This window comes from Deltaproteobacteria bacterium HGW-Deltaproteobacteria-4 (genome assembly GCA_002841765.1).
Classification (GTDB): domain Bacteria; phylum Desulfobacterota; class Desulfuromonadia; order Desulfuromonadales; family UBA2197; genus UBA2197.
Genome location: PHAV01000007.1, coordinates 56,145 through 143,032, shown reverse-complemented (window position 1 = coordinate 143,032; position 86,888 = coordinate 56,145). Strand labels below are relative to the sequence as shown.

Below are 86,888 nucleotides of genomic sequence, written 5' to 3'. Positions count from 1 at the left end.
CTGGAAATCGGCACTCAATCAGTTTACGATCATCTTCGGCGACAGGATGCCGACTTATTAACCGACAAACCCATTTACACAAAATCCTTTACAGGCCCTTACAATCTGCAAAAATGCATTTTCTTCAGCGTGTAATGCCCTGGTATGAACTTGGTTTTTATCTTTTTTGATTTCATTGTGAAAACCTTTGAAGCAAAAAGCTAGCCCCCTACCTTTAAGCTTTTCCCTTCCTCCAATTAAAGAAATTTTTATCCGAACCTTATCTTTAAACTGACTATCCATTTTTTCATAGTCACTGTAAGAATTTGGATCAGTCCCAGACTGTAAATGATCCAAATTTCTAAGCAAGCATTGTGTTTGTCCTTCTGGTACATCATTCCATCCAATTGAAACAATTGCTCCATGCTTATTTGTAACAACTGCACCGACTTGCCTAGAGATGCATCCCGAATTAAGCTTTGCTGTATAAGCAATTTGCATCAGTTTTTCATCACGCTCTGGAGTAATTAGTCCAGGATGCTGTATTAATGATACATAGGTAACAAGTCTGCCTTTTAGTTCATTGAAGCTGTCAGATCCATGTTTACCAATATTATTAATGTGTATATCTGCTTTCTCTATGCATGCGCTGATATTTTGTGAAACAAAAATATCTCGACTTTCTAGTGGAGATCCGTCAGGATTTTCTTTTTTGTCTTGCTCTTCTATCTGTGTCTTGTTTAGATTTAACTCTTTAAACAATCTATCGTGCCTGTCGTCTTCAGGCGATTTTATTGCCATTAAATAAAATGCTGAATATCTCTCTTTAAAAAACATTGATTCAAAAGGGTTCCTAAAGGCATCAATGACAAAATAATGTCTATTTGTATTTTCATTGTTATAAATCTTTAATATTTTTATGATTAGATTTATTCGTTCTGCCAAACAATATATATTTTTTGAGTCAAAAGTTTCAGTAATTGCACATCCAGATTTTCTTATATTGTCGCCAAAAAGTTGAAACGCCTTTGAAAATTCTCTATAGCTTTCTGCAGAAAGTCCCTTCTTTATTGCTGTCGTAAACGATGGCAGTTTGTTTATTAGATAATCATAAACATATTCTGCATCTTCTTTTACAATTTCCTTTTTTTCAGAACGTTTTGTTAGAATTGTCATAAAATGTTTGTTTTGTTTAATTTTTTGTTCGTACTCAGACTTTAAAAAATCTATTTGTAGTTCATCAGATACTGCGCTATTAACATACGCTACCAATTTATCAAACCCATTATCTAACACGAAAGTCGTAATAACATCTCGTACGCATATTTTTATAAATTGCGACCAGTTGCTTTTGTAATATCTTGAAATAATATATTTTTTTCTCTGATTATCATTTGATTCTTCTCCAATATTTATCTCAGGCAAAACAATCTCATCAACTTTTTTTGTTAAGAAATCAGCTGCTGTCGTACACCCACTCGCAATTTTTCCAGTTAACCCGATAATTATAAAATCATTTCTATGCTGATAGACCTTCTCAACTACGCCATTCATATTTCCTCCCAAGGGCAGCTTGTGTCCTGATTTTTCAGATTCTCAAATTTTTTGTGGTCGAATCGTTATTTACGCAGCCAGCGACCCGATATATGCTTTTCATAATGACACCGCTTTTATTCGAAGGTATCTATAGATGCTTTTTCGGCACAAGCGGGACGTCCAATTGTGCAAAAAAACCGCCGCTTCGGCAAGAATCCGAAGCGGCGGTTTGAAGGAATCCGATGCTGCCCGCCGCCCCCATCGGGCCTTATATTGACGGGTCAACATTAAATCCGATTACCCAAAGCAAGTCAAGGCGTTAACCATCCCCCTGCCTCGGCTTCTCCACTCTTTTAAACCGACCACCCCCATCCCCCCTTCCTTAAGCAAGGAGGGGAGCTTACGATCAAAGCGGGCGGCCACAAGGGCCGCCCCTACCATGATCTTTGTGATTTCGAGCTTGGTGTTCCCCCCTTTCGCCGTAGCCGGAGCACGGTGGACGTTTGGCGATAAAGGAGGACAAATGTCTGAGCGCAGCGAGTTTTTGTCCGCCCGCCAAACGTCTGCCGGGCGCAGGGAACCCGCGCAGCGGGCCAGGTGATGGGGTGCCTTTTCTTGCCTACTTCTTTCCGGCAAGGAAAAGAAGTAGGGCGTCGTCGGGGGCGCAACCCCCGGAACTTGCTTGGTCCCGCCTAAAAACTTCACCCGGCTCAATCCGCGTCAACGCGTTGCTCCACCCAATCCTTGAGCACCTCATCCTCCCCGAGCAGCCCGAGTCGATAGAAAGCGGCCAGCTGCGGCCTCGCCGCCGGGCTGGCAAAAAAACTGGAAAGCGCGGCGCCGGACCGGTCACCGATGACGCTGGCGAGTTCCGGGGCGGTGGCGGTCGTCATCACACCGAGGGTGGCATAATGTTTTTGCAGCCGTGCCAGCGTTTTCGGCCCGACACTCTCAACCCCGAGCGCCGCCAGCAGTCGCCACGGTTGCGGATGCCGGGCGTTTTGCAGTGCCGTGGCGATCCTGTCCGCTGTTTTTGCACCAAGGCCATCGACGGCGGCAATCTCCTCCCCCTTGAGAGTAAGAAGAGAGGGGAGATCCGGCACCAGTCCGGCTGAGATCAGCGCTTGCAGGCGACCACGCCCGAGTCCGGCGATATTCAACCCGGCGGGAGAGGTGAAATGGAGCGCCCGACTAAGAAATTGCGCCGAACAGTCGGCACTGGCGCTGTAGCAAGCATGCGGCAGGACGACAACCGACGACGCCTTCGCAAGGAGGGCACGCCGGGGAATCCGTTTGGTCACGGCCACAATCTGCGGGATCACATCACCACTGAGGGCGACGAGGACTTCATCGCCGGCGATGAGGTCGAGCCGCTCCAGCTCGTCGGCATTATGGAGTGTAACGTGCTCGATCTGAATGCCCGCAAGCGCGCGCGGCGCCAGAGTTGCCACCGGCGTGCGACGGCCGGTGCGACCGGTCTGCCAAACGATTTCGGTGACAGTCGTCTGGACGGTGGCGGAGGGAAATTTCCAGGCTGCCGCCCAGTTCGGCGCCCGGCTGCCGTCACCGAGGGTGCGGCGCAGAGTCAAATCATCGACCTTGACGACGATCCCATCGGCGGCAAAGGGCCACTGACTCCGCTGCGCCAGAGCGGTGGCAAAGAGTTCGCGGATCTCCGCAAGGGAGGCCGCACTCCAGGTTTGCAGCAGAGGATCGGCGAAGCCCCACTCCTGGAGAGCGCGGAGACTGTCGCGATCGGAGAGGACGGAATCCGCTATGGTGAGCTGCGCGAAGGGGAAGAAAGCGAGTGCGGCCAAAGCTTCCGGGGCGGCGTCCTGACTGCGTAAAGTGGCGACCGCCTGGTGACGCAACGTCGCATACGCTGCCAGCGCCGCTGTCTGCGGCGCGGTCTCTTGGCGTTCTTTGCGGGCGTAAATTTCACCGCGCAGCAGCAATCGGGGTGGATAGTTGCCGCGCAGCTTTTGCGGAAGAGCACCGAGCTTCTGCGCCTGGGCGGTGACATCTTCGCCACGCAGGCCATCGCCGCGCGTCGCCGCCGCCACCAGCTTTCCCTGCAGATAAAGGAGCTCCACCGGCAGGCCGTCAAACTTCGGCTGAACCAGATAAAGAACCTTCCCCGCCTTGACCTTTTTCACCCGCTGCAACAGCGCCGCGACCGCCGATTCATCGGCGCTGGAAGTCAGACTGAGCATCGGCTGCGCATGGGCGATCGTCAATTTCGGATCGACCCCCTCCGCCCCCACCCGTCGCGTCGGGGAATCGGCAGCGACCAGCAAGGGAAAGCAGGCCTCCAGCCGCACCAACCGGGCATAAAGGCGGTCATACTCGGCGTCACTGAGGACGGGACGGAGTTCCTGATAATAAAGGCGATTGTGATAAAGGACTTCGGCGCTGAGGATTTCGAGCTGGGCCGTGGCGGCGGCGCTATCGAGAAGGGGACAATCGGACGCCGCGAAACTTCCGGCGGGTGAGGTGATGATGACGAGTAGAATAAACCCGATGAATAGACGTGACAGCATGCCCCCTCCTTGTTTTCCTGCATTAAAAGATCGGGAAGAAATTTCCCGACACCCGGCGATTATGCACGAAAAATAATTTTTGTCACGCTTGGAATACAATCAAAAGCACCACCCCCGACCCCTCCTTGAATAAGGAGGGGAGCAAGCACAAGTCCCCCTCCTTATTCAAGAAGGGGTTAGGGGTGGTGGAATTTTGTCGTTCTAAATAATCAGGTCGGCGGTCTGGGTGCGCGTTGCCGGCGCCACAGAACGAAGCTGCTCCTCGTCGCCGCGCCTTACCCGAACTTCGACTATTGCCTCATCCTGTAATTTTCCATAAGAGGCGACAATGGCACAGGCGAGATCCTGGTCGGCGGCATCAGGACTGCCGACCAGAAGGCCGCAGGGGCCGGCAACATCCGGCACTTTCAGCAGATAATCGTCCACGCCGGCCAGGGCAAAAAGCTGCTCGTTATCCGCCTCATTGCGGCCGACGAGGAGCTTGGCGCGCGGGGAGAGACGAAATTGCCGGCCGATCTTCAGTAGCTCAACACTGCGGACATCGGCATCAGGATGGTGGGCAAAGAGATCGCGGAGCTTGTCGCTGAAACGCTCCTCAGTGAGGAGGCAGCCGCCGCCGGACGCCGGATAATCCTTGATCCCCCAGGCGGCCGCGTACTCTTTCTGGCGGCGGCGGGTACGCCCCTGAATATCAAGGAGACGGGCGCGATCGACCAGTCCGGATTCTTCCATGGCTGTGATCGGCAGGACCTGGGCCGAGAGGGGACGGAGAATTTTCTGCGCATAGCCAGAATGTTTGGAAACCGCTAGCAGGGCGCTGCGGTTCTGACTCATCGGCCGTTGCCCAAGGACTTCCCCGGAGAAGATAAAGTCAAAACCTTGCTGCTCCATGATCTCGCCGGCGAGACGGAACATCATGGCGTGGCAATCGATACAAGGGTTCATGTTACTGCCGTAGCCGTAACGGGGATTTTTGACCATCTGCAGGTGTTCTTCGCTGATCTCCTTGACAATCAACGGGATTCCGAGGGCGGCAGCGGCTTTTTGCGCCTTGGCGGCGCCGAAAAAAGGGGTGACAAAAGAAATACCGGTCACTTCAATCCCCTGACGCAGGAGTAATGCGGCAGCGAGACTACTATCCAACCCTCCGGAAAGGAGGCCTAATCCTTGACTCATGGTCATCTTCCTATCGTGATTAATTTTTCCGGAAGCTAACACAGGAAGGCATTTTGCGACAAGCCACAGCAACGAATTGCGCGATGTGACGTTGACTTGCAATCCCTTTCTGGGGATAATCCGCACATTCAAATCTTCGGAGGTGACAAACGTGGAATTAATTTCAAATGCCGGCCTAGTGGTTCAACTGGTCCTGCTGGTTTTGCTCTATTTTTCGGTGGTGTCGTGGGCCATCATCTTTTACAAAGGGGTGATGATTCGCCAGGCGATGAAGCAATCTGCCGCTTTTCTCGATGATTTCTGGAAGCTGAAGAGCTTCGACGCCATCGCCAAAAACCTCGACGCTTTTCCCCGCTCCCCCCTGGCAACCTTGTATCGCGAGGGTTATCAGGAGATGATGAAGGTGCGCAAACACCAGAACGAAGGGGCGGAAGCTGCCGCCTGGCTCGGTGACAATGTCGGGCGCGCCCTGCGCCGGGCCACCACCCAGGAGACGCATCGCCTTGAAAAGTATCTGAACTTCCTGGCCACCACCGGCTCCTCTGCCCCCTTCATCGGCCTGTTCGGCACTGTCTGGGGAATTATGGGGGCCTTCCACGTAATCGGCCTCACCGGCAATGCCTCCCTGGCGAGCGTGGCCCCGGGGATCTCGGAAGCGCTCGTCGCGACCGCCATCGGCCTGGTCGCGGCCATTCCGGCGGTCATCGGCTACAATCATTTTATCAACAAGGTCAACCTCCTCTGCGGCGAGATGGATAATTTCAGCCAGGAATTCCTCAATATCGTACAGCGCGCCAAGCGCGGAGATGAATAATGGAGAGTTCACAATCGGGAGGACGCCAGCGGCGCACCGCCCTTTCGCAGATCAACGTCACCCCTTTTGTTGACGTCATGCTCGTGCTGCTGGTCATCTTTATGGTGACAGCGCCGATGATGGACAAGGGTCTCGATGTCAATCTGCCGCAGGTCAAGGACGCGCCGGCCATGAGTGTCAAGGATGAACCTCTGACCGTCACGATCGGTGCCGCCGGTGAGATCAGCATCGGCAAGACGCGGGTCGCCTCGGTCGACAAACTCGGCGCGGTCCTGATCCAGGCGACGGCGGGGAACAAAGAGCGGCAGGTTCTCCTCGCCGCCGACGGTAAGGTTCCCTACGAACACGTCGCCAAAACCATGGCGGCGATTCGCGCGGCCGGCATTGAGAAGGTCGGGATGGTATTACAGCAGGAGGAGACTGCGAAGTGACAACCGGCCGCTATAGCCGCCGCAACGCCTCCTTCCGCCCGACCGGCGTCCGCCGGAGTGATCGTGAAAACAACTTCTTCCTCGCGATAGTCGGCTTCTCTCTGCTCAGCCACATCATCGTTGCGGCTCTCTTCCTGTACACCCCCACCACCAGCAAGCGCCGCCCGCCGACGCTCTACGTCGATCTGGTCATGGCGCCGCCGGTGGCCAACCCGCAACGCGGCAGTGCCGGCGCGGTCAGGAAGATTGCCGAACCGGTCGCTGTGACGCCACCGGCGGCAACACCGCCGCAACCGGTTGTCCCTCAGACCAAAGTAGCGAAGGAGCCAGTTGTCGTCAAAGAGAAAGAGGTCAAAAAACCAGCGGTGAGCAAGGATGACGATATTGCCGCGGACATTGCTAAAATGAAACAACGCAAGGCGGAGCAAGACGAGCTGAAGGATGCGCAGGCCGCCATTGCCGCCATGAAGCAGAAGACCACATCGGCCCAGCCAGCAGCGGCCGCCGTCGGGAGTGCCAGCGGAACCGGCGACGAAGCCGGGAGCGCCATCGGCGAATGGCTGCAAAGTGCCGTCCGGAAGAAATGGAGCTGGCCGGACCGCAAAAGGAAAGACCTGAGCGCTGAAGTGGAGGTCGAGTTTGACAGGACGGGAAAACTGAGCAAACCCCTACGCTTTATCCGTCATTCATCAGATTCCCGTTTTAACGATTCGTTGGAAAGAGCGCTCCTCTCTCTGGAACCGCTCCCCATGGCACTGCGCAAACCGTACAAAGAAACGATTATCTTTAACCTCGAAGAACTACAAGGGCAATAACATATGAAACAAAAATGTGGACTTCTCTTCCTCGCCCTGCTCCTCTGGGGCACCACCCTGACCCCCGCAACCGCGGCCATCGTCATCAGCGGGCCGGGTCAGCAGACGATCCCTCTCGCCATCGCTCCCTCCCTCCCCCAGACAGGAGGAGTAACAACACCCATCGGCAGCGCCTTTGGCGAAACCCTGCACAACGATTTACTCATGAGCGGCATCTTCACCCTCGCCGACCCCCGCTCTTTTTTGAGTGACGCCGCCAGACCGGGGCTGTCGAGTAGCGACGTCGATTTCGCGCAGTGGCGCATCCTCGCGGTCGATGCTTTGGTCAAAAGTTCCTACAGCGTCAGCGGCAATGAACTGGTCTTTGATGCCCGCCTTTATGATGTCCCCTCCGGGAGCCTTTTGGATGGCCGCCGTTATCGCGGCCGCCCCGGCGATGAACGGCAGATGGCACACGCCTTTGCCGACCAGATCCTCAAAGTCCTGGGCGGGGAAGAAGGCGCCTTTGCCGGACGCATCCTCTTTGTCGGCAAGAAGGGAAAAGTGAAAGAGCTGTACATGATGGAGACCGATGGGCGCAATCTCCTCCCTCTCACCGCCCATCACTCGCTGGTCCTCAACCCCGACATCGCTGCCACCAGTCGCGAGGTTGTTTTCACCACCTATCGCAACGGTCGCCCGGAACTTTACCGCAAGGAGATCTATAGCGGCAGCGAAGTGAAGATCTCCGGCCGCAAAGGGGTCAATATCGGCGCTCGTTTCAGCCCCGACGGCAAATCCTTCGTCGCCTCCCTCTCCTTTGAAGGGAATGCGGAACTTTATCTTTTAGGCAGCGACGGCAGTGTGATCAAACGCTTGACTAACAACTGGGCCATCGACATCGATCCCTCCTGGTCCCCGGACGGCAAGCAGATCGTCTTCACCTCCGATCGCCTCGGCACGCCGCAGCTCTTCATCCTCGACTTGAGCAGCGGCGCGACCCGGCGCCTGGCCTATAATGGCAAATACGATACTTCCCCCACCTGGAGCCCGGATGGCGAACAGATCGCCTTTGCCCGTCTGGAAGAAGGGCGCTTCGAACTTTACAGCATCCGCCCCGACGGAAGTAACGAGCGCCGCCTGACAACGGCGGGCGGCAACAAGGAACACCCGCGCTGGAGCCCGGACGGGCGCTTTCTCGTCTATACCTCCGACAGCGGCGGCAAAGGGATCTGGGCAATGCGCGCCGACGGTGCGGACCCGCGCCGCATCTCCTCCCCCGGCCTGGAGGCAACCCACCCGGTCTGGAGCCCGCGCTGGTAAGGTGTTTTTTTTCTGTTATATTTGCTATAGTCCGACGGCTTCACTCCTCATTCACCTCAACAGAAGAAGAAAGGAACCTGCCATGTCCCGTTTCCTCCTGGCGTTATTGATGATTCTTACCCTGACCATGACCTTCGGCTGCGCGATGAAATCCGCAAAAAGCCCGACGACCGACCCCGCCCTGCAACAACAAACCTCGACCACGACAATGGACGATTCGCTCCGCGGCGATCAAGGCCAGATCCGTGAAGAAACGATCTTCGCGGCGCCGCAAACAACGATGAGGACTGAACCGTTGTCGTCGCTGGAGACACCGGTCCTTGCCGGTTTACAGGTGGTCCCATTTTCCTATGATCAGCATCTGCTCAGTGATGAAGCAAGAAACATCATCGCTGCCAATGCCGCCATCCTCAAAAAGGCAGGCAATCTGAGGTTCCGGCTGGCCGGCCATTGCGATGAGCGCGGTTCGGATCAATACAATATCGCTCTCGGCGAACGGCGGGCGGAATCCGTCCGGGCTTATCTCCTCGAACTCGGAATTGATGCGGGACGGATGGAGACGGTCTCTTATGGCGAAGAGCAGCCCCTGGATACCGGATCCGGTGAAAGTGCCTGGATGAAAAACCGCCGCGTCGAATTTATCCTCCTCCCCTAACTGCAGGATCACAGAATGACGATAAAGAACCAGACCATCATAACGACTCTCGGCGCTCTGGCGCTGCTGACTGGCGGCTGCATGCCGATGGAGCGCGAACTGCGTGTCGATCAGGATCTTCTCTCCCTGCGGGGTCGCATCTACACTCTGGAGCAGGGCATCTCAAACCAGGGGCAGAGTCGCGAAACCGTTGAACGCCAAATTGAAGGAATGGCCAGACGACAGGCCGATTTACAGGCCAGCCAGGACGCCCTGCGGGTCGAACTCCAAACCGTGCGCGGCCTGATCGATGACACCTCGGCCCGACGGCGCGAAGAGCAGGACGCTCTGCTCTTCGCGCAAAAAGATGCCGCGTTGCGCCTGGGTAATCTCGACGGTCGTCTTCTAAAAGTAGAAAGCGATCTCCTTGAGCTTCGGGCCGCCAAGGCCGCGGAGCCGACGGTAACACCGGAAATCCTTTACGAGCAGGGGCGGGATCTCATCCTCAACAAAGGGGATGTGAACAGAGGACGCGAGATCCTTGGAGAATTCATCAAGGCCCGGCCGCAAAGCGAACTCCTCCCCAACGCCTACTACTGGATCGGCGAGGGGTACTATTCGGAAAAGAACTTTGAAAATGCCATTGTGCAGTTTCAGGATGTCATCGAAAAATTTCCGACCCACCCCAAATCCAGCGCCGCCCTGTACAAACAGTCCCTCGCCTTTGAATCCATGGGAGAAGGGAAAAAAGCCGCCGCCCTGCGAAAAAAACTGATCGAGGTCTATCCCGCCTCCGACGAAGCAAAGAAAGCCAAAGAGCGTAGCAGTGAAAAGCCGAAGACCTGATTTTCGGCTTTAACCCCGGATGTGACCTCTCAAGAAAATGCTCTTGCCATGGCGTCTCTCTCTTCGCATGAAGTCACAGTCCTCTTCCTTGCCCTGGGTCTCCTGCTTGCCACGGCCCGCCTCTTTGCTGAAATAGCCAAACGCTTCAATCAACCGATGGTCCTCGGCGAGATCCTCGCCGGGGTCTTTTGGGGTCCGACGATCGTCGGCACCCTGGCGCCGCACTTCTCCAGCTATCTTTTCCCCACCCAGGGAGGCGGCGCTCTCGTCCTCGACGGGATGATGACCCTCGCCATCACCCTCTTTCTCCTCGTCGCCGGCATGGAGGTCGACCTTTCAACCCTCTGGCGACAGGGAAAGACCGCTATTGCCGTCAGCCTCGCCGGCATCATCGGCCCCTTCGGCGTTGGCTTTGCAGCGGCCTGGTTCTTTCCGCAATTCATCGGCGGACAGACGGGGGGAGAAAACACCCTGGTCTTTGCCCTCTTCATCGGCACCGCCCTGTCAATTTCAGCGCTGCCGGTGATCATCAAGACGCTGATGGATCTCAACCTTTACCGCAGCGATCTTGGCATGCTCGTTGTTGCCGCGGCGGTCTTCAACGATCTCGTCGGCTGGATCATCTTCGCTGTCATCCTCGGCATGATCGGCAAGACCAACCAGTTCAGCATCGGCACGACGATCTTTCTCACCTTGGCCTTTGCCGGCGGCATGCTGACGGTCGGTCGCTGGCTGATCAACCGCTCCCTGCCGTGGATCCAGGCGCATTCGAGCTGGCCCGGCGGCATCCTCGGTTTCTCCCTCTCCCTCGCCCTCTTCTGCGCCGCTTTTACTGAATGGATCGGCATTCATGCCATCTTCGGCGCCTTTATTGCCGGCATCGCCCTCGGCGACTCCCGTCATCTGCGCGAACGCACCCGCGCCACCATCGAACAGTTTGTCTCCTTTATCTTTGCTCCGCTCTTCTTTGCCGGCATCGGCCTCAGGGTCAACTTCGTCAAAGAGTTCGATCTGCTCCTCGTCATCACCGTCCTGATCATCGCCACCCTCGGCAAGGTCATCGGCTGCGGTCTTGCCGGGCGGATGAGCGGCATGGCGCGGCGCGAAGCCTGGGCCATGGGTTTCGGGATGAATGCCCGTGGCGCCATGGAGATCATCCTCGGCCTCCTTGCCCTGCAATACGGCCTGATCAACGAACGCCTCTTTGTCGCCCTGGTTGTCATGGCCCTGGTGACCTCGTTGATGAGCGGACCGATCCTGCAACGTGTACTCCGCCTGAAGAGGCAAAATCGCTTCACGAAATTCACCAATGGCCGGACCTTTATCAACCGTCTCCAAGCCCGCTCCCGGGCGGAAGCCGTCGCGGAACTCGCGGCCGTCGCAGCCACCGCTTGCGGCCTGGAGGCGGGCGAAATCAGCGACGGCGCCATGCTCCGCGAACAACTTATGCCGACCGGCATCGGTAACGGTATTGCCGTCCCGCACGCCCGCATGCGCGGCGTCACCGAAACCATCATCGCCGTCGGCCTCTCCGCGGCCGGGATCGATTTCGACTCCCCCGACGGGCGCCCGGCGCACGTCATTCTCCTCATCATCACTCCCACGCACGATGACGGCATGCAACTGGAAATTCTCGCCGACATCGCCAAGGTCTTTCGTAACACCGAGATCTGCCATAAAATCGTCGCGGTCGAGAGTTATACCGAATTTCTCGCCCTCACCCGCAGCTACTCCCGCTAGAAATCTTCCTTAGCCCCCCCGGAACAGCCCACGTCCGCGCAATTTCAACACTTACCAGGAAAATTTTATTTTCACGAATATATATTGACGTCAATATATACAAAACCTAAAATCAAAAAATACAGAAAGCGCACTGCTCCCGCCGGTCGCCAGAAAAATCAAGGACATCTGAAAACTTCAGGGGTGTTGCACCAATAATTCTAAAAATAAATTTATATATTGACTCCTGAATATTTCAGAAGTATTGTGTATATGCACAATACTTCTGAAAGGAGAATACACCATGAAAATCTGTTTTCCCGTCCCCGTTTCCGGTAGCAACAATCTCGAGAGTCAAGTTTACGGTCATTTCGGCTCTGCCCCCGGCTTTGTGATTGTTGACACCACCACTCGTACAATCTGCGACGTCATCAATCGTGATCAAGAACATGCGCATGGCGCCTGTAACCCGCTGCGAGCGCTAGGTGGCCAGGATGTCGATGCGATTGTGGTCGGCGGCATCGGTAACGGGGCCCTCATGGGACTGCTCAGCGCCGGATTGAAGGTCTACCAGAGCCAGGGGGGGAGCATCGGTAAGAATTTAGACCTGCTGGAGAGTAACCACCTGCTGCTGATGCAACCGGAACAGGTCTGCGGCGGTCACGGCAACGGCCATAGCTGCGGCTGCGCCCATTAACAAGGAGAGCAAACCATGCAGGCGGAGATCTTTCGGGCAGAAAGTAGTAAATCCCTTGATGATTTTATTGCAAGCCTGGCTACGACGGCCAGTCGACGCGGCTTCTTTATCCATAATGAATCGAAGATGGATATGGCTCGCACCTTTGGGCAACACGGGTTCACGATGGCGGCGGATTTCGATCTGCACATGATCCAGATCTGTAAACCGGAGAAAGCGGCCAACAGCCTCAGTCGCAACCCCGAGCGGGCCGTGCTCATGCCGAAATTTGTCGTGGTCTTCAGTCGTGACGGCCGGACCTTTATCCGTTTCCTGCGTTATTCACAGCTGATGGTCGCGGAGTTGATTGATGATGATGAATTCCCCGAATCCCTTATTAAAAGCTTCGATGAAATTGTTGCCATGATTCAGGAAGCCGTTTAGGTCGATCGTATGTGGAGATTACTTGGCCAACTAAACAAGAATCTGCTCCTGGCAATTCCGGCGATGATGGTGGCCGGTTTCGTCTTCGGTCTCGCCACTGAGCCCGCATTTCTCAAGAGCCTGATCCTCCCTTTCACATTCCTGATGGTCTACCCGATGATGGTGACCCTGAAGATTCGGGAGATCTTCACCGCCGGAGATATGCGTGCTCAGGGACTGGCCCTGCTGATCAACTTCGCTATCATTCCCTTTATCGCCCTTGGCCTGGGAATGGTTCTGCTCGGAGATCATCCTTATCTGCTCCTCGGTCTGATGCTGGCGGCGCTGGTGCCGACCAGCGGCATGACCATCTCCTGGACCGGATTCGCCAAAGGGAATCTGGCGGCAGCGGTGAAGATGACGGTCTTCGGCTTGATTCTCGGCTCGCTCGCCACCCCTCTCTACCTGAATCTTCTCCTCGGTGCCAGGGTGCCCCTCGATTTGGGGTTAGTCTTTCGTCAGATCGCCCTCGTCGTCTTTCTGCCGATGGCCGCTGGCTATGTCACGCAACAATTGTTGCTGCGCCGCTACGGTCGGGACGGTTTTGCTCAAATTACCCCGCGCTTCCCCCCCCTCTCGACCCTCGGGGTCCTCGGCATTGTCTTTATTGCCATGGCCCTCAAGGCCCGAGGATTGGCGGCGGACCCGCAACAGCTCCTCCGTCTCATCTTCCCGTTAATCCTCCTTTACGCCAGTAATTATTTCATCAGTACCGTCGTCGGCCGCCTGCTCCTCCCACGTGGCGACGCTATTGCTTTGGTCTACGGGACGGTGATGCGCAATCTTTCCATTGCCCTCGCCATTGCCATGACCGCCTTCGGGCCGGCCGGTTCCGATGCCGCGCTGATTATTGCCCTGGCCTTCATTATTCAGGTCCAATCAGCGGCCTGGTACGTCCGTTTTACCGATCGAATTTTCGGTTCGGCAGCAATCCCTCCGCTCAAGGTGATTCATGACTCCACGCCCACGTAAACCCCGCATCTGCGAATGCCCGCACCGTCCGCCGGGAAGCCAGGTCTTTAAACCCGCGGGCATTCCACTGAACAATCTTGAACACATTGAACTCCAGCAGGACGAACTGGAAGCGCTGCGACTTTGCGACAAGGAAGGCCTGACCCAAGCCGAGGCGGGAACCCGAATGGAGATTTCCCGTGGTACGGTTCAACGTCTGGTAACAAGCGGGCGACATAAACTTGTCACTGCTCTGGTCGACTGCCACGCCTTGCTGATCAAATACCCGGTAACACCAGAATAGCGCCGTTGGAGACAGGGAATGGAATACACGGATAAAGTCTGGGATCATTTCAATAATCCCCGCAATATCGGGGTGATCGAAGATGCCAACATCGTCGTTCGCGCCGGCGATCCCAGTTGCGGCGATGGTCTGCTCATCTATCTCAAGATCGCGGATGACCGGGTGATCGATTACAAGTACAAGGTCTTCGGTTGCGGCGCGGCGATTGCCACCTCCTCGATCGCCAGTGAACTGACCATGGGTAAAACCTTGGACGAAGTCCTGGCAATTTCTCCCGCAACGATTGCCGATGCCCTGGGTGGTCTGCCGAACAACAAGATGCACTGCTCCAATCTCGCCTCCAGCGCCCTGCGCACCGCGGTCATGCATTATAGGGCCAAACTGGAAGAAGAAGCGGCAATTCCTCCCGCAACAAAAGCGTAGCGAATTGCGCTAAACTTTATAACGAGGCTGGCTGGCAACTAAGCAAAGGCGCTTCGCGCTATTTTCTCAACCATAATGGAAAAATCAACATGAACTGGGATGAACGTTACGCCTGTGACGATTATATCTATGGGAAAGAACCGAATGACTTTCTCCGCTCCTGCGCAGGAAAGATCCCCGCCGGTAAAGTGCTGACGCTGGCGGAAGGGGAAGGCCGCAATGCTGTCTATCTGGCAGCACAGGGATATGAAGTCACGGCAGTCGACAACTCCAGTGTCGCCCTTGAAAAGGCGCGACAACTGGCAGCAGAGCGCAACGTCAGTATCACCACGATCCATGCAGATCTGGGCGACTTTACGATCGAAGCGGACGAATGGGAAGGTATAATCTCCTGCTTCTGCCATCTCCCCGTGACGTTGCGCGCCTCCCTGCACCAGGCGGTTGTACGAGGACTCAAGCCTGGCGGGATGCTCGTTTTTGAAGGGTTCAGTAAAGAGCAGCTTTCCTACGGAACCGGTGGCCCCCAATCTCTTGACCTGTTAATGAAATTGGAGGAACTCCAGCAAGAACTTGTCGGGCTGAAATTTGTCCATGCGGTTCAAGTCGAACGGGAAGTGCGCGAAGGCCTTGGCCATACTGGTCTGGCTGCTGTCGTGCAGTTACTGGGGATCAAACCATGACCTATACCGACCTGCAAGAAGCACTTCGGGTGCTTGAACTGGAGGAGCGGGTGACTCTCAAGGAGATCAAGACTCGACACAAAGAGCTGGTGAAACGCTACCATCCCGATACCGGTAACACCGACGAGCCAGAGAAGATCCGCCAGGTGAATGCCGCCTATCAAATTGTTCTGGAGTACGTTGCCTTGTATCATTTCTCCTTTTCCAGAGAAGAGTTCTACGAGCAGAACCCGGAAGAACGGCTACGGCAGCAATTTGCCGATGACCCGGTGTGGGGAAGGAAATAGCGCGGCTCATCAAATCTTGCCAGACAGTCTGAGCGGTCGCGGTAATCAGCTTTACATTTGCTGACAAATTGCTATTATTTTAATAAAAATTTTCAATGAAAAGGAGAAGTCGATGAGACGTTCTGCTGAAGATGAAAACGATGGCGGCTGGAACCCTTACCTGGCAGGTGCTCTCTCCGGCCTGGTTTCTGTAATTTCGGTGGGGGTTGCCGGCAAATTCCTCGGTGCGTCGACTAGCTTTGTCCGTGCGGCGGGGATGGTGGAAAAGGTGATTGCGCCGGAGCATATGAGCCGGCTTGACTACTTCATCAAGACCGCACCGAAGATTGACTGGCAGTGGATGTTTGTAGTCGGCATCTTTATCGGCGCCCTGATTGCATCTCTCACCTCAGGGAGCTTTCGCTGGCAGGCCCTGCCCGATATGTGGCAGGAACGCTTTGGCAGTAACAGCCGCGGCAAGAGAGCCCTATTTGCCTTTTCCGGCGGAACGATTGCCATGTTTGGGGCGCGGCTTGCCGATGGCTGACCAAGCGGCCATGGGCTGAGCGGTTCGCTCCAGCTAGCGGTTAGTGGTCTTATCTCTCTTATCTGTTTCTTCATCGGGGGAATGATAGTCGCCCACCTTATTTACGGGAGGAGATCATCATGAAGATGCTCATCTACGGTCTCCTGACCGGAATTGTCTTTGGCTTTCTGCTGCAAAAAGGACGGGTCCTTCGTTACGACAAACAACTCGGGGCGCTGCGATTACAGGACATGACCATTATTAAATTCATGCTCAGCAGCGTTCTGGTCGGCATGGTCGGCGTCTATCTGCTCGTCGACCTGGAGATGGCCAAGCTCAGCATCAAAACGACCATTCTCGGCGGCAACATCATCGGCGGCCTGATCTTCGGTCTTGGCTGGGGCCTCCTGGGCTATTGTCCCGGCACCTCAGCCGGCGCTCTCGGTGAGGGCCGCTGGGATGCGGTCTGGGGGATTCTCGGTATGGTATGTGGCGCGGCTCTTTTTGCAGAGGCTTTTCCCTTGATGAAAGAGACTGTCCTGACCTGGGGTAACCTTGGCAAAGTGACGATACCGCAACTGCTCGGAATCAACCACTGGCCGATCATCATCATCTGCGTCGTTGGCGGCATTTTCCTTTTCCGTTTTCTCGAAAAAAAACATCTTTAATTTGAATTGTTGTTGTCTCGATTTCAAAAGAGGACTCAGCGTTTTTTGCTGAGTCCTCTTTTGATTTGCCGCAGGTTTGCGTTTGACTCAACTAATATCGGTGCTAGGTTTTAACCAGCAACCCGACGCCGTTTTCAGTTTGGCTTGTGCGCAGCAGCCCGTGCCGCTCTGGCGGAACAGGGACAGGGGAAGTGAATGTCGCAAACTATGACGGGCAGAGAAACAATCATGTTGAGCTGGATACTTTGTGGTGGTTTTTTGATGAGCGCAATCGCCATGGTCGGCGGCTTGACGACCCTGATCAAGCCCGCCACCCTGGAACGCTTACTTTTGCCCTTGGTCGCGCTCGCCGCCGGGACGCTTATCGGTGGTGCCTTCTTTCACATGATTCCTCAAGGGATGGAAGTACTTTCTCCCCTGACCGGAGCCGCCTGGCTGGTCTGCGGTTTCTCCGTCTTTCTCGCTCTCGAGCAGTTTATTGATTGGCACCATAGTCACAATGCGACCCCATCCGGGCGGAAGCCGGTCACCTACCTGATTCTTATTGGCGATGCCGTTCATAACTTCCTCGGCGGACTTGCCATCGCCAGCACATTTTTGATCGATCCCCGGGCGGGGATTATCGCCTGGTTTGCAGCAGCGGCTCACGAAGTGCCGCAGGAACTCGGCGACTTCGGCGTCCTTGTCCATGGCGGTTGGCCCCATCGCCGTGCCCTCCTCTGGAATTTCATCTCGGCATTGACGTTTCCCCTTGGTGCCGTCCTCGCTTATCTCGCCGCGCAGCGCTATGAGGTGGCGGGGTTGGTACTCTTTGGCGCAGGAAACTTCATTTACATCGCCGCCTCGGATCTGATCCCCGAAATAAAGTCACAAGGAAGACTGCGAAACGCGCTGACGCATTTCTCCTGCTTTCTCACGGGCCTGTTGCTGATGTTTAACCTGGCGTATTGGTTCCACGAATAAGGGGCGATCAGACCCTCTTGATCACCTTGTTCACTACAATAAGGAGCGGGTCCCAACCTAAAGAAAAAGACGGGTTATAACTCACCCGTTTTCCTCATCTCGTGACAAGCGGCTCGATGATCACATTGAAAAAGGGAATACCATCGAGGTCAAAGACTCGCGGGTGACAGTGGCCGGGAAGCCGGCGATCATCGCGGCGGAGGTAAAAAAGGGAGATGCCTTGCTCCATCTCCGCGACGCCGACGGAATTCCCGTGTGGAGCGGATGGAGAAGGTAGGGGGAGAAGCAATGGAAACAGTAACTGGGGGCGTATGTCTTTTCTGATGCTGAGTTCCGCGGGCCCGGATTATTTCCCCTTTGCCTTTCTGTCCAGAAAATTGTCTCGTCAGCGCAGCAGCAACAGCGGAACAGTAGAATTGCGAATCATCGCCGTGGTGGTGCTGCCGATCAATAGTTGGCGGATCCGTGAGTGGCCGTAGGCGCCCATGATCATCAGGTCAATCTCCTCCTTTTGCTGGTAAGCGGTCAAGACCTGTTCCGCCTCGCCGGGAAGGATCACAGCCAGCGCTTCAAACCCGGCCTCTTCCAGGGTTTGACGGGCATGGGCCAAATGGCCGCGGGCATCGACCGTGTCGGCGCCGACCATGACCAGATGACAGGGCAACCCCTTAAACATCGGGCTGGCCGCGACCATCTCGACCCCCTTGCGGGTGGTGGCACTGCCATCAAAGGCGAGCATGATCCGTTGCGGGGTGCGGAAGGTGGCGGTCGTCACCAGAATCGGGCGATGCATGGCGCGAATCACCCGTTCGAGATGACTCCCGAGGTGCTCGGTAGCAATCTCCGCCGATGAGCCGCGTTTGCCGAGGACCAGGAGGCGAATCCCCTCTTCGAGTTCGATCAGGGTGTCGACCAACTCGCCATGGCGCTGGCGTCCTTCGGGCTCGGCAAAACCAGCGGCGCGGGCGCGCTCTTTGGCGGCGGCGAGCATCTGGCGCCCCTGTTCCTGAGCGAGTTTGCCGCGCTGCTCGTCGAGGGAGGCTATCTCTTCAAGGAGGGCTTCCTGAGCACCAAAGCCGATGCTGCCGCTGAGATCGGCCAGACGATCATCACGCACTTTGTTCATCACCCGCAAAAAGATCAGGGGGGCGTCGAGACGCAGGGCCGCCCAGGCCGCATAGTCACAGACAGCCGAAGAATAGGTGGAACCGTCGATACAAGCCAGTACAGTTGTCTTCATACGCTCTCTCCCGGTTAGTGGCCCATCAGACGCTCGATCGCATCGGGTTTATCGTGAATGGCAAAACGGTCAACCATGGTGGCGCTCGCTTCGTTGAGCCCGAGAATCTCGACCTCGGCCCCTTCGCGCCGGAACTTCAGGATCACCTTGTCGAGGGAGCTGATCGCGGTAATATCCCAAAAATGCGCTCGGCGCAGATCGATCTGCACCTTTTCCAACGCTTCCTTGAAGTCGAAGGCGGCGATGAACTGTTCGGACGAGGTGAAGAAGACCTGGCCGATCACGTCATAATGCCGGGTCGAGCCCTCGTCCCACAAAGTGGAACTGACATAGAAGATACGACTGATCTTGTGGGCAAAGAAGAGGGCGCTGAGGAGGACGCCGACCAGTACCCCCTTGGCGAGGTCGTGGGTCGAGACGACGACCAGGACGGTGGAGATCATGACCAGACTCGAACTCTTGGGATGGGTGCGCAGATTGCGAATCGATCCCCAACTGAAGGTGCCGATCGAAACCATAATCATCACCGCCACCAGCGCGGCCATGGGAATGCGCGCCACCCAATTGCCGAGAAAGACGACCATGAGCAGGAGGAAGAGGCCGGCCAGCAGGGTCGACAGTCGCCCGCGCCCCCCGGATTTGATGTTGATCACCGATTGTCCGATCATCGCACACCCGGCCATGCCGCCGAGAAAGCCGGCCGCGATATTGGCGACGCCCTGACCGACGCATTCGCGATTTTTATTGCTCGGTGTATCGGTAAGATCATCGATAATCGTCGCGGTCATCATCGATTCGAGGAGACCGACCACCGCCAGGGTCGCGGAAAAGGGGAAGATGATCGCCAGGGTGGTCAAGTTCAGCGGCAAATCCGGGAGGAGGAAGATCGGCAAACTGTCGGGGAGCGCCCCCATGTCTCCGACCGTACGCACATCAATCCCCATAGAGATGGTGATCGCGGTCAAAACGACGATGCAGACCAGCGGCGAAGGGATCGCTTTGGAGATATAAGGGAAGAGGTAGATCAAGGCGAGTCCGGCCGCGACCATGGCATAGACCTGCCAGCCGACATCGGTGAGTTCGGGAAGTTGGGCGATAAAAATAAGGATCGCTAGGGCATTGACGAAGCCGGTCACCACCGAGCGCGACACAAAGCGCATCAGCGCCCCGAGGCGGAGCGTCCCCGCCAGAATTTGCAACAGACCGGTGAGGACCGTCGCCGCCAGCAGATATTGCAGTCCATAGTTCTTGACCAGAAGCACCATGACCAGGGCCATGGCGCCGGTCGCGGCGGAGATCATCCCCGGTCGTCCACCGGCAAAAGCAGTGATCACGGCAATACAGAAGGACGCATAAAGACCGACCTTGGGATCCACCCCGGCGATGATCGAAAAGGCAATGGCTTCGGGGATGAGGGCCAGGGCAACGACCATCCCAGCCAGGGTGTCGCCGCGCAGATTGGAAAACCAATCGGCACGAATTGTTTGCAATGTCATGAGTATCCTTCAAAAAATGAGGGGGGACAGGCACGCCAAATTAAGGACATGCCGACGAAGAGGGCGGTATCTGGTTACACCGGAAGAATAGTTTAGCTGGCGAAGTTCAGGGCGAAATCAGACGAAAGGGGGGGCTCGACAGTGGAAAAATCTGGCAGTACGAAACGCGGACAAGAAGAAAAAATGTACTGAGGGCAGAAATTCATCGGAGCAAAGTACAGAAGGAGAGGGGCGAAGTCAAGGTTCAGCAGATCAGGTTCAGCAGATCTGCTGTCAGCTGTTCGCTGGGAAGTGCAGATATAAACTGCGGTTGACAATATCCGCACAGGCAGATATGGTTTGGCCCATGAAAAATCACGTCCAGCACTTCAAGGCTCTCGCCGACGAAACCCGGCTGCGTATCCTCATGCTCCTTTATGTGGAAGGCGAACTCTGTGTCTGCGACCTTATCGCCGCCCTCCTTCTGCCGCAATCGACCGTCTCCCGTCATCTCGCCTATCTGAAAAGATCGGCCATGGTCTGCGACCGCCGCGAAGGTCTCTGGATCTACTACTCTATTGATCGCAGCAATCAACTCATGGAAGAGCTGGAGCCTTTTCTGCGTAAGAGTCTGCCGGAATCTTCTGTCTTTGCCAGTGATCAGAAACGTTTGATCACTTACCGTAAAAAGAATAACTGTGCCTAAGCAATCCCCACGTTATTGATCCAGGCCGATATTGTCATGAAAGGTTATCACCATGAAAAAGCGCGTTCTCTTCCTTTGTACGCATAACTCCTGCCGTTCACAGATGGCGGAGGGGCTTATCAACCATTTTCTTGGCGACCGCTACAAGGCCTTCTCCGCCGGGACCGAAGCAACCAGGGTCAATCCCCGCGCCATCACGGTGCTGCAGGAACTCGGCATCGACATCTCCGGCCAGCGTTCCAAGACTCTCGACGAGTTCGCCGCCGAGCGCTTCGATTATGTCATCACCCTCTGCGGCGATGCCCACGAGCGCTGTCCCCTCTTCTTCGGCGGCGTTGAACGCCTCCACATCGGCTTTCACGACCCCACCGGGGCGGGCGGCAATGAGGAGGAGATCCTGGCGCAATTCCGCCGGGTGCGGGACGACATCAAGGCAACGCTGGTTGAATATTTAGGGGGGAAGTAGACGTTGAACGGAAGCGAAAATATCGCCCATAAACTCTCTTTTCTCGACCGTTGGCTGACCTTCTGGATCTTCGCCGCCATGGCCCTCGGCGTCGGATTCGGCTACTTCCTCCCCGGCACCGAAGCCTTTATCAACCGTTTCCAGGTCGGCACCACCAATATCCCCATCGCCATCGGCCTGATCCTGATGATGTATCCCCCCTTTGCCAAGGTGAAGTATGAGGATATGCCGCAGGTCTTCAAAAACAAGAAGATCCTCGCCATCTCACTGGTGCAGAACTGGGTGATCGGCCCGGTTCTGATGTTTGCGCTGGCGGCGCTGCTGCTGCCGGACAAGCCGGATTACCTGATCGGACTGATCATGATCGGTCTGGCGCGCTGCATCGCCATGGTCATTGTCTGGAATGATCTGGCCAAGGGGAATACCGAATACGCCGCTGGACTGGTCGCCTTTAACAGCCTCTTTCAGGTCTTTTTTTACAGCATTTATGCCTGGTTCTTCATCACCGTCCTGCCCCCAATGGTGGGACTGCAAGGGATGGAAGTCAATATCAGTATCGGCCAGATTGCCGAGAGCACCTTTATTTACCTCGGCATCCCCTGTCTGGCCGGCGCCCTGACCCGCTTTATCGGCGTGAAGGTCATGGGCAAAGAGCGTTATCACCGCGAGTTCGTCCCGAGAATCAGCCCGCTGACTTTGCTCGCCCTCCTCTTCACCATCGTCGTCATGTTCAGCCTCAAGGGCAATCTGATCGTCCAGTTACCCTTTGACGTCGTGCGCATCGCCATCCCGCTCGCCATCTACTTTGTCGTCATGTTTCTGGTCTCCTTCTGGATGGGGAAAAAGCTGGGGGCCGACTACAGCAAGACCACCACCCTGGCGTTCACCGCCGCCAGTAACAACTTTGAACTGGCGATTGCCGTGGCAATTGCCGTATTCGGCCTCAATTCCGGCGCTGCTTTTGCGGCGGTGATCGGGCCGCTGGTGGAAGTGCCGGTGATGATCGGTCTGGTCCATGTCGCCTTCTGGTTCCAGCGCCGCTGGTTTGCGACCAGAGAATAAAGGGAGAGCATGAAAAGTCTGCTTGAGTATCAAATCCTCATTCCGTTAGTATTGCTCCTTGGCTTTGCACCTTTTGTTCCTCAGCCGCATATCGTTGAGAAGATCGCGATGCTACTGGCAGGGACACTAAAAAAACCGATCGATATCTTTGACCTGTTCTGGCACGCCTGGCCGTTTGTGCTGCTGGCTTACCGGGTTATCCAGGACCTGCGCGCGAAATAGCTCTCCCCGGGAGGGAAAAAGACCAGATGCAGCAGCAAATCGAACCGACCAGGCAACTTGCCGCCCTGTATGCCCGCGCTAGCTGGCTGGCCGTCTTCACCATCATTTACAATATCGGCGAGGGACTGCTCTCGATCTGGCTCGGTGCCGCCGATGAAACCCTGGCCCTCTTTGGTTTCGGCGTCGACTCCTTTATCGAGGTCATCTCCGCGGTCGGCGTCTGGCACATGCTGCGCCGCATCCGCGCCAACGACGGCAAGACCCTGGATGCCTTCGAACAGCGGGCGCTGCGCATCACCGGCGGAGCCTTCTATCTCCTCACTGTCGGCCTGATCGCCTCGGCCGGAATTAATCTTTATACCCAGCACCAGCCGGAGACGACCATCTGGGGGATCGTCATCTCCCTCGGCTCGATCTCGTTCATGTGGTACCTGATTGCGCAGAAGACCAAGGTCGGCCGGGCATTGTCTTCGCCGGCAATCCTGGCTGATGCGGCTTGCTCAAAGGCCTGTTTGTCTCTCTCGCTCGCTCTCCTCCTTTCCAGCCTCGGCTACGAACTGACCGGTATCGGCAGTCTCGATGCTATCGGTGCACTGCTGATTGCCTGGCTGTCCTGGCGCGAAGGGCGGGAAGCTTTTGACAAAGCACGCGGACTGGCGTGCAGCTGCAGTGGCGGCTGCAAGGGGTGATCTGCGTATCACCCCTTGACAGCCAGGGCGCACGATTGCTATAAAGCTCCACATAATCAAACGAATGGACGCGTGGAAGAGGAGTGCAAGACTCCCGCTGCCCCGCAGCCGTAATGGGAACGAAAGCCCGCCCGGACGATCAAGTTCGGGAATCACCACTGGGACAACTCCTGGGAAGGTGGGCAAGTAGGTCGCCCAGAGCCGGAATACCGCCCCATTCGCATACTTCGCGGGAGGTCTCCATCCATGCCACAGTTGTCACTTTTCTTTGTTCTATCCCCCTCGACATCGTCCTTGACCGCCACCAGCCCCCTGTACGCTCCTTTCTCCGGGAGGGGCTAAAGATGCATATCATGGAAGGGTTCCTGCCGGCGACGCACGCTGTCACCTGGGGCGCTGTTGCCGTTGTCTGTGTCGGCGTTGGCCTGCGTTCGATTAACAAAGCCGTCAAAGAGCAGCCTGAAGTCAAGATGCTCCTCGGCGTTGCGACCGCCTTCACCTTTATCCTCTCGGCCCTGAAGCTCCCCTCCCTCACCGGCAGCTGTTCACATCCGACCGGCACCGGCCTCGGCGCCATCCTTTTCGGACCGTTGGCGATGGCACCGGTCGCGGCGATCGTCCTCCTTTTTCAGGCGCTCCTCCTCGCGCACGGCGGCTTGACGACCCTCGGCGCCAATATCTTCTCCATGGGAGTGGTCGGGCCGCTGGTCGGTTACGGCATTTATCGCCTCGGAAAAAAGCTGGACCTGTCCCTCAGCTTGACGGTCTTTGCTGCAGCCAGCCTGGCCGATCTGGCGACCTACGGCACCACCGCCCTGCAGCTGGCTTTGGCCTTTCCGGATCCCTTGGGTGGCATCAGTGCCTCTCTGCTCAAATTTCTCGGCGTCTTTGCTGTCACCCAGATCCCCCTGGCACTCAGCGAAGGATTTCTCACCGTCCTCATCTTCAACTTCATGCAAAAGTACAGCGGCAACGAACTTGCGCAACTCGGTTTTCATCTCACCCGCAGCGAGGGACGGTTATGAGCGGAACATTGAAGAACTCATTACTCCTGGCCGCGTTCGTCCTCCTCACCCTCGTCCCGCTGCTGACCGTCAAAACCCCCGGGGTCGGCTCCGACAGAGGGCAGATTGAGATCTTTACCGGGACGGATAACCAGGCACAAGGAGTCATCGAGAAGATTGCTCCCGACTATCAGCCGTGGTTCGAGTCGCTCTTTACCCCCCCCAGCGGCGAGATCGAAAGCCTTCTCTTTGCGTTGCAGGCGGCCCTTGGCGCTGGCGTCATCGGTTATTATGCCGGATATGTGCGGGGAAAAAGAACCACACCCTCTCCGGCCAACGTGAACGACCGTGCGCATTGACTCCTACGCGCACGGCAATCGCTGGCGACAGATTCACCCCGGGGTCAAAGGACTGCTGGTTCTTTTGACCCTGATTGCGGCACTGCTCAGTCGTCATCCCACCATTCCGCTACTGATCGCCCTGAGCATAAGCAGCCTGACCCTCTTTGGCGCCGGCATCCCCTGGCGCGGCTACCTGCGTTTGCTGGCCGTGCCGCTCGTTTTTCTGGGCTGGAGCTCTCTCCTGCTCCTCGTCACCTTCTCGCCAACCTCCCTCCCCTTGCTGCAGCTACCGGCCAGCGAACTGACGATCGGCCTGAACCTCTCCGAACTCCCTCTGGTGCAACTGGTCTTTTCCCGCTCCCTCGGAGCCCTCTGCACCCTCCTCTTTTTCGCCCTGACAACACCGTTGAGTGAAATCGCCGGACTGCTGCGAACGCTCGGACTCCCCCGCCTCTTTGTCGAACTGATGGTCATCGCTTATCGCCAGATCTTTATCCTCCTTGATGCCTTCAGCCAGATCCACACGGCCCAGGAAGCCCGCCTCGGTTATCGCTCATTTAAGGTTTCATGGCGCTCAACCGCCGAACTCGCCGGCAATATCCTCATCAAGACCATCGTGCGCGCCCGCCACAATCATCAGGCCTTGCTGGCGCGGGGCTACGATCAGGAACTGCGCTTTTTGAGTCCGCACCGGCACTTGTCGCGGTGGCAGCTTCTCGGCGCCGGAACCCTGGGATGGACCTTTATTCTTTTGGCCTGGCAGGTACAGCCATGAGCACGGCCATCCTTTCCCTGCAAAACGTCACCTTCACCTATCCCGGTGCCGTGACCGCCCTGAAAGATCTCTCCGTCACTTTTGCCCGCGGCCAGCGCACCGCCGTCATGGGGCGCAACGGCTCGGGAAAGACCTCGCTCTTTGCCCTGCTCAATGGCTTGCAGCGACCGCAAAGCGGCGAAATCCTCTTTGCCGGCAACCGCCTGCGCTACGACAGGGCTAGCCTTTTGCAACTGCGACAGGCCGTCGGCATGATCTTTCAGGATCCCGACCACCAACTCTTCTCCGCCAGCCTTTACGAAGATGTCTCCTTCGGCCCGATGAATCTCGGCCTGCCGGAAGTGGAAGTCCGCAGCCGCGTCGAACGCGCCCTGGAACTCCTTGACCTCACGGCTCTATTGGAGCGCCCGGTTCACGACCTCTCCTACGGCCAGAAAAAACGCGCCTGCATTGCCGGCATCCTCGCCATGCAGCCCGAAGTCATCGTTCTCGATGAACCCTTCGCCGGCCTCGATGCAATCATGACTCACGACCTCATTGCCACCCTCAACGACCTTGGAGAGCACGGCGTCACCCTGATCATCGCCACGCACGATGTCGACTTTGTTCGCAACTGGGCAGAGGAGATTATCGTCCTACGGGAAGGAGAGCTTCTAAGGCAAGGGGTAGCAATTGAGGTACTGCAGTGTAATGTTGTGCAAAGGGAACTGGGGGTCACGCGAAAATAAAGCGGTAGGAGAGAGTGTTTCCAGACAAGCGCCCCGAACACACAACGTGTTCGGGGCGCTTGTCTCGTAACCTATTTAAACCTATTTAGAGGCGCTGCAATAATAACAATGCGGCGATTCTGCTGTCGGCCTTCCTGTGTACTATTATCGGCGATGGGAGAGTTCTCCCCGAAACCACGGGCATCGAGCAGGAAAGCTGGAATCCCCATTCTTTCTACCAGATAGGCTTTGACATTTTCTGCGCGCTGGGCAGAAAGCCTCATATTACTCGCATCACTGCCAACGCTGTCGGTGTGTCCTTCGATGATAAAGCGCTGGCCGGGGCGAGCCTTGATAAAATCAGCTATCCTCTGCAGCTCTGCAGTAAATTCAGAGCGGACTTCATACTCGTTCGACGGGAAATCCAGATAAAAAGTCATCACCGGTTCAGGTAATGCAGTGACGAGAGAGACTTGCGCCGGACAGCCGCGGGCATCAACTACAGTCTTGGCCGGGGTGTCAGGACAAACGTCCAGAGCATCAACCACGCCGTCACGATCCGTATCGATCACGACCGGACAGCCTTTTGCATCGACGGCGATGCCAGCGGCAGTGCCAGGACAGAGGTCAAGATTGTCAGCGACACCATCTCCGTCGCTGTCCGCAATTTTCTCCGGAGCTTCCGGCAAAGGACAGCCCGTTTCATCCACAGTTACGCCGGTCCGTGTGTCAGGGCAGCGATCGATGGCGTCGGCGACACCGTCAGCGTCGCGGTCTGTGATTACCGCTGCCTTCGGCGCTCCGCCGAATTGAAAAGAGACGCCGGCGGTAGCAGCCAGCAGGTTGTAATAATCACGCTTCTTGTCGACATCACGAACATTGATGTCAAGCAAATGTTTCAGGTCAAGACGCAGCGCCACATCTTCGGACAGGAAGTATTTAACACCAACGCCATAGCCGGCGAGCAGGTCTTCGTCATCCTCCAGTTGAATCCCGCCGAGCGCGACAGAGAGATAAGGGACCAGACGTTCCTGCGGACGAAAGTGATAAAGCAGGTCAAGGTGCGCCGCGGTAATCATGGCGTCATCTCCGCCCGCCTTTTGGTCCGTGCGGGTAAAAGTCAATACGCCTTCTGCGCCCCAGTGGCTGTCAAAATTGTAGCCGAGGGCAAGACCACCAGTAGGACCGGACTCAAGATTCTGATTTCCTTCAAAGACCATCACCCCCGCTTGCGGCGTCAAGGTAAATGTGCCGGGACGGTTAGTCGCTGTGGCGTTTCCGGCAACCAGAAGAGCCAGTCCCCCGGCAAGTAAAGAAATTTGGCAGTATCTCTTGAACATATCTGACTTCCCCTTTTTTTCACTGAATTAAAAATGATCACCAGCGCCACCCGCCGGCCAGGAGACGGGGTACCCGTACCTACGTTAAAACTAAAAAACACAATAGAGAAACAATTTTTATTCTCTACCAGCATTCCATCTAAATTTCAAGAAAATAGGAGACTTCACTTTATTCCCCGACTGGCGGAATATATGCAGGCGGCACATTAATCTTCACAAGTCCTCCCCTGACAAAACACTACCAACTGATACGGATTTCACCACCATTCGACCCAACGAAAAGACTTTTGTTCGTTGCTCATCGGCTACCACTGCGCTACACTGTCGAGTAATTATAAGGAGCCTTTCACATGCCCCGTCTCACCCGCCAGATACACATCGGGAATGTTGCCATTGGCGGCAACGCCCCGGTTGCGGTGCAGTCGATGACCAATACCGATACCCGCGATGTGGTTGCCACCCTTGCCCAGATTGTCCGCCTTGCGGCAGTCGGTTGCGAGATCATCCGCTGTGCTGTTCCTGATCAACAGGCGGCTGAGGCGCTGACGGCTATCTGCCGGGATTCGCCCCTGCCGGTCATCGCCGATATCCACTTCGACTACAAACTCGCACTTTCCTCCCTTGCCAGCGGCGTTGCCGGCCTGCGTCTCAATCCCGGAAATATTGGTGAACGCTGGAAGGTCGAGGAAGTCGTGGCTGCCTGCCGCGAAAAACAGATTCCGATCCGTATCGGCGTCAATGGCGGCTCGCTGGAGAAGGAACTTCTCGTCAAATACGGTCATCCGACCGCCGAAGCAATGGTAGCCAGTGCTCTCGGCCATATCCACACCCTCGAAGAGCTCAACTATCGAGAGATCAAGGTCAGCCTCAAAGCCTCGAATATTCAACGCACCGTTGAAGCTTACCGCCTCCTTGGGTCGCAGGTCGACTACCCGTTGCACATCGGCATTACCGAAGCCGGGACGACCTGGGCGGGGACGATCAAGAGCAGTGTCGGCCTCGGCATCCTCCTTTACGACGGACTCGGTGAGACCTTGCGTGTCTCCCTCACCGGCGATCCGGTGGAAGAGGTCAAGGTCGGCTGGGAGATCCTCAAGAGCCTCGGGCTCCGCCAGCGCGGCCCGACCTTTGTCAGCTGCCCGACCTGCGGCCGCTGCCAGATTGATCTCATTCCTGTCGCCGAAGAGGTGGAGCGGCGCCTCGCTGATCTACCGGCCGCGATCACCGTGGCGGTGATGGGCTGCGCGGTCAACGGCCCCGGGGAAGCGCGGGAAGCGGATATCGGCATCGCCGGCGGCCGGGGAGAAGGTCTGCTTTTTTGTAAAGGAGAGATCATCGCCAAGGTGCCGGCTGCGCAGCTCGCCGATGTTCTCGTTGCAGAAGCACGTAAGCTGGCCAGGGAACGAGTGTAGATTGCCGATGAGAAACTTTTCACCCCGAATTAGAGCAGACTTCTTGCCGACGTTGCTGCTCCGACGGTGGCGCTGTCGGGCGCTGACTCTTTTGTTCCTCTTCCTGCTGAGCGCTACCGTCCACGCTGCCGACCCTCTGGAGATTAACGTTAGCGGCGTCAGCGGAGAAGAAGCCCTGGCCAACGTCCACGCCGCCCTGGTCCTTCCTCCGGGACTGGTGGAGCAGGGGCAGGTCGAGCCGTTGTGGCTGGAGCGTTTCGAAGAGCAGATTCCGAAACGGGTCCGCCAGGCCCTTGAGCCTTTCGGCTATTATGATGCGGAAGTCAGTGTGCAGCGGCAGATGACCGCGCCGGGTCGCTACCTCCTTGAGGTCACAGTGCTGCCGGGGGAACCGGTGCGGACAACGTCGGTTGCGGTGCACCTGAGCGGTCCAGGGGAAAGCGAGCCGCGTTTGCAGCGACTGGTCGCCGACTTCCCCCTGCGTGTTGGCGAGGTGCTGCGGCAGGATCTCTACGATCAAGCCAAGGGAACCCTCAAAGCGCGCGTCCTTGACCGCGGTTATCTTGACGCCGACTTCAAGGTCCATCAGATCCGTTTGCACCAACAGGAACGCCGCGCTGAAATCGACCTCGAACTCGCGACCGGCGAACGCTATTACTTCGGCAAAGCCTTTATCCAGGGGGGGGACGTTTACCCGGCTCCCTTTCTCCGGCGCTATCTCTCCTTTAGTGAAGGGGAGGTCTTCAGCTATCCCCGCCTCGGCCAGACGCAACTCAACTTTCTCGACTCCGACCGCTTCCGCGAAGTGATCATCACCCCGCAAAAAACCCTGAGCGAGGAGTTCCGGGTGCCGATCGAGATCAAACTCGTCCCGGCCGCGCGCCGGCGTCTACGGCCGGGGATCGGTTACGGTACGGACACCGGCGCCCGCACCTCCCTCAACTATCGCGACCTGAACGTCCTTCACCGCGGCCACGAGTTCGTTGCCGACTTGAGTCTCGCCGAACGCCACCAATCCCTCACCGCCAATTATATCGTCCCCGGACTGACGAATATTGAATCCCAAACCGCCCTGCGCAGTGGATTCGTGCGCGAAAATCTGAAAAGCTATGAAACCCGTTCTCTCTTCGCCGAGATCGAAGAACAACGCGGCTTCAGTGGCGGGCGGATCGGCTCTGTCTACCTGCGGCTGTTGCAAGAGGATTACATTGTCGCTGCACAGGACGACCGTTCCCGCATGATCATCCCCGGCATCCGTTTCCGGCACAATCTCTATGCCGATCCAATCCGACCGAAAAAGGGTTTCCGCTACAGCCTGGAAGTCCGCGGCGGCCATCAATCGCTCGGTTCGGATACGGGATTACTGCAATTTCTCGCTTCAGGAAATACTATCATCCCGCTGCCGTGGCAGTTAAAACTGCTGCTGCGCGCCCAAGGGGGAACAACTCTCAAGAACGAACCTTTGGCTGAGATTCCGGCATCGTTGCGTTTTTTTGCCGGCGGCGATCAAAGTGTGCGCGGCTATGCCTATCAAAGCCTCGGCCCCACTGATGCCGACGGACAGGTGGTCGGCGGCGAACATCTCGCGGTCGGCAGCATCGAACTTGAGGTCCCCTTCGGCGAAGACTGGGGAGTGGCGACCTTCTTCGATCTCGGCAACGCCTTTAATGTCCTCACCGATATCGAATGGGCCAGTGGTGTCGGGATCGGGGTGCGGCGTTACACTGTCATTGGCCCGGTCAAAATCGATATCGCCCGCCAGGTCGGAGTGACTGACCCGTCCTATCGCCTCCATCTCAGCGTGGGGTTCGGATGGTGACGACTGTGCTCAAATATGCGGCGCTGACCCTCCTGCTGCTGGCTCTTGTCCTTTTCGGCGCCGGGGCATGGCTGGTCGGCAGCGATTCCGGCAGCCGCGCCCTGCTGGCCGGTGTCAACCGCTGGTCGCCGCTGACGATCGAAGTCGAGATGCTCTCCGGACGACTGATTGACGAACTGCGCCTCGACGGGGTCAAGGTGCGCTGGCCCGGCGGCGAAGCCGAAACCCCGACACTGCGCCTGCGCTGGCAGCCACGGCAACTTCTCCACGCCGAATTGACGATCGAAGAACTCACCCTGGGGGAGATGGTCATCCATCTTGCGCCCGACCCAGCCGGAATTGTTAAAAAAGATAAAAAGCCGCTGCAATGGCCCCGCGTCTCCAGTCTGCCGCGCCGCCTGCATGTAAGTATCGCTTCACTGCAACTGGCCGGCGTGGTCATTCATCGCCCCGAAGCTGAAGCGCTGCAACTTGGACCGCTAAGCGGACGCCTCGACTGGCGTGACGGTATCCTGCGCCTCTCCGCCCTGCAGGCCCGCACCTCCTACGGCTCTCTTTCCGGCGAAGTGACGGCGGGGATGGTTACTCCCGCTCTTGCCCTTCGCCTGCACGGGGAAGACTTCGACGCGAGCACCGGGTTGGAGAAGATTGATCTGACCCTTAACCTCTCGGCCGGAAAGGGTGAGGAGGTCCTGGCCGGCCCTCTGGTTCTCGATCTCCACACGACGCAGCAGGGGAGAGTCCACCTCAACTCCGACCTCGGCCTCGCCACCGCCGGGGTCGAACTCCGAAACCTCCTCCTTTCCCGCAGCGTCGCCGCCGGCGAGGTGCGCGGCCGGATACGCTACAACTTCGACGACTCCGTCACTCCCCTACTCCTCCAGCTTCAGCTCCTGGGCGTTGACCTGACACCGGAGACGGCTATTGCCACGGACCTCTCCGGTTCTCTCGACCTCACCGGCAGTCCGGACGCTTACCGCGGTCAGTTCGATCTGAGCAACCGCGGTACCGCCTGGCGTGACCTTCATCTCGCCGGACGCCTGGCCGGCAACCGACAGCAACTCGCCCTGAGCAAGCTTGATGGTCGACTCCTCGCCGGTCAACTTGCCGGCGCCCTGAATCTCGACTGGAGCGGCCCCCTTAGCCTGACGGCAGCCCTGCAGGGGACAGGTCTCAACCCTGGTGTCCTCTCCCCCCCCCTGGTCGGACAGCTCAACTTTAACCTTAACAGCACCCTCCTCCTCCCACCGGATGCCCCCCTGCAACTGGAGCTTACTACCCAACTGCACGACAGCATCCTCAATGGCCATCCCCTGACCGGAGCTGTTTCGGCCCGGCTGGATGATGACGATTTACTCCTGCGCCACCTCGAACTCCATGGTAACGGCATCGATCTGACGGCAGCGGGCCGATTACAGGAACGAGTGAACTTCTTTGTCGCGTTCCAGCACCTCGAAGAGCTGTTACCCGACGCCACTGGAGCCGGGAAAGCAACCGGCTGGGTGCGCTGGCAGGGAGGAGAACTGACCGGCGCCGTCAACAGCGAGGGAACAACTCTCACTTATGCCGGGCTGAGCATCAATCACGGGGCGCTTCGTCTGCAACGTCCGACGCCGAAAAGTCCGATCTCCCTTCGCGCCGATCTCAGCGTTATCCATTACCAGAACTGGAGTTTCGATCGGCTCGAATTCGAAGGGGACGGACTTCCTGCTGAGCACCAACTAGGTCTCGCTCTGACGTGGCCGCAGGGGAAGGTCCAGGTCGAAGCGACGGGGAGCTATGAGGCCGGAAGCTGGTCCGCAAAGATTCTCCAGTTGACCGGGAAAGAACAGGTGCAGGGAGCCTGGCGCCTGGCCGCACCAGTGACACTGCTGGTCGATGGCAAAACCCTGCGCTTCTCCCCGCTGGAACTGACCAGCGAACGCAGCGAATGGATTGAAATCGCCGGGATTTACGACCGCGGCAACGGAGCGGGAGAGATGACCGCCCAGTGGGATGATCTGGAACTGGCCCGCGCCAACCCCTGGCTAGCGGAGCTGCAACTGACCGGAGCCAGCACCGGCGGCGTAACAGCGAGATGGAAAGAAGATGGTGCCCTGCGTCTGCAGGGGAAAGTTGTTGCCGCCGGCCGACTTGAACAGGGCGACCTCAACCTGTCTGTCCAGCGCTTGGCAAGCGACTTTTCCTGGGATGAAAAAGGTCTTACTGCGTTGTGCGATCTCAATCTCGCAGCGCAGAGCCATGTCTCCGCCCGCCTCACTTCTCCGGAGCCGGGGAAACTGGCGCTGCCGCAGCGCCTGACCCTGCAACTCGACTGGGACGGACTCGGTCCCGAGCTCATCGCCCCCTGGCTCCCCCCGACTCTGGCGATGCGCGGGAGCCTCTCCGGGGCCCTGACGGCCGAGCTTTTTCCCGGCCGAATCTTCGAAGTCGTCGGCGAAAGCACGGGCAATAACGTCGTCCTTTCCTGGAAACAAAAACGCGGGGAGGTGAGCATGGCGTTGCGGAATGCCGATGTCACCTGGCGCTGGCAGAAAAAAACTCTCGACGTCGATCTTGCCTTGACGCTCGTTGACCATGGTGAAATCGCCGGGAAGCTCTCCCTGCCACTGCCCACCACCCTGCCCGTCGCCATCATTCCTGCCGGCCCCCTGCGCGGTGAAATAAAAGGACGTTTCCGTGAGCGGGGATTACTGACCACCCTGCTGCCAGGGCTGTTGCGGGAAAGCCACGGCGATCTCGATCTCGACCTGCGCGTCGCCGGCAGCTGGCAGCGGCCCGCACTCGCCGGCAATCTGCAGCTGAGCGGCGCAGGGGCGTATCTCCCCCAGGCAGGCATTACCCTCCGCGACCTGAGCATAAAGGCCGACTTTGTTGACGACAAGGTGCGCGTTTCTGCCGTCAAAGTTGCTTCAGGGGACGGACATCTGACCGGGGAAGGCGAGCTGCGACTGCAAAACTGGCAGCTTGCCGAATTCAGCGGCAAGCTCGACGGGGAACGCTTTCTCACCCTCAATCTCCCGGAGTTGCGAATTGTCACCAGCCCCGCCCTCACCTTCAGCGGCACTACACAAACAGCCAAAGTACGCGGTGAGATCAAGCTCCCCGAACTGCTGGTGCGCGGCCGCCAAACTAAGGCCCCCCTGCGGCAGCATGCCGACGTCGTGATCGTCGATGCGCCGCTGACCGACGATCGCGAACGGCCGCTGGATCTCGATCTAGAAGTCCGCCTCCTCCTCGGCGAGCGGGTGCTGGTCGATTTCGGGGGGATCGACGCCCGCCTCAACGGCGAGGTGATCGTCACCGCCCGCGGTAACGAAGAGATCAACGGTCGCGGCAAGATCAGTGTTGTCCAAGGGGATTATGCCGCCTACGGCATGAAACTCGACATCAGTCGCGGCTCCCTCCTCTTTGCCGGCGGCCCTATCGACCAGCCGACTCTCGACATCCTCGCCCTGCGCAAAGCCGGCGAGGTCCAGGCCGGAGTCCGGGTCGGCGGCACGCCGCGTGCGCCGACAGTAACCCTTTATTCCGAACCGTCGATGCCCGATACCGACATCCTTTCCTATATCGTCCTCGGCCGGCCGATGGGGAGCGATGCCGGACAAGCCGACCTGCTGATGGTAGCGGCCGGCGCCCTCCTCGCCAAGGGGGAGTCGACGGTGCTGCAGGATCGACTGCGGCGCCGCGTCGGGCTGGATGTAATCGACATTCAATCCGGCGACGGTGACCTCACCACTTCGGTGATCACCGTCGGCAAGTACCTCAACCCCAAACTCTATATCAGCCTCGGTCACTCCCTCTTTACCGGCAGCAATGTCGTCGGCCTGCGCTACGACATCAGTGAACGCTGGCAGGCAGAATCGACGGTCGGCGAGGAGAGCGGGGTCGACCTCTTTTACAAAATCGAGTTCGACTGAGCACGGAGAGTACGCAGAGTTTATCTGCGCACCGTTCCTGCTGCGGCGACAAGAGTCCTCCCTGCGAAGTCAATTGCGAAGGAATAACCATCAAGAAAAGGAGAAGCGCCATGAACATGGCAGTATCAGGAACAGGTTGTGCCCACAGTAAATCCTTGCATGAGAACACCAGAAAAACTGCTGCTGGCAGGAGGATATTTCTTGCCGCCGCCCTGCTGACGCTAACGACCGTTACCGCCCACGCCGACCTCCCTTCGGCCACTGCGGCAGCAGTCAATCAGGCACTCTCTTCGGGAAAACCGACAATCATCGATCTCGGGTCACGCACCTGTGCTCCCTGCAAACAGATGGCCCCGATCCTTGAGTCACTGGCAAAAGAGTACCGCAGTCAAGCAAACGTCCTCTTCATTGATATCGATGAAAGCGAAACCGCCGCACAAAAATTCCGCGTTCAGGGGATCCCGACGCAGGTATTGTTCGATACTCAGGGGAAAGAGATCGACCGGCATATGGGATTTTTGGACAAGGCGGATCTTATCGAAGGACTGAAGCGAGCCGGACTTAAGTGAACATTGTCGAACGGATGAGAATAGGCTAGAAAGCAGAGACGTCAAGTCCCTAAATCTCAAATTTCAGATTTAGGGACTTGACGTCCTGACGTTTTACACGCTCAGTGAAAGTTACTCTCGGCCCCCCTCCCCTTTCAGCTCACAATCCGCCGGCACTCCAGATAGAAACGCTTTTCGTCCGCATCCCCCATAGAGAAGGTCTTGCGCGGCAGGGCGCCATCGAGAATGATCGTTTTGAAGAAGTCGTACTTGGAGATCGCCGGGAGATAGAAACCGATATTTCCGGTTTTACCGCCGAGAGCGCTGACCGGCGCCTCGCCGTGGATATAGTCGATGCGGGCGGCACGGTTTTTGGTCAAGAATTGGTCAAGGAAAATCTGCAACGTCGCAACTTCGAGATGCAGGGGAGGCTGGTCGATGACAAAGAGCCCGCACTCCGCGCCGGCGACAAAGGGGATGAGGTGCCGCCCTGCCTGCTTCAGAGTCTGTAACTTTTGGACGCTGGCCGCCTGATCAACGCAGCGCTCGCAGCGGAAGCTCGCCCCCTGGGCGGTGTAGAACGCTTCAGCCTGCGCCGTCATCGTTGCCAGATCAGCATTGAAGATCACCCGGTGGATCGCTTCGAACTCCAGCCCCGGATCGTGGACATTGACGAGTTCAACCAGGGCGTAGCGAGCGGGGTGATCCATGATCGCAGCCGGATCCGTCGCTTCGGCCTTGAGCTTCTCCCAGATCGCCTTGGCCGTGGCAAAGGAGTGGTTGCCGTCCCCCATCGCGTACAGAACCGGTGCCTGCCCCGCCACCTGATATTTTTCGGCAAAGCGCGCCGGATCGGCAAGTTGCGCCAGTGCCGCCCCGACCTGGCCAATACTGGCCACGTCATTGACCCGCCAGCCCTTGATATGCCCCCCGTTCTCCATCAGCTCAAAATCGTAAGCGAGTTCGAGATTCCGGGCAAAGAGGGGTTCGATGACGCTCCGCTCCGGGTCGTCGATGAGGACCATAATGTGCGGGAGCTCGATGCTCGCCCCCTGGCGCACCTTGATACGCGGCGGCAACCGGTCGAGGATCGTCCCCTCGGTGGCACGAATCAGGGTCGTTGCCCCCTCGCGGTAGTCGTAGGCTTCGAGATCGAGGGCCACGACCAGTCCCTTGCGCGACGGGACAGCGCAGGTCTGGCGGTCGACGAGGATAAAGCCGGGCTGCGCCTCCTCCTGCAGGATGCCGGCATCAAGGTAGTGCTGCATCGTCGTGTTGATCCCGGCAATGCGACGCTCGGCATCGGCTTCCGCTTCTTCAAGGTAAACCTCGGGGAAGATCAGATTGAGGGTCGAGGGGTTCGTTCCGACAGTGGCGCTGACCTTCTCCCAGTATTCGGGCTCCGAGGTGTACTGGTCGCAAGCGATCACTGCCCACTTGCTCATGTCGGTGCCCGGCTTGGGGAGGAGGATGGAGGGGATGTTGAGGCCGATCGCTGCGAAGTCCATGCTATTGAGTCCTTATCTACTGGAGAGATTTTCTGTGTCGGTTGATTTTCAAACGGGCTCCATTGTTAACATGTTTTTGACTGATTGAAAATAGTGCAATAGAGGGTAAGTGGGTTCCCCGTACGGGCGCATCGTATGCGCCCGCCCTGCTCCGACCGGTCGTAACCGGGCAAGTTCCGGGGGTTGCGCCCCCGACGACGCCCTACTTACTTTTGCTTGCTCAAAAGAAGTAGGCAAGAAAAGAGCACCCCATCGCCTGGCACGCTACGCGGGTTCCCTGCGCACGGCAGACGTTTGGCGGGCGGACAAAAACTCGCTGCGCTCAAACATTTGTCCACCTTTATCGCCAAACGTCCACCGCGCTCCGGCTGCGGCGAAAAAGGGGAACCCCAACCCCCTAAATGCGAAAATCGTTGGTGTAGACAAGGGCGCACCTGTGTGTTTGCCCGATTTGGCTCCCCTCCTTGCTTAAGGAGGGGCTGGGGGTGGTCGGTCCTGCGTTCCGGTGGCGGCACAGGGTGAGATTTCGACCAGATTTTCTTTGACAGCGGGATGAGAAATCGACAAGAATCGGAGCCTCTTGATTCGACTGGAGGGATTCGATGCAAAATTTCAGGAAGATGAAATCATAACCGCCCGACGACAGCACGCTGTCCGGGCGGTTTTGTCTTTGAGGGGGGGACGATCTCGTGCCAATTACTATGAGGTTCGATGAAACGACCCTGCGGGAAAAGCTGCGCTAACTCAAGGCAAAGTGGGACCCGGAGACGAGTGTATGTTTTTGGTCAAGTAGGAAACGATAATTCCGCCAGAGTTTCTTGATGCCTTAAAATCCAAGGAGAACAAAATGATTAGCGAAATTGCCCATAAAATAAACGAATTGTCTCATGGCTATAACATCGGCGGGCTACAAGAAATAAGGAAAAAGCTGAAAGGGCTTAGCAGGAGACCCGGATCGGAGATATTTGCAGATGCGTCAATCAGCAACGATTGGGCGTTTCATTATGGAGGCCGGAAAGAGCTACAGTTTAACATCGGTGATGAAAATGAAGGACTTAGATATGGAATAGCCTTTTCTCTCGAAGCCAGTCAGACCCTTCCAGATATTTCCTTACTCTTTCCAAAGATTCTAAAACTCAACCAATTTATCAGAGAAAATCCCCATTTTTTTTCAAATTACAACATGTGGCATTATCACAGAAATTCAAGAAGCCCGATAGGCCCTGTTGTTGAGATTTCTGCTAATTTACTGGTTCCACGGACTTTCATTTTCATAGGGAAAATTCAGGAAAGTGATGAGGGGTATACTGAGATATTAACAACATTTGACGAATTATTAGCACCATACATTTATGTCGAGAAAGAAGAAGTCTCTGGAATAATCGAATTTGAGCAAAGTAATGCACGACCTACATTCGTTTTCGACCCCAAGGCGAGTCAGTTGCCTCAATCCAAGGAGTACACACTTGAAGAAAGGTCCGTGAACCTCGAAATAAGGCACTCTATCCTCCAGGGGAAGTTAATCCAATTGCTAATTGATAAATGGGGCAAGGAAAATGTTTCAGCCGAGCAATCAATTTTTGGCAAGAAAATTGACGTGGCACTAAGGCGAAACAATGAATTTGATTTCTATGAAATTAAGATCTGTGGTTCAGCAAAAGCTTGTATCCGGGAGGCAATAGGACAAGTGTTGGAATACGCATATTGGCCTTCTGGCGAAAATGCTAAGAATCTGATCATTGTTGGAGAAGAGCCGATAGACAACCAAACCGAGAAATACTTGAAGTATTTAGGTGACAGATTCAAATTACCTATTCGATATGAGCACTTGTCTATATGAAAGGCTTGACAGACCCGCGATAAAACCTGCTCACCGCCCACACGGAGCAAAAATTGTTTGAGTACACAATTCGTGGTATTGTGTAGACACAAATACACTGACAAGAAAGGAACACGGCATGCATACCGTCGGAATCCGTGAGCTTAAGGCCCATCTGAGCACCTACATCGGTCTTGCCAGCCAAGGGGAAGAGGTCGTTGTCACCGACCGGGGGAGGGAGGTGGCACTGCTCCTCCCCATCACCCCCGAACGCCGGGCCGTCCTGGGCCTGGTGGCGGAAGGGGGGGCGACGTGGAGCGGCGGAAAGCCGGCCGGTCTCGTCGGAGTGAAGATTGAGGGAGATCCCCTTTCGGCAACCGTCATCGCGGAGCGGCGATGATCCTCTATTGCGACACCAGCAGTCTGGTCAAGCTCTATGTTGAGGAAGAGGGCTCGGCAGCGGTCGGCGTCTGGGTGGGCAAGGCGGACATGGTCGCCACCTGTCGAGTAGCGCTCCCCGAAATGATCTCCGCCCTGACCCGGCGTTTTAACAGCCGCGATCTTGATCAAGACAGCTATCGCCGGCTGCAAGAGGCGATCCGGGCAGACTGGAAACATCTCGTGGCCCTCGATTTCGACGAACAACTCGCCGCCGACCTGGCCGAACGCCACTCCCTGCGCGGTTTTGACGCCGTGCATCTCAGTGCCGCGCTACGCCTCGCGACCAGGGATCAGCTCACGCTGTCTTTCTCCTCGTTTGATGATCGGCTCAATCAAGCAGCCAGGGCAGAAGGTCTCGCGGTGATGGAGCCGTAATCCTTATCGACGCCCAAGCCCTCCCTTCCATCCCCCCAAAGCAGAATCAATCAACCTTCCGCGGCTGCTGCGCTTCATGCAGCCACGCCGGCAGTTCATGCCAGGCACGGCGCATAATCTTGCGCAGTGCCTCCGAGTCGGGTTGGTGCTGCTGCAGCAACCGCCAGAAACGGGGAGAATGGTTGAGCTCGACCGTATGACAGAGTTCGTGCAGCAGCACGTAACGCACCTGTTCCGGCGCCAGGAAGAGCAGATGCCAGTTGAGGGAAATTGTCCCGCGACCTGAACAACTCCCCCAACGGGTGCGCTGCCCGCGGATCTGACCGCGCACGTAGCGAAACCCGGCGGCAATGGCCAGCTCCTGCAATTGCGGCAGCAACGTCATCTCGGCGCGTTGCGCCAGCCACAAGCGCAGCACCCGCCGGCAGAGTTCTTCATCTGCCACCGCGCCGCGTAGCTGCAACTCTCCCGGCGCGAGAGTGGCTGCGCGCACGCCAGACATCCCGCTCTGCGCGTACGCCACTGTCCAGGTCTCGCCGAGGGCCGGCAGCGCGATGCCCAGGGGGAGCGGCGCCGGAGCGGTCGGAACGGGCAGCGCGGGCGGCATGGCGGCGAAACTGGTCAGATGCTTGATGATCCACACGCTCTTGGCAAGGACCACCGCATCGACCCGCGCCAGGGTGACGCCGAGCGGCACCGTCACCTGCAGCCCGGCCTGGCGGCTGAGGCGCAACCCCACGTGCTTGGCCCGCTGCGAGCGGCGAATGTGATAAGTAATGCTGCGGCCGTCGCTGAGGGTGAGGGTGCGAGTCGTCATGGGAAATCGTTACCTGTGAATTAAGAAGAGACGCGCCGGTTCAACCTGGTCGATTCAATCGGGTCAGAGTCCGGTCCAGCGTCGCCGCAAAGCGTTTCCGGTCATTCACACCAAAGGGAGGCGGGCCGCCGGAAACGAGGCCGTCGTTGCGGAGGTCGGCGAGGAGATCACGCATCGACAGGCGTTCGTTGACGTTGGAATCGTCGTAGAGGTCGCCACGCGGGTCGATGGCGAGAGCGCCGGCGCTGACGATGCGGGCAGCGAGGGGAATGTCGGCGGTGATGACGAGATCGCCGGGGGCGACCTGCTGGGCAATATAGTCATCGGCGGCATCAAAACCACCATGGACATGCACCGAAGTAATCAGCGACGAATGATGCCGGCCCATCGGCTGGTTGGCGACGAGACAGACCGGCAACTTCAGCCTCTCGGCCGCCTTGAAAACGATCTCCCGCGCGAGACGCGGACAGGCGTCGGCGTCGATCCAGATGATCACCGCTCCCCCTGGAGAAAGAGGATCTGCGATTCGAGCGTGTCGTTGCCGATGGTGAGATAGATGTTTCCCTCGGTGATCGTCAGCGACCAGGTAATTGCCCGCTGCAACTTGGCGACAATCTGGCCGACAAAGGCCGGCTCCAGCGCGAGGATCGTCAGGTTGTCGATGACCGCGAGCCTGGGGAACATCGCTTCCTGCCAGCGCCAGAACGCGCTGGCACTGCCGCTGGCGATCAGCATTACCTTTTCGGCATGACGGCTGACCTTGCGCAGCCGTTCGAAGTCGGGGAGGCCGACCTCGATCCATTCCCGCACCCGCCCATCCGGCTCCTTGGTCCAGAGATCCGGCTCATCCGCCGCGGCAATCCCCTTGGTAAAGCTCAGATCCTCGCTGTAGCAGAGGGCGTATGCAAAGAGACGGGCAATGAGCCGTTCATTGGTCTCGGAGGGATGACGGGCAATGGTCGTTTCGAGTTTTTCATAAAGATTACGATCGAGATCAGCAAGTTCGATGCTGACGCGGTAGATCGTGGAGGGCAGAGCCATGATAGTTTCCTTCGGGAATGACACAAGTTTTTGTGGTAGATGCGGCTGACAAGGGGGCAAGTATGGTGTATAAAGTCGAGGTGGTCAACTTGATTGATGATTCACCCCCCAAAGGAGAGCCCCATGGATAATCTGACTGAACTGCCGGCCTGGCAGGCCCTGACCGAACATCGCCGCAACTGGGAAGGGCGCTCGCTACGCGCTGCCTTTGCCGCCGATCCTGATCGTTTTGCCCGCTTCTCCGTCGAATTTGACGGGCTCCTCTTCGACTACTCCAAACAGCTCATCGATGCCGAGACTATGCCGCTGCTCTGCCAGCTCGCCCGAGTTCGCAACCTTGACATCCACCGCGATGCCATGTTCAACGGCGCCAAAATCAATAGCAGCGAAGGGCGCGCCGTCCTCCACACCGCCCTGCGCAATCGCAGCGAACGGCCGGTGATTGTCGATGGCGGAGATGTCATGCCGGCAGTACGCGATGTCCTCGGCGAGATGCGGCGCTTTTGCATGCAGGTGCGCAGCGGAGGCTGGCGCGGCTACAGCAGCAAACGGATCACCGATGTCGTCAACATCGGCATCGGCGGCTCCGATCTTGGACCAAAGATGGCCTGCGCCGCCCTCACCCCCTACGTCTCCGGCCTGCGCAGCCACTTCGTCTCCAATGTCGATGCCAGCGATCTGGTTGAAACCCTCAAGGGCCTGCATGCCGAGACCACCCTCTTTGTTGTCGTCTCGAAGACCTTTACCACCCACGAGACCCTGGCGAATGCTTATTCCGCCCGCAACTGGTTTATCGACCAGGGGGGAAATATGGAGGAGATCAGCCGCCATTTTGTCGCGGTCTCGACCAACGAAAAGCTGGTACGCGAGTTCGGCATCGATCCCGCCAACATGTTTGGCTTCTGGGACTGGGTCGGCGGCCGCTACTCGTTGTGGTCAGCGGTCGGTCTCTCCCTCGCCCTGTCGATCGGCTACGATCACTTCGAGGAGCTCCTCGATGGCGGCTTTGCGGTCGATGAACATTTCCGCAACGCGCCGCTGGAGAAGAATATCCCGGTGCTGATGGCGCTGCTGGGAATCTGGAACAGCAACTTTTGGGGGGCGGCGAGTCAGGCGGTCCTCCCTTACGATCAGTATCTGCACCGTTTCCCCGCCTACCTGCAACAGCTGGAGATGGAGAGCAACGGCAAGCGGGTGACGCGCAGCGGCGAGGTCGTCGATTACCCGACCGGGCCGATCCTTTGGGGCGAGCCGGGGACGAACGGGCAGCACGCCTTTTACCAGCTCATCCATCAAGGGACGCAGCTCGTCCCCTGCGACTTCATCGCCCCGGCGCGCAGTCATCATCAACTCGGTCCGCACCACCCCATCCTCCTCGCCAATGTCTTTGCCCAGGCCGAAGCGCTGATGCGCGGCAAAAGTGCCGCCGAGGCGCAGGCGGAGATGGCGGCCGCGGGGATGGAGGAAGACGACATTGCCGCCCTCCTGCCGCATCGGATCTTCCCCGGCAACCGGCCGAGCAGCACCCTGCTTCTCGAAGAGATCACCCCCCGCAGCCTGGGGATGTTGATCGCTCTGTACGAACACAAGGTCTTTGTGCAGGGAGTGATCTGGGGGATCAATTCTTTCGATCAATGGGGGGTCGAGCTCGGTAAACAGCTCGCCGGCGCCATCCTCCCCGAGCTGGTGACGCCGGCAAGTGTGAGCAGCCACGATGCCTCGACCAATGGATTGATCAACTGGTATTTACAGCGACGGAGCTAGAAGGGGATTGATTCTCACTTTTTTGTCCTCAATGCATCAATGTGCTATTATTTCAGAAGACATTTTTTCGCAACAACAACCATAATTCATTGGTAAAACAGAGCGTTTCAGGAGGCAGCACTCGATGCGGAATTTTATTGTCCTCATGTTTATTCTCACCTGTGCCCTGTGCCCGAATCTTTATGCCGCCCCGGCGTTGCAGAGATTTGAGGAGATTGCACAACCGGACGGAACGATCATCAAAGTCCGGCAACAAGGGGACGAATTTCAACACTGGACGGAAACAAAGAGCGGCTACACGATTCTGCATAATCCCAAAACAAAATACTGGGACTATGCCGAGCCAGATGCTAACGGCAGACTCAAAGCGTCCGGATATCGGGCCATGCCGCAAGGATTCGTACCTTCTCATATTTCTCCGCGACTCAAGCCTCCCCGCAACAAAGCGCTCGAACTATACAGGCAAAAATCACTCAACAAAACGTATCAGGAACGCCAGAAGGGGAAATCTTTATCTTTTCCCGCAGCGCTCGCCCCTTCTGTCCAGCTTGCAGCGGTCGGGGACTGGACTCCAATACCTATAGCGGGAGAAAGAAAACTGTTACTGGTGCGGATCAACTTCTCTGATCGCAACCTGGTAACGACGCCAGCGCAATGGGAATCGACGGTCTTTTCTCCAACAAACAAATCGGTAACCCGTTATTATGCTGACAACTCTTTTTCTTCTCTCAGAGTGAGCCCTGCAACACACAGTCAACCTGGAAATCCCGCCGGGATTTTGACTGTCTCAATCGCAGCACCGCACCCGTACCCGGGCGGGGATAGAGATCCCAATGAAAGTTATGCGACCGAACCAGGCATCCTCAACCTCGCCTTAGCGCAGGCGGCAACCTTCGTCGATTTCAGTTCTTTTGATGCCGACCATAACGGCACCCTGGAACAGTCCGAACTCTCCCTCTACTTTATCTATGCCGGCTACGAAGCTTCCGACAGCAGCGACAAGTTCCCGAGTGTCTGGGCGCATGCGTGGGGCGGTCCGGGTGTGACGGCCGCCGGTTTGCATGTTACCGACTGGGCGCTGAACGGCGAATTAAACAGTGCCGGGCGGCAACAGACCATGGGCATCATCGCTCACGAACTCGGACACGCCCTCTGTGGCTTGCCGGATCTTTATGACACCTCCTACACCAATGCCGGCATGGGCATCTTCTCCCTGATGGCCGCCGGCAGCTGGGGGGCCGACAGCAGTGAAGATGCCGGGGCAACGCCGACCGCTCTCGATCTTTGGTCGCGGCAATATCTGGGGTGGGCGACAGCCGCCGAACCCGGTCCGGTCACCACCATCACGATTCATCCGTCCCTGTCCGCCCCTGACTCCGGCTATATACTGCAGACGCCGGTCAGCGAGAGCGAATACTATCTCGTGGAAAACCGTCGCCCCGCCGGGTGGGATCTCGGGGCCAAATACGCGCTCGGCGCAAACTGGCAAGGCGGCCTCCTCCTCACCCATATCGACACCACGGCAGGCACGGCCGGATCCAACGATATCAATAATTTCACCGCGACCGGGGGAAGGCAGGGGGTCTCTCCGGTACAAGCCAGCACCGCAATCTGTGACATGTTCTTGGCCGACTGCTGGGGGTCTGCTCCCGCCCTCTTTTATGCGGGGAACAATAGTGCCTGGAGGCCGCTGGATGCGCCCAATTCCAATTTTTACGACGGAACTCCGACCGACTTCAGCCTGACCGGCATTTCTCTTCCGGGCACAGCGATGACGGGAGATTGGTCTACGACCCCCGTCCCTCTCCTGCCGGTCATAGATGACTTTGAAAGTGGTGATTTCTCCCGCCTGCCGTGGCTTTCCAACGGCGACAGCAGCTGGGAGGTGACGGACAGCGGCTACCATAGCGTTTACGCCGCCGGGGCGCCGACCATCGCTGACAGCCAGAGCGCGACGTTACAGACAACCGTGTCCACCGAAATTCCAGGCTATGTCTCTTTCCGGTATGCAGTCGATTCAGAGTTTGCCTATGACTTTTTAATCTTTTTTATCGATGGTGTCGAAAAAGGCCGCTGGTCGGGTTCGACAAACTGGTCACGTGCCGCTTACACTTTGGAAACCGGCACTCACACACTGACTTGGACATATAAAAAAGATTCGAGTGAATTCAGTGGGCTCGATACCGCCTGGATTGATGACCTCTCCTTTCCGGCACGTTACGAACTCAATGTCCTACTGACGGGCAACGGCAACGTCACCCCGGATGTCGGCACCTTGGTCTGGACCGGGAGCACCGGTTCTGCGACTTATGATAACGGTACAGTCGTTAGCCTCACGGCTCATGCCGATCCCAACTCGATTTTTAACGACTGGGAAGGTGCATGCAGCGGCAGCGGGACTTGCGAGGTGACCATGGATGCCGCCAAGAACGTGTCGGCAATCTTCGCTGCCAGCCCCGCCCCCACCGTCACCACCGGCGCGGCATCCGCCATTAGCACGAGCGGCGCCACACTGAATGCCAATGTCAATGCCAACAACTCCGACTCCGTGGTCAGCTTTGAGTACGGCACAGATACGGGCTATGGCACGACCATTGCCCCGTCTCCGGAGACCGCATCCGGTACAACCGACACGGCTGTCAGTGTTACACTCACCGGACTTAACCCCGGAGAGACGTATCACTTTCGAGTTGTCTCCACTAATATGAGTGGAACTACCTATGGAGATGATTCGAACTTTACTGTACTTAAACTCGACCAATCCCTCACGGCGATCACCTTCCTGCCGGCAGCTCTGGCGGTAAACGGCACCACCACCGCCAGCGCCGCTGCCACCTCCGGATTGGCCGTGACCTTGACCTCGACCACCACCGACACCTGCACAATCAGCGGCAGCACCGTCACCGGCCTCTCCGCCGGGATCTGCACCATCGTTGCGAATCAGGTCGGAGATAGCAACTACAACGCCGCGACGCCGATCTCTCAAAATATCACGGTGGGTAAAGCGAATCAGTCCCTCGCGGAGATCACCTTCACTCATCCGATTTTACCATTGAACGGCTTTACTACCGCCAGCACCACCGCCTCCTCCGGGCTGGACGTGACCTGGTTTTCGTTCACACCGACCGTCTGCACGGTTGCCAATGACAACACCATCAATGGCATTGCCCCAGGGACATGCACCATCACTGCTAACCAGATCGGGGATACCAACTATAACGCCGCGCCGCCGATCTCTCAGGATATTCCTGTGGTTAAAGTCTATGTCTACGACGGCTATGAAACCACGGCCGCCGATGCCCTTTTCGCCTTGCAGATGGCCATCGGCAAGAGAGCTGTTGATATGAGTGCTGATCTTGCCCCCCTGATCAACCGTATCCCCGCCCCCGACGGCAAGGTCACCGCCGCTGACGCTCTGGTGATTCTGCGTAAAGCCGTAGGTCTCTGGTAATCCGGATGAGCCGGCAAGGAAATAATCCCATGATCTTAAAGAAACTGTTGATACTCCTTTTCTTCTTGACCCTTTTGCTCGTCCTTAACGCTTGCGGCGGTGGCGGTGGGTCAACGCCCGCTGCAACGCCATCAACGCCATCAACGGCACAGAAGGTCACGGTCACCTTTGCCCTGCAAGGAGCTCCGGACACAATCTATTCGGCAGATCTCGACGTTGTCCTTCCGGATGGCTTTGCACTGGAGACCGACAGCCTCAATCAGCCGACCGCCAGCGCCTTATCGTTTCTGGTCATTGACGCCACCGCTGTAGTTAACTACCTTCCTGCAACAACCGCTAATGGAGAAGTCATAGTTGGCATCATCAAGAGCGATGGGTTTTCCGGAGACGCCAGCCTGATGCAGATCGTCTGTGTCTATCCCGCCGGAGCAACCCTGCCCACAGCCGATGATTTCATTGTGACAGCCTTCGCCAGTGATTCCGCAGGGGTTGATCTCAGTGGCATCTCTGCACAGCTCAGCGTCACTACTGAAGCAGTCCCCTGATGTTACCCCGACGTCCAGAGCGACAACCGCTGCCGGTGGTCGCTCTTCTCCTCCTTATCCTGCTTTGCACCCGCCCTGCAACGGCCGGCGAGATCATTCTCTCCGGCGGTAACGGCCAATGGCAGATCAACGCGATCGGACTGAGCAACATTCATGCCCTCGATCTGGAGTTGCGTTATGATCCGCAGTACCTCGCCGGTCTGACCGCTACGGCCGGGGCGGGATTGGCCGGAGCCATGGCCGCCATCAACGACAAATTCCCCGGCACCATCCGTCTCGGCGTCGCCTCGTCACAGCCATTAGCACAGAGCGGGCCCCTCCTCAACCTTCAGTCGACCGCGCTCGACGCGGTACTGCTGGTCTCACGCTTCACCGTCAAAACCGTCGATGCGAACGGTCAAATCGTGGCGACGACCGTCCGGCAGCAGTTGCCAGCCCTGAATTCCGGAGCGGAAAAACTCACTGACAACCCGAAGGAAGGGGTTGTAGAGCCGATAGGATCTTCCATTGTGACATCGCGGCGCACCGGCACTTCCGGCGGGAATATTGCCCCGCCGGAAGTGCCCCCGTACCTTCCCGCTCCTCCGAGCAGAGAACCTTTGCCGATTCCAGCCACGCCAATTGCCGCCGCGGCAACAAGCACAACCACGGCGCCTGCGGCCTCCTCCGGAGCGGAGAAGCGCTTTCACTCCCAGGAAGAGATCGTGCGCGTCATCGAACGGCTTCCGCAACCGTGGACAATTGCCGCCATCAAGGCGATTTTTCTCCACCCCGCCACCGACAGCCAGGTTCGCCAGATCCCCCCGGTCGCCCTTGCCGACGGCAGCAGCAAAATTATCCTCTATCTTCCCAAATCCCTCAGCCAACACACTCCCGCCGTCGGCGTGCAGGGATGTGTCCTCGGCGCCATCGCGGATGCCGGAGAGCTGGGCTGGGAAGTCGAACTGACCACCAGCACAGATATCTGGCCGGCTAAGGCCCTCCTTGCCGGGGAAGGGGATCTGATCCAGTTTCCGGTTGTCATTGTCCCTGTCCTGGCCATCACTCCCCCCAAAGAGGAGAGCGCGCCCATCCCTGACCTTGACTTCGACGGCGACGGCAGCATCTCCGCGCTTGATGCGTATCTCTATGTCGGCAACCTGCTGGCGCGACAAGAGCAGTATAATTGACAGTCAGAACAGGCGGGGGTCAGCAGCAGGGAAGAGCACAGCGGAGATCCGTTGTGCTCTTTTTTTTTAAACGGATTGGCGCAGGATTTTTCGGCGGAGGGTGGTAGCGACATGCTGCGCTTCCGGACAACGCAGCAGCAAAGACATCACGAAGAAGAGGAGGATGCCGCCTGCGACAGCGCTACCGAGAATGAGCCCTTTGCTCAGCTTCTCTCCCGGCAGCGACCAATCGGTCAGAGTGAGAACCCACCCGACAAAGAGGGCCATCGGCAGGGAGGCGAGAAACGCCTTGCCGGCGGTACCGAGGACAGCGCGGCCGCCAAAGGGGCCGAGGCGGCGGCGCAGGAACCAGAGGAGGAGGATCATGTTGACTGCGGCGGCCAGGGTGGTGGCGAGAGCGAGACCGGCGTGCAGCATCGGTCCCATCAGGATCAGACTGAGGAGGAGATTGACGAAGAAGGCGGCCAGCGCGGTGAGGACCGGGGTGCGGGTATCCTTGAGGGCATAAAAGGCCGGGGCAAGGACGCGAATCAGGGCAACAAAGGCAAGGCCGAGGGCGTAGTAACGGAGGGCCGCGCCGGCGCCGTTCACCTCCTTGAAGGTAAAGGCCCCGCCCATAAAGAGGAGAGAAAAGAGGGGGATGGCACAAAGCATCAACCCGAAAGCGGCGGGGATGGTGACGAAGAGGGTGAGGCGCAGACCGAAGTTGATCGAATCCTTGACCCCCGTAAAGTCTTCGAGGGCCGCCTGGCGACTCATCGACGGCAGCACCGCCTGGGCGACGGCAACGACAAAGACCCCCTGCGGGAACTCAAAGAGGCGCTGCGCATAATAAAGATAAGAGACGCTCCCTTGCGGCAGGAGCGAGGCAAGGATATTACTGACGGTGATATTGAGATAATAGACACCGACGCCAAAGATCGCCGGCGCCATCAGCAGCGTAATCCGCTTTAGGGCGGGGTGGTGAAAGTTGAAGTTGAGCCGGAGCGGGTAGCCCTTACTCCACAGGACCGGCAGCTGCAGCAGCAGCTGCAGCAGGCCGCCGACCAGCACGCCGATGGCCAGCGAAACGATCGGCACCGCAAAGTGCTGGTGCAGCAGCAGGGCCGATCCGATCATCGCCAGATTGAGGAAGACAGTAGAGATCGCCGGGGTGAAGAAGTGGCGCAATGTATTAAGAATCCCCATACAGAGGGCAACTAGACTGATAAAGAAGATATAGGGGAATAGGAGGCGATTGAGGGTAATGGTCAACTCCAGCTTGCCGGGGACGGCACTAAAGCCGGGGAAGAAGAGCTGGACGATCAACGGGGAAAAGAGGATGCCGAGGAGGGTGATCCCGGCCATGACGATGGTCAGCAGGGTGAAGCAGATATTGGCGAGTTCGCGGGCGCCGGCGTCGCCGTGCTTCTCCCGCCATTCGGAAAAGATCGGCACAAAGGCGGCGGTCAGGGCCCCTTCGGCAAAGAAGCGGCGCAACAGGTTGGGGATCATGAAAGCGCCGAAGAAGGCGTCGGTCGCCATTCCGGCGCCGAAAAGTCGGGAGACGACCATATCGCGCACCATACCAAGGATGCGGGAAAGGATGGTAGCGAAGCCGAGGATACCGGCGGCTTTGACGATCTGCTTTTTTTCGGACATGCAGTCCTTCACGGCAGGGGATGAAAAGTTTTTCGTTTTTACCACAAGGCACGCCTAAAGAGGAGAGCAAAGTGTTGTACGGTTGACAAAGGATGCAGGGCAAGGGTAAAGATGAAGCGATTTAAGAACCAGATTCTGTCGGAGTTTTTCCATGAAAAAGATTGCCTTCTCGACCTTCCTCATCATCCTGCTCCTCAGCCTGGCTTATCTGCGCCGCCCCGATCTTGCCTTTCACCAACAGTGGATTTTGGCACGGGCAGCTCTTCTGACCAACAGTAGCGCAATGCCAGTGGGAGAAAAACCCCCGCTCGCTTTTCACGACTTTTACCTGATCACCACCACCAGCGACCCGGCGACCGGCAAAATTGTCTCCTTCGGTTTTGGCAATTACATCAAAGTTCTCAACGACGACTGGGGCAAACGGGCTCTCACCTCACTGCCGGCCCCCCCGCCCCGCTGAAATCTATTTCATCCTTCTTTTTGTGAGTCTCCATGCCCCTGATCTCGCTGCGCAATATCTCCCTCGCCTTCGGCGGACCGCCCCTGTTGAACGGTATCGATCTCACCATCGAACCGGGCGATCGCCTCTGCCTTTTGGGCCGCAACGGCTGCGGTAAGTCGAGTCTACTGAAACTCATTGCCGGCGAGCAGCGCCCCGATGGCGGCGACCTCATTCAGCCGCAGGGGGTGCGCATCGCTTACGTCCCCCAGGAAGCGCCGCCGGAGCTGGCGGGGCCGGTCTTTGATGTTGTCTGCGGCGGCGTCCAGGAAGCCGCCGCCCTCCTCGCCGAGTATCATCACGTCAGCCACCGCCTCGCGGAAATGCACAGCGCAAGCGATTATCAGCGCCTCGAAGAATTGCAAAAGGGGCTGGAAGAGAGCAATGGCTGGAGTCTGCATCAGGATGTCGAGCGGCTCATCCAGCGCCTCGACCTCGATCCCGAAGCGGACTTTACCACCCTCTCCGGCGGCACCCAGCGCCGCGTCCTGCTGGCCCGGGCGCTGGCCTCCCAGCCCGAACTCCTCCTCCTCGACGAGCCAACCAACCATCTCGACATCGACACCATCGTCTGGCTCGAAGAGCTGCTGGTCAAAGAGATCCCCAGCTGCCTCTTCGTCACTCACGACCGCGCCTTTGCCCGCCGGGTTTCGACCCGCATCGCCGAACTCGACCGCGGCCGCCTCTTCTGCTGGCCCATCGATTTCGACACCTTTGTGCAGCGCCGCGAAGAACTCCTGGTCATCGAAGAGAGCCGCGCCGCCCTCTTCGACAAGAAACTCGCCGAGGAAGAAGCCTGGCTGCGCCAGGGGGTCAAGGCGCGGCGCACCCGCAACGAAGGCCGGGTGCGGGCGCTCAAGGCGCTACGTGAAGAGCGGCGGCAGCGCCGCGAGAAGCTCGGCAACGTCAAACTCGAAGTCGCGGAGGCACGACGTTCCGGCCAGATCGTCGCCGAAGCAGAACACCTCAGCTTCGCCTACAGCGACAAGGTCATCGTCCGCGACCTCTCGGTTTCGATCCAGCGCGGCGACCGCATCGGCATCATCGGCCCGAACGGCGCCGGCAAGACCACCCTCCTCCGCCTCCTCCTCGGCGAACTGCAGCCGCAGAGCGGCACCATCGCCCTCGGCACCCGCCGAGAAATTCTATATGTCGATCAGCTCCGCGCCCAGCTCGACCTCGAAAAGACCGTCATCGAGAATGTCGGAGAGGGGAGCGACTATGTCACCTGGAACGGCAAGCCGCGCCACGTCATCGGCTATCTGCAGGACTTCCTCTTCAGCCCCGACCGCGCCCGCTCACCGGTGCGTATCCTCTCCGGCGGCGAGCGCAACCGCCTCCTCCTTGCCAAACTCTTCACCAAACCGGCGAATATCCTCGTCCTCGACGAACCGACCAACGACCTCGACAGCGAGACCCTCGACCTCCTCGAAGAGCTCCTCCTCGACTTCAGCGGCACCCTCCTCCTCGTCAGCCACGACCGCGAATTCCTCAACAACGTCGTCACCAGCACCCTGGTCTTCGAAGGGGATGGCAAGGTCAACGAATATGTCGGCGGCTACGACGACTGGGTCCGTCAGGCCGCCACCCGGACACCGGCTCCCGAACCGGCCAAAGAGAGCGCTCCGAAGCTGCGCCCCAAGGTTGAGAAAGCGCGCAAGCTCACCTTCAAGGAGGGAAAAGAACTCGAAGCCCTCCCCGCCCGGATCGCCGCCCTCGAAAAAGAAGAAGCCGAGTTGCACGCCAAACTCGCCGATCCCGACTTCTACAAAAGCGCCGGCAACGCCGTGACCACGGTGAATGAGCGGCTGGCGGCATTGGCGATTGAACTGGAAGCGGTTTATGCCCGCTGGGAAGAGTTGGAGACGATCAAGGCGGAGAGTGCGTAAACTGCGGAATTTCTTTTGACAAAGGGATGAGAAATCGATAACAATTGAAACCTCTTGATCCGATTGGAGGGTTTCGATGCAGAACCACTTGAATATAAAATACGAACCGCCCGATGACAACCTGTTGTCCGGGCGGTTTTACGTGACGGTGTTTTTTGAAAGTGGTCTGAAAATAGTTAAAAAATTCATACTGTTAGCAATGACGACAATTTTCTTTGTCCCGAATATATCCCACGCTCTTCGTTGCGGTAGCGACCTTGTCGACGTGGGTGATTTGAAGCAAGAAGTTCTGGTGAAATGTGGAACGCCCTACTCTAAAGAAGAAATTGGTTACATTGACCAGCAAAGTAATGGAAGTCGAATCACGGTCATGAAAATTGAAGAGTGGATCATATTAGTCTCAAATGAGTACTATAGCCTTGTCTTTGAAGGAAACAGACTGGTAAAGATCGAATCGGCGGGCAAAAAATAATCGCAAATAGTTCGATGCCGCATTCGATGAGGTGATTGAGGCAATACTTGTCACGGCATTTTCTTCAACCAAGGATCCCCCGATGCGTTTCGGCCTCTGCTGCCTCTTCAAGAATAAAGCGATCACCTTTCGCACCACCACCGCCAAGGCCCTTGCTCCCCTCAAACGCGCCGCACAGCTCGCCAAACTCTCGACCATCTGCCTGCACAACGTCGAAACTCTCCACCAGGCCGTGGAGACCGCCCATCGCCTCGGCATCGGCGCCTTCCGGATCATGTCCCCCCTCTTTCCGCGCATGACCCATCCCGATGTCGGCTATGGGCTGGACGATCTGCCGGAAGGAGATACCATCATGCAGCGTATGGCCAGCACCCGCGCCCTGGCGATGCGCCACGATCTCCGCTTGAGCTTTCATCCGGATCAGTTTGTCGTCCTCTCCTCGCCGCACCCGGAGGTGGTGAAAAACTCCCTGCGCGAACTCGAATATCAGGGGGAACTCGCCGTTTCCCTCGGCGCCGATGTCATCAATCTGCACGCCGGGGGGGTCTACGGCGACAAAGATCTTGCTCTGCAACGCTTTGCCGCCGTCTTGGGCGATCTCTCTCCGGCGGTCCGCAGCCGGCTCAGTGTTGAAAATGACGACACGAGCTATACGGTGCGCGACCTCCTCCCCTTGTGCAGCCGCACCTCCCTGCCGCTGGTTTACGATGTCCACCACCACCGCTGCAACCCCGACGGGCTGACGATTAGCGAGGCCACCGAGTTGGCGGCCGCCACCTGGCACGTGATCGGACGCGAACCCTACTGTCATCTCTCTTCGCCGCGCACCGGTTGGCAGGAAGGGAATCCCCGCCCCCATGCCGACTACATCGACCTCGCTGATCTGCCGGAGTGCTGGCAAGGACGAGCCATGACGGTCGATATTGAGGCCAAAGCCAAGGAGTTGGCGGTGGCCAAGCTGATGGCAGAGTTGCAGGGTCGGGGCTGGTAAGGGGGGACGAGCAACGACCGATCAGGCTGCATACCAAAGGATGGCAAAGTAATGGCAGGCGGTCCCGGTCAGGACAAAGAGATGCCAGACCAGATGACCGTAGTGCATCCGTGCATCGAGGGCATAAAAGGTGACCCCGAGTGTATACGCCAGGCCGCCGGCAAGGAGAAGGAGCAGGCCGGAAGTCGGCACCCCCCCGGCAGCCAACGGTTTGATGGCGATGACAATCAGCCACCCCATGAGCAGGTAAAGTCCGGTAGAGACGATGGGATGGGACATCCGGGCCAGCACCTTCAGCACGATGCCGACGATGGCAAGACTCCAGATGAGAACAAGGAGGGTCCAGCCCCACGTCCCGCGCAGAACCCCGAGCGTAAAGGGGGTGTAGGTCCCGGCGATGAGGAGAAAGATCGCGGAATGCTCGATGAGTCGAAAGATGTGCTTGGTTTTGCCCGGTGCTAAGGCATGATAAAGGACGGAGGCAAAATAAAGCAGGACCATGCTCGCGGCGAAGATGCTCACGCCGACAATGAATCCGCTCTCCCCGCGCGCGGCTGCCTGGCTGATAAGATAAGGGGCTGCCAGCACAGCAGCGACCAGGCCGACAGCGTGGCTGACGCTGTTGGCGATCTCTTCTCTGCGTGACTGCTCACGTCTCGATTTTACAAACGCGCTCCTCACGACATGCCCATAATTCTATGATCTTAGCCCTGCCCCAACACCCTTCAGCGCAACGTCTCCCGGAGAAAATCGCCAAACCGCTTCCAGGATTTTTCATCGGCGTCCTTACGATAACGGTCGCTGCCAAAGACGGTAAAGGCGTGCGGGGCGCCGCTGTAGGTGATCATTTCGTGGGAAATTCCCGCTGCTTCGAGTTCGACAGCGAGATTGGCGAAATGCTCCATGGTCACGCTGCTGTCGGCGGTGCCGTGCAGGATCAAGACTTTCCCTTTGGTTTGACGGTAATCCTGCCCGGTCGGAGTCTCCAACCCGCCGTGAAAAGCAACAAACCCCTTGAGCTCGGCGCCAGAACGCGCCAATTCCAGAACGGCAGCTCCGCCGAAGCAGTAGCCCATCGCCACGGCATTCTTGACATTCCCCCCCGCACTCTTCGCTGCTGCCAGGCCGCCCTGCAATAAGGCCCGCATCCGGGTCCGGTCGCTGTAGAGCGCGCCGGTCAATTTCTGTCTCTCCTCCAGAACTGCCGGCCGGATTCCCTTGCCAAAGAGATCCACGGCAAAGACTGCATAGCCCATCTTCGCCAGCATCTCGGCCCGTTTCACCTCATAGTCGGTGAGGCCGTCCCAGTCGTGGACCAGAAACACGAGGGGCGCAGCGGCGGCCGGGCTGACATAGTAGCCTTCGAACGGCTCACCGTTGACGGTGTAGGAAACAGCATGCCCGGCAGCCAGGGCGGACGCGGTAAAGAGAAAAAGGGTTAGGAAGATCAAGAGTGTTTTCATGCGTGGCTCCTTAGATCGGAAGGGGGAATTTCCCTGTGACTATGGATAAAAATTACCACGAGGCAGAAGGATGTCAACGGCGGGAAAGGTGGGGGGCAGTTCCATCCAGGGAGGCAATGAGATCGGCGGAGAATTTTAGGGCCGCCGGGGTGAATTCTGCGAAATCAGCTTGTAGCTCCTGGTAGTGGCGGATCAACTCCCCGCCCCCTTCGGCCAGAGGATTGGCCCGGCGCAGTCGCCGCGCCATGCGCCTGAGCGCCAGTTCCGTGCCGGCAACCCTTTGGTAGGAAGGGAGTATTTCGTTGAAGATGGGTGCAACCAACTCCTGCAGGCGCGGTGGCAGGATGGGCCGCTCTTTTTCGACGAGTTGTTGCGCCCAGGGGATGTACTCGGTAAAGGGCACCTTTGCCCAGGACGACCACTCCTTGGCCAGAAAGTGGTCGTAGAAAAGATCGACGAGAACTCCGCGATAAAGGCCATAGTGCGGCGGAAGGCGTAATCGGCTGCGCTGAAAGTGGACGTCGCGCTGCGCGAAAGCATCGATCTTGCGATGCAGCAGCAGCCCCTGCCGGATGCGGGGAGGATAAGTGTCGTCGAGAGGCCCTTTGACAAAGTCCCCCATGAAGTTGCCGACCAGCAACTCCGGATCGCTTCCGGAGAGATAAAGATGGAAGAGAATATTCATGCTTCCTCCCTATTTCAAGAGCTCCGCCTTGAGGGCGTCATCGATGAAACTCTCCTCAATCGCTTCTCTCGCCCACACCTCCCGGCACTGCGCCAGAACGCGCGCGGCCCCTTCCGCCACTGCCGTGATATCACTCCACAGGGCGTTGCGGATATCGTGCAGCTCGTTGGCAATGGCCTTTTGCCCCACAGCCCAGCCCCGACAGCGTTGACAGAGAAGGGCGAGGGTCGCCAGCTCCGGGTCAGCCTCCGGCCGATAATCCCAGATCCGCAACTCCTCCTTACTGCCGCGCCACTCACATTTGAAACCGGCGCGTTTGCCGATCGCCTTGCCAAAGAGGCTGATCTCTTCCTGGTGTTCTTTGTTTGCCTGATAACCTTTCGCCATACGCAACCCTCCTTCTCCTGAATTCAAATTAACGGATGGCAGTCAGTCGATCTTTTCCGCTGGCGACGACCTCTTCATAGAGAGCGACGAGACTCTCCGTCTCCACTGCCGGGGCATGGCACCCGAGACAAGGACGGGACAGGCGTTGGCGCAGGGACGGATCGGTCATGAGGGCACGGGCCTGGCGGGCAAAAGAAGCCGCATCGTGATAAAGGAGCCCGTTGACGCCCTCTTTAACAACGGCGGCATTGCCGGGGATGTCCCTGACCAGCATCGGCACCCCGAGGGAATCAGCTTCGAGCAGGATATTGGGGAGTCCTTCACTCTGTGAATTATTGAGAACGATGTCGACCTGTCGCAGGGTGGCGGGCATGGCCGCGGGGGGGATAACGCCGAGATAACGGGCCCAGGAGCGGTGCGCCATAGCAGCAAAGAAATCAGCACTATAGGTGGTGTCAGGGGTGGGACCGCAGAAAGCGACAGCGAAAGGAAGGCCTTCCGCCGCCAGGGGGTCGAAAAGGTCAAGGAGCGCCCGGTTCCCCTTGACCGGACGGATCCCGGCAGGGTGAAGGAAGAGGGTGACCTCCGGCGGCACCAACTCGTCGCGGTTCACAGGGGACGGCGCGCTGCCGAGAACTATCCCCGCCGACAGATACGCGATCTTGTCGGCCAGGAGGGGAAACTCGTGGCGCAGACGCACAGCGGTCAGGGGATTCTGGGTGATGATCTTCCCGGCGGTGGCCAGGACGCGATTGATGATCGGCCCTTCCTCAAGGGTCTCGATACCAGCATTGATGTCGGTGCCGGTGAGGGTCACGAGACAAGGGAGGTTCCCGAGTTCGGCCTCCAACCAGGGACGGCCGCTGCGATAAGCGTGGAGGAGATGAACGACATCGGGGGCAAAGGCACGCGCGGCGGCGCGCAAGCGTGCACCATCGGCGGGGGTGACCCGTTCCAGGGCAACCTCATGGCCAAGGGCGAGGAGCCCGGCGCAATGCCGGGCGGCGGTCACCTCGTTGCCGGTCGCGCGCTCCTGACGGGGGAGGACGATCAGAATGCGCATGACAGTTCCCGGAAGCTGATCGGGGTGATACCGCAGCGACGCAGAAAAACAGCGATGGACGGTGAGATAAGAGCAGCAAGCTCCTCCTGTCGCCCTGTCCCGGAAAAGGGGGATTGCATGTCCGGAAAACCGGGATGCACCATTAACTCCCAGTTTCCCGCGGGGATGTGCTGTAACGTTTCGCCGAGGGTCTGCAGGTTGAGACGACCGAGGAGCGGCATGCCGAAGAGACCCTCGGGGGTGACCACCCCCCGACCCCGCACCTGCTCAACAAAGGCGGGGGCCAGGCGACGATACAGGGTCATCTCCGCGCCGAGTTCACCGCCGGGGTCGGCAGCAGGCGGCTCAGCAGGCAGAGGAAGACGCAGGGCAGGAATGGTGTAATCTGCCGCCAGGGCAAGGATAACGGCGGTGACAGCAGGAAAAAGGAAGAAGTGCTGGTGGGCGTCGAGATGGTCCGGGATGATGCCGGCAGCGAGGACCTTCTCAATCTGTGCCGCCAGTTCGCGGTACAGAAGGGTGGAATCGACCTCCTCCGCAGAGAGAAACCGGCGCAGGCCTGCCTTGCCGGGGAAGGCCCCGTCCACCGTACAGAGACCGGGGATGGCGCCGCGCAGCGGCATGCCGTCCGAGAGATTAAGGTGCACCCCGAGCGGCAGATCGAGTTTTCGGGCCGTTACGGCGGCGCTGGCAAAGGTCGGTCCGGTGGCAAGGAGCGTAGCGCTGGTGACGATCCCTTCGGTAAAACTCGCGAAGATGCCCCGGTCCCGTTCGCTTCCGGAGCCGAGGTCATCGGCATTAATGATCAATCGGCGCATAGGGAACCCTGCCGTCCCTTCTACATCTCGACCCGGGTGGCGACGCCGTGCATGCGCCCGGCCGGGAGCTTGTTGAACTGGACAAAGTTGGGGGTGATCTTCTTCAGCAGCGAGAAGACCCGCCAGATGGGGTTATTGGTATGGATCTCTTCGATGCCGTAGAAGATGATCTTTTCACGGATGGCGTGTTCCTTGAGAATCTTCTCGATATCGACGACCGCCATATATCCGGCATGAATATCAAGAAAATCGAGACCCGTAGAAATCCCCTCCGTGAGTTGCACCTCCTGGCCAAAGGGATCATCGGTGCGCATCACCGAGATAAAGACATTGCGCTCATAGACGATGTTCGATTTGAGGATGGTGTGCACGGCATAAGGGGGGACGACATCCAGTCCTTTGGTGAAGAAGAGGGCGCAGCCGCGAATGTGGCCGGCCGCATAGATCTGTTGGTAAGAGGTCAGAAAAGTCTCCATATCGAGAGGATAAAGAGCGCGGTACAAGCGTTTTTGGCCATTGGTGTAGATAAGAATGGTCACAAAGGGGATGGCGGCGAGGATCAGCGACCAGTAAGCCCCGTGCGTGAATTTGGAGAAGGTCGAGATAAAGTAGACCAGATCGATGCAGGCAATGAGGATCACCAGCGGAACTTTCCACTTATTGGCTTTGACGAAGACCAGGATCATCATAATCGCGGTAATCGTCATCGAACCGGTGACCGCCATACCGTACGCGGCGGCAAGATTTTCCGACTTCTGGAAGAAGAACATGACGAAGATGACGGCACACATCAGCATCCAGTTCACGGCGCCGATATAAATCTGCGACTGGATGTGCGTCGAGGTGTAATCGACCTTCATCAGCGGCATCAAGCGGGTGGTAATCCCCTGATAGACAATGGAAAAGACACCGCTGATGATCGCCTGCGAAGCGATGATCGTCGCGCAGATGGTTAAGAGGAGAAAAGGAATGTAAAGGAGGGCCGATTGCGCTTGCACCATCCCGAAGAGGATATTCCGGGTGTCGGGATGTTGCAGAAGGAAGACCCCCTGCCCGAGGTAATTAATAAAGAGGGCGAAGAAGACAAAGAACCAGGCGCGGATAATCGGTTTTTTGCCGATATGCCCCATGTCGGCATAAAGGGCTTCGCCACCGGTGGCGCAGAGGATGACCTCGGAGAGGACCACATAAGAGGCGAGGCCGTTATGGCGAAAGAAGTCGATAGCATAAAGAGGGTTGATGGCGCGGATGATCTCCGGCATGCTCACCACCGAAATCAGCCCGGAGAGGAGGAGAGCGCCGAAATAAAAGAGCATGATCGGACCGAAGATGGCAGCCATGCGATCCGTCCCCTTCGACTGAAAGAGAAAGAGGGTCATGGCGATAAGGGCGGCGATGGTGACCAGCATCCCGGTCTTCATCCCGGAGAGAGCAGGAATGAGGAGCATCCCTTCGACCGCCGAGAGGATACTGATCGCCGGCGTGATGACCCCGTCGCCAAGAAGGAGCGAAACGCCGAGGATGGAGAGGAAGCCGGCAAAGCCGATCACTCGTCCCTTCTTGAAAATTTCATTAATAATTTCACGCAGCACGATCTCGCCGCCCTGACCGCGCTTATCGAGACTCATGGCGAGCCAGGCATACTCCATGGTGACGAGGATGGTCATGGTCCAGAAGACCAGGGAGAGGATGCCGTAGACATTGACCAGGGTCGGCTTGGTGAGGACGAAGATGACGGTGAGCGTATAGATCGGGCTGGTGCCGATATCGCCAAAGACCAGACCGAGAGCCTTGATCATGCCGCCCAGGGTCGATTCGGATGCATGCTGAGAACTCATACATCTCCCTTCAGAATTTTAAGTTGTCGACGCAAAGGGGGGGATAATAGCAGGGATGGGCGGAAGATGACAAAAGAATTATGCGAAAAAGGACTAACGGGTCCGGCGGGACCGCTCCGGACAGAGTCGAACACAGAGAGTCGAACTCCAGGCCGTCTGATCAGCAAAACGCGGCAGGACGAGGAGCGCGCCGCGGGCATATTGACCGCGATTGCCAGGCCCTTCAAGGAGTTTGACCGTCACCGTGCGACTGTCGAGCGCGTGAATAATCCCCCGGGCCTGATGGCTGAAGCCACCCGCCGACCAGCAGGCGAGTACCGGCAGATGCCGGCGCAAACGCAAATCTTCCTGGCGATAGATATCCATTAAAAGGGTATGTTCCAGATTATTTTGTAGGGGTACCCCTGGTGGGCGCACAAAAAAGCAGGGCACCCACAAGGGGCGCCCCTACCATCAACCTATCAAATACCACCGATGCAGAGATATTTGATTTCGAGAAAATCGTCAAGACCGTATTTCGAACCCTCGCGGCCGTTCCCGGACTGCTTGACCCCGCCAAAGGGAGCGGTTTCGTTAGAGATAAGGCCGGTGTTGATCCCGACCATTCCCGCCTCGATCGCTTCGGCGACCCGCCACACCCGGGCATTGTCGCGACTATAGAAGTAGGCGGCCAGACCAAATTCAGTGTCGTTCGCTAAAACAATCGCTTCCTCTTCCGTCTTAAAACGGAAGAGGGGAGCGACCGGCCCGAAGGTCTCTTCCCGCGCCACCGCCATCGCCGCCGTGACATCGACGAGAATGGTCGGCGCAAAGAAATTTCCCCCGAGTTCATGCCGCGCACCGCCACAGAGGATCTTCGCGCCTTTGGCGACAGCGTCGGCGATATGTTCCTCGACCTTGGCTACTGACTCGGCGTCGATGAGAGGTCCTTGTTCCGTCACCCCCTGAAGCCCGTCGCCGACCCGCAGGGCGCTGACTGCCGTCGCCAGCTTGGCGGCAAAGGTGTCGTAAATTCCGTCCTGCACGAGAAAACGATTGGTGCAGACGCAGGTCTGGCCGGTGTTGCGATACTTGGAGGCGATCGCCCCGGTTACCGCCGCATCGACATCAGCATCATCAAAGACGATAAAGGGGGCATTGCCGCCGAGCTCCATCGACAGCTTCTTCATCGTCGCCGCCGACTGCGCCATGAGCTCCTTGCCGATCTCCGTCGAGCCGGTAAAGGTCAGCTTGCGCACGATCGGATTGGCGGTCAGTTCGCCGCCGATGGCGCTCGCAGAACCGGTGACGACATTAAAGACACCGGCCGGAATCCCGGCGCGATTCGCCAGCTCCGCCAGAGCCAGGGCAGAATAGGGGGTGGCACTTGCCGGCTTGACAATCATCGGACAGCCAGCCGCCAGGGCCGCCCCGGCCTTGCGGGTAATCATCGCCGATGGGAAATTCCAGGGGGTAATCGCCGCGCAGACGCCGACCGGTTCCTTGAGGACGACGATACGCTTGTCAGCCGCGGAAGGGGGGATGACATCGCCGTAAATGCGCTTGGCTTCTTCGGCAAACCACTCGAAATAGGCAGCGGCATAGTCGATCTCGCCCCGCGCCTCCGCCAAGGGCTTGCCCTGCTCGGCGGTGAGAATGATCGCCAGATCTTCACGATGTTCGAGCATCAGTTCGTACCAGCGACGGAGTATTTTAGAACGCTCTTTGGCAGTCTTTGCCCGCCAGGCCGGATAAGCAGCGTTGGCAGCAAGGATGGCCTGACGCGTCTCATTGGCCCCGAGTCTGGGGACAGTGCCGAGAACAGCGCCGGTGGCAGGATTGGTCACTGGAATCGTTTGACCATTCTCGGCTGCGACCCACTGGCCGTTGATCAAACATGACTGGCGGAACAGTCCGGAATCGTTGAGTTGGAGCATGGGCATTCCTTTCCTGGCAGGGGCTGATTCATCACACTTGCAAGCAGGCAACCAATGTGGCGCAAGAATACACGCGTTGCCCGGAGAATTAAATCAAATATTGACACACTTTCATTCTTTTGCCCCAGGGAATACAGAAAATATATCTTCTGAATAATTTTAGAACTGTGTTATAGTAAAGATTAAATTCACCATGAAACGGCTAAAAAATGTTCTTTCCCCGCTTGACCCTGAAAACAAGGCTCACCATCCTCTTTCCATTGGCGATCACTCTCGCCGTAGGCATCCTCCTCTTTTTAATAGACTCTCTGCTCCAGGATTACATCCATCAGGCAATTTCCGGATATCAGTTCCAGATCATCTTTATTCTTTTAATTTCAACCTTCGGAGTGACCCGACACTACCTGCACGGCTTCACCACACCGATCGTACAATTGACTGAGCATGTTAAAACCCTTGCGCAAAAAACTGGAAATGACCGGATCTTTCCGGTGAAGGGAGAAGATGAGCTCGCGATTCTCGGTGCCGCTTTCAACGCCCTGATCAAGGAAGTCGATCGCCAGCAGGACGAGCTCGCCAGTCGCGAAGTCCTGTATCGCACCGTTGTCGACGCCTCCGCGGAGATGGTCTTCTGGATTGCGCCGGATCGTCAACGCATGCACTACGTTTCACCGAGTTGCCAAAATTTGACCGGCTATCCCTGCACCGATTTTTATTCACACCCCGACCTCTTGAATCGCATGATCCACCCCCTTGACCTTTCGAGCTGGGAGCAGCACTGTCTGCGCGCGAATACACAGGAATTCGGCATACCTCAGGAATTCCGCATCGTCACCGCCGACGGCGAGACTCGCTGGGTCAATCACCTCTGTCGTCCGGTCTATAATAAGCACAACGAATTTGTTGGTGTGCGCGGCAGCTTTCTCGATATTACCCTGTGGAAAGAGGCGGAAGCAGCTCTCTTTGCCAGCGAAGAGAAGTTCCGGCTCTTCTTTGAAGAAGCCAGTGATGCCATTTTTATTGTCGATAGCAACGGGATCATCCTCGTTGCCAATGACGAAGCCTGCCTGCGTTACGGCTTCAGCCATGGGGAAATGATCGGCCAACCGATGACAGCATTTGACGCCACCGAGAGGGGACATTTCGTGGCGGAGCGCATTGCCGAAGTCATAGACAAGGGCGCAGCAAGCTTTGAAAGCAAACATCGCTGCAAGGGAGCCCTCCCCCTGCCGGTCGAAGTCAATGCCCGACTGATTCTCTTTGAGGGGGAGAAAGTCATCCTCGCCGTCGCCCGTGATATCAGCGAACGCAAAAGGAACGAAGCTCACCTGCGCAAGCTCTCGGTCGCGGTCGAACAGAGTCCCGTCTCTATTTTGATTACCGATCGCAACGGCATCATTGAGTATGTCAATCCGCACTTCACCTCCCTCACCGGCTACACGCGGGAGGACCTTGTCGGCAAAACCCCGAACCTCCTTAAATCCGGTGAGACCAGCAGCAAAGCGTATGAGGAATTATGGCAAACGATTCTGTCCGGGGGGGAATGGCGGGGGAAATTTCATAATCGCAAAAAGAACGGTGAGCTTTACTGGGAAGAAGCGCTGATTGCACCGATCCGGGACGAAGCCGGGACGATTACCCACTTCATCGCCATCAAGGAAGATATCAGCGAGCGCAAGGAACTCGAGGGGCAGTTACGCCACGCGCAGAAGATGGATGCCATCGGCCAACTCGCCGGTGGCGTCGCTCACGACTTCAACAATATCCTGACGGCAGTCATCGGTTACGCCAGCATCATGCACATCAAACTGCCGGCCAACAGTCCCCTGAAGAAGAGTGCCGAACAGATCATGGAGACCGCTGAGCGCGGCGCCAGACTGACCCAGGGGCTCCTCGCCTTCAGCCGCAAGCAGGTCTCCAATCCCCGTGTTATCGATTTAAATGAGGTTCCCAAGCGGATCGAACAATTGCTGAGCCGTCTAATCAGCGAAGACCTCTCCCTGCGGCTTGAATCCACCTCGTGCACTTTGCCGATCGTAGCCGACAGTGTCGAGATCGAACAGGTCCTGATGAATCTGACAACCAATGCCCGCGATGCTCTCCCCGCGGGAGGGGAAATTGTCATCACCACCACCGCCCTTACTCTTGATCCCGCTTCTGCTCAGGCGCATGGTTTTTTACAACCGGGTGATTATGCCCTGCTCAACTTTACCGACAATGGTCAGGGGATGGATCAGGAGATTATCAAACGAATCTTCGAGCCCTTCTACACCACCAAAGAAGTCGGCAAGGGAACCGGCCTCGGTCTCTCCATCGTCTACGGCATCATCAAAAAACATCACGGCTATATCATCTGCCGCAGCACTATCGGCAGCGGCACGACCTTCGAGATCTACTTCCCGCTGGTTACTGCCGCCCCGGAAAGGCTTGTCCCTCTACCGACAATGGAAGAGGACAAGAGAAACGAGCGGGCGATCATCCTGTTGGCCGAAGACAGCGACACCGCTCGCTTCATGATGCAGGATGTTCTCGAAGAATTCGGCTATGTCGTCCTCGCTGCCCGCGACGGCCAGGAAGCCATCGACCTTTACCATCGGCACCGCGAAAATATCGATCTGCTCCTGCTTGATGTGATGATGCCAAAACTCAAGGGGCGCGAAGTCTATGATGCCGTACGCCGTATCGACCCAACAATCAAGGCCCTTTTCTGCAGCGGCTACGATGACGAAAAGGTCGAGCTACAGGGAGGAGTGGCAAACGATATGAACTTTTTGTCGAAACCATTTACGCCCAAGGATTTATTGATGAAGATTCGCGAGGTGATGCATGCCGGCAAGTAAAACAGCGGGAAAAATCTTTATTGTCGACGATGACCGTTTTGTCCTGGAGAGCGTCACCGCACTCCTGCGCGAATACGGCTTTATTGTCCACCCCTTTGCCAGCGGTCAGGATGCAGTCAAAGAGTTTGTCCGCGAGCCGGTCGACCTGGTCCTCACCGACATCAATATGCCGGAGATGGACGGCATTGAACTTTTAGAAAAGATTCGTTTTCTTGACAACTCCACCCCGGTTTTGCTCATGACCGCATACGCCGACCTGGATGTCGCCGTTAAAGCGATTCAAAAAGGGGCGTTCGACTTCATCATCAAACCCTATCGCCCCCCCGCCCTGCTCAACGCTATTGAAAAAGGGGTTAACTACAAGCGCCTCACCCAGATTGAGACACATTACAAAAGCGAGTTGGAACAGACCGTTGCCCGGCGTACTGCCGAACTGAATGACGCCCTCGGCGAGATTACCCGCTTAAGTCATGAGATTATCAAACGCCTGACCTCTGCCGTCGAGATGCGCGACGCCGAGACCGGACTCCATATCAACCGTATCAGTGCCTATGCCCGGCGGATCGCCGAAGCTCTGGGAATGGACGATGAATTCATCGCAGCGATTGCCATCGCCAGCAGCATGCACGACATCGGCAAAATCGGTATTGCCGATTCAATCCTGCTCAAGCCGGGGAAGCTGAGTGACGACGAATTCGCGGCGGTCAGGGAACATACCAGCATCGGTGAACGCATCCTCAGCGGCTCTTCCCACCGGATCCTGCAGATGGGGGCTAAAATTGCCGCCACCCATCACGAACGCTGGGATGGCAGCGGCTACCCCAGGGGACTGCGCGGTGAAGAGATCCCCTTGGTCGGGCGCATTGTTATCCTGGCCGATCAGTACGATGCCCTTCGCAACCCGCGCATCTACAAAGAGGCCATCGATCATGCCGCGACCTGCCGGATCATCCTGCACGGAGATGGACGCACTGCGCCGCAACACTTTGATCCGGAAATTCTGGCGATCTTCAACGAGATCAAGGATGACTTTGACAAAATCTACGAACAAGACAGGGAATCGCTACCCCACCAATAAAAACAGGGTCCGCTTGCGGCTGCAAGCGGACCCTGTTTTTATCTCCAGCCTCCGGGCTTCGCTACTTGACCGTCTCCTCGGGATAAGCATGAATATTGTGCACGGAAAGGTCGCTGCCACGGAATTCCTCTTCCTGAGTGAGCCGCAGCCCCATCGTCTTATTGAGAGTCCAATAGACGAGGACGCCGGTGACAAGGGCATAAATAATTGCCAGCACAGTGCCGCTCAACTGGGACAGAAAACTCACACCGCCGAGGCCGCCCAGGGCCGGCAGACCGAAGATGCCGGCGGCAATACCGCCCCAGCTACCGATCATGCCGTGCAGCGGCCAGACACCGAGGACATCGTCAATCTTCAACTTCTCCTGCTCCCACTGAAAACCATAGACAAAGATCAACGAGCCGATACCGCCGACAAAGAAGGCCCCGACCGGATGAACAATGTCCGAGCCGGCACAGATGGCGATGAGGCCGGCAAGGGCGCCGTTATGGATAAAACCGGGATCATTCTTGCCGGCGACCAGGGCGAAGAGGACGCCGCCGACCATGGCCAGGAGGGAATTGACCGCGACCAGACCGGAGATCCCGCCCAGACTCTGCGCGCTCATGACATTAAAACCGAACCAGCCGATGGCAAGAATCCAGCTGCCCAGCGCAAGAAAGGGGATGCTGCTGATCGGAATCGGCTGGCTCTTGCCGCGCACAAAGCGCCCCATGCGCGGACCGAGGATGAGGACCGCCGGCAGAGCCAGCCAGCCGCCCATCGAGTGGACGACAACGCTGCCGGCAAAGTCATGAAAGGGGGCGCCAAAGGTTGCCGTAAAGAAGCCTTGCAGACCCGAGGAGTTCTGTCCCCAGATCAGCGACTCAAAGAGGGGGTAAGTCAGTCCGGCAAAGATCGCCCCGGCAATCACCTGCGGCCAGAAGCGGGCGCGCTCGGCAATACCGCCGGAGATAATCGCCGGGATACAGGCGGCAAAGCAAAGGAGGAAGAAGAAGCGCACCAGATCGTACCCCTGCGTCTCGCCAAGGAGGGTCGAAATCGGCACGAAGTGGTTGATACCGTAAGCGAGGGGAAAACCGATGGCAAAATAGACGACGGTCGAGACCGACCAGTCGGTGAGGATCTTGACAAAGGCGTTGGTCTGGTTCTTCTTCCGAACCGTACCGACTTCAAGAAAAGCAAAACCGGCGTGCATGGCAAAAACCATGATGGCGCCAAGGAGCAAAAAGAGCACATCACCAGCGTGCGTCAGGGATTGAACTGAACTCTCCATTATCTAGACCTCCTCGTCTGGGGCGCGGCGCCATTGCCGACGAAGAGGTAATTTCAATTGTTGTGCCGAGAAAAATTTACATTAAAATCTGACGGTTACAATAAAATCCCATTTCTGCACATCCCGCCCCTGCAATAAAATGCGCCGCTGCCGCTGAAAAAAGAGGCAACCCGATTACGCTTCCACCTAATGCAGATAGCGGCGTATCCCTTCTTCAAAGGGGGTCAATTCGATGCGGAAGGTTTGCGCCCAGGGCTGCGGATCGCAGACATTGCCCTCAAGGAGCATCGTCAACTGGCCGCTGGTGATGGGGAAGAAGCTCATCTTTTCGAGGAGATTGGAGAGGCTGCGCATCATCAGGACGGGCTGGTGAATGCGGGTGATTCCGTTGCGCCCGAGGACACGGGCGATCGTATCGAGGAGTTCGTTATAGGTCAGGGTCTGCGGGCCGCCGCAGTGATAAATTTCACCGCTACTTTCGGGCTGAGTCAGGGCGCGGACAAAACCGGTCGCGACATTACCGACCGCCACCGGCGTCATCTGGTATTCACCATCGCCGATCACCGGCACGATCGGGGTGCGACGGATGATGGTAGCGAGCATATTAACAAAGGCATCGCCGGGACCGAAGATCACCGACGGGCGGAAGATGGTGGTAGCAAGGCCGGCAGCGCGTACCAGTTCTTCGGCGGCCCATTTGCTTTTGTGGTACTCGGCCACGCTGTCCGGGCGGGTGCCGTTAGAACTCATATGCAGATAACGTTTGATCCCCTGCTCCCCGGCAGCGGCAAGGATATTGCGGGTGGCGTCGATGTGCAAGCGCTGGAAGGTCACCTGCTTGTCCGGGAATTCACGAATGATGCCGATGAGATGGATCACCGCTTCGCACCCCGCCAGCGCCCCCTTTAATGTCTCGGACCGGGTTGCGTCCCCCGGCCAGATCTCCAGCTGCGGATCGGAGGAAGTGGCTGACTTGCTGTGCACCAACGCGCGCACTTCATGCCCCGCCGCCAGCAGTTGACGAATGATTTCCATGCCGACAAAACCACTCCCACCCGTAACAAAGACCTTCATCCTGACCTCCCCGGACAACCGTTGGTTTTCACACAAAAACTTTACCACGGAGTGGTTTAAATGCCTTCAAATTCTCCGGTTATCCCGCATGAGAATCTATTTCGGCGTTGTAGGTTGCTTCAAAGAAAGCCGCGCTGGAAATGAATGCCTGCAAAACACGGGGGTCGAAATGTCCCGGCATGGTTCTTCCGTCTCCTTCACTAATGATTCGAAAGGTCTTGTCGTGGTCAAAAGCAGGCTTGTACGGGCGCGAATTGCGCAGGGCATCATATTGATCAGCAAGCATGACGATTCTCCCTGCCATGGGAATCTCCTCGCCACGCAGACCCTGCGGGTAGCCGGTGCCGGCCCATCGCTCGTGATGAGTCAAGGTAATCTCTGTGGCCATCTGCAGGACCGGGAAGGAGGTTCCACCGATAATTTTTGCCCCTATTGTGGTGTGAGTCTTGATGATCTCGAATTCCTCGGCAGTCAGCGGGCCAGGCTTAAGGAGAATGGCATCTGGGATCCCGATCTTTCCGACGTCATGCATGGCACTGGCGAGAGTGATTGATTCAATGAATTCCTCGGGCATGCCGAGCGCCCGGGCAAGGATATTGGAGTAAATACCGATTCTCGAAATATGCAGACCGGTATCTTCGTCGCGGAGCTCCGCAGCCGCAGTCAACCGCTCAATGATGACCTTGCTCATCTGTGTTACCTGTTGCAGTGCAGTCGTGAGCTCCTGCGTCCGCTGCCTGACGGTCGTTTCCAGCTCAATCCGATAATCTTTCTCTACCTGCTTCATTCTTTTACTGCTGATTCCTTTTTCGAGAGAATGAAGCAGGTAAGGCAACTGGTACGGTTTAAGGATGAAGTCGAAGGCCCCCATTTTTATAGCGTCAACCGCCATGTTCAGTTCAGCAAAACCGGTTGTCAAAAGGACCGGTGTTTCCTGGTCAACAGCCTGAATTTTTTCAAGAAGCTCTATCCCGGTCATGATCGGCATGTTGATGTCCGTCAGAACAACATCCACCGGTGCGGAGAGAAATTGTTCGAATGCATCCCTACCATTACGGCAGGAAATGACATCGTATCCATTGCATTCGAGAAGTTCGGAGATGCTGTCGAGCAGATAACTATCATCATCGACAAAAAGAATTTTGGACCGGCTTATTTTTGTCATGCTGCAAGTACCTCCCGGATTTTTCTGAGCAGATTGTCGATCAAAATTGGCTTGGAGATGAAGTTGAGCCCTTCCTCCAGCATGTTTTCGGCGCCCAGCATATCGGCGGTATAACCGCTCATAAAGAGAGCCTTTGTGCCGGGGCGGATCTTCAGGATTTCATCGTAAGCAGCCCGGCCGTTCTTTTTTGGCATCACGACATCAAGAATGACCATGGCGATTCTTTCGGGATAGTCGCGAAACTTCTGCACCCCATCCACGCCGTCGCTTGCCTCGATCACCGTATAGCCATTTTGCATGAGAACCTCACACAGCATGCCCCTTATGGCCTCATCATCCTCTACCAGTAGCAGGGTTTCATCGCCGGTGCAGACAAAGGGGGCTGCCATCTCCGCGGCACACTCCTCCACCCGTTGATTGCTAAGAGGCAGGCAGATGGTAAAGGTGGTTCCTTTCCCCGGCTCACTGTAGACATTGATAAAACCTTTATGCTGCTTGATGATGCCGTAGACAATCGAGAGTCCCAGGCCGGTCCCCTTATCGACCTCCTTGGTGGTGAAGAACGGCTCAAAGATCTTTGTCTTAACCGTGTCATCCATGCCTTGGCCATTATCCGAAACGGTAATCCGGGCATAGGGTCCTTCTTCTCCGTAACCATGGGCCTTGATAAACACTGTGTCCAGATTGGCACGGCTGGTACGAATCTGGAGAATCCCTCCCTCCGGCATGGCATCGCGGGCATTGGTCGCCAGATTCATCAGGACCTGCTCGATCTGTGAGCTGTCGGCTTCGATTGTCAGGGGATATTCAGCGGGGAAAAGGACGAACTCGATATCTTCGCGCAGCAATCGTGCCAGCAAGCTAGCGACATTATTGACAATGACATTGACATCGACCGACAGCGTGGTAAGGGGTTGCTTCCGGCTGTAGGTCAGCAGATTCCGGGTCAGGGTGGCAGCCCGGTCTGCCGCGGCCAGGAGTTTCTGCAGAGGAGGACGTATCGGGCTGTCCGCCGCGGCTTTGAGCTTGATCAACTCGCCGTAGCCCATGATGGCCGTCAGGATGTTGTTGAAGTCGTGGGCAACGCCCCCCGCCAGCGTTCCGACCGCCTCCATCTTCTGGGAATGCCGAAGCTGGTTTTCGAGCCTTTTCCGCTCGGTAACATCTTCCATCGTCAGGCAAAAATGACTGATTTCTCCCTTGCTGTTAATGATCGGCGAGGTGCGGGCCACAGCACAATATTCATCATCCGCGCCCTTTCTCCCCAAAAATTCTCCCTGATTTTCCCGCCCGGAAGTGACTGCTGCCACCAGCAGTTCACCGAGTTCCGGCATCACACTGGTCACCGCGGTCAGGTCATATCCGATGACATGATCAAGGTCGAAGCTGGTCAGGTCGCAATATTTCCGGTTGGCATAGCGGACAATTCCTTTGGCATCGGTGATCAGGATGGCCGAGGGATTCTGTTCTATGGCTCCAGACATGGTCCAGAGTCCGTCCTCTGTCAGTTTTTCGTCCGTCCGGTCGAAACAGGCGCCGATATAGCCGGCAAACCGGTCGTCCAGACCGTTAAACGGCCGCCCGATGCTCATAAACCAGCGGTATTCACCGTCGAGACGACGCAGCCGATATTCCGTCTGGAATTCCCGACGCTCGGCAAAGGCCGAAAAATACATCGATTTTAAGCCCTCCCGATCATCGGGATGGACCCGCTCGATCCACCCATCGCCAAGCTCCTCCTCCAGGGATCGTCCGGCAAATCTCAGCCAGGTACCGTTGAAATAGTTACAGCGGGCATCGAGCCCGGAGCGCCAGATCAGCGCCGGAAACTCTTCAAAGAGGCTGAGGCAGAAATCATACGATTTCAATAGTTCTGCCTCAGCGCTGACTCTCTGCAATTCCGCCCCGGCCCGACTGACAAAGATCTTCAGCAGTGACTCTGCCAGTACGACATTTTTCAAGGGCTTGGCGCTGAGAATAAACAGGAAGCCGATCACATTATCGGAAGTATCCGTTATCGTGCTGCCGATACAATTTTCAATATTCATCTCCGAAAAACAAGGATTATCCGGATAGATATCGCGCATCCATCGGAAGGGGAAAACGCTCCCGGAATCAACCTCATAATCACAGGCGGTCCACTGCAAGGGGTAGCAGAAGTTTCCGCCGGGGGCACCGTGGTCAAAGACTGCCAGGGTCTCCGCCATCTCCGGTCGCTCCGGAACGATCCTGCTGATAAAGACAAAATCTGCGCGCAACGTTTCTGCGAGAAAGTGAACCATGGAGTGGAAGAACAATGTACCGACCGCGCTGGAGACCGTGCCGGCTATCTCCTGAAGAAGTGCTTGGCTCTTCTTTTGTTCGGTTATATCGAGCATGGCGCCGATGGAGCCTGTCGGCAAGCCGTCAGGACCGGTAAGGGCCGTCTTATAAAACAGGACATGATGGCGAAAACCATCCGCGGCAAAAAAGGAGCCTTCGGAGAGGTGAATCCCCTCTTCCGACAGAACCTTCTGCTCCGATGCCATAAAGGTATCAGCCACTTCTCTTGGCATTATTTCGTGAAGACATTTGCCGACCAGTTCTTCCTGCTTGATCGCCATAAAACTTTCGAAAGCGCTGTTGCAGCCGAGATAGCTCCCCTGGGCATCCTTGTAGCAGACCGGAATGGGGATGGTATTCATCAGGGATCGGGAGAAGCTCAACTGCTCCCGCAGGGCGGCTTTCTCATGATTGATCTCGACCAGCATGCGGTTAAATGCTTCCGCCAGCAAGCCGACTTCGTCGCGTGAAGCGATTTGTACCGGCAGGCGGGGTGCTTCCGGTTCCGTCATTTCTCTCACCTGTCGGGTGAACCTCAATAGCGGCGCAAGCATGAAGGACATGAGGAAGCGGACAAGGAACAGAGTTGCCAGAACCGCGGCCCCGCCGCCGATAATGAAGTAACGCTTTGCCTTGGCAAGCGGGGCATATGCCACTTCCAGGGGGTAACCGGCTTCCAGAACCCAGTCGACCGTTTTGAGCTGAACCGTCGAGATGAGAGCCTCAAGGCCGCAGGTTGTGGTCCCCTCTACCGTCCCCTCAAAACCGGCGACAGCTTGATCAAAGAGCGGATTCGTCCCGACAGCGACCTGTTCGAGGATCTGGCTCTGGTCATGATGGGCAATGAAGGTCCTGTTGTTCTTGCTATACAGGTGAAAATAGCCCTGTCCCTCCATCTTTTGTCCCAGAGAATTAAACGTATCCTGACTGGAGAGATCGACCGCCCCGCCTAAGACTGCCTGAATTTGGCCGGCGGCATCGCGCACCGGGGCGGTGAACATGAGGATCGGAACAGAGGGTTTCTGACGGGAAAGAAAGGGATCGGAAATCTGGGGAAGCCCTGTTTTAAGCGTCTTTTTCAGGTAGTCACGAAAGGAGAAATCCGCGCCGATAAAGTTTACCCTGGAGGGATAAGCGGCAATGAGCCGGCCGGAAGGGGCGAACAGGAACAGGCTGTTACTGAAGTGTTTCTGGACATAAAATCGCTTATCGAGAAATTCCTGCGCCTTCTCCGGGGACGCCAGCATCTCCGGTGTGATCAGTTTGGCCAGAGACTGGGTCATGGACTGGCTTTCAAGGAGACTCCTTTCTATCGCGTGGGCTGTTGACGAAACCAGAGCATACTGCTGCCGCGTCACACTCGCCTTGATCTCGCGTTCAAAGTAGAGCAGAGAGGACCAGGCCGTAACAAACATCAGCGAGAAAACCAGGGCCGAAACCGCCAGAGTCATCTTATTCTTTATTTTTACAATCATCTGAAGATCCTTGTCAGGGGGCACTCCGCTGCTTGAAGAACATCCCTTAAGTTGCCACCCTCTGGCATGCCGCCTCCAAGAGAACGGGGGCGCACAAGAAAATAAAGCCCACTCTTGAAAAAGAAGTGGGCTTTATCCGAAGGGGTAAGCGGGGCTGCGTGCGGCAGGCAACCCGGCCATCCTTATTCAGGACCCGTGGCTTTGCGTCACCAGATTGCTCTGGTTTTGCGACGGTGCTCGATCGTTCTTTAATTTTTCTCATAAATATCTGTTTTTTCAGGTGGTGTCAAGCTGGGACCGACTAATATTAAAAAATTCTCTTCGGTGCGAACAGCGCAATTACCGGGGCAATAAAAGTGCGCGGAAATCCTGCAGGGTGCGGGTACGGCGCAGCTGCTGCGCCAGAGGAAGGAGGCGTGAGTCTGTCACAAAAGCCGGCACCTCCTTGAGCTTGGCGAGGATCTGCTGCTCGCCGCAGAAGAGGGACTCATAGCGCGTCAGCAGATCGCCGAGGTAGTCGGCAAACTCCCGGAGTAATTCCCCCTCCGACGGTTCCTCCGGCGCCACCCCTCGCAGACGACTAAAGAGATGGGGGTCAGCGATGGCGCCGCGGCCGAGCATCAAACCGTCAGCATTGCTGGCGGCAAGAATCTGCCGCCCCTGCGCCGCCGAGACAATATCGCCGTTAGCGATGACCGGCAGGACGGTGCTTTGCACCACCCTGGCGGTGACAGCGTGGTCGGCACTCCCGCCATACTTCTGCACAACGGTGCGGGGGTGGAGGATCAGGAAGTCGACCTGCGCGGCTTCGAAGAGGGGGAGGAGAGAAAAGATCTGTTCGAGATCATCATAGCCGGCGCGCAGCTTGATCGAGAAGCTGCCGTGAATCGCCGCGCGCAGGGCGAAGAGGATCTCGGGGAGGAGTTCGGGGCGGCTGAGGAGGGCGCCGCCACTGAGGCCGGTGGTATGACGGCCAAAGGGGCAGCCGAGATTGAAGTTGAGATGGCGAGCACCGGCAGCCTGCGCCGTCTGTGCCGCCAATACCAGAACCTCGGGACGGTGACCGATAAGCTGGGCAACGAGAGGGACATCGCCATGCATCGCGCCGGCCTCACGGCGATCCGCAGCCGAAAGGGCTTTGGCTCCCTGATTGCGCGCCTGCATGAATTCGGTAAAAACGACATCAGGGCGGACGCAATCGATAAAGCAGGCGCGCAGGGCGCGGTTAGTCACCCCCTGCAGCGGGGCGAGCATCAGCGGCGTCGTGCCGGCCTGCCAGGGGAGTTCAGCGGGGGATCGATTTGAAGAGGTATTCAAGACCATTAACCTTGATTTCGTAGACTTCCATCAACATACGACCGAGTTCCCCGGCCGGGAGTTCCTGTCCGGCCAGCCAGACCACATACGGCTCGGGGAGATCGACCAGGGCGGTGCCGGCATAGCGGCCAAAGGGCATCTTCGTCCGTACCAGTCGCAACAGGGCATCGGGCGCCGGAGTCACCTCTTCGCTCACTTAAGCCACCACTGTGATCGTCGTGCCGTTGCATTCGACGGTCTGCCCCGAATGGATTTTACAACGCTTGCGCAATTCCACGACGCCATCGACCGTCACCAGTCCCTCGGCGACCATCACTTTGGCCTCGCCGCCACTCAAGGCGACGGAAGTGACCTTCAACAGTTTGTGCAGCTCGATAAATTCGTGGCCGGCGAGAGCAAATTCTTCCATGCGATCTTCCTTTAGCAACTGACGATTAAGATTTGCCGTGATTCAAACTTTCCCCCCTCATTCGCCCCTTCGGGGCACCTTCTCCATGAGGGAGAGGGTGGCTGCAGGCCGGGTGAGGGGGATTTTTGCCGTAACCTACCTGTATCGCTGGCCGCTGGCAAGGGGAAAAGGGGGAGGGAAATGTCATCGTCTCTCCAGGTCGGGCGGAGTGTAGGCGGCAAAGTGGAAATCGGTGGTGAACTTGTACCCGGGATAAAGGCGCCGGGCGATGGGGTCGATGAGAGGGTCGGTGAGGCCGTTGAGAAAGGCGTAGCTGACGTTGTTGTGCAGGTGGTGGCGGGCGTGGTGGCGCTTGCCGAGAAGGATGCCGTAGTTGCCGAGGCGGCAGGCGAGCGGGGACATGGAGCTGTGACAGAGATAGTGGGAAACTTCGGCCACACAGGAAAAAATTCCGACGTAGACCAGCAGCCAGGCGAGGAACGGCGTCGATTGCAACAACGGCAGTGCCAGTGCGACCAGGGAGAGATAGCCGATCAGCCAGACTTTCGCTCCCGATTCGAGGAAGTAGACGACCGGCAGCGGATTCTTGCGGTACTGAGGGATCTTGTGGTGGAGGTGAAAGTTGGCGATCAGCGGCCCGACCAGTGATTCGTAGTCGTCGTAGTTATCCATGACCATATGGATGAGACCGTTAACGAAGTCGGTGACAAACCAGGCGACGATCAGCACCAGTCCCTGCTGCAGTGGGCCAACGCCCAGCGGCCAGACGTTCACCAGCAGGTAGAGTTGCAAGCTGATATTGACGGTGGCGACCAGCCAGCCAAACCCCACATAACCCCGGCCGCGATTGAAGCGCGCCATAGCGGCGTTGAATTGTTGCTGCTTGACGGTCAATTGCAAAGCTCCTGAAGGGCTAACATCAGCGTCACTGATCCAATGCCTCGCGCACCTTGGCCGCCAGGGCATCTAATGAGAACGGCTTTTGAAGAAAGTGTACCCCTTCATCCAGCACGCCGTGGTGGGCAATGATGTCGGCCGTGTAGCCCGACATGAACAGGCACTTGAGGCCGGGATAAAGAGAGAGGAGTTTTTGGGCCAGTTCCCGACCGTTCATTTCCGGCATGATGACGTCGGTCAGCAACAGATGAATCTCGCCGCAGTGCTCCTCGGCCAGACGGATGGCTTTGCCCGGCGTAGCGGCCGTCAGCACCCGATACCCCTGCATTTCCAGTAACTCCTTGCCCAGATCGAGAATGACCGGTTCATCTTCAACCAACAGCACGGTCTCCTGGCCGCGTGCGGCCGGTTCCGGCGGTCGGGCCGTCTCAGCCGATTCCTCCTCGCCCGGACAGCGGGGCAGGTAGATTTTGAAGCTCGTGCCTTGATCCGGCTCACTGTAGACGTCGATGAATCCGGCATTCTGCTTGATGATGCCGTAGACCATGGCCAGCCCGAGTCCGGTGCCTTGTCCCACTTCTTTGGTCGTGAAAAACGGTTCAAAAATATGCTGGCGGGTCTCTTTGTCCATACCGCTCCCGTCGTCACTGACGGTGAGCACGACATACTCCCCGACAACATAACCATTATGTCTGGAGCAAAAGGCGGCATCAAAGATTTTGTTTCCGGTTTCAATGGTGATTCTGCCGACGCCGGTGATGGCGTCCCGGGCATTGATGCAGAGATTGGCCAGGAGCTGGTCGATCTGCGAGGAGTCCATCCGGATCGGCCACAGCTCTCTTTCGGGCCGCCAGACCAGATCGATCTCCTCGCCGATCAGCCGCCTGAGCATCTTGAGCATGCTGTCGACGGTTTCATTCAGGTCGAGCACCTTGGGCGTCACGGTCTGTTTGCGGGCAAAGGTGAGAAGTTGACGGACAATATCGGCGGAACGTTCGGCGGCTTTCTGTATCTGCTCAAGATGCTCGCGTAGTGGCGGGGTGAGAACCTCCTTCATCCGGGCCAGTTCCGCATGGCCGAGGATCACGTTCAGCATGTTGTTGAAGTCATGGGCTACACCGCCCGCCAGTCGTCCCACCGATTCCATCTTCTGGGCCTGGGTGAGTTGTTCCTGCAGTTTTTTTTGCTCGGTCAGGTCGGCAATAATCCCGACCAGGGCTTTTAATGAACCATCCGGATTTACGAGACGTTTTCCGGAGAGAAAACCCCAGAAATCACTGCCGTCCGCCCGCAGATAATGACGTTCGACCGCCACCTCCTGAACATCTCCGCGGATCAGTTGCCCCATAAGGGCATTGCCGGTCTGTTGTTCCGTTGTAAAGAGATGCTCAGGATAGGAGCTGCCGATCAACTGCCCGAGCGGCATGCCGAACATTTCCGCCATGCGGTTGTTGGCAAAGAGGATCGTCCCTTGGGGATCAACCTGAATAATCCCGGCCTGGGAAGTGTCGAAGATCACCCGAAGCTGCTCCTCGCGCTCGTGCAACGCCTCCTCCGCCCGCTTCTTATCGGTAATGTCGCGGGCGGTGGCATAGGAAATGCCTTCAGTTTTACCGTAATTGACCCGCCACGACAGCCACTTGACCGAACCATCCTTGCAAAGATAGCGGTTTCTAAAACTACGGGTAAAGCCCGTCTGCAGTTGCCGGGCAATTTCGTCAAGAGTCGCCTGCCTGTCGTCAGGATGAATGAATTCAACGATCGGCTTCGCCACCAGTTCTGCTTCTGTATAGCCGAGCGTCTCACTGAAGGCAGGATTTGTTTTCAGGAAATAGCCACGGGGGTCGGCCAGACACATCAAATCCGCAGAGGTCTGAAAAAATTTGTAAAATTGCTCCTTTTCTTTCTCCGCCTGCTTGAGCTCGGTGATGTCATAAACAACCCCGGTCCAAAGAACCGTCTCGGGATCGATCACGCGGGGCAATGATTCAAGATGCACCCACCGGGTCTGTTGGTTGCTGACAATTCTCCCGTCCCAGACAAAAGGGTTAAAATCGGTCATCGCCTGTGCATTTTTCTCGTTAAAATCGTCTTTTTCATCAGGGTGGATCAAGTCGGTAATGACACCGAGGTTGGCTGCGAGCGCTTCATGCGTGATGCCCAGGATGGCGCAAAAACGGTCGCTGGCAAAATCCAAAGAATACTGCGCAAGCGCCATCGTCTGCCATGTTTCTGCCCGCCATTCACCAGGGGTCCTGGCGCGCAAACGATAAGCGCCCGCTGGCAGGGTATTGACCAGGTCTTCATAAAGTTCCCGCTCCTGCTGCAGCGCCAGTTCGGCTTCATTCACGCACTTTTGTTCGGTGATGTCGCGCAGAAAAACGAAAACCCGACCCTCTTCGCCGGCGTAGTGCTGGGCACTGACTTCGACAGCAAAAATGCTCCCGTCTTTGCGGCGGTGCCGGGTTACAAAGCGAGCCTGACCCTGTTCTATGATGTTGGCCATGTGGTCAGTGACCTGCTCCCCTGTTTCAAGAAAAACCTCCAGGTCGGGAATACGCATCGCCAACAGTTCCGGCTCGCTGTACCCGCTCATCCGGCAATAGGCATTATTGACTTCCAGCAGTCGACCATCCGGGCCGACCATCCAGAAACCGTCCATGGCGGCCTGGAGAATGGAACGGTGCCATTCTTCCCTCTTCTTAAGTGCCTCTGCGGCCGGGTTTTGTTCATTATTCATAGATTTCCTGTTGTGCATAATAAAGGGGCAAAGTTTTACAACTGCAGACACTGACCGTACTTCATTTTTTAATACTTGTCGAATTCCTCTTCCTCTGTCAAAGAAAATCAAAAGAAACAACCGGCAATTGCTGTTGAGGGAAAGTGCGATAAAGTTGAGGGGAAGCGGCCGGTTCCGCCGGTCGCAGCCGGAGGCTGTATGCATCAGGTCCCCATCGAAGAGTTCGTCCGTCGCCTGCACAGTCATGCCGAGCAAGGTCTGAGTCGTTCCGAAGCCGCTGCACGACTGGGGCGCGACGGACCGAACAGCCTGACCCAGCGCCCGCAGACGCCGGAATTCATCAAATTCCTCCGCCAGCTCACCAACCTCTTTGCCCTCCTCCTGTGGAGTGGCGCCGTTCTCTCGCTGATCTCAGAATACGTCGCGCCCGGCCAGGGGAGTCTGGCTATCGCCATTGCCCTGATCGGTGTCGTCCTCCTCAACGGCATCTTCAGCTACTGGCAGGAGCACAAAGCCGAAACGATCATGGCGAGCTTTCGCGGCATGCTGCCGCATCGCGCCAAGGTGGTGCGTGACGGTCAGCAGCTCGACATCCCCGCCAGCGAAGTGGTGCGCGGCGACCTCCTCCTTTTGGACGAAGGGGATCAGGTTCCCGCCGATGCCCGCCTCCTCCGGGTTGCAGGTCTCAAGGTCGACAACTCCTCCCTGACCGGTGAGTCGGAACCGCAGCTGCGCACCGTCAACCCCACTGACCGTAACCTCCTGGAGAGTCGTAACGTCGTCTTCTCCGGGACGGTGGTTATGGCCGGCAGCGGCACGGGGATCGTATTTGCCACGGCGATGAAGAGCCAGATCGGCCGCACCGCCGAGCTTACCGAGACCCTGGCAGTTCGCGAAGTACCGATTCATCGCGAGATCCGCCGGTTTACCCATATCGTCACGAGTATCGCCGTAAGTATGGGGATCCTCGTCTTCGCCCTCAGCCTGCTCTGGGTCGATACCCCCTTCTGGACAAAACTGGTCTTCGCGATCGGCATCATCGTCGCCAATGTTCCGGAGGGGATGTTGACGACGGTGACCCTCTGCCTCTCCATCGCTGCCCGGCGGATGGCCGGGAAGAAGGCTCTGATTCGCAACCTGCAATCGGTGGAGACCCTCGGCTGTACCACGGTGATCTGCACCGACAAGACCGGCACCCTCACCGCCAATCGCATGACCCTGCAACGCCTCTTTCTCAATGAATGCATCCACAGCGAAGCCGATACCGCTTTTGCGAAGGAGGAGCTGGAAGGATTTTTGCGCGTTGCCATCCTCTGCAACAATGCGCGGATTACAGCGGATGGGACTTTTACTGGTGATCCGACCGAGACAGCGCTGCTCGATTTTGCCCGTCGTTTTCATGATCTTGTCGCCCTGCGCGCTGCCGCTCCCCGCCTCTTTGAAGAACCCTTCTCCGCCGCCACCAAGGAGATGGTGACGATCAATCAAGTCGGGGAGAGTACAATCGCCTGCCTCAAGGGGGCGCCGGACGTGGCGATTGCCCGTTGCGACAGCATCCTCATCAATGGCGCCCGGCAACCTTTCACGACCGACCACCGCCAGGCCTATCTGCGCGCCTATGAAGAGCTGGCACGGCGTGGCGAGCGCGTCCTCCTCTTTGCCTGGCGAGAGGTGGAGGCGCTGGACGAGTGGAGTGCCGAAGCGCTGCCGGCGGGGGGTTATACCTTCATCGGTCTCGCCGGTCTCTTCGATCCGCCCCGCCCCGAAGTGCCGGCGGCAGTGGCGGCGCTGCGCAGCGCCGGGGTGCGGGTGATCATGGTCACCGGTGACTATCAGACGACGGCGGCGGCTATTGGCCGCCAGGTCGGCATTGTCACCAGCGACAAACCGACCATGATCACCGGTGAAGTATTGCGTACCATGCGGGAAGCCCACCTCGACTGGGAACTGGAACAACCGGAAGTGATCTTTGCCCGCACCTCGCCGGAGCAGAAACTGCGCATCGTCCAGGCACTGCAACGCCGCGGTGAAGTGGTGGCAGTCACCGGCGACGGGGTCAACGATGCGCCGGCCCTCAAACAGGCCGATATCGGCGTCGCCATGGGACTTTCCGGTACCGACGTTGCCCGGGAAGCGGCGGACATGATCCTCCTCGACGACAACTTCGCCACCTTGTTACCGGCGGTGCGGGAAGGGCGAACGATCTTTGCCAATCTGCGCAAGGCAACCTCCTATATCCTCACCAGTAACGTGCCGGAGATCACCCCCTTTCTCGCCTTTCTCCTCCTCGGCATCCCGCTGCCGCTCACCGTCATCCTGATTCTCGCCATCGACCTCGGCACCGACATGCTCCCGGCCATCGCTCTCGGTTCGGAGCCGGCAGAGTCGGATATCATGAAGCTGCCGCCGCGCAGCCGCAGCGAGCATCTGGTCGGCCCGAAGTTGATGTTCCTTGCCTACGGCCTCTTCGGGATTATCGAGTCGGCGGCCGGTTTCTATGCTTATTTTACCGTCCTCTACTCAGGGGGCTGGGAGTGGGGGAAAAGTCTGACCGGGAGTGACCCCCTCTACCTCAAGGCGGTCACCGCCTTCTTCGTGGCGATCATCCTTTGCCAAGTGGCAAATGGTTTGATCAGCAAGACCAGCCGCCAATCCCTTTGCCAGCAGGGACTTTTTTCCAATCGCTGGCTGCTCCTCGGCATCGCTGTCGAACTCCTCCTCGCTGCGGCCGTTGTGTATGTGCCGATGCTCCATCCCTGGTTCGGCACGACGGCGCTGACTCTTGGTGAATTCCTCCTTGCCTGGCCCTTTGCTGTGGGTCTGCTGCTACTCGATGAAGGACGGCGTTGGGGGGTGCGGCGGAGAAGGGAATTGGAGATAGGGAGTTAAGGAGACAGGGAGTTGACGTAAAAAAAAAACCCGCAGCCGCGGGTTTTTTATACTTTATCCGGCGATGCTGTGCACACGGCCGACCTGGCCGTCAATGAGGCGGACCTTGATGCCGCGGGTGTGCTTTGCGGCGCTGGTGAGGATCTTGTCGACCACCCCTTTGGTGAGGGCGCCGCTGCGCTGATCCTTTTTGAGGATGATCGTCACTGTCAGGCCGGGACGAATATTGCTCCGTTGCGTGCCGTCGGACAAAGGTCAGGCTCCGGTCGTTTCGTCTTCGGACTCTTCGTCGTCACCGTCGTCGTCGGATCCTTCATTCTCGTCGTCGACATCTTCGCCGTTGAGTTTACGCTGTTTCTTCTCTTCTTTCTTCGCCTTCTTCAACAACTCTTTCTGGCGTTTTTCAAACGAGTAGTTCGGTTTTTTGGCCATCTTGGCCTCCTTTGATGATCTGATTGCGAAAGTTTAAACCAAAAAAGACTGTTTCACACGGACAACATGGATGGAACGGATAAAGGCAGATTAAGCAAATCGATTGAGTTGTTTAAATTCGTAGAAATCCATCCAATCAGATTTTATCCGTGTGCAGGTTAGAGATTCGGTGCCGTCTGCTCCGGGCAGAGGATCGCCCGTTGCCGTGCGACCTCTTCGTTTTCGAGATAATCGTCGAAGCTCATCGAACGATCGATAAAGCCGTTCGGGAAGAGTTCGATGATGCGGTTGGCGACGGTGGCGACGAGCTGATGGTCGTGGGACGCAAAGAACATCGCTTCGCTATAAGCGATCAGGCCGTTATTGAGGGCGGTGATCGATTCGAGGTCAAGATGGTTGGTCGGCTCGTCGAGGATGATAAAGTTGGGGTTGGTGAGCATCATCTTCGCCAGCATGCAGCGGACCCGCTCGCCGCCGGAAAGGACCTTGACCTTTTTGGTCGCGTCATCGCCGGAGAAGAGCATGCGGCCTAAAAAGCCGCGGGCAAAGCTTTCGCCTTCCCCTTCGGCAAACTGCAGCAGCCATTCGATCAGGGTGTACTCCCCGGTGAAGTAGGAACTGTTCTCCTTCGGGAAGTAGGCGCTGGTAATGGTGATCCCCCAACGGAAGGTACCGGAATCTGGCTCCATCTCGCCGGCCAGGATTTGAAAGAGAGTGGTCTTGGCCTGGCTGTTGGCACCGATCACCGCAATCTTGTCCCCCTTGTTGACAAAGAGAGTGAGGTTGTCGAGGACCTTGACCCCGTCGATGGTCTTGGTCAGACCGTCGATTTCGAGGATGATGTCGCCGCAGGGGCGCTCCGGTTTGAAGACGACGTAGGGATATTTGCGCGAAGAGATCGGCATATCCTCGATGGTGATCTTCTCCAGCAGCTTCTTGCGGGAGGTCGCCTGTTTTGCTTTCGACGCATTCGAGGAGAAGCGCTGGATAAATTCCTTGAGCTCGTTCGCCTTGTCCGTTGACTTGCGATTTTCTTCCTGCTTCTGCTTGAGGGCCAGCTGGCTCGCCTGATACCAGAAATCGTAGTTGCCGACATAGACAGTGATCTTGCCAAAGTCGATATCGGCGACGTGGGTACAGACCTGGTTCAAAAAGTGCCGGTCATGGGAAACGACGATAACGGTATTGTTAAAGCGGAAAAGGAAATCTTCGAGCCAGGCGATCGATTTGAGATCGAGATGGTTGGTCGGTTCGTCAAGAAGGAGGATCTCCGGGTTGCCGAAGAGGGCCTGCGCCAAGAGGACGCGTACCTTGTCGCCGGCTTCGAGTTCCTTCATCTTCTTGTGGCGAAACTCTTCAGGGATGCCAAGACCGTTGAGTAGCACCGCGGCTTCCGATTCGGCTTCGTAGCCGCCCATCTCAGCGAATTCAGACTCGAGTTCGCCGGAGCGCAGGCCGTCGGCCTCAGTGAAGTCGGCCTTGGCATAGATCGCCTCGCGCTCGCTCATCACCTGGAAAAGGCGCTCGTGGCCGCGAATCACGGTATTGAAGGCGGTCTCTTCGTCAAAGGCAAATTGGTCCTGACGGAGGACGGCGATGCGCTCGCCGGGGCTGACGCTGATCGTCCCTTTGTCCGCTTCGATCTCGCCGGCGAGAATCTTGAGGAAGGTCGATTTCCCTGAACCGTTGGCGCCGATGAGGCCGTAGCAGTTGCCGGGGACAAACTTGATATTGACGTCTTTGAAGATGACGCGCTTGCCATAGGCGAGGGCGACATTGTTGGCACTGATCATTTTTTGATTGTTCCTTTGTGCAAAATAAAAGGCCGCAGGAGAACCCCTGCGGCTTCAGGTGTATGGTCTATATAACATTAATCGCCGGATGGCGGCAATCTCTATTCGTCGCTGGTGGGGAGGGCTTGGAGAGAAGCGGGGTCAGAGGGCTTCGACTGGCAGGGGCGCCCCTTGTGGATGCCCGATTTAAGCTGTTCGGGATCGTTCAATATCGAGTATATGCTGGATAGCGGTATGCAGGGGTGGGATCTTGTTCTGGACGATGTCCCAGACCAGTTCGAAATCGACACTAAAATTGCCATGAATCAGACGGTCTCGCGTTCCGGCCATCCGCCGCCAGTCCGGTTCCGGGTAGCGAATTTTGAGGTCGTCAGGAAGATTTTTCACCGCTTCGCCAATAATTTCCAGGCTGCGGACGAAGGCCCGCTGTAACGTTTCATCGGTAAGGAAGGCATTCAGGCTGAGGGGGCGGGAGGTTTTCAGCAGGTATTCGGTTTCAACCAGAATATGTTCGAGGTAGCTAGTGGATGGTTTCAAACCGGGCCTCTTGAAGAATCCGTTGGCGAAGGATGGGGCTGACTGATTCAACGGTCAGCAGATCGACCTTGCGACTGAAGAGACGTTCCAGCATTTCCGCAAGCTCGCAGAAGTGGTCATAATTTTTTCCCCCGACCGGAATTCCACCAGAAAATCAAGATCGCTCTCCGGTCGCATCTCGCCGCGTAGGGCGGAGCCGAATAGACCAATACGGCTCACGCCGAGTAGCGACAATTCGGGATGGTATTTGCTGATTGTCTGAAATATTTCGTCGGATTTCATCTCTGGGTTCTCTCGGGGTTGAGGTCTTGTTGAAGATAAACCAATTCGTTGTTCTCGGCAACCGGGATTTTGGAGAGTTCCAGGCGCTGGCAGCGCTGCAGGTGAGATGGAGGGGTGGGGGAGGAGCGCGAAAGTAGGTTTGAGAGAGGGCGCGGTTAAAAATGTGACGCCAGCGGCAGCGTTGTGCTGATCCGCTGGCGGGTTACTTGATAAATTATCCACTGTCAATGGCTGGGCCTACTGAGCTTCGTACTTATTTGCCCTTCGTGTTCTTCACATACAGCGCTTTGCCTCCTGTATTGCTGGTCCCACGTTCTTCTAATGCGAAATGCTTAGGGTAAGCCTTAATCAAATCACTTAGTCCAACCACTTTCATCGGAGATGTCATCAATTACCTTTGCGATCACATCCAGCGAAACTTTAGCTTAAGATCAAATCGGGCGGCCACGGGGGGCCGCCCCTACATGATTTTTGAATTTTTAAGGGGTTATCCCCTTTCGCCGCTGCCGGAGCATGGTGGACGTTTGGCGATAAAGGCGGACAAATGTCTGAGCGCAGAGAGTTTTTGTCCGCCCGCCAAATGTCTGCCGGGCGCAGGGAACCCGCGCAGCGGGCCAGGTGATGGGGTGCCTTTTTCTGCTTACTCTTTTAGGGCAAGCAAAAAGAGTAAGGCGTCGTCGGGGGCGCAACCCCCGGACTTGATCGGTTGAGCTCGGCGTGGCCGAGAGAATCGGGCAGAAAATTCAGGCCGGGCTCCAGAAGCAACGCTTGGGCGAGACGATCTTCCCCTCTTTCTTGAGCTGCTCCATCGCCTTGTCGACCGCCTTGCGCTCCAGACCGCCGAGCTCGGCGACCTTGCCGGCGTTGAGCGGCTCACCGGCCTGACTCATGACTGCAAGTACCTGATCCTTGATATCCATCGTTGTCCTCCCTGGGGTTTGATTTGATGACGCCGACACTACAACCAATTCAGTTATAAATCAAAAACATTTCTGATTTTCTTCACTTTTGCTTGCCTGCAACACCGCCGCAAAGGCCGCTGCCGCCGGGGAAAGGGTACGACTGCGGCGCGTCACCAGCCAAAAGTGGCGGCGCACCTGTAAGCCGGTAACGGGGATGATCGTCAATTCGCCGCGCGCCACTTCTCGTTTCACTGAGCTCTCCGAGAGGAACGCCGCGCCAAAGCCATCGGCAATACTCTCCTTGATCGCTTCGTTGCTGCCGAGTCGCGCCGCCACCCGGAGCCCGGCCGGATTGAGACCGATTCCGGTCAGGGCGGAGCAAAGCGCCAGGTCGCTGCCGGAGCCATTTTCCCGCAAAAGCAGTGCTTCCTCAAAAAGTTGTTGCGGGCTGATCGACACCTCTTCCCGCCAGCGATGGAGCGGCCCAACGACGAGGACAAGGAGGTCCGGATCGAGGGGGGTGAAGTCACAATCGGGGAGATCCGGGTGACTGCCGATGACCGCCAGTTCGACCTCGCCGCTGATCAGGCGGTCGAGGATGGCACGGCTGTCACCACCGAGAAGCGTGAGCCTGATACCGGGGTGACGGCGGGCAAGTTCGGGGAGGAGGCGCGGGATCAGATAGGTGCCGGGGATGTTACTGGCGCCGACGCAAAGAGCGGCTTCCTTCAGGCCGCTGAAATTAGCCATACACGAACGCAGGGTGGCGAGTTCGGCGAGGACGCTCCGGGCGTGTTCGAAAAAAAGGTGCCCGGCGGCGGTCAACTCCGCCCCGCGGCCGGTGCGGTCGAAAAGGCGGATGTTGACTTCGCTCTCCAGGCTGGCGATGTGCTGGCTGACCGTCGATTGCGTGAGGAGGGACTTTTCCGCTCCCCGCGAAAAACTGCCACTTTCGGCAATGGCAATGAAGAGTTCGAACTGTCGCAAATTCATGGGCTCTCCTATTGAAAATTCAGATCGCTGATATCGATATCCGAAACTATCAAGTTGATCCGGAGACGTCAATCCCTGCCTCGTTGTTTCCCGATTTTTATCTCCAGCGCCCGCATCGGACTCAGCGTCTGCTATAATTTATCGTGTGACACCGCTCGTTGCCGGCGTCGTTAAGGGGGTTGCCCATGCATACGAAAGACCATATCCGTCAGCTGATTGCTCAGGAAGCCGCGCGCCTGATGTACGAAGAGGGGGTGCGGGAATACCGCGATGCCAAGCGCAAAGCGGGACGGCGCTACGGCGCCGAGAAGGCTCTTTCCCTCGGCAGCCATCTGCCCGCCAATGCCGAGATTCATGCCGAACTGCAGCGACTGATCGGCCTTTATGATGAAAAAACCCTACCGCAGCGACTGTTGC

The 86,888-nt window shown here is 57.3% G+C and carries 78 protein-coding genes, 6 pseudogenes and 2 riboswitches (1 of these 86 only partly in view); of the genes and pseudogenes, 46 read left to right on the top strand and 38 right to left on the bottom strand.

Translation table 11 applies throughout. From position 1 onward, the window contains the following. Positions 1–57: 57 nt before the first annotated feature. From CVU69_06640 to CVU69_06625, 4 genes are all read right to left on the bottom strand, one after another. On the bottom strand, positions 58–1,533 hold the full coding sequence (locus CVU69_06640; GenBank protein ID PKN12704.1) for a deoxycytidylate deaminase: 1,476 nt from the start codon (positions 1,531–1,533) through the stop codon (positions 58–60). A gap of 279 nt (positions 1,534–1,812) precedes the next feature. After that, positions 1,813–2,229: a hypothetical protein gene (locus CVU69_06635; protein ID PKN12703.1), complete on the bottom strand. Its 417-nt coding sequence runs from the start codon at positions 2,227–2,229 to the stop codon at positions 1,813–1,815. Beyond that, positions 2,226–4,055, bottom strand: coding sequence for an NAD-dependent DNA ligase LigA (locus CVU69_06630; protein ID PKN12702.1), 1,830 nt, complete (start codon positions 4,053–4,055; stop codon positions 2,226–2,228). Before CVU69_06630 ends, CVU69_06635 begins: the two co-directional genes overlap by 4 nt. A 201-nt stretch (positions 4,056–4,256) precedes the next feature. Then, on the bottom strand, positions 4,257–5,231 hold the full coding sequence (locus CVU69_06625) for a thiamine biosynthesis protein (GenBank protein PKN12701.1): 975 nt from the start codon (positions 5,229–5,231) through the stop codon (positions 4,257–4,259). 151 nt (positions 5,232–5,382) lie between these two features. On the opposite strand from CVU69_06625, the gene tolQ reads away from it, so the two are divergent. The 18 genes and pseudogenes from tolQ (at position 5,383) to CVU69_06535 (ending at position 18,009) form a co-directional block, all read left to right on the top strand. Then, on the top strand, positions 5,383–6,045 hold the full coding sequence (gene tolQ / locus CVU69_06620; GenBank protein PKN12709.1) for a protein TolQ: 663 nt from the start codon (positions 5,383–5,385) through the stop codon (positions 6,043–6,045). Next, positions 6,045–6,476 carry a protein TolR gene (tolR, locus tag CVU69_06615; GenBank protein ID PKN12700.1) on the top strand — a complete coding sequence of 144 codons (432 nt, stop codon included), beginning with the start codon at positions 6,045–6,047 and terminating at the stop codon, positions 6,474–6,476. The genes tolQ and tolR overlap by 1 nt, the downstream gene beginning before the upstream one ends. Next, on the top strand, positions 6,473–7,291 hold the full coding sequence (locus CVU69_06610) for a hypothetical protein (GenBank protein ID PKN12699.1): 819 nt from the start codon (positions 6,473–6,475) through the stop codon (positions 7,289–7,291). Before tolR ends, CVU69_06610 begins: the two co-directional genes overlap by 4 nt. A gap of 3 nt (positions 7,292–7,294) precedes the next feature. Then, positions 7,295–8,593: a Tol-Pal system beta propeller repeat protein TolB gene (gene tolB / locus CVU69_06605; protein PKN12698.1), complete on the top strand. Its 1,299-nt coding sequence runs from the start codon at positions 7,295–7,297 to the stop codon at positions 8,591–8,593. 82 nt (positions 8,594–8,675) lie between these two features. Next, on the top strand, positions 8,676–9,248 hold the full coding sequence (locus tag CVU69_06600) for a peptidoglycan-associated lipoprotein (GenBank protein ID PKN12697.1): 573 nt from the start codon (positions 8,676–8,678) through the stop codon (positions 9,246–9,248). 15 nt (positions 9,249–9,263) lie between these two features. Continuing rightward, a complete protein-coding gene (gene ygbF, locus CVU69_06595; GenBank protein ID PKN12696.1) occupies positions 9,264–10,073 on the top strand; it encodes a tol-pal system protein YbgF in 810 nt (269 codons plus the stop codon). 48 nt (positions 10,074–10,121) lie between these two features. After that, entirely contained in the window at positions 10,122–11,813 is a 1,692-nt protein-coding gene (locus tag CVU69_06590) for a cation/H(+) antiporter (protein ID PKN12695.1), read from the top strand. Between the two features lie 283 nt (positions 11,814–12,096). Continuing rightward, on the top strand, positions 12,097–12,489 hold the full coding sequence (locus tag CVU69_06585) for a diguanylate cyclase (protein ID PKN12694.1): 393 nt from the start codon (positions 12,097–12,099) through the stop codon (positions 12,487–12,489). A gap of 15 nt (positions 12,490–12,504) precedes the next feature. Continuing rightward, complete coding sequence (locus tag CVU69_06580) at positions 12,505–12,912, top strand: DUF302 domain-containing protein (GenBank protein PKN12693.1); 408 nt, start codon at positions 12,505–12,507, stop codon at positions 12,910–12,912. A gap of 9 nt (positions 12,913–12,921) precedes the next feature. Further along, on the top strand, positions 12,922–13,923 hold the full coding sequence (locus CVU69_06575) for an arsenite transporter (protein PKN12692.1): 1,002 nt from the start codon (positions 12,922–12,924) through the stop codon (positions 13,921–13,923). After that, positions 13,904–14,206, top strand: a complete 303-nt coding sequence (locus CVU69_06570; protein PKN12691.1) for a hypothetical protein — start codon at positions 13,904–13,906, stop codon at positions 14,204–14,206. Before CVU69_06575 ends, CVU69_06570 begins: the two co-directional genes overlap by 20 nt. A gap of 18 nt (positions 14,207–14,224) precedes the next feature. Continuing rightward, positions 14,225–14,629, top strand: a complete 405-nt coding sequence (locus CVU69_06565) for an iron-sulfur cluster assembly scaffold protein (protein PKN12690.1) — start codon at positions 14,225–14,227, stop codon at positions 14,627–14,629. A gap of 89 nt (positions 14,630–14,718) precedes the next feature. Then, positions 14,719–15,309: an SAM-dependent methyltransferase gene (locus CVU69_06560; protein PKN12689.1), complete on the top strand. Its 591-nt coding sequence runs from the start codon at positions 14,719–14,721 to the stop codon at positions 15,307–15,309. Beyond that, on the top strand, positions 15,306–15,596 hold the full coding sequence (locus CVU69_06555) for a molecular chaperone DnaJ (protein ID PKN12688.1): 291 nt from the start codon (positions 15,306–15,308) through the stop codon (positions 15,594–15,596). The genes CVU69_06560 and CVU69_06555 overlap by 4 nt, the downstream gene beginning before the upstream one ends. Positions 15,597–15,708: 112 nt before the next feature. Next, a pseudogene (locus tag CVU69_06550) lies at positions 15,709–16,245 on the top strand (YeeE/YedE family protein). Then, entirely contained in the window at positions 16,242–16,769 is a 528-nt protein-coding gene (locus CVU69_06545; protein PKN12687.1) for a YeeE/YedE family protein, read from the top strand. The pseudogene CVU69_06550 and the gene CVU69_06545 overlap by 4 nt, the downstream one beginning before the upstream one ends. A gap of 228 nt (positions 16,770–16,997) precedes the next feature. Further along, complete coding sequence (locus CVU69_06540) at positions 16,998–17,732, top strand: zinc transporter (protein ID PKN12686.1); 735 nt, start codon at positions 16,998–17,000, stop codon at positions 17,730–17,732. A gap of 106 nt (positions 17,733–17,838) precedes the next feature. Then, positions 17,839–18,009: pseudogene (locus CVU69_06535) on the top strand (DNA-binding protein). 108 nt (positions 18,010–18,117) lie between these two features. On the opposite strand, the gene CVU69_06530 reads toward CVU69_06535, so the two are convergent. After that, positions 18,118–18,972: a universal stress protein UspA gene (locus tag CVU69_06530; protein ID PKN12685.1), complete on the bottom strand. Its 855-nt coding sequence runs from the start codon at positions 18,970–18,972 to the stop codon at positions 18,118–18,120. A 14-nt stretch (positions 18,973–18,986) separates the two neighbouring features. Further along, positions 18,987–20,468 carry a sodium-independent anion transporter gene (locus CVU69_06525; GenBank protein ID PKN12684.1) on the bottom strand — a complete coding sequence of 494 codons (1,482 nt, stop codon included), beginning with the start codon at positions 20,466–20,468 and terminating at the stop codon, positions 18,987–18,989. Between the two features lie 346 nt (positions 20,469–20,814). Between CVU69_06525 and CVU69_06520 the strand changes: the two genes are divergently transcribed. The 9 genes from CVU69_06520 (at position 20,815) to CVU69_06480 (ending at position 26,440) form a co-directional block, all read left to right on the top strand. Then, positions 20,815–21,153 carry an ArsR family transcriptional regulator gene (locus CVU69_06520; GenBank protein ID PKN12683.1) on the top strand — a complete coding sequence of 113 codons (339 nt, stop codon included), beginning with the start codon at positions 20,815–20,817 and terminating at the stop codon, positions 21,151–21,153. Between the two features lie 52 nt (positions 21,154–21,205). Next, positions 21,206–21,619 carry an arsenate reductase gene (locus CVU69_06515; GenBank protein ID PKN12682.1) on the top strand — a complete coding sequence of 138 codons (414 nt, stop codon included), beginning with the start codon at positions 21,206–21,208 and terminating at the stop codon, positions 21,617–21,619. 3 nt (positions 21,620–21,622) lie between these two features. After that, a complete protein-coding gene (gene arsB / locus CVU69_06510) occupies positions 21,623–22,681 on the top strand; it encodes an arsenical-resistance protein (protein ID PKN12681.1) in 1,059 nt (352 codons plus the stop codon). A 9-nt stretch (positions 22,682–22,690) separates the two neighbouring features. Continuing rightward, complete coding sequence (locus CVU69_06505; protein PKN12680.1) at positions 22,691–22,903, top strand: hypothetical protein; 213 nt, start codon at positions 22,691–22,693, stop codon at positions 22,901–22,903. Between the two features lie 26 nt (positions 22,904–22,929). Next, entirely contained in the window at positions 22,930–23,592 is a 663-nt protein-coding gene (locus CVU69_06500) for a hypothetical protein (GenBank protein ID PKN12679.1), read from the top strand. Positions 23,593–23,618: 26 nt separating this feature from the next. Continuing rightward, a riboswitch (cobalamin riboswitch) is annotated at positions 23,619–23,824 on the top strand. Between the two features lie 112 nt (positions 23,825–23,936). Next, positions 23,937–24,617 carry a cobalamin biosynthesis protein CbiM gene (locus tag CVU69_06495; GenBank protein ID PKN12678.1) on the top strand — a complete coding sequence of 227 codons (681 nt, stop codon included), beginning with the start codon at positions 23,937–23,939 and terminating at the stop codon, positions 24,615–24,617. Next, the gene (locus CVU69_06490; GenBank protein PKN12677.1) at positions 24,614–24,955 is read left to right on the top strand and encodes an energy-coupling factor ABC transporter substrate-binding protein; all 342 of its coding nucleotides are present in this window, start codon (positions 24,614–24,616) and stop codon (positions 24,953–24,955) included. Before CVU69_06495 ends, CVU69_06490 begins: the two co-directional genes overlap by 4 nt. Next, entirely contained in the window at positions 24,945–25,712 is a 768-nt protein-coding gene (gene cbiQ / locus CVU69_06485; GenBank protein ID PKN12676.1) for a cobalt ECF transporter T component CbiQ, read from the top strand. The genes CVU69_06490 and cbiQ overlap by 11 nt, the downstream gene beginning before the upstream one ends. Continuing rightward, positions 25,505–26,440 carry an energy-coupling factor ABC transporter ATP-binding protein gene (locus tag CVU69_06480; GenBank protein PKN12675.1) on the top strand — a complete coding sequence of 312 codons (936 nt, stop codon included), beginning with the start codon at positions 25,505–25,507 and terminating at the stop codon, positions 26,438–26,440. The genes cbiQ and CVU69_06480 overlap by 208 nt, the downstream gene beginning before the upstream one ends. A gap of 71 nt (positions 26,441–26,511) precedes the next feature. Here CVU69_06480 and CVU69_06475 read toward each other — a convergent pair whose 3' ends face one another. Next, on the bottom strand, positions 26,512–27,759 hold the full coding sequence (locus CVU69_06475) for a hypothetical protein (GenBank protein ID PKN12674.1): 1,248 nt from the start codon (positions 27,757–27,759) through the stop codon (positions 26,512–26,514). Positions 27,760–28,109: 350 nt separating this feature from the next. On the opposite strand from CVU69_06475, the gene CVU69_06470 reads away from it, so the two are divergent. The 4 genes from CVU69_06470 to CVU69_06455 all read left to right on the top strand — a co-directional run bounded on the left by CVU69_06470 (position 28,110) and on the right by CVU69_06455 (position 35,479). Beyond that, positions 28,110–29,171, top strand: a complete 1,062-nt coding sequence (locus CVU69_06470) for a 4-hydroxy-3-methylbut-2-en-1-yl diphosphate synthase (GenBank protein PKN12673.1) — start codon at positions 28,110–28,112, stop codon at positions 29,169–29,171. A 91-nt stretch (positions 29,172–29,262) separates the two neighbouring features. Beyond that, entirely contained in the window at positions 29,263–30,990 is a 1,728-nt protein-coding gene (locus CVU69_06465) for an outer membrane protein assembly factor (protein PKN12672.1), read from the top strand. Further along, positions 30,984–34,910: a hypothetical protein gene (locus tag CVU69_06460; GenBank protein ID PKN12671.1), complete on the top strand. Its 3,927-nt coding sequence runs from the start codon at positions 30,984–30,986 to the stop codon at positions 34,908–34,910. Before CVU69_06465 ends, CVU69_06460 begins: the two co-directional genes overlap by 7 nt. A gap of 116 nt (positions 34,911–35,026) precedes the next feature. Then, positions 35,027–35,479 carry a thioredoxin gene (locus tag CVU69_06455; protein PKN12708.1) on the top strand — a complete coding sequence of 151 codons (453 nt, stop codon included), beginning with the start codon at positions 35,027–35,029 and terminating at the stop codon, positions 35,477–35,479. 134 nt (positions 35,480–35,613) lie between these two features. On the opposite strand, the gene CVU69_06450 is transcribed toward CVU69_06455, so the two are convergent. Continuing rightward, the gene (locus CVU69_06450) at positions 35,614–36,966 is read right to left on the bottom strand and encodes a DUF1015 domain-containing protein (protein ID PKN12670.1); all 1,353 of its coding nucleotides are present in this window, start codon (positions 36,964–36,966) and stop codon (positions 35,614–35,616) included. Between the two features lie 847 nt (positions 36,967–37,813). Here CVU69_06450 and CVU69_06445 point away from each other — a divergent pair. The 3 genes from CVU69_06445 to CVU69_06435 all read left to right on the top strand — a co-directional run bounded on the left by CVU69_06445 (position 37,814) and on the right by CVU69_06435 (position 39,601). Continuing rightward, positions 37,814–38,806 (top strand): hypothetical protein, encoded by a 993-nt coding sequence (locus CVU69_06445; GenBank protein PKN12669.1) that lies wholly within the window; start codon positions 37,814–37,816, stop codon positions 38,804–38,806. 118 nt (positions 38,807–38,924) lie between these two features. Continuing rightward, positions 38,925–39,185 carry a type II toxin-antitoxin system prevent-host-death family antitoxin gene (locus tag CVU69_06440; protein ID PKN12668.1) on the top strand — a complete coding sequence of 87 codons (261 nt, stop codon included), beginning with the start codon at positions 38,925–38,927 and terminating at the stop codon, positions 39,183–39,185. Next, the gene (locus CVU69_06435; protein ID PKN12667.1) at positions 39,182–39,601 is read left to right on the top strand and encodes a VapC toxin family PIN domain ribonuclease; all 420 of its coding nucleotides are present in this window, start codon (positions 39,182–39,184) and stop codon (positions 39,599–39,601) included. The genes CVU69_06440 and CVU69_06435 overlap by 4 nt, the downstream gene beginning before the upstream one ends. Positions 39,602–39,647: 46 nt before the next feature. On the opposite strand, the gene CVU69_06430 is transcribed toward CVU69_06435, so the two are convergent. From CVU69_06430 to CVU69_06420, 3 genes are read right to left on the bottom strand one after another with little or no spacing between them, the layout of a single operon-like run. Continuing rightward, positions 39,648–40,418 carry a M48 family peptidase gene (locus CVU69_06430; GenBank protein PKN12666.1) on the bottom strand — a complete coding sequence of 257 codons (771 nt, stop codon included), beginning with the start codon at positions 40,416–40,418 and terminating at the stop codon, positions 39,648–39,650. Positions 40,419–40,458: 40 nt separating this feature from the next. Beyond that, a complete protein-coding gene (locus CVU69_06425; protein PKN12665.1) occupies positions 40,459–40,914 on the bottom strand; it encodes a YaiI/YqxD family protein in 456 nt (151 codons plus the stop codon). Next, positions 40,911–41,459: a hypothetical protein gene (locus CVU69_06420; protein PKN12664.1), complete on the bottom strand. Its 549-nt coding sequence runs from the start codon at positions 41,457–41,459 to the stop codon at positions 40,911–40,913. The genes CVU69_06425 and CVU69_06420 overlap by 4 nt, the downstream gene beginning before the upstream one ends. Before the next feature lie 123 nt (positions 41,460–41,582). Between CVU69_06420 and CVU69_06415 the strand changes: the two genes are divergently transcribed. The 4 genes from CVU69_06415 (at position 41,583) to CVU69_06400 (ending at position 48,388) form a co-directional block, all read left to right on the top strand. Next, positions 41,583–43,223, top strand: coding sequence for a glucose-6-phosphate isomerase (locus CVU69_06415; GenBank protein PKN12663.1), 1,641 nt, complete (start codon positions 41,583–41,585; stop codon positions 43,221–43,223). A 124-nt stretch (positions 43,224–43,347) separates the two neighbouring features. Continuing rightward, the gene (locus CVU69_06410; GenBank protein ID PKN12662.1) at positions 43,348–46,674 is read left to right on the top strand and encodes a hypothetical protein; all 3,327 of its coding nucleotides are present in this window, start codon (positions 43,348–43,350) and stop codon (positions 46,672–46,674) included. A 29-nt stretch (positions 46,675–46,703) separates the two neighbouring features. Next, a complete protein-coding gene (locus tag CVU69_06405) occupies positions 46,704–47,219 on the top strand; it encodes a hypothetical protein (protein PKN12661.1) in 516 nt (171 codons plus the stop codon). Next, on the top strand, positions 47,219–48,388 hold the full coding sequence (locus CVU69_06400) for a hypothetical protein (protein PKN12660.1): 1,170 nt from the start codon (positions 47,219–47,221) through the stop codon (positions 48,386–48,388). Before CVU69_06405 ends, CVU69_06400 begins: the two co-directional genes overlap by 1 nt. 66 nt (positions 48,389–48,454) lie before the next feature. Here CVU69_06400 and mviN read toward each other — a convergent pair whose 3' ends face one another. Continuing rightward, positions 48,455–50,029: a murein biosynthesis integral membrane protein MurJ gene (gene mviN, locus CVU69_06395; GenBank protein PKN12659.1), complete on the bottom strand. Its 1,575-nt coding sequence runs from the start codon at positions 50,027–50,029 to the stop codon at positions 48,455–48,457. 151 nt (positions 50,030–50,180) lie between these two features. Between mviN and CVU69_06390 the strand changes: the two genes are divergently transcribed. The 4 genes from CVU69_06390 to uvdE all read left to right on the top strand — a co-directional run bounded on the left by CVU69_06390 (position 50,181) and on the right by uvdE (position 53,880). Beyond that, positions 50,181–50,489 (top strand): hypothetical protein, encoded by a 309-nt coding sequence (locus tag CVU69_06390; protein PKN12658.1) that lies wholly within the window; start codon positions 50,181–50,183, stop codon positions 50,487–50,489. Between the two features lie 32 nt (positions 50,490–50,521). Beyond that, positions 50,522–52,417, top strand: coding sequence for an ABC transporter ATP-binding protein (locus tag CVU69_06385; GenBank protein PKN12657.1), 1,896 nt, complete (start codon positions 50,522–50,524; stop codon positions 52,415–52,417). A gap of 76 nt (positions 52,418–52,493) precedes the next feature. Then, positions 52,494–52,889, top strand: coding sequence for a hypothetical protein (locus CVU69_06380; GenBank protein PKN12656.1), 396 nt, complete (start codon positions 52,494–52,496; stop codon positions 52,887–52,889). 82 nt (positions 52,890–52,971) lie between these two features. Then, positions 52,972–53,880 (top strand): UV DNA damage repair endonuclease UvsE, encoded by a 909-nt coding sequence (gene uvdE, locus CVU69_06375; GenBank protein ID PKN12655.1) that lies wholly within the window; start codon positions 52,972–52,974, stop codon positions 53,878–53,880. A 21-nt stretch (positions 53,881–53,901) separates the two neighbouring features. Here the strand turns inward: uvdE and CVU69_06370 are convergent, their stop codons facing one another. The 9 genes from CVU69_06370 to CVU69_06330 all read right to left on the bottom strand — a co-directional run bounded on the left by CVU69_06370 (position 53,902) and on the right by CVU69_06330 (position 62,050). After that, positions 53,902–54,561 (bottom strand): hemolysin D, encoded by a 660-nt coding sequence (locus CVU69_06370; protein ID PKN12654.1) that lies wholly within the window; start codon positions 54,559–54,561, stop codon positions 53,902–53,904. Positions 54,562–54,605: 44 nt separating this feature from the next. Continuing rightward, positions 54,606–55,343 carry a dienelactone hydrolase gene (locus CVU69_06365; GenBank protein PKN12653.1) on the bottom strand — a complete coding sequence of 246 codons (738 nt, stop codon included), beginning with the start codon at positions 55,341–55,343 and terminating at the stop codon, positions 54,606–54,608. Between the two features lie 73 nt (positions 55,344–55,416). After that, positions 55,417–56,028 carry a DUF479 domain-containing protein gene (locus CVU69_06360; protein PKN12652.1) on the bottom strand — a complete coding sequence of 204 codons (612 nt, stop codon included), beginning with the start codon at positions 56,026–56,028 and terminating at the stop codon, positions 55,417–55,419. Between the two features lie 9 nt (positions 56,029–56,037). Further along, positions 56,038–56,415 carry a hypothetical protein gene (locus CVU69_06355; protein ID PKN12651.1) on the bottom strand — a complete coding sequence of 126 codons (378 nt, stop codon included), beginning with the start codon at positions 56,413–56,415 and terminating at the stop codon, positions 56,038–56,040. A gap of 28 nt (positions 56,416–56,443) precedes the next feature. Continuing rightward, positions 56,444–57,478 (bottom strand): hypothetical protein, encoded by a 1,035-nt coding sequence (locus CVU69_06350; protein PKN12650.1) that lies wholly within the window; start codon positions 57,476–57,478, stop codon positions 56,444–56,446. Beyond that, entirely contained in the window at positions 57,466–58,296 is an 831-nt protein-coding gene (locus CVU69_06345; protein ID PKN12649.1) for a hypothetical protein, read from the bottom strand. Before CVU69_06345 ends, CVU69_06350 begins: the two co-directional genes overlap by 13 nt. Positions 58,297–58,316: 20 nt before the next feature. Then, complete coding sequence (locus CVU69_06340; GenBank protein ID PKN12648.1) at positions 58,317–60,134, bottom strand: potassium transporter Kup; 1,818 nt, start codon at positions 60,132–60,134, stop codon at positions 58,317–58,319. Positions 60,135–60,227: 93 nt separating this feature from the next. Next, the gene (locus CVU69_06335; protein ID PKN12647.1) at positions 60,228–60,500 is read right to left on the bottom strand and encodes a hypothetical protein; all 273 of its coding nucleotides are present in this window, start codon (positions 60,498–60,500) and stop codon (positions 60,228–60,230) included. 95 nt (positions 60,501–60,595) lie between these two features. Beyond that, positions 60,596–62,050 (bottom strand): succinate-semialdehyde dehydrogenase I, encoded by a 1,455-nt coding sequence (locus tag CVU69_06330; protein PKN12646.1) that lies wholly within the window; start codon positions 62,048–62,050, stop codon positions 60,596–60,598. A gap of 209 nt (positions 62,051–62,259) precedes the next feature. On the opposite strand from CVU69_06330, the gene CVU69_06325 reads away from it, so the two are divergent. Next, positions 62,260–64,890, top strand: a complete 2,631-nt coding sequence (locus tag CVU69_06325) for a hypothetical protein (GenBank protein ID PKN12645.1) — start codon at positions 62,260–62,262, stop codon at positions 64,888–64,890. Beyond that, positions 64,877–65,968: a two-component system response regulator gene (locus CVU69_06320; GenBank protein ID PKN12644.1), complete on the top strand. Its 1,092-nt coding sequence runs from the start codon at positions 64,877–64,879 to the stop codon at positions 65,966–65,968. The genes CVU69_06325 and CVU69_06320 overlap by 14 nt, the downstream gene beginning before the upstream one ends. 61 nt (positions 65,969–66,029) lie before the next feature. On the opposite strand, the gene CVU69_06315 is transcribed toward CVU69_06320, so the two are convergent. The 11 genes and pseudogenes from CVU69_06315 to CVU69_06265 form a co-directional block, all read right to left on the bottom strand. Beyond that, positions 66,030–67,244, bottom strand: coding sequence for an ammonium transporter (locus CVU69_06315; protein ID PKN12643.1), 1,215 nt, complete (start codon positions 67,242–67,244; stop codon positions 66,030–66,032). A 186-nt stretch (positions 67,245–67,430) separates the two neighbouring features. Beyond that, positions 67,431–68,318 (bottom strand): NAD-dependent dehydratase, encoded by an 888-nt coding sequence (locus CVU69_06310; GenBank protein ID PKN12642.1) that lies wholly within the window; start codon positions 68,316–68,318, stop codon positions 67,431–67,433. A gap of 79 nt (positions 68,319–68,397) precedes the next feature. Continuing rightward, complete coding sequence (locus CVU69_06305) at positions 68,398–69,483, bottom strand: two-component system response regulator (protein PKN12641.1); 1,086 nt, start codon at positions 69,481–69,483, stop codon at positions 68,398–68,400. After that, positions 69,480–73,280, bottom strand: a complete 3,801-nt coding sequence (locus tag CVU69_06300; protein PKN12640.1) for a hypothetical protein — start codon at positions 73,278–73,280, stop codon at positions 69,480–69,482. The genes CVU69_06305 and CVU69_06300 overlap by 4 nt, the downstream gene beginning before the upstream one ends. Positions 73,281–73,443: 163 nt before the next feature. Further along, positions 73,444–73,520: riboswitch (cyclic di-GMP riboswitch) on the bottom strand. 99 nt (positions 73,521–73,619) lie between these two features. Next, a complete protein-coding gene (locus tag CVU69_06295; protein PKN12639.1) occupies positions 73,620–74,534 on the bottom strand; it encodes a dihydrouridine synthase in 915 nt (304 codons plus the stop codon). Between the two features lie 31 nt (positions 74,535–74,565). Continuing rightward, a complete protein-coding gene (locus CVU69_06290; GenBank protein PKN12707.1) occupies positions 74,566–74,781 on the bottom strand; it encodes a hypothetical protein in 216 nt (71 codons plus the stop codon). A 12-nt stretch (positions 74,782–74,793) separates the two neighbouring features. Continuing rightward, positions 74,794–75,006: an RNA-binding protein gene (locus CVU69_06285; GenBank protein PKN12638.1), complete on the bottom strand. Its 213-nt coding sequence runs from the start codon at positions 75,004–75,006 to the stop codon at positions 74,794–74,796. Positions 75,007–75,189: 183 nt separating this feature from the next. Further along, a complete protein-coding gene (locus tag CVU69_06280; protein ID PKN12637.1) occupies positions 75,190–75,972 on the bottom strand; it encodes a hypothetical protein in 783 nt (260 codons plus the stop codon). Beyond that, a pseudogene (locus tag CVU69_06275) lies at positions 75,932–77,413 on the bottom strand (hypothetical protein). Before CVU69_06275 ends, CVU69_06280 begins: the two are co-directional and overlap by 41 nt. Positions 77,414–77,446: 33 nt before the next feature. Beyond that, a pseudogene (locus tag CVU69_06270) lies at positions 77,447–78,121 on the bottom strand (hypothetical protein). 123 nt (positions 78,122–78,244) lie between these two features. Next, positions 78,245–78,889: pseudogene (locus tag CVU69_06265) on the bottom strand (hypothetical protein). Between CVU69_06265 and CVU69_06260 the strand changes: the two are divergent. Beyond that, positions 78,842–81,532, top strand: coding sequence for a haloacid dehalogenase (locus tag CVU69_06260; GenBank protein ID PKN12636.1), 2,691 nt, complete (start codon positions 78,842–78,844; stop codon positions 81,530–81,532). The pseudogene CVU69_06265 and the gene CVU69_06260 overlap by 48 nt on opposite strands. A gap of 54 nt (positions 81,533–81,586) precedes the next feature. Here CVU69_06260 and CVU69_06255 read toward each other — a convergent pair whose 3' ends face one another. From CVU69_06255 to CVU69_06230, 6 genes and pseudogenes are all read right to left on the bottom strand, one after another. Then, positions 81,587–81,784 (bottom strand): hypothetical protein, encoded by a 198-nt coding sequence (locus CVU69_06255; protein PKN12635.1) that lies wholly within the window; start codon positions 81,782–81,784, stop codon positions 81,587–81,589. Positions 81,785–82,122: 338 nt separating this feature from the next. Then, positions 82,123–83,757: an ABC transporter ATP-binding protein gene (locus CVU69_06250; GenBank protein PKN12634.1), complete on the bottom strand. Its 1,635-nt coding sequence runs from the start codon at positions 83,755–83,757 to the stop codon at positions 82,123–82,125. Positions 83,758–83,943: 186 nt separating this feature from the next. Continuing rightward, a complete protein-coding gene (locus CVU69_06245) occupies positions 83,944–84,294 on the bottom strand; it encodes a hypothetical protein (GenBank protein ID PKN12633.1) in 351 nt (116 codons plus the stop codon). After that, a pseudogene (locus CVU69_06240) lies at positions 84,278–84,576 on the bottom strand (nucleotidyltransferase). Before CVU69_06240 ends, CVU69_06245 begins: the two are co-directional and overlap by 17 nt. A 743-nt stretch (positions 84,577–85,319) precedes the next feature. Beyond that, positions 85,320–85,496, bottom strand: coding sequence for a MarR family transcriptional regulator (locus tag CVU69_06235; GenBank protein PKN12632.1), 177 nt, complete (start codon positions 85,494–85,496; stop codon positions 85,320–85,322). A gap of 60 nt (positions 85,497–85,556) precedes the next feature. Next, positions 85,557–86,471 carry a LysR family transcriptional regulator gene (locus tag CVU69_06230; protein ID PKN12631.1) on the bottom strand — a complete coding sequence of 305 codons (915 nt, stop codon included), beginning with the start codon at positions 86,469–86,471 and terminating at the stop codon, positions 85,557–85,559. A 185-nt stretch (positions 86,472–86,656) separates the two neighbouring features. On the opposite strand from CVU69_06230, the gene CVU69_06225 reads away from it, so the two are divergent. Beyond that, positions 86,657–86,888, top strand: partial view of a hypothetical protein gene (locus CVU69_06225; protein ID PKN12630.1) — the 5' end (the start) only. Its footprint extends 422 nt past the window's final position; 232 of the gene's 654 nt are visible here — the first part of the coding sequence; its start codon is at positions 86,657–86,659; the stop codon falls past the right edge of the window.

Bases quoted from the DNA above. Each gene is read 5' to 3' on its own strand.
- CVU69_06325 (PKN12645.1), top strand. From the start codon at position 62,260: ATGTTCTTTCCCCGCTTGACCCTGAAAACAAGGCTCACCATCCTCTTT.
- CVU69_06440 (PKN12668.1), top strand. From the start codon at position 38,925: ATGCATACCGTCGGAATCCGTGAGCTTAAGGCCCATCTGAGCACCTAC.
- tolR (PKN12700.1), top strand. From the start codon at position 6,045: ATGGAGAGTTCACAATCGGGAGGACGCCAGCGGCGCACCGCCCTTTCG.
- CVU69_06480 (PKN12675.1), top strand. From the start codon at position 25,505: ATGGCGCTCAACCGCCGAACTCGCCGGCAATATCCTCATCAAGACCAT.
- CVU69_06295 (PKN12639.1), bottom strand. From the start codon at position 74,534: ATGCTCGCCCCGCTGCAGGGGGTGACTAACCGCGCCCTGCGCGCCTGC.
- CVU69_06575 (PKN12692.1), top strand. From the start codon at position 12,922: ATGTGGAGATTACTTGGCCAACTAAACAAGAATCTGCTCCTGGCAATT.
- CVU69_06600 (PKN12697.1), top strand. From the start codon at position 8,676: ATGTCCCGTTTCCTCCTGGCGTTATTGATGATTCTTACCCTGACCATG.
- CVU69_06260 (PKN12636.1), top strand. From the start codon at position 78,842: ATGCATCAGGTCCCCATCGAAGAGTTCGTCCGTCGCCTGCACAGTCAT.
- CVU69_06385 (PKN12657.1), top strand. From the start codon at position 50,522: ATGCCCCTGATCTCGCTGCGCAATATCTCCCTCGCCTTCGGCGGACCG.
- CVU69_06515 (PKN12682.1), top strand. From the start codon at position 21,206: ATGAAAAAGCGCGTTCTCTTCCTTTGTACGCATAACTCCTGCCGTTCA.
- CVU69_06555 (PKN12688.1), top strand. From the start codon at position 15,306: ATGACCTATACCGACCTGCAAGAAGCACTTCGGGTGCTTGAACTGGAG.
- ygbF (PKN12696.1), top strand. From the start codon at position 9,264: ATGACGATAAAGAACCAGACCATCATAACGACTCTCGGCGCTCTGGCG.
- CVU69_06475 (PKN12674.1), bottom strand. From the start codon at position 27,759: ATGTTCAAGAGATACTGCCAAATTTCTTTACTTGCCGGGGGACTGGCT.
- CVU69_06445 (PKN12669.1), top strand. From the start codon at position 37,814: ATGATTAGCGAAATTGCCCATAAAATAAACGAATTGTCTCATGGCTAT.
- CVU69_06495 (PKN12678.1), top strand. From the start codon at position 23,937: ATGCATATCATGGAAGGGTTCCTGCCGGCGACGCACGCTGTCACCTGG.
- CVU69_06490 (PKN12677.1), top strand. From the start codon at position 24,614: ATGAGCGGAACATTGAAGAACTCATTACTCCTGGCCGCGTTCGTCCTC.
- CVU69_06415 (PKN12663.1), top strand. From the start codon at position 41,583: ATGGATAATCTGACTGAACTGCCGGCCTGGCAGGCCCTGACCGAACAT.
- CVU69_06625 (PKN12701.1), bottom strand. From the start codon at position 5,231: ATGAGTCAAGGATTAGGCCTCCTTTCCGGAGGGTTGGATAGTAGTCTC.
- CVU69_06345 (PKN12649.1), bottom strand. From the start codon at position 58,296: ATGCGCCGATTGATCATTAATGCCGATGACCTCGGCTCCGGAAGCGAA.
- CVU69_06300 (PKN12640.1), bottom strand. From the start codon at position 73,280: ATGATTGTAAAAATAAAGAATAAGATGACTCTGGCGGTTTCGGCCCTG.
- CVU69_06525 (PKN12684.1), bottom strand. From the start codon at position 20,468: ATGACATTGCAAACAATTCGTGCCGATTGGTTTTCCAATCTGCGCGGC.
- CVU69_06280 (PKN12637.1), bottom strand. From the start codon at position 75,972: ATGCCCTGGCGGCCAAGGTGCGCGAGGCATTGGATCAGTGACGCTGAT.
- CVU69_06430 (PKN12666.1), bottom strand. From the start codon at position 40,418: ATGACGACTCGCACCCTCACCCTCAGCGACGGCCGCAGCATTACTTAT.
- uvdE (PKN12655.1), top strand. From the start codon at position 52,972: ATGCGTTTCGGCCTCTGCTGCCTCTTCAAGAATAAAGCGATCACCTTT.
- CVU69_06380 (PKN12656.1), top strand. From the start codon at position 52,494: ATGCAGAACCACTTGAATATAAAATACGAACCGCCCGATGACAACCTG.
- CVU69_06305 (PKN12641.1), bottom strand. From the start codon at position 69,483: ATGACAAAAATAAGCCGGTCCAAAATTCTTTTTGTCGATGATGATAGT.
- CVU69_06330 (PKN12646.1), bottom strand. From the start codon at position 62,050: ATGCTCCAACTCAACGATTCCGGACTGTTCCGCCAGTCATGTTTGATC.
- CVU69_06540 (PKN12686.1), top strand. From the start codon at position 16,998: ATGTTGAGCTGGATACTTTGTGGTGGTTTTTTGATGAGCGCAATCGCC.
- CVU69_06340 (PKN12648.1), bottom strand. From the start codon at position 60,134: ATGAGTTCTCAGCATGCATCCGAATCGACCCTGGGCGGCATGATCAAG.
- CVU69_06450 (PKN12670.1), bottom strand. From the start codon at position 36,966: ATGGACTTCGCAGCGATCGGCCTCAACATCCCCTCCATCCTCCTCCCC.
- CVU69_06335 (PKN12647.1), bottom strand. From the start codon at position 60,500: ATGGATATCTATCGCCAGGAAGATTTGCGTTTGCGCCGGCATCTGCCG.
- tolB (PKN12698.1), top strand. From the start codon at position 7,295: ATGAAACAAAAATGTGGACTTCTCTTCCTCGCCCTGCTCCTCTGGGGC.
- CVU69_06420 (PKN12664.1), bottom strand. From the start codon at position 41,459: ATGGCTCTGCCCTCCACGATCTACCGCGTCAGCATCGAACTTGCTGAT.
- CVU69_06585 (PKN12694.1), top strand. From the start codon at position 12,097: ATGAAAATCTGTTTTCCCGTCCCCGTTTCCGGTAGCAACAATCTCGAG.
- CVU69_06505 (PKN12680.1), top strand. From the start codon at position 22,691: ATGAAAAGTCTGCTTGAGTATCAAATCCTCATTCCGTTAGTATTGCTC.
- CVU69_06355 (PKN12651.1), bottom strand. From the start codon at position 56,415: ATGGCGAAAGGTTATCAGGCAAACAAAGAACACCAGGAAGAGATCAGC.
- CVU69_06470 (PKN12673.1), top strand. From the start codon at position 28,110: ATGCCCCGTCTCACCCGCCAGATACACATCGGGAATGTTGCCATTGGC.
- CVU69_06315 (PKN12643.1), bottom strand. From the start codon at position 67,244: ATGGAGAGTTCAGTTCAATCCCTGACGCACGCTGGTGATGTGCTCTTT.
- CVU69_06310 (PKN12642.1), bottom strand. From the start codon at position 68,318: ATGAAGGTCTTTGTTACGGGTGGGAGTGGTTTTGTCGGCATGGAAATC.
- CVU69_06630 (PKN12702.1), bottom strand. From the start codon at position 4,055: ATGCTGTCACGTCTATTCATCGGGTTTATTCTACTCGTCATCATCACC.
- CVU69_06320 (PKN12644.1), top strand. From the start codon at position 64,877: ATGCCGGCAAGTAAAACAGCGGGAAAAATCTTTATTGTCGACGATGAC.
- CVU69_06590 (PKN12695.1), top strand. From the start codon at position 10,122: ATGGCGTCTCTCTCTTCGCATGAAGTCACAGTCCTCTTCCTTGCCCTG.
- CVU69_06365 (PKN12653.1), bottom strand. From the start codon at position 55,343: ATGAAAACACTCTTGATCTTCCTAACCCTTTTTCTCTTTACCGCGTCC.
- CVU69_06435 (PKN12667.1), top strand. From the start codon at position 39,182: ATGATCCTCTATTGCGACACCAGCAGTCTGGTCAAGCTCTATGTTGAG.
- CVU69_06570 (PKN12691.1), top strand. From the start codon at position 13,904: ATGACTCCACGCCCACGTAAACCCCGCATCTGCGAATGCCCGCACCGT.
- CVU69_06360 (PKN12652.1), bottom strand. From the start codon at position 56,028: ATGAATATTCTCTTCCATCTTTATCTCTCCGGAAGCGATCCGGAGTTG.
- CVU69_06230 (PKN12631.1), bottom strand. From the start codon at position 86,471: ATGAATTTGCGACAGTTCGAACTCTTCATTGCCATTGCCGAAAGTGGC.
- CVU69_06235 (PKN12632.1), bottom strand. From the start codon at position 85,496: ATGGATATCAAGGATCAGGTACTTGCAGTCATGAGTCAGGCCGGTGAG.
- CVU69_06350 (PKN12650.1), bottom strand. From the start codon at position 57,478: ATGCGCATTCTGATCGTCCTCCCCCGTCAGGAGCGCGCGACCGGCAAC.
- CVU69_06455 (PKN12708.1), top strand. From the start codon at position 35,027: ATGGCAGTATCAGGAACAGGTTGTGCCCACAGTAAATCCTTGCATGAG.
- CVU69_06400 (PKN12660.1), top strand. From the start codon at position 47,219: ATGTTACCCCGACGTCCAGAGCGACAACCGCTGCCGGTGGTCGCTCTT.
- CVU69_06405 (PKN12661.1), top strand. From the start codon at position 46,704: ATGATCTTAAAGAAACTGTTGATACTCCTTTTCTTCTTGACCCTTTTG.
- CVU69_06250 (PKN12634.1), bottom strand. From the start codon at position 83,757: ATGATCAGTGCCAACAATGTCGCCCTCGCCTATGGCAAGCGCGTCATC.
- CVU69_06390 (PKN12658.1), top strand. From the start codon at position 50,181: ATGAAAAAGATTGCCTTCTCGACCTTCCTCATCATCCTGCTCCTCAGC.
- CVU69_06530 (PKN12685.1), bottom strand. From the start codon at position 18,972: ATGAAGACAACTGTACTGGCTTGTATCGACGGTTCCACCTATTCTTCG.
- CVU69_06500 (PKN12679.1), top strand. From the start codon at position 22,930: ATGCAGCAGCAAATCGAACCGACCAGGCAACTTGCCGCCCTGTATGCC.
- mviN (PKN12659.1), bottom strand. From the start codon at position 50,029: ATGTCCGAAAAAAAGCAGATCGTCAAAGCCGCCGGTATCCTCGGCTTC.
- CVU69_06640 (PKN12704.1), bottom strand. From the start codon at position 1,533: ATGAATGGCGTAGTTGAGAAGGTCTATCAGCATAGAAATGATTTTATA.
- CVU69_06520 (PKN12683.1), top strand. From the start codon at position 20,815: ATGAAAAATCACGTCCAGCACTTCAAGGCTCTCGCCGACGAAACCCGG.
- CVU69_06580 (PKN12693.1), top strand. From the start codon at position 12,505: ATGCAGGCGGAGATCTTTCGGGCAGAAAGTAGTAAATCCCTTGATGAT.
- CVU69_06285 (PKN12638.1), bottom strand. From the start codon at position 75,006: ATGGAAGAATTTGCTCTCGCCGGCCACGAATTTATCGAGCTGCACAAA.
- CVU69_06560 (PKN12689.1), top strand. From the start codon at position 14,719: ATGAACTGGGATGAACGTTACGCCTGTGACGATTATATCTATGGGAAA.
- CVU69_06565 (PKN12690.1), top strand. From the start codon at position 14,225: ATGGAATACACGGATAAAGTCTGGGATCATTTCAATAATCCCCGCAAT.
- CVU69_06460 (PKN12671.1), top strand. From the start codon at position 30,984: ATGGTGACGACTGTGCTCAAATATGCGGCGCTGACCCTCCTGCTGCTG.
- CVU69_06410 (PKN12662.1), top strand. From the start codon at position 43,348: ATGCGGAATTTTATTGTCCTCATGTTTATTCTCACCTGTGCCCTGTGC.
- CVU69_06545 (PKN12687.1), top strand. From the start codon at position 16,242: ATGAAGATGCTCATCTACGGTCTCCTGACCGGAATTGTCTTTGGCTTT.